The organism is Pseudomonas sp. CC120222-01a (assembly GCF_003097235.1).
Taxonomy (GTDB): domain Bacteria; phylum Pseudomonadota; class Gammaproteobacteria; order Pseudomonadales; family Pseudomonadaceae; genus Aquipseudomonas.
In genome coordinates this window covers 285,007-400,349 of the sequence record NZ_QEQQ01000002.1, presented here as the reverse complement: position 1 = coordinate 400,349, position 115,343 = coordinate 285,007, and the positions used below count along the sequence as shown (strand labels likewise).

Below are 115,343 nucleotides of genomic sequence, written 5' to 3'. Positions count from 1 at the left end.
GATAGCGGCATGGGTCGGTCGGTGCCGGCACTTCCAGTTCGGCCAGGGCCTGCACATGGTCCAGGGTCAGCTCCCAAGTCTCGCCAGTGTAGTGGTTGCGCTGGGTACCCAGATAACCGTCGAAGCGCTTGTGCGGGGTGACTGCCGGGTTGACCAGCAGGGCTTTCAGCCCGTGGCGCTCGGCCAGATGGGTGGCATAGTAGCCGCCGAGCGAACTGCCGACCAGCAGGGGCGCCCCGAGCTCGGTGATGGCAGCTTCGAGCTGGACCATGGCCTGGCGAGGGTGGTGGTGCAGTTCCGGAACGCGCAGCTGCTGCGAAAGGCCCAACTGCTGCATCACCGCCGCGAGCTGGCGCGCCTTGGTGGAAAGCGGCGAGCTGTTGAAGCCATGGATATAGAGGATGGAACCCGACATGCTGCCCCCGGAATCTGTGGCTTCGCGCCCGATGGTGCGGGCGCAGGGACGCGCAGTGTAGCGCGTTCGCCGGGTTTTGGCGCCGCGGCAGGGATTTAGCAACAAATTCTTCAAGAGCTGGGGCGCGCAGCGGCCCCAAAATTTTCAGTATCCCGGACTATTGAAGTCGAGCCTGACTTCGAAGTCTCTGGCCCGCTCTACTCCAGTCTCAACTCGCCCATCGGCATGCAGGCGCAGCCAGCGATAACCCGGCTGCTCTTCGCTGACCTTGAAGTCCTCGCTGCCCGCCGCGAACTGGATGCAGGTCGACGGCGTGGCCAGCAGGCGCAAACCATCGCGCTGTTCATCCCATTCCTGGTGAATATGCCCCCAGAGCAACGCCTTCACCTGTGGATAACTGTGCAACCGCTGCAGCAGTTCATCGGCATTGCGCAATCCGATCGGAGCAATCCAGGCGCAACCGATATCCACCGGCTGATGGTGACAGCACACCAGGCAATGGCGTTCGCCGGCCGAGGCCAGGGCATCATCGAGGGTCGACAACTGGTCCTGTTCGAGCAACCCATGGGTAGCGCCCTGCACCGCCGTGTTGAGCATGACCACGCGCCAGTTGCCGATGTCGGTCACCGACTGCACCAGATCCGGCGCTACCTCGGCCATGACCTTGGCTTCATCATGGTTGCCCGGCAACCAGCGAGTCGCTACGGCAAATTCGCCGGTCAGCTCAACGAACGCTTCATACGAAGCGACACTGCCATCCTGGGACAGGTCACCGGTGCACAACAGCAAGTCGACACGCGGCTGCTCGCGACGCACCTGGGCCACCACATGGCGCAGGCTGTCGCGGGTATTGAGGCCCAGCAAGGTGCCCGCCGGGTTGGCGAACAGGTGGGCGTCGGTCAGTTGCACCACATGCACGGGCGCAGGGGAAGGGTCTGGGTGCGGCAACGGCCGTCTCCTCGAACGGATTCTGCACGAATTATGGCGCTGGAATGGTTGCGAGCAAACACTCGAAACCGACCCAGGTCACATTTCAGCGCACACTTGCCAGTTCGTGGCCGCAGGCCAGGCAATGGCTGAGCCATTCGCCGAGGAACAGATTGAGCTGCGCCTTCTCGTCCGGCTGGTGCATGGCCTCGTTGGGGTACGGGTAGATGCTGCGCAGGCGGCGGGTGTGCTCGGCGCTGATCACTTCGGCCATGCGCGCATCGTGATACACCTGCACCTCCAGGTGCGGCACCGGCAGCCAGGGCAGGCTGTGCTCCTGGCGTACCCGCAGGGTAGTGGTGTACGGGCAGGCCAGCAGCACATCGAGCACCAGCACACCGAGCATCTGGTCGCCCTGGGTCATGCCGATGCGCCGCGAACTCTGGGTGGTACGCATATCGGGCAGCAAGCGCATGAGCCGGGCATAGTTGGCCTCGCAGGCTGCTTGCAGCCCGGCCAGGTCGACCCGATAACGCTCACGCAAGAGGTTCACTTCCACATACCTCGAACTTCATCTTTGTTCAGCGCCAGCCACTGCAGGCTGATGATGGTCGCCGCGTTGCAGATTTGACCATCGCGTACGGCCTGAATTGCATCGTCGAATGACCACACGCGTACGCGGATGTCCTCGCTTTCTTCTTCCAGGCCATGCAGCCCACCCGCGCCTTCACTGGTGCAACGGCCGAGGTACAGGTGCACGTACTCATCACTGCCGCCGGGTGAAGGGAAGTAACGGGTGATCGGCCACAAGGCGCCTATCGCCAGCCCGGCTTCTTCCTCGGCTTCACGATGCGCGACCTCTTCCAGCTCTTCTTCCCTGTCGATCAGCCCGGCGACCATCTCGATCAGCCAAGGGTTGTCGACCTTGCCCAAGGCGCCGACACGAAACTGCTCGATCAGCACCACTTCATCGCGCAGTGGGTCATACGGCAGCACACAGACCGCATCGTGACGCACGAACAGCTCACGGCTGATCTCACCGCTCATGCCACCGGCGAACAGTTCATGGCGCAGCTGCACCTTGTCGAGCTTGTAGAAGCCCTTGAAGCAGTTGTCCCGCTTGACGATCTCGACCGCCTTGGGCACCGAATTCAACGTGTCTGACATGGAAATCCTCATGACCTCAGTTACCGCATCGCGCCATCCTACTCTGCACGGTTGCCCGTTTCACCCCTTTCCGGCAACCGTTCGCGCACTCGGGACAGCACGTCTTCACTCTGATAGCTTAGTGGCGAACTGAAGGCCGCGCAGACGGTCAAAGGCCGACTTTTCCCTGTTCTGCAAGGATCACCATGACACTTGTCAAACTGACTTCCGTGGCCGTGCTGGCACTCGCTCTGGGCGCCTGCCAGAGCCTGTTCGCACCCAATTACCGGACCCCGCTCGAGGTCAAGCGTGATGCCTGGGAGCACGTCAAGCCCGGCTGCAGCGCCAGTGACTGCCCGCTGGTGAACATCGACACCGTGCACTTCCCGGCCCAGCCCAAGCTCGATGCCATCGTCGAAAAACGCCTGCTGCAGCTGACCGAAGATAATCAGCATGGCACCGCGCCAAGCACCCTGCAGGCCTACGAGCAGCAATACCTGGCCACTGCCGACAAGCGCAACAGCAGCTACCTGCAAGCCAAGGTACGCGAGCAGCATGACGGGCTGGTGATCATCGAACTGTCGAGCTACCTCGACAGCGGTGGCGCCCACGGCATGCCGGGCCGCGGCTTCATCAACTACTCGCGCAAGCTGGACAAGGTGCTGACCTTGCAGGACATGCTGGTGCCAGGCCAGGAGGAGACCTTCTGGAAGACCGTGGAAGCGTCGCACCAGGCCTGGTTGATCAGCGTGGGCATGGACAAGGATGCCGAGTTCGTCAAGACCTGGCCCTTCAAGCGCTCGCCACACATCGCCCTGACGTACGGCGCGCTGGTGGTGAAGTATGAGGTCTATGCCATCGCGCCCTACTCCATGGGCCACGTGGAACTGAAGATCCCTTACCCGCGCCTGAACGGCGTGCTCAAGCCTGAGCTGTTTCCCGGCCGCGGCTGAAACTCAGCAGGCCATGCAGCCCACCTGCCAGCAGCAGTGCTGGCAGGGTAGCCCCCAGCTCCGGCGCCTTGGCGGCGATCACATGATAGGCCGCCACACCCACCACCCAGGCCAGCAGCGCCTGCCAGTGCAAGCCACCGATCTGCGTCGGCAGACGACGGCGGCGGATCACGTAGTGGTCCATCAGCACCACGCCGAACAGCGGTGCGAACACCGATCCGATCAGCAACAGGAAGTTCTCGTACTGGGCCAATGGCGCCAGCAAGGCGATCAGGGTGCATAGCACACCAATGGCCAAGGCCAGGTGCTCGACTTTCAGTGGCAACAGCACGCCACTGGAAACGGCAGCCGAGTGAATATCGGCAAAAGCCTTTTCCGACTCGTCCAGCAGGATCAACAGCAGTGGGATGCCCATGCCGGCGCCTGCCAGCGCAAGCAGCAGCGCATTGACTTCGCCGCTTGCGGCAAAGGCCAGGGTGTACGCCACGCCCAGGCTCATCAGCCAGGTGTTGCCGATGAAGTAGCCCAGGACGGTTCCGCCGAATACATGTTTGCCGTTACGGGCGAAACGCGAGTAGTCGGCGATCAACGGCAACCATGACAACGGCATCGCAATGGCGATGTCGAAGCCCACGGCCAGCGACATCGAACCATCCCCGGCGCGGTTCCACAGCTCGGCCAGGTCGGCCTTGGCGAACAGGTTCCAGGTCAGCCACAGGCACGCCCCCAGCAGCAGCCAGATACCCCAGGCACGCAGCACCTTGCGCACGAACGCCAACGGGCCGCTAACCGCCAGCAAGGTGGCCAGGCCACCGAAGCACAGTGTCCAGAGCATCGGGCTGTTCCAGGCACTGTCTTCGCCGAACGCCCGTGCACCCAGCAGGCTGGCGGCGTCGCGCATGACGATGATCTCGAAGGCGCCCCAGCCTACCAGTTGCAGCAGGTTGAGCAGTGCCGGCAAGCGCGCGCCATGGCTCCCCAGGCTCAGCTTCAGGGTGCCCATGGCCGACAGGCCGGTGTCACTGCCGATGACCCCGGCAGCGCCGAGCAGCAGCACACCGACACCAGTGCCAAGGGCGATGGCCAGGATTGCTCCGGCCAGGCCAAGGCCAGGGGCCAGCATGGCGCCGACCTGCAGGACCATCAGGCCGATGCCGAGGGAGAACCACAGCGAGAACAGGTCACGGGCGCCGAAGATGCGCTGGTGAGTGGGGACCGGGTGGTCGGGGGAGAATTGGCTGGGTGATGTCATGTTTGGCGCTCGCCGGCAATGTTGTTGGTGTTCTTGGCGAGGACTGCGTCCTCGAATCGCGACACAAGGCCGCTCCCACAAGAACTGCGCAGACCTTCAGCCTTGCGCGATCCCTGTGGGAGCGGCCCCTGCGTTCTTACACTTTGTGGTACAGCTGGCTGCCTTCCTGGCGGAACCGTTCGGCCTGCTCGCGCATGCCTTGCTCGACCGTCACGTCCACGGCCTCGATCTTGGCCGCGTATTCACGCACTTCCTGGGTGATCTTCATCGAGCAGAACTTCGGCCCGCACATCGAGCAGAAGTGCGCGACCTTGGCCGATTCCTTCGGCAGGGTTTCGTCGTGGTAGGCACGCGCAGTGTCCGGGTCCAGGCCGAGGTTGAACTGGTCTTCCCAGCGGAATTCGAAGCGTGCCTTGGACAAGGCATTGTCACGAATCTGTGCGCCCGGGTGGCCCTTGGCAAGGTCGGCAGCATGTGCGGCGATCTTGTAGGTGATGATGCCGGTCTTGACGTCATCCTTGTTCGGCAGGCCCAGGTGCTCCTTGGGCGTGACATAGCAAAGCATGGCGCAACCGAACCAGCCGATCATCGCCGCACCAATACCGGAGGTGATGTGGTCGTAACCTGGGGCGATGTCAGTGGTCAGCGGGCCGAGGGTGTAGAACGGCGCCTCGTCGCAGCATTCCAGCTGCTTGTCCATGTTTTCCTTGATCAGTTGCATCGGCACGTGACCAGGGCCTTCGATCATGCACTGCACATCATGCTTCCAGGCGATCTTGGTCAGCTCGCCGAGGGTTTCCAGCTCACCGAACTGGGCGGCATCGTTGGCGTCGGCGATCGAGCCTGGGCGCAGGCCATCGCCCAGCGAGAAGCTGACGTCGTAGGCCTTCATGATTTCGCAGATCTCGTCGAAGTGCGTGTACAGGAAGTTTTCTTTGTGGTGCGCCAGGCACCACTTGGCCATGATCGAGCCACCGCGGCTGACGATACCGGTGACCCGCTTGGCGGTCAGCGGCACGTAGCGCAGCAGTACACCGGCGTGGATGGTGAAGTAGTCCACACCCTGCTCGGCCTGTTCGATCAAGGTGTCGCGGAACAGCTCCCAGGTCAGGTCCTCGGCCACGCCGTTGACTTTCTCCAGTGCCTGGTAGATCGGCACGGTACCGATCGGCACGGGCGAGTTGCGGATGATCCACTCGCGGGTTTCGTGAATGTGCTTGCCGGTGGACAGGTCCATGACGGTGTCCGAGCCCCAGCGGATGCCCCAGGTCAGCTTGGCCACTTCTTCCTCGATCGAAGAGCCCAGGGCACTGTTGCCGATGTTGCCGTTGATCTTCACCAGGAAGTTGCGGCCGATGATCATCGGCTCCACTTCCGGGTGGTTGATGTTGGCCGGGATGATCGCGCGGCCACGGGCGATTTCCTGGCGAACGAATTCCGGGGTGATTTCTTTCGGGATGTTGGCACCGAAGCTGTGGCCGGCGTGCTGCTCGTTGAGCAGGCCGGCGGCGCGGGCTTCCTGCAGCTTCATGTTCTCGCGGATGGCGACGTATTCCATCTCGGCGGTGATGATGCCCTGGCGGGCGTAATGCATCTGCGAGACGTTGGCGCCAGCCTTCGCCCGGCGCGGGTTGCGCACGTGGGCGAAGCGCAGCTTGGCCAGCTCGGCATCGTTCAGGCGCTGCTGGCCGAAGTCGGAGCTCAGGCCACCCAGGCGCTCGGTGTCACCGCGCGCGTCGATCCACGCCGAACGCACGTCGGCCAGGCCTTTGCGCACATCGATGATGACGTTGGGGTCGGTGTAGGGGCCAGAGGTGTCGTAGACCAGTACCGGCGCATTGCTTTCGCCGCCGAAGTCGGTCGGGGTGTCGTCCAGGCTGATTTCACGCATGGGCACGCGGATGTCCGGGCGCGAGCCCTCGACATAGACTTTGCGCGAACGCGGGAACGGTTGCACGGACTGCTGATCGACTTGCGCCGATTCGCTGAGGTTGATCGTTTTTTCTTGTTTGGTCATCACAGGCTCTCCAGACGGCTTCCTAGCAGTGGAATGTCGGGGTGAACCTGAAAGACGTGGACGCACCCGTTGACGGGTGCAGTGCCGGATATGGGGGTGCCTGAAGCTGCATGCAGCTGCGACATTCCCGGACCTGGCACAAGAGGCTCCCCGGGAAGGCGAGCAATCTTGTTCCCTACGCAGGCGCTAACCTGATCAGGTTCAACGGGATCCGCACCTCTGCGATCTCAGCCTTTGCTTCAAGGCACCCCGACAAGAACATGCGCAGTCTAGACTGGAGTGGTCGGCAAAGCCAAGCGGGTAAAACGCAGGGGAGATGAAAGGCGCAACCTATGATTGTTGGCGGATGCGCATGGCACTACACTGGCCCGTCGCTCGATACTCAACAGTTCAGTAATTAAATTTCGTACAAGGATTGCCTTTATGCTGCGCAAACTTTCACTGGCGATTGCCGTGTCTTGTGCGTCCAACGGAGTGGTCTGGGCAGCGGACATGCCCACGACGGTAAAGACCGATCTGGTCAGTGTTTACCAGGAAGCGGTCGACAACAACGCCGATCTTGCTGCCGCCCGTGCCGATTATGGCGCCCAGAAAGAAGTGGTGCCGCAGGCCCGCGCGGGGCTGCTGCCAAACCTCTCGGCCGGTGCCGAGATGCAGAATACCCGCACCAAGCTCGACCAGCCTTCGACGACCATCAACCGCAGCGGCAACAGCTGGAGCGCGACCCTTTCGCAACCGATCTTCCGCGCCGATCGCTGGTTCCAGCTGCAGGCTGCCGAAGCGGTCAACGAGCAGGCGGCACTGCAACTGTCGGCAACCGAGCAGAACCTGATCCTGCAGACTGCGCAGGATTACTTCACCGTGCTGCGGGCCCAGGACAACCTGGCGGCGACCAAAGCCGAGGAAGCAGCGTTCAAGCGCCAGCTGGACCAGTCCAACGAACGTTTCGACGTCGGCCTCTCCGACAAGACCGACGTGCTGCAGTCCCAGGCCAGCTACGACACCGCCCGGGCCAACCGGATCGTCGCCGAGCGCCAGGTACAGGATGCCTTTGAAGCTCTGGTCACCCTGACCAACCGCGAATACAGCTCGATCCAGGGTGTTGTCCACACACTGCCGGTCAAGGTGCCGACCCCCAACGACGCCAAGGCCTGGGTGGAAACCGCTGGTCGCCAGAACCTCAACCTGCTGGCCACCAACCACGCCGTTGCCGCTGCCGAAGAAACCCTGCGCCAGCGCAAGGCCGGCCACGCTCCGACTATCGATGCGGTGGCCCAGTACCAGAAAGGCGACAATGACAACCTTGGTTTCAGCAACTCGGCTGCCCTGCCCAATGTGCATTACAGTGGTGACGTGGAGCAGACCACCGTCGGCCTGCAGCTGAACATCCCGATCTACAGCGGTGGCCTGACCAGTTCGCAAGTGCGCGAGGCCTACCAGCGCCTGAGCCAGAGCGAGCAGCAACGTGAAAGCCTGCGCCGCCAGGTGGTGGAGAACACCCGCAACCTGCACCGCGCGGTGAACACCGATGTGGAGCAGGTGCAGGCGCGCAAGCAGTCGATCATCTCCAACCAGAGTGCGCTGGAAGCCACCGAGATCGGCTACCAGGTCGGTACCCGCAACATCGTCGACGTGCTCGACGCCCAGCGCCAGCTGTACACCTCGGTGCGCGACTACAACAACAGCCGCTACGACTACATTCTCGACAACCTGAGCCTGAAGCAGGCTGCAGGGACCTTGAGCCCGCAGGACCTGCAGGACCTCAAGCAGTACCTGAAGCCGGACTACAACCCGGACAAGGACTTCCTGCCACCGGACCTGGCGGCCGCCTCGGCCAAGAACTTCGAGCGCAGGCCTTGAGACAGATGTTGGCTTCTTCGCGGGCAAGCCCGCTCCCACAGGTGAGGCGAAGGTCTTAAGCCTTGCACTGTACCTGTGGGAGCGGGCGTGCCCGCGAAGCAGTCAACACAATCATCAGCTGAGAAGCTTGCCCAGCCCATCCAGCAAGCGCTGCAAGGCGCCCTGGTTGGCCTGCATCACCGCCCTGCCCGCCTCGCCCATGCGCTGCGCATCCTGCGGCAGCTCGATCAACCGCCGTACCGCTTCGGCCAGCCCGTCGGCATCATCGACCTGCTGCAACGCCCCCGCCTCGCGCAGCATCGCGCTGATTTCAAGGAAGTTGAACACATGTGGTCCCATGAGCACCGGCAATGCTAATGCCGCAGGCTCCAGCGGGTTATGGCCGCCCGTGGCCACCAGGCTGCCGCCGACAAAGGCGATGTCGGCCAGGGCATAGAGGAACAGCAACTCACCCATGGTGTCGCCAAGCAGCACCTGAGTCCGGGCATCCACCGGCGTGCCGGCAGAGCGGCGCACCGTGGCGAACTGCCCGGCGCACAAAGCATGTACGGCATCGAACCGCTCAGGATGCCGCGGTACCAGGATCAGCAGCGCATCACCATGCACCTGCAGCAACTGCCGGTGCGCCTGCAGGATCAAGGCATCCTCACCCTCATGGGTGCTCGCAGCGATCCACACCGGGCGCTGGTCGGCGCCCCACTGTTCGCGCAATGCCTTGGCACGGGGCGGCAACTGCTCGTCGATTTTCAGGTCGAACTTGATCGAGCCGGTCACCTGGACGCACTCGGGGCGAGCGCCCAGATCACGGAAACGCCGGGCCTCGGTTTCGGTCTGCACGGCAATCAGGCTCATCTCACCCAGCATCGGCCGGGTCAGCTTGGCAAAGCGCCCATAGCCACGGGCCGAGCGCTCGGAGAGCCGGGCATTGGCCAAAGCCACCGGAATGCGACGCCTGGCGCACTGGTGGATATGGTTGGGCCATAGTTCAGTTTCCATGATGATGCCCAGGCGCGGGCGCACATGGTCGAGAAAGCGCCCGGCCGCCCATGGCAGGTCATAGGGCAGGTAGCAGTGCTGGATACGCGGCTCATCGGCGAACATCGCGCGGATACGCTCTGAGCCGGTCGGGGTCATGCAGGTGAGCGTGATCGGCAGGTCCGGGTAGGCCTTGAGCAGCGCACGTACCATCGGGGCGGCGGCAATGCTTTCACCGACCGACACCGCATGCACCCAGATTCCGCCCTGGCGCATGGCCGGCAGGTTGCGGGCAAAGCGCTCGCCGATGCGCTGGCCGTAGGCCGGTGCCTTGCGTGCGCGCAGGTACAGGCGCAGCGCAACCAGCGGCAGGCCCAGGTGAAACAGCAAGGTATAGAGTGTTCTGTTCATGGCCGCGGAGTTTACCCGATCGCGCGCAGGTGCACCGCAAAGCGCTCCGCCAGCCATTGCGCAGCAGGGCCCAGCGGCTCATCGCGGCGCCAGGCCAGTTCGGCCACCAGCGCGGGCGGGCGCCATTCGCTGTCGAGCTCGACCATGTGCGCCTGGTAGGTCGGGTATTGCACCACATGCCGCGGCAGCCAGGCCCAGCCCAGGCCACGCATCAGCAGCTCGGCCATGGCGTAGAAGCTGTCGGCACGCCAGACTTGCGGGCTGATTGCCTCGCCGCCGGGGTAACCGCTTTGCTGCGGGGTGATCAGCAATTGCCGATGGCGGGCCAACTGCTGGCGGGTAACCTGGCCTTGGCTCGCCAGCGGATGCCCAACCGCACAGACCGTGACCATTTCCACGCTGCCCAACGCACGACGCTCCAGTGATGCCGGGATGCTTTCGTGGTGAAAGAACAGCCCCAGGTCGGCGCGGCGCTCGGCCAGCTTGCGGGCGACATCGCCCTGGGCGCCACTGGCCAGTTGCACCTCCAGGTACGGGAAACGGCTAGCCAGTTCGTCGAGGCTGTCGATCACTGGCTGATAAGGCATCGCCTCGTCCTGAGCCACCCGCAACAGGGCTTCCTGGCCTCGCATCAAGGCCAGGGCACGGCCATCGAGGCGTTCGCACTGGCGCAAGAGTTCGCGGGCATCTTCGAGCAGCGCCGTGCCATTTTCAGTCAGTTTCGGCTGGCGCCCGCTGCTGCGCTCGAACAGCGTGACACCGAGGTCAGTCTCCAGCAGGGCGATGGCATTGCTGATGGCCGACTGTGCCTTGCGCTGTTCGCGGGCCACCGCAGAAAACGAGCGCAATTCGGCGACACGCAGAAAGGTGCGCAGTTGTTCAAGGTCCCATTGTTCGGCCATCAACCCATCTCCACATCAGATAGGTAATGACTTTACCGCATCTGGGTAATCACTAGAATGCCGAGCCAGTTACCGGAGGATCCCGTCATGAATGCCTATACCTATCTCGCCATCGCCATCTGCGCCGAAGTCATCGCCACTGCCTCCATGAAGGCGGTAAAAGGGCTGAGCACGCCGTTGCCGTTGCTGCTCATGGTGGTCGGCTACGGGATCGCATTCTGGATGCTGACCCTGGTGGTGCGCAGCATTCCGGTGGGCATCGCCTATGCAATCTGGTCGGGCCTTGGCATCGTGCTGATCAGCGTGGCGGCGCTGGTGGTCTATGGGCAGAAGCTGGATGTACCGGCGATGCTGGGCATGGCCATGATCGTGGGCGGCGTGGTTGTGATTCAGCTGTTTTCCAGAACTGCCGGGCACTGAGGCAGCCTGTATACTTGCCAGCTGTCCCAGTCTTCGAGGTACCGCCATGCCAACCGCCATTTCCACTGACGTACTGATCGTCGGCGCCGGGGTCGCAGGCCTCTGGCTCAATGCCCGCCTGCGTCGCCTGGGTTACTCGACAGTGCTGGTGGAGCGCGCCACCCTCGGTGGCGAGCAGACCATCAAGTCCCAGGGCATCATCCATGGTGGTACCAAGTACGCCCTGCACGGCGCCTTGACCGGCGCCTCGGAAGCCATCGCCGACATGCCGCGACGCTGGCGCGAAGCGATCGATGGCAACGGCGAACTGGACCTGACCCGCACCCGCCTGCTTTCCGATGCCCATTACCTGTGGTCGCCAGGCACCCTGGCCGGCAACCTGACCAGCTTCTTCGCCAGCAAGGCCGTGCGTGGCCGGGTCGATCAGGTAAAGGGCGAACAATTGCCACCGGCCCTGCAGGACCGCGGATTCAAGGGCAAGGTCTACCGCCTGGCGGAACTGGTGATCGATGTGCCCAGCCTGCTGGCCAACCTGGCCGAACTGGCCGGTGACAGCCTGCTCGCTGGCGAACAGATCGAACCGCTGCGCGAGGGCGACGAACTGGTCGGCCTGCGCGTCGACGGTCGTGAAATCCGCGCCCAGCGCATCGTGCTCAGCGCCGGCGCTGGTACCGAAGACCTGCTGCATGCCCTGGGCCTGAAGCAACCGGCCATGCAGACCCGGCCATTGCACATGGTCCTGGCCAAAGGGCCGAACCTCAAACCGCTTTATGCGCACTGCCTGGGCGGTGGGCCGAAGCCGCGTGTGACCGTCACCACCCACCCGGCCGCCGACGGCCAGTGGGTCTGGTACCTCGGCGGCGATATTGCCGAAGCCGACGGCGTGGCCCGCGAGCCTGCCGCGCAGATTGCCGCCGCGCAGAAGGAAATCGCCAGCCTGCTGCCATGGGTCGATCAAAGCCAGGTGCGCTGGGCGACCCTGCGCGTCGATCGCGCCGAACCTGCGCAGTCTGGCCTGGTGCGCCCCGACAATGCCTTCCTCGCCGAACAACAACGCCTGCTGGTGGGCTGGCCGACCAAGCTGGCACTGGCACCGGATTTCAGTGACCGCGTACTGGCCAGCCTCGACCGCGATGGCGTGCGCCCCGCAGCGCAGGCTGATCTTTCCGGCCTGCCGCGCCCGGCCCTGGGTGTTCCAGCCTGGGAGCAACTGCTGCCATGACCTTGCCAACCTTGCATGGCTTGCACCGCCCATTGGGCAGCACCGGTTTCAAGGTTTCGCCACTGGGCCTGGGCACGGTCAAGCTAGGCCGCGACCAGGGCGTCAAATACCCCAATGGCTTCACCATCCCCGGCGATGACGAAGCCCGGCTGCTGCTGGCCCAGGCCCGCGAACTGGGTATCAACCTGATCGACACCGCCCCGGCCTATGGCCGCAGTGAAGAGCGCCTGGGGCCGCTGCTGCGCGGCCAGCGCGATGAATGGGTGATTGTCAGCAAGGTGGGTGAGGAATTCGAAGACGGTCAGTCCAGCTTCGACTTCAGCGCCGCCCACACCCGCCGCTCGGTGGAGCGCAGCCTGCGTCGCCTGGAAACTGACCGCATCGAGCTGGTGCTGGTGCACTCCGATGGCAATGACCTGGCAATCCTCGAACAGGAAGAGGTCTACCAGACACTGGCCGCGCTCAAGCAGGAAGGCAAGATTCTCGGCTATGGTCTTTCCGGCAAGACCGTCGCCGGTGGCTTGAAAGCGCTGGAGCAAGGCGACTGCGCCATGGTCACCTACAACCTCAACGAGCAGGCAGAACGCCCGGTGCTGGACTACGCTGCCGAACACGGCAAGGCCATTCTGGTGAAGAAGGCGTTGGCCAGCGGGCATATCTGCCTTGCCCCTGGGGTCGATCCGGTGCAAGCCAGCTTCGAGTTGCTGTTCGCCCACCCGGGGGTGAGCAGTGCTATTGTCGGCACCATCAATCCATTGCATCTGGCCCACAACGTGGCCACCGTCGCCCGCATCCTTGGCCAGCATTGAGTTGTCACCCAGCCAAGATGGGCCTGGAGACTGACCCGACGCAAGGAGGAGCCTCGTGGCGCGTACGTTGATCCGCAAGAACCCGAGCAACTTCAAGACACTGCCGCTGCATGTCGAAGCCACCGCTGAAGGTCTGGTCTACCAGAGCATCGGCATGCCTCTGAACTTCGCCCAGACCCAGCAGCGCCGGCGTGCAATCCAGCTGGCCGACAAGCAGCGCTTCGTGGTGGAGCTGGCCAACCTTGGCGTTTCCGTACGCCTGACCCTGCACTGGCAGCACCGTGATTATTGGGTGCTGGTGAGGCAGCGCCGCCAGGACCGCGGCGATGTGGTCCTGAAATTGATTTCCGGCTATGTCCCCGCCCAGGAACTCAACCTGCCGCTGCACACCGCCGTCCAGGAAGTGGCTGAAGAATGCCTGCTGGAGACCCCGGAAGGCTGGCTGAGCGGGCGTTTCAATGACACCTGGCTGCCAGCCCCCTATGCCGCCGCATTGCATTACCGCGAAGCCTTGCCTTTCGTACTGACACCGGAGTCGGGTGCTGCCCGCCCGGTGCACTGCGGCAACCTGATGCTGCTGGAACGGCCACGGGCCTATGTGCACTTGCCGACGGCTTCGCTGCAGCTGATCTACGACATGCGCCTGCAGGTGCCGAGGGAGGCCAAGAAGCTCAGCCTGTTCCATGTCGATGAGCGGCTGGAAGGTGACCAACTGGTGGCGCGACTCAACCGCAAGCGGCCGGATCTCTACTTGATGCCGGTGCAGGATGGGCAGCCGTTGGCCGAGCTGTACACGTTGAAGAAGGATGAGCTGGTGCCGGCGAGTACCCGTGGGCTGTACCTGGCCGAGAGTTTTGCCCGGCAGGAAGGCTGGGTAGTGGCCGATGAGCGGATTCGCTGGAAGGACTGGGTGAAACAGCAGGGGTTGGTGGAGCGCAAGGTGGCGCCGGCTTCACATCTGCAGCGCTTTGGCGACAAGGCACGGGCGCTGCTGGAACGGGCCCGCACTTCACTTCACAAGTAGCATTTGGGGCCGCTTTGCGGCCCCAGCAATCGATCAGTTCTTACGGATCTTCTCGACGATGGCTGTGGTCGAGCTGTTTTCGACCAGCCCCAGCACCTTCACGGTGCCGCCATAGCCCTTGACGATATCGGCACCCACCACCTGGTCGATACCGTAATCCCCGCCCTTGACCAGCACATCCGGCTTGACCTGGCTCAGCAGGTTTTCCGGGGTGCCTTCAGGGAAGCTGATCACCCAGTCCACCGCGCCCAGGCCAGCCAGCACGGCCATGCGCCGGTCAACGCTGTTGATCGGACGGCCCGGCCCCTTCAGGCGGCTGACCGATGCATCGTCATTGACTGCGACGATCAGGCGATCGCCCTGTGCCCGCGCCTGTTCCAGGTAGGTGACATGCCCGGCGTGGAGGATATCGAAGCAGCCGTTGGTGAAGACGATCTTTTCTTTGTGCGCCCGTGCATCGTCGATGGCCAGCAACAATTGCTCCAGGCCCAGCACGCCACGCTCGGAACCTTCTTCACGCTGGATCGCCCGGCGCAACTCAGGGGCACTGATTGCGGCAGTACCCAGTTTGCCGACCACGATGCCCGCAGCCAGGTTGGCCAAAGCCACGGCGTGCGGCAGGTCTTCGCCTGCGGCAATGGCCGCCGCCAGCGTCGAAATCACGGTATCGCCGGCACCGGTCACATCGAATACTTCGCGAGCCCGGGCAGGCAGGTGCAGCGCCGGCTGACCGGTGCGCAGCAGGGTCATGCCGTGCTCGCCACGGGTTACCAGCAGCGCGCCGAGGTCCAGGTCCTGAAGCAATTGCAGGCCTTTGGCGACCAGTTCGGCCTCATCGGCGCAGCGGCCGACGATGGTCTCGAACTCGCTGAGGTTCGGGGTTATCAGGCTGGCGCCACGGTAGATGGAAAAATCCTTGCCCTTGGGGTCGGCCAGCACGGGGATGCCCTTGGCACGTGCAGCCTGGATCAGGCTCTGGTGGTTCTTCAGCGCGCCTTTGCCGTAGTCGGACAGGACCAAGACCTTGACGCCTTCGAGCAAGGTATCGACTTCAGCCCCCAGCGACAGCGGGTCGGTGGCGAACGGCTCTTCGAAATCGATGCGCAGCAATTGCTGGTGACGGCTCATGACACGCAGCTTGACGATGGTCGGCTGGTGCGCGATGCGCTGGAACACCGAACGCACGCCAGCGGCCTGCAGGCTGTTGGCCAGGCTGTCGGCGGCCTCGTCCTGGCCGGTGACACCGATCAACGAGGCTGGCGCGCCAAGGGCGGCGATGTTCAAGGCAACGTTGGCCGCGCCGCCGGGGCGATCCTCGATCTGATCGACCTTGACCACCGGCACTGGCGCTTCAGGCGAGATACGCGAAGTACCGCCATGCCAGTAGCGGTCGAGCATGACATCGCCGACCACCAGTACCGGGGCTTGATCGAAACGCGGCATGGACAACTTCATGGGCAACCCATATGGAAATAATGAACAGGGGCAGGATATTAGCACAGGGTAGGCGACGGCTTTACGGCCAGATACACCCTGGAACATTCCCGTGACAATCGGGGCCGATACGGCCCCGATCAAGGCGGGTCAGGTGATATCGGCCTTGGCCGGCTCATCCAGGCCCATGGCATGCAGGCGGGCATAATGGCCATTGGCCGTGAGCAATTCGGCATGCGTACCGCGCTCGACCAGACGGCCCTGGTCCATGACCAGAATCAAGTCGGCCTTCTCGATGGTCGACAGGCGGTGGGCGATCACCAGCGTGGTGCGGCCTTGCATGACGTGATCCAGGGCCGCCTGGATATGCCGCTCGGACTCGGTATCCAGCGCCGAAGTCGCTTCGTCGAGGATCAGCAGTGGAGCATTTTTCAGCAGTGCCCGGGCAATCGCCAAGCGCTGGCGCTGGCCACCGGAGAGCAGCACGCCGTTTTCACCGACTTCGGTATCGAAGCCTTTTGGCAGGCGGTCGACAAATTCCTTGGCATAGGCATCAGCGGCTGCCGCTTCGATATCGGCACGCGGGGCGCCTGCCAGATCGCCATAGGCGATGTTGTTGGCCACGGTGTCGTTGAACAGGGTGACGTGCTGGGTCACCTGGGAAACATGACGACGCAGGTTGCGCAGGCGATAGTTCTCGATCTCCACACCGTCGAGCAGGATCTCACCCTGATCGTGGTGGTAGAAACGCGGGATCAACGCCGCCAGGGTCGACTTGCCGCTGCCTGAGCGCCCGACCAGTGCAATCATCTGCCCAGGCTCGGCGACGAAGCTGATGTCGCTCAGCACTTCGCGCTCGGTACCGGGGTAGGTGAAGCTCAGGTTGCGTACTTCGAGGCGGCCTTGAACACGGTCCTTCTCGACGGTGCCGGTATCGATCTCTGGCTCTTCGTCCAACTGCTCGAAAATGCTTTCGGCACCGGCAAGGCCTTTCTGGATGGTCGAACTGACTTCCGACAGCTGGCGAATCGGCTTGGGCAGCAGGCCTGCCGCCGTGATGTAGGCCACCAGGTCACCGGCGGTGGATTCACCACGCAGGAACAGCACCAGGAACATCAACGCCGCCATGGCGGTGTAGATCACCAGCTGCAGCAGCGGCGTGTACAGCGAACCGGTCTTGGTCATGTGCAGCTGCTTGTCGGTGTTGCTCTGGCTGGCGTTGCCGAATCGCTGCTGTTCGTAGGCCTCACCGCCGAAGCTGCGGACCACGCGATAACCCTGGATGGTCTCGGACGCGACATGGGTCACATCGCCCATGGCGGACTGGATCTTCTTGCTCTGCTTGCGGAATTTCTTGCTGGCAATGCTGACCATCACTGCGATCACCGGCAGGATGGCGACCATCACCAGGGTCAGGTGCCAGTTCATCCACAGCAGGTAGCCAAACAGGAACACCACCGTCAGGCCTTCACGGATGACGACCTTGATCGCATCGGTGGCAGCGCCGGTGACCATGGTCACGTTGAAGGTGATCCGCGAAATCAGGTGGCCAGAGTTGTGGTTGTCGAAGTAGCGGTTGGGCAGCACCAGCAGCTTGTTGAACAACTCGACACGCAGGTCATGCACCAGGCACAGGGAAACCTTGGCCAGGAAATAGTTGCCGAGGAACGAGCCCAGGCCCTGCCACGCCGCGATCAGGATGATCAGCAGCGGCACTGCCTGCAGCAACTGCAGGTCGCGCAAGTACGGGACATTGGGGAACAACACCGCTTCCGGGTTGCTCAGCCCGTCGACGAAATACTTGAGTATCCCGGCCAGCATGGGCTGGGTCGAAGCAAAGATCACAAAACCGACAATGCTCAGCAGGAAAATGCCGACATAGGGTTTCACATAGCTCAGCAGCCGGAAGTAGATCTTCAGGCTGGAGGTGTGCTCCGCCGGTAGCGGTGTTTCGGCCATCATCGAGCTCGCTGTTCAGGTTGAACCGGAAATTTTACCACAGGCGTCATTTTCGGCACGCATCCATGGCAACAACATGACCAGAGCAACCGGCAGCCAACTGACGAACCATTCCGCACGGGGCGTCGTGGTGAGACTGGCGGCGTCGAACTGCATGGCCATGGTCGAGTAGATCCAGAGACAGAGCAGCATCTTGCCAAAGACCGTGTCGCGCGCTCGAACGATCTCTGCGAGGGTGAACAACCACACTGCAATCCACAGCAGCATCCCGGGCAACCCGAGTTCAACCGCAGCATGGGTGAACATGTTGTGGGTGTGATCGAACTGCATGCCCGCGGCCTCTACCTTGTAGTAGGCACCCAACCCGAGGCCACCCCATGGGTGCTCACTGATCATGTGCAGCGTCGAGCGGAAAATTTCGGGACGGAAGGACGAGCCACGCAAGGCGATAAGGTCATAGACGGCGTAGAAGGCCAGCCCGGTGCTCACCACCGCGAGCAGCGCCATGAGCTGGCTGTGCCTGTCACGGAACCACAGGGGTGCCAGGATCACGGGAATGACCAGCGCCAGCACCGCGCCACGGCTTTGGCTCAAGGCGACAAATAGGGCCAGGCAGGCCAGTGCCAACAACCACCCCAGGCGCAAGGCATGCTGTCGCGGCAGATCGTACAGCAGCAGCAATGCCGCTGTGCCGACAACATAGGCGCCAAGGATCGGGTGGGAGATCTCGCCGATACCTTCCAGGCGCGTAACCAGCGGCATGGCCTGGACGCCATAGAACCTGACAATCGAGATCAGTGCGGCAATCGCCAGCAATACAGACCCTATCCGTAACAACTGGCGAATACGGGCCGTCCCCAATTGGCCCATGATCGGGAACGCCAGCAAGAACACCAGAATGTAAAGCAGCCGCTTGCCTTCACGCCAGAATTCCTGGTTGTTGGACCAGGCCATGCTCAGCGCGCCCCAGACGAAAAACAGTGCCAGTGCCCCCCAAAGCGCGGGCTGACGCTGCCAGGCATCAACCAGAACCCGCCTGGCCGACCATGCCACTAGCAAAGTAGGCAGCCACATGAACAGGATCATGCCTTGCTGATACAGCTTGTTGCTGGGAGCCAACGCAATGGCCGCCAGAAACCAGATCAAACCAAATGCCAACCAGGCCTTGGCCCAGTTCTTCTGATACAACATCCACACTCCCCGGTAACGCGAAATGACACCAGACATGGTGCAACAGCTTTATTTTGGGCATTATTGCCAGTCATTTTTGCTTGCCAGACGACAAGGCCCTAGACATGCAGTGCTCCCGCCTCTCCCAGGTCGAATTCGATCAGCTGACACTTGGAGCCCAGGTGCTAGAGGCAGATAGCCATGGCGCCAAAGTTTACCTGCTCAGGGATGGAAATTTCCTAAAGGTTTTTCGTAGGAAGCGTCTAATTTCATCTGCGCTGCTTCGACCATATTCGCAACGCTTCGTTGACAATGCGGCTCGCCTGCAGCAACTCGGGATTCCCACGCTCGAAGTGATCAGCCAGCACAAGCTGGATATGCCAGGCCGAACAGCCGTACTGTACCGCCCTCTGCCAGGGCGCACACTGCTGCAGTTATCGCGTGATGCCGGGTTCAGCTGGGGCAACTACCTGCCCCGGCTGATCGAATTGATCCGCCAACTGCACTGCAATGGCGTGTATTTCCGCTCGCTGCACCTGGGCAATGTAGTCGAAACGCCTGACCAGCACCTCGGCTTGATCGATGTGGCAGACATGCGGTTCCTGCGCCCGCCACTCTCTGCCCGGATGGTCAGGCGCAATGTGCAACACATGGTGCGTTACATCGAGCGGGAAAACCTGGGTAACCAATTCCCACTCGCCGACTTCGAGGCGGCTCTGCTGGCGCGCTGATTTCAACCACGCAGCAGTTTCTGCGCCCCATCACAGAACGCCTGCCATGCCGCCTCCGGTGCCAGCGCCTCGCGCTGACGGGTGGCCATGGCCTGAGCGCTGAGGGCATCGCAGCGTGCGATCGCCTGGGACCAGACTTCGACGCCGCCAACCGGCAGGTAGCAGCCCGCTTCCCGCAACTGCTCACGAAACACTGGCAGGTCGCTGCAGATCACCGGTAGATCCGCCATTACCGCTTCTTGCACCACAAGGCCCAGACCCTCGGCACGCGACGGCACCAGCAGCCAGTCAAACGCCCGGTAGAGTTGCTGCAAATCATCGTGGTGGCCACACAAGATCACACGCCCGGTCAGCCCCAGATCATCAATTTGCGCCTGCAAGCTAGTGCGTAGAGGGCCATCACCGACAATCGCCAGACGCATGTCCGGCCGGCCGGCTGCGCCCTTGGCGAATGCCTCGATAAGCATCTCGAAGCCTTTGCTTTCTACCAGCCGCCCCACGGCCCCGAGTACCTGCCCAGAGGATTGCTGCAATGCCAGCGCTTGGCGAGCCTGCTCACGGCCGAGTAGCGGCCTGGCGAAGGCCTGCGGGTCGAATGCCATACGTAGCGCCTGCACAGGACGACCAATATCCCGCTCAAGCGAGCGCGCCAACGTCTGCGAGACTGCTGCGATGCTCAGCCGCTCTGGGGGCAACTGGTTCAACAAGCTCACATCACTGGCATTCAGCCGGGTACTGCCATGGAACAGCACTTTGACCCGCACTCCCGGAATTTGCTGCAATACCGGCAGCACCAAGCGTGCGACCCCGACACCGTCGAGCAGGATCACATCAGCCTGGGCTTGTTGCAGCGCCCTGCGCAGGCGCAGGCGCTGCCAAGGCAGCAATAGACGCCAAAGGCTTTTGCCCTTCAACACACGCTGCGGTATGTGCCACACGCGGGTCGGGCCACGGCCATGGCATAGCTCACCCCCGAGCAACAACCAGTTACTGATAGAGGCATCGGCCCCCGCGTGCGACAGCACCTGCTGGTGGACCTTGTGGATGGACATGTACGGCGAACCGCCTGCCCACATCATGTTGACGATATTCATGGGGATAGCGCCCCTCTCCCGTGCAAGCCAGGTGGGACTGCAACTTCAATAAACAAGAATCGGATTTCCCATGCAGACAAGGGCGCCCATAGCCAGCGTCAATGCCGGTCTCACCCGACATGGCGTCGGGAAAGCGCCCCTCTCCAGCATAGGCCGGAAATGCTGGACAGTACTGCAGCCCATTGGAGGACCCTGGCAACGCCGGTTAGTGCCCGGCATCACCATGAAATTCTCAGCGAACACTGTCATCGGACATGCTGATGATCAGAAGCCGAGTTTCAGGCGCAAGCGCTGCCACGCAGACAGCGGTGGCTGAGGCCTGAGTGCCGGGCGCATATGCTCGACAATGCTCCGCCCCACTGCAGCAAAACTGAAGCGCGACACGGCCAGCTCACGACCCTTTTCGGCAATCTGCTGCGCCAGCGCAGGGTTTTCACGCAGGGTGCGCAACTTCGCCTGCAGTGTCGGAATGTTGTCATAGAACACGACGTTGACCATGTCCTGCAGCCCCAGCGCGCGATTCTCTGCTTCGCCCTGGTCGTATGCCAACAGCACGCAGCCACAGGCCATAGCCTCGAAGTTCTTGATCATGTACTCGCCCATGCCAACATCGGCGCTGACAAAGAAACGAATACGGTTCAGCGTGTTGCAGTAGTCCTCGCCCGACTTGGTGCGGGTGACCACCAGGTTCTCGACCTGCCCCAGTTCATCCAGCAGCGCCTTGCGCCCGCTGTAGGCAACACTGTTGGTGCTGCCGACGAACGCCAGTTCGATATCGCGCTCACGACCCTGGTCGGCGAGCAATTGCTCATCGTAGCCCTTGGGCACGAACACCGCGTCGAAGCCCTCTTGGCGCAGGCGCTCGCTGACCATGTAGCCCGAGCTGATCACCCGCGCCCACGGCAGCTTGCGGTAATGCGCGCTGAACTTGCCGGTGTACTTGCAAGGGATGTAGTTCTGGTAGGCGTCGTGCTCGAGGATGACCAGGTTTGGCACCGTGCGGATGAAGGCCGCCTGGCGGATCTCTTGCTTGAAGCGCAGGAAGAAGACGATACGGTCATAGCGCTCGACCTGCACTTCACGCTTGAAATAACGGCGCAGGTTGCGCTGGTCTTCGCTGGTCAGCCAGCGCAGGTCGCATTCGCAATTGGCCGCGACGCCGTCGTACAGGCGATCGAGGATCGCGCGCTGTTCCTTCTGTACCAGAAATAGGACTTTCATTGCTTTCCTTGGGCGCTCTGCGCCATCGCGGTCGGGTTTACAGCTCACGCCGCCAGAACAGTTCATGCCGACGCACGGCCTTGCGGAAGAACTCGTTCTCCCCGTAAGGCGAAGGCCGGCGCCCCGCCAGCCAGCGCTGCAGCAAGCGACGCAGGCGGCGCTTGAACGGTGCCGGGGGCTGCAGGTCGTGCATCATGCCCAAGGCCATGGCCTTGTCATGCTGGGTAGCGACATCCAGCAGCAGGGTGCACGGCGCCCAGGCCTGATCGGCACTCAGTTGCGGCGGCAGGGCCACGCCATCGCCGCTGTCGCCCATTGGCCAGCGGTCGTTGTCATGCAGGTGGTTGGCGTAGCACAGCAGTGTTTGCGGCTGCCAGGCCAGGCCCTGCAGGGCCTCCATGACAGCCGCCTGGGCGCAGATATGGTCGGGGTGCGGGTCTAGTTGCGGATGCGGCATGACCAGCACTTCAGGCTTGGCCATTTCCAGCAGGGCCCGCAAGTCGGCCAGCAGGTTGTGCCAGGTTGGCGCACCATCGCGGTCTGCCGGCAGCGGGAACGGGTTGAACTGGCGGAACGGGCGGATATCGGCCATGTCCGCTTCGCGGGATGCAGCAGGCTGATCAGGGGCGGCCTGCATGACGGGCAGCTGCAGGCAGAAATACCCCAACTGCACACAGCGTGCCTCAGGCACGCCGGCCCAGCGCGGTACGGCGATGCTGTCCCAGGCGCGCAGGCGGCCCTTCAAACGGGCAGCGTCCGACTTGCCCAGCCCCATCTGCTGATAGTGCTCGGCCTCGATTTCACCCGCAGTCAGGGTCACCACCCAGGTCTCGTCCGCCTGGCTGTACAAACCGTATGCCGCCAGCTCGGCATCATCGGCATGCGGCGCGATGACCATCACGCGGCGGCGCTGAAGCTCGATGCTGGGCGTTATCCACAGGCGTGGCTCACCCAACAGCCGGCAGTGCCGACCGCGCAGGCGCAGTGTGCCGGCTTGCAGAGGTGTCGCCAACCCGGTGAGGTTGAGGAAACGCAGCCCATCAACACCGCGCTCGAAGGTTTGCCGGTCAGTGCATTCGCCGCCGCTCAACTCGACCCGCGGATCGAGGAAGCGTCCCAGCCAACTACTTTTCACCCGCACTTCAAGCACCAGGGTTTCATCGCCCTGCATTGCCGCGTCCACCTTGAGCAGCCCGTCGCGCAGCACGACCGGTGCTTCGCGGCTCAGCTCGCCGAAGCGGTAGGCGTAATCCTCGCCGGGCGCATAGAACAGGTGGTCGGCGAACCAGGCTTCGTGGGCAGCCCAGAGCAGCGGCAGCAGCAACAGCGGCAGCCACCACCAGGTGAAGACACCCAACGCCACCAGCGCCACCAGACTGGCCAGCAAGCCCAGGCGTTTGTTGCGCCGATGGCGCTTGAGCAACTGCTGCTTGCGGCTCACGCCTGGAATACCGGCACAGGGTTGCACCACCGGTCCTTGTACTCCCGGTCGGCACGGCCGAACGAGAAGCGCAGCGGCTTGTTGCGCGCCCGGGCATCTTCCCAGGCCGCCTGGGTATTGAGGAAGCTCAACACGCTACCCGGGCTGAAGGCCTTGGTTTCCGGATCGACACCGCCGTTGATGTACTCGACGCTGATCCACTCAGGCGCTTCGACGCGATACACCAGCTGGATGGCGATTGGCTTGTCGTCGAGCATCAGCACCGAGCCGATCAGCAGCTCGCGCAGGCGCTCCAGCACATCAGCCATGCGCTCGGCACCGGTGGCCGGGAAGCCCCAGCGGCGCTGGAACAGGTCGCAGTACATGGCGGCGATCTGCTGCGCGCTGAAGTCGCTGATCGGACGCACCACGCCGCCCGCTTCTTCCAACAGGCGCAATTCGCGGCGTTGGTTGTAGCGGAACTTCTTCGACAGGTCTTCATGGGCGCGGGCCATGGCCAACTGCTCTTTCTGCACCTTGAGGCCACTGAAGCGGCCCTGGTTCAGCTCGGAAAGGTAGCGTGCGGTGTGGCGCAACGGTGCGCCGGCGTCTGCCGCCGCCGGCAGGATGAGCTCGGCATTGCCAAGGTCGAACAGGGCCTTCTTGCCGGCACGCTTGAGCACCTCCTTGGACAACGCCAGATGACGCCCCCAGGTGGGAAGGGCGGCTTTGAGCTCACCCGCCTGGTACCAGCCCAGGTAGCGCACCGGAATCTGGGCCAGATCGGCCAGTTGCTCGACCACCAACGGGTGCGTCGCGACACTGCCACCAAAACGTGCCCACGCCTGCGCGTAGGTCGGCGCATCGATGGCCTGCCAACCGCGCTCGCGGAAGGCCTGGATATGATTGAGCATCAAGCCTCCCCCACCAGCGCACGAACCTGTGGCAACTGCCAGAATGCTTCGCGAACGGCATGGTCGGAGAAACGCTCGTGCAGGCGCCGCAGCATATGCGCGGCGCAGGCTTCACGTTGCTGCTCATCCAGCGCGGCCATGTGCTTGAGGCCCTGCGCCAGTTGCCCGGCATCGGCCAGCGGGAATAGCACGCCAACACCCTCGACCACCTCACGCGCACCGCCACAGGCCGTGGCCAGCACGGGCACGCCGGCGACCATGGCTTCGAGCAGGACCATGCCGAACGGCTCATGGTCAGAGCTCAGGGCAAACACGTCGAAGGCCTGGAAATAGCGGCGGGCATCCGGCACCTGGCCGAGGAAGTCCACCTGCGCGGCAATGCCCAGCTCGGCAGCCTGTGCCTTGAGCTTGGCCTCCAGGCGGCCCTTGCCAAGGATTGCCAGGCGTGCGCCGGCCGGCAGGCCCGGCAGCGCCTCGGCAAAGCCACGCAACAAGGTCGCCTGGTCCTTGTCGGGGTGCAGGCGGCCGACGTTGCCGACCACCCATGCCTGGGCATCCAGGCCCAATGCCTTGCGGGCCTCGGCACGGGGTACCAGGGCAGCTTGCAGGGCGTCGATGTCGATACGGTTGTACAGCGTCTGGATACGCTCGGCTGGCCACTGAGGCAGGCAGCGGCGCATGTCGTCACGCACCGCATCCGACACACCCAGCAGGCTCAGACGCTTGCTGAACAGGTTGGCGAACAGGCGCCGCCCCTTGCGCTCATAGTCGCCAAACGCATGGTGCACGCCGATCACCGGCAAGCCGGTGCCCAGCAGTGCGACATAGATCGGCTTGAACCGGTGAGCGATGCAGAAACTGAAATTGCGCTCGGCCGCGATGCGTCGCAGGGCGCGAATTGCGCCGAGCTTCAGGCCACGCACGGCCTTGGAGCTGAATTCGAGAAACAGCACCTCGTCCGACGCGCAACCTGCCGCAACCTGCGGGTCGGCGGCGCCGGTGAGGAACACGGTGGTGACCTTGTAGCCGCTGCCCTGGAACAGGCTGGCGTACTGACGGGCACAATCGAGGAACGGCCCGTCATAGCCATGGCAGAACTGCAGGATCCGCGTTTCAGAGCGGCTGGTCATAGGCGGCGGCGCCGTCCTTGACGACCAGGATGTCTTCCATGATCAGGTACTGCAGGTCCGAACCGAAGAACATGTTCAGGGCGTCGGTCGGCGAGCAGATCATCGGCTCACCACGGCGGTTCAGCGAGGTGTTCAGCGACACACCGTTGCCGGTCAGGTCCTCCAGCGCCTTCATCATGTCGTAGTAGCGCGGGTTGTATTCGCGCTTGAGCACCTGGGCACGCGAGGTGCCGTCCTCGTGGACCACTTCCGGAACACGGGTCTTCCACTCTTCAGCCACTTCGAAGGTGAAGGTCATGAACGGCGCCGGGTGGTCGACCTTGATCATCTGCGGGGCGACGGTGTCGAGCATCGACGGGCAGAAAGGTCTCCAGCGTTCGCGGAACTTGATCTGTTCGTTGATGCGGTTGGCTACACCCGGCACGCTCGGGCAACCAATGATCGAACGACCACCCAGGGCACGCGGGCCGAATTCCATGCGCCCCTGGAACCATGCCACCGGGTTGCCTTCGACCATGATCTTGGCGATACGCTGCGGCATGTCGTCGAGCTTGCGCCACTTCGGCGCGTTCGGGTGACGGGCGCAGGCGGCGATCACGTCTTCATTGGAGTACGAAGGGCCGAGGTAGACGTGTTCCATCTTCTCGACCGGCACGCCACGGGCGTGGGAAACGTAGGCTGCAGCACCGACGGCGGTACCGGCGTCGCCGGAAGCCGGCTGGACGAACAGTTCCTTGACGTCAGGACGGGCGATGATCTTCTGGTTGAGCTTGACGTTCAGCGCGCAGCCGCCAGCGAAGGCCAGCTTGCCGGTTTCACGCAGGGTGTCGCCCAGGTAGTGGTCGATCATCTGCAGAGCGATCTTCTCGAACAACGCCTGCATGCTGGCCGCGTAGTGGATGTACGGCTCGTCGGCGATGTCGCCTTCGCGCTTGGGCCCCAGCCATTCGATCAGCTTCGGCGAGAAGTAGAAGCCCTTGCCCTTCTCTTTATGGCGGCGCAGGCCGATGACGTTGGCGTACTCGGTGTTGATCACCAGTTCGCCGTTCTCGAAGCTGGCCAGGCGGGAGAAGTCGTACTTGCTGGCGTCGCCGTACGGCGCCATGCCCATGACCTTGAACTCGCCGTCGAGCATCTCGAAACCGAGGAATTCGGTGATTGCGCCGTACAGGCCACCCAGCGAGTCCGGATCGAAGAATTCCTTGATCTTGTGGATCTTGCCGTTTTCGCCGTAGCCGAAGAAGGTGGTGGCGTACTCACCCTTGCCGTCGATGCCGAGGATCGCGGTCTTTTCCTTGAAGCCCGAGCAGTGGTAGGCGCTGGAGGCGTGGGCCAGGTGGTGCTCGACCGGTTCGATCTTGATCTTCTTCGGGTCGAAGCCCAGCTGCTCCAGGCACCAGACGATCTTCTTGCGGTAACGCTTGTAGCGACGGTTGCCCATCAGGATCGCGTCGAGGGCGCGATCCGGGGCGTACCAGTAACGCTTGGCGTAGTGCCAGCGGGCCTTGCCGAACAGGCTGATCGGGGCGAACGGAATGGCCACCACGTCAACGTCGGACGGTTTGATGCCGGCTTGTTCCAGGCAGAATTTCGCCGACTCGTAGGGCATGCGGTTCTTCGCATGCTTGTCACGCACGAAGCGCTCTTCTTCGGCGGCGGCAATCAGCTTGCCGTCAATGTACAGGGCCGCGGAAGGGTCATGGCTAAGGGCGCCGGACAGGCCAAGAATCGTCAATGCCAAGGGATTAGCCTCTTCATTCGGTAGAGATGCGCCAGCGGCCTCATGGGCGGGTGGCGGCTAAAAGGCGAGATTATAACGCAGCGCCGTTTATTCGGCGATCAGCCAGTCCATGCGGAAGCTGCCGGCAGTCTGCGCCAGCTCCTTGGCCAGCCACGGCAGCAGTTCGCGCAGCTCCTCCTCCAGCCCCCACGGCGGATTGGCAATGGCCAGGCCAGAACCGTTGAGGCCCTGCGGACTGTCCTGATGGTGCACATACAACTCGACCCGCAGCAGCTTCGGCGCACCCGTGCTGGTCAGGTCCTGGTAGAAGCGGGTCAGCGAGCGCTGGTCCTTGATCGGATACCAGATGGCCGCGACGGTCTGACGCATGCGGCCGATCGCCTCTTTCATCGAGGTGGTGCAACGCTTGAGCTCGTCAGCCTGCTCGAATGGCGGGTCGATCAGCATGATCGCCCGCTTCTCCTGCACCGGCAGCAAGGCACGCGGCACATGCCAGCCTTCGCCCAGGTGCACGACCACGCGCGGGTCCTTCTTCATGTTCTCTTTGAGCAGCGGCCCGTCTTCCGGGTGCTTTTCGTTGAGCAGCGCACGATCCTGCTCGCGCATCAGGCGACGCGCCAGCTCGGGCGAGCCCGGGTAGTAGCGCAGTTCGCCATCGGCATTCAGGCGCTTGATGATACGCAGGTAGTCTGCGGCCATGACCGGCAGGTCATCGCGGTTCCACAGGCGGGCGACACCCTCCAGGTACTCGCCGGTGCGGGTCGCCTGGTCGCCCTGCAGGTCATACAGACCGAGGCCGGCGTGGGTATCGATGTAGGCGAATGGCTGCTCCTTGCGCGACATCAGGGCGATGAGGCGGGTCAGCACGATATGTTTGAGGACGTCGGCGTGGTTGCCGGCGTGGAAGGCGTGACGATAGTTCATGGCAACTCCTGCGGGGGTGGCAAGTTTACCTCGTAAGGCGGGTGCAGTCAGGTATGTTGGTCACTTTCAGAGGCATCCCGACCCCTTTCAGCCGCCCAATTCACAGGCAGCTTTACCCTGTTCTCCGATGCGGCCCACCAGCCAACAATCGTGCTCCCACTCACCAAGGAGCACTTCGCATGAAAGCTTCCATCAAGTTTGACAACACCACGACACCACTACTGCACGGCGACCTCGGCATCGCCAATGCGCCATACACTGCCATGCTTGAAATCACCAAGCCCGACGGCAGCACTGACAACCTGGTCGTACCAAGCTCGACCGGTACAACCTGGGCGGTGACCGTGGGCGAATACGCCGCCGGTGAATACGACGCACTGATCCGCCCAAGGGAAGCCGGCGCGTTCGAAGCGACCCGAGTGAAGTTCACCCTGTAAATACACTTCACTAATAACGCAAGCGGCCCGAACAATCAGATTGTTCGGGCCGCTTGCGTTTACCGGGCCAATGCCCGACAGATCACAACCAGCAGGCAGCGCCAGGCCCGACTGCTGGTAAAGCATCACTTGTCAGCGTGATACGCCGCATCAGCGGTTTCGAAGCGCTGCACCATTGCCCGCGACGGGCTGCCCAGCTTGCTCACCAGAACGATGGCAATGCTGGCGAACAGGAAGCCCGGGATGATTTCGTACAGGCCGAGCGTGTCGAAGTTCTTCCACAGGATCACGGTCAGCGCACCCACCACGATACCGGCCAGCGCGCCGTTGCGGGTCATGCCTTTCCACAGCACCGAAATCAGCACCACCGGGCCGAAAGCCGCACCGAAACCGGCCCAGGCGTAGGCCACCAGGCCCAGCACGCGGTTTTCCGGGTTGGCCGCCATGGCAATGGCGATCAGGGCCACGGCCAGCACCATCAGGCGGCCGACCCACACCAGCTCACCTTGCGAAGCGTTCTTGCGCAGGAAGGCCTTGTAGAAGTCCTCGGTCAGGGCACTGGAGCAGACCAGCAGCTGGCAGCTCAGGGTGCTCATCACCGCCGCCAGGATGGCTGACAGCAGCACACCAGCGATCCACGGGTTGAACAGGATCTTGGCCAGCTCGATGAACACGCGCTCATGGTTCTCGGTGACCGGGCCGGCCAGGTCAGGGTGCGCCGAGAAGTAGGCGATACCGAAGAAGCCCACGGCGCAGGTACCGGCCAGGCACAGGATCATCCAGGTCATGGAGATGCGACGCGCCTTGGCGATCGACTTGACCGAGTCGGCGGCCATGAAACGCGCCAGGATGTGCGGCTGGCCGAAGTAACCCAGGCCCCAGCCCATCAGCGAAATGATGCCGATGAAGGTTGCACCCTTGAACATGTCGAAGTGCGCAGGGTTCTGCGCCTCGATGGCCAGGAAGGTGGTGTCGAAGCCACCCGTCGAGATCAGCACGATGATCGGGGTGAGGATCAGTGCGAAGATCATCAGCGAGGCTTGCACGGTGTCAGTCCAGCTGACCGCCAGGAAGCCACCGATGAAGGTATAAGCGATGGTAGCCGCAGCACCGGCCCACAGGGCGGTTTCATACGACATGCCGAAGGTGCTTTCGAACAGGCGCGCACCCGCAACGATGCCAGAGGCACAATAGATGGTGAAGAACACCAGGATGACGATCGCCGAGATGATCCGCAGCAAACCGCTATGGTCTTCGAAGCGGCTGGAGAAATAGTCCGGCAGGGTCAGCGCATCGCCGTTGTGCTCGGTCTGCACGCGCAGACGGCCAGCGACGAACAGCCAGTTCAGGTAAGCGCCTACGGTCAGGCCGATGGCGATCCAGGCCTCGGAAAGGCCGGAGAAGTAGATGGCACCCGGCAGGCCCATCAGCAGCCAGCCGCTCATGTCGGAAGCACCGGCGGAGAGCGCGGTGACCACGCTACCCAGGCTGCGACCGCCGAGGATGTAGTCGGAAAGGTTCTTGGTGGAGCGATAGGCCGCGAGACCGATCAGCACCATTGCCGCGATGTAGATCACGAAGGTGATCGTTAGTGGATTGCCCATGCGTGTGCCCTGGCGTTTGTTTTTATCTCATGCGCAACCGTCTTGACGATGGTTGCACCCAGGCGGCGAATGCTATGCAACAACGCAAAGTCGGTGCAACCATTTTTCATTTGCAAGTTGCACCCGCCCGTGCGCTTTGTAAGAAATCCGGTTTTTTGCTCCCTTTTGGAGCAAAAACACGATTTTTCATAAGAAAACGCACCGTTATGAACGCTTTCTAATCTGTAGGAAGCTTCCTCAGACGAGTTGCACCTTTTCCTTAAAAAAATGGGGTTGCACCTGGTTGCACCCGAAAACGGCTACAGCTAATCTTGGCGCAGCTTAAGCCACAACCGTGGCAATAATGAGGATAAGAAATTGGCGACGACCACCCTTGGGGTCAAACTTGACGACCCGACCCGTGAGCGACTCAAGGCAGCTGCGCAGTCCATCGACCGCACGCCGCACTGGTTGATCAAGCAAGCGATCTTCAATTACCTGGAGAAGCTCGAGGGTGGCGCCACCCTGACCGAACTCAACGGTCACGCCAACAACCTGGCCGATGATGCAGGCGAAGTCCAGGCAGACCACGCCCACCAGTGCTTCCTCGAATTTGCCGAGAGCATCCTGCCGCAGTCGGTACTGCGTTCGGCGATCACCGCCGCCTACCGTCGCCCCGAGCAGGAAGTGGTGCCGATGCTGCTGGAGCAGGCGCGCCTGAGCGCGCCACTGGCCGAAGCCACCAACAAGCTGGCTGCCGGCATCGCCGAAAAACTGCGTAACCAGAAGAGTGCTGGTGGCCGTGCCGGTATCGTCCAGGGCCTGCTGCAGGAGTTCTCCCTGTCGTCCCAGGAAGGCGTGGCACTGATGTGCCTGGCCGAAGCCCTGCTGCGCATCCCCGACAAAGGTACCCGCGATGCCCTGATCCGCGACAAGATCAGCAACGGCAACTGGCAGCCACACCTGGGCAATAGCCCGTCGCTGTTCGTCAACGCCGCCACCTGGGGCCTGCTGCTGACTGGCAAGCTGGTCTCCACCCATAATGAAGCCGGCCTCACCTCCTCGCTCACCCGCATCATCGGCAAGAGCGGCGAACCGATGATCCGCAAGGGCGTCGACATGGCCATGCGCCTGATGGGCGAGCAGTTCGTCACCGGCGAAACCATCGCCGAAGCCCTGGCCAATGCCAGCCGCTTCGAAGCCAAGGGCTTCCGTTATTCCTACGACATGCTCGGCGAAGCCGCACTGACCGAACACGACGCGCAGAAGTACCTGGCCTCCTACGAGCAGGCGATCCACTCGATCGGCAAGGCCTCCCATGGCCGCGGTATCTATGAAGGGCCGGGCATCTCGATCAAGCTGTCGGCGCTGCACCCGCGCTACAGCCGCGCCCAGTACGAGCGCGTGATGGAAGAGCTGTACCCGCGCCTGCTATCGCTGACCCTGCTGGCCAAGCAATATGACATCGGCCTGAACATCGACGCCGAGGAAGCCGACCGCCTGGAGCTGTCCCTCGACCTGCTCGAGCGCCTGTGCTTCGAGCCGGCCCTGGCGGGCTGGAACGGTATCGGCTTCGTCATCCAGGCCTATCAGAAGCGCTGCCCGTACGTGATCGACTACGTCATCGACCTGGCCAAGCGCAGCCGCCACCGCCTGATGATCCGCCTGGTGAAAGGCGCCTACTGGGACAGCGAAATCAAGCGCGCCCAGGTCGAAGGCCTGGAAGGCTACCCGGTCTACACCCGCAAGGTGTACACCGACGTGTCCTACGTCGCCTGTGCCCGCAAGCTGCTGGCCGTGCCAGAAGCCATCTACCCGCAGTTCGCCACCCACAACGCCCACACCCTGTCGGCCATCTACCACATCGCCGGTCAGAACTATTACCCGGGCCAGTACGAGTTCCAGTGCCTGCACGGCATGGGTGAACCGCTGTACGAACAGGTTGTAGGCAAGGTCGCCGACGGCAAGCTGAACCGCCCATGCCGCGTGTACGCCCCGGTCGGTACTCACGAAACCCTGCTGGCCTACCTTGTCCGCCGCCTGCTGGAAAACGGCGCCAACACCTCGTTCGTCAACCGCATCGCCGACCACTCGATTTCCATCCAGGAACTGGTCGCCGACCCGGTCGCCAGCATCGAACGCATGGGTACCCAGGAAGGCAGCATCGGCCTGCCGCACCCGCGCATCCCGCTGCCGCGTGAGCTGTATGGCAGCGAGCGGGCCAACTCGGCCGGTATCGACATGGCCAACGAACACCGCCTGGCGTCGCTGTCCTGCGCCATGCTGGCCACGGCCAACAACGACTGGAAAGCTACCCCGCTGCTGGCCTGCGCCGCCAGTGAGGCTGCTGCCGTGCCAGTCCTGAATCCGGCAGACCACCGTGACGTGGTCGGCCACGTCCAGGAAGCCACAGTCGCCGACGTCGACAATGCCATCCAGTGCGCGCTGAACGCCGCACCGATCTGGCAGGCCACCCCGCCAGCCGAGCGTGCCGCGATCCTCGAGCGCACCGCCGACCTGATGGAAGCCGAAATCCAGCCGCTGATGGGCCTGCTCATCCGCGAAGCCGGCAAGACCTTCGCCAACGCCATCGCCGAAGTGCGCGAAGCCGTGGACTTCCTGCGCTACTACGCGGTGCAGGCACGCAATGACTTCAGCAACGACGCCCACCGCCCGCTGGGTCCTGTGGTGTGCATCAGCCCGTGGAACTTCCCGCTGGCAATCTTCACTGGCCAGGTTGCCGCTGCCCTGGCGGCCGGCAACCCGGTACTGGCCAAACCTGCCGAACAGACGCCGCTGATCGCCGCCCAGGCCGTGCGCCTGCTGCTGGAAGCCGGTATTCCGGAAGGCGTGCTGCAACTGCTGCCAGGCCGCGGCGAGACTGTCGGTGCCGGGCTGGTCGGTGACGAGCGCGTCAAAGGCGTGATGTTCACAGGCTCCACCGAAGTTGCCCGCCTGCTCCAGCGCAATGTCGCTGGCCGCCTGGACAACCAGGGCCGCCCAATCCCGCTGATCGCCGAAACTGGCGGCCAGAACGCCATGATCGTCGACTCCTCGGCACTCACCGAACAGGTGGTGATCGACGTGGTGTCCTCGGCCTTCGACAGCGCCGGCCAGCGCTGCTCGGCCCTGCGCGTGCTGTGCCTGCAGGAAGACTCCGCCGACCGCGTAATCGAAATGCTCAAGGGCGCCATGGCCGAAAGCCGCCTGGGCTGCCCGGACCGCCTGGCCGTGGACATCGGCCCGGTGATCGACGCCGAAGCCAAGGCCGGTATCGAGAAGCACATCCAGGGCATGCGCGAGAAAGGCCGCACGGTCTATCAAGTCGCAATCGCCGATGCGGCCGAGATCAAGCGCGGCACCTTCGTCATGCCAACCCTGATCGAGCTGGACAGCTTCGACGAACTGAAGCGTGAAATCTTCGGCCCGGTGCTGCACGTGGTGCGCTACAACCGCCGCAACCTGGACCAGCTGATCGAACAGATCAACGCTTCCGGCTATGGCCTGACCCTCGGCGTACATACCCGCATCGACGAGACCATCGCCAAGGTGGTGGAGACCGCCAACGCCGGCAACATGTACGTCAACCGCAACATCGTTGGCGCCGTGGTGGGCGTGCAGCCATTCGGTGGTGAAGGCCTGTCCGGCACCGGCCCGAAAGCCGGCGGCCCGCTGTACCTGTACCGCCTGCTGTCGACCCGCCCGGCCGACGCCATTGGCCGCCACTTCCAGCAGCAGGATGGCGACGGCCAGCCGGACCGTGCCCTGCACGACCAGCTGATCAAGCCGCTGCACGTTCTCAAGGCCTGGGCCGAGAGCAACCAGCAGGCCGAACTGGCCGCCCTGTGCAGCCAGTTCGCCGGCCAGTCGCAGAGCGGCATCGCCCGCCTGCTGCCAGGCCCGACCGGTGAGCGCAACACCTACACCATCCTGCCGCGCGAGCATGTGCTGTGCCTGGCAGACAACGAAGCCGACCTGCTGGCACAGTTCGCTGCCGTGCTGGCGGTGGGTAGCTCGGCGGTGTGGGCTGACAGCGAGCCAGGCAAAGCCCTGCGCGGCCGCCTGCCGCGTGAGCTGCAGGCCAAGGTCAAGCTGGTGGCGGACTGGAACAAGGACGAAGTGGCGTTCGACGCCGTGATCCACCATGGCGACTCGGACCAGCTGCGCGGCGTATGCCAGCAGGTGGCCAAGCGCGCGGGTGCGATCGTCGGTGTGCATGGGCTGTCCAGCGGCGATCACCAGATTGCCCTGGAGCGCCTGGTGATCGAACGGGCGGTGAGTGTGAACACGGCGGCGGCGGGTGGTAATGCCAGCCTGATGACCATTGGCTGAGGCCATGGGTGGTTGATAAAAAAGGAGAGCTTCGGCTCTCCTTTTTTATGGGCGCATGGTTTTGATGAGCTGGGAGTGACTTTCGGAAATGGACTACAAGGTACAGTAAAGATCTGAGATTTTTCAGGATTCTCGGGAACTTTACACTGGCAAATCCAACGATCACTTCTTGAGGTTTATCATGATCGCAAACCTGCGCGACCCATTAGAGGTCGGAATGGCTGCAGAAGCCCCCAACAAGCCGAAGACTGATAAACCGTACATAGAATCTGCTCAGCGCATTCGACAGCTAGCCCAGATACTCGCCGACAATCCGGCTGAGGCCAAAGCATTCCGCGCCATGACGGGTGTGTTCACTGCTAAAGGCAAACTCAGAGCCCGTTATCGATAAATGTACCAACAGCCCCCTTCAATCGTTCTCGGGTTTCATGGCTGTCATCGCGGCCATCCCGCATACCCCCTCCTTTCTACTTTCACCCACGCCTTCTCCACAGCCACCAAAGGCTCCAAGCTTTAGCCCCTTCAGAGGCAGCGATCAAACTCAACCAAACCCACGTACTGACATCAGGCAAAAGTAAAATCAACGCAAAGGACGGAATTACAAAGAAGACTCGAAAAGGAAGTTGAATGGCAGCCAGGTAAACTCCCGAAACCCTGCCAAGAAAAAGCAATAGACTACTAGCTATAATTGAGACCTGGGCAACAAGCCCCATCCACACCATAAACTCAAGCCCTCCCCCCCAATGCTCCATGCTTTCGAGGGCAGACTTGAAGTCACTCACGAAGGGCGTCACACCTCTATTGAAACTACCAAGCACAACAAAGAAAATGTAAAAGGCATCCATCCCCCCCCAAAACAACTCAACGAAACGCTTCAATTTTGGACTCCACATCATTTGCCTTTGAACTCGTATTCCTCATCTGCGACGACTGGCCGCCAATGCCATGAAGATCCCGAAATATCCCAAGCATCGTCAGCTTCCACATAGATTTGCGTAATCTTATGCTCCTCCCCATATCGATGAATTGCAGAGGACGACGTGAAATCGCGCTCCTCATTCCCAAGCGGCACCCATCTCTGAGTTACCGTCCTTGTCGTGTTTGCAAAATCTTTCCCTGAGGATAAGAAAATCCGGCCCTCATCCCCTCTCGACGCCAGAAAATTAGCAACAAAAGCAGCACTGGAAGCAAATTTATTAACCCGTATATCTACTATTTTCCATTTACCCGGACCCATCGTAGTCGATATAGTGTTAAGCAACCTGTCAGTATCGAATCTATTGCTGCACATCTTTGCATACCAATTCCCTTCAAGATCTATCGGCTTGAAAGCCTCATTTCGAATGAGCATCCATTCACCTGATGCAACCCGACTGAGCACCCTATCAATTTGAATGCTATCCAGATTAAGCGGGTCATACAATCCACACTCTCTTAGGAGATCGCTCACGCCATGTATCTTTTGCACATAGCGCATGCTTTTCAAGTACTCTCTAATTATGGATGTCGAAAAAAATGGATCTTCGACCCTGCATAGTTGTTCTTTTTTTACCTTTGACCAGCGAACCAAGTCTTTCATTGCCAATCCTTCCGTACAAAAGACTGACATTTACATTATTCCGCTCGACGATGCCCTATGAGAGCTTCCGAAAAAGTTGTAGGAAATTTCTCTTTTTAGGGCTGTTATCACGAACACCAGACCACTAGGTTTTCATTGCACCTTCTATAGCCATATCACCCAAACCTATTAACCTCCCCTTACCCCCTCACAACCCCCTAGACTCGAAGCATCCCGCCTCAGGACCGCCCCCATGCCCGAGACCCTGCTCAGCCCCCGCAACCTCGCCTTCGAACTCTACGAAGTCCTCAACGCCGAAGCCTTGACCCAACGCCCGCGTTTCGCCGAGCACAGCCGCGAAACCTTCGATGCCGCCCTGGCCACCGCACGCACCATCGCCGAGAAGTTCTTCGCCCCGCACAACCGGAAGGCCGACGAAAACGAGCCGCGCTACGTGGACGGCCGCGCCGAGCTGATCCCCGAGGTGAAGCCCGCCGTCGATGCCTTCCTTGAAGCCGGCTTCCTCAACGCCAACCGCGACTTCGAAGTCGGCGGCATGCAGTTGCCCAGCCTGGTCTCGCAAGCCTGCTTCGCCCATTTCCAGGCAGCCAACGCCGGCACCACGGCCTACCCGTTCCTGACCATGGGCGCGGCGAACCTGATCGAAAGCTTCGGCACCGAGGAACAGAAGCGCCTGTACCTGCAGCCGATGATCGAAGGTCGCTACTTCGGCACCATGGCGCTGACCGAGCCCCATGCCGGTTCGTCGCTGGCGGATATCCGCACCCGCGCCGAACCCGCTGGCGATGGCACTTACCGGCTCAAGGGCAACAAGATCTTCATCTCTGGCGGCGACCACGAACTGTCGGAAAACATCGTGCACATGGTACTGGCCAAGCTGCCGGACGCACCGCCCGGCGTTAAGGGCATTTCGCTGTTCATCGTGCCGAAGTACCTGGTCAACCACGACGGCAGCCGTGGCCCGCGCAACGACGTGCTGCTGGCCGGGCTGTTCCACAAGATGGGCTGGCGCGGCACCACCTCCACCGCGCTGAACTTTGGCGACAACGGCCAGTGCGTCGGTTACCTGGTCGGCCAGCCGCATCAGGGCCTGGCGTGCATGTTCCAGATGATGAACGAAGCACGCATCGGCGTCGGCATGGGCGCGGTGATGCTTGGCTACGCAGGCTATCTGTACTCGCTGGAATACGCCCGCCAGCGGCCGCAGGGCCGCCTGGTGGACAACAAAGATCCGCAGAGCCCGGCCGTGCCGATCATCGAGCACACCGATGTGAAGCGCATGCTGCTGGCGCAGAAGGCTTATGTGGAAGGCGCCTTCGACCTGGGCCTGTATGCCGCACGACTCTTCGATGACACCCACACCGCCAGCGACGAAAACGCACGCAAGCAGGCCCAGGAGTTGCTCGACCTGCTGACCCCGATCGTCAAGTCCTGGCCCTCGGCCTTCTGCCTCAAGGCCAACGAACTGGCGATCCAGATTCTCGGCGGCCACGGCTACACCCGCGAGTATCCGGTGGAGCAGTACTACCGCGACAACCGCCTGAACCCGATCCACGAAGGCACCGAGGGCATCCAGTCGCTAGATCTGCTGGGCCGCAAGCTGGCGCAGAACAACGGTGCCGGCCTCAAGCAGCTGATCCGCCTGATCGCCGCCACTGCCGAACGCGCCAGCCATCACCCAGGCCTGGACACCCTGCGCCAGCCGCTGGAGCAACTGGTCAACCGGCTGCAATCGGTAACCCTGGCGCTGCTTGGCGATCTAGCCCAGGGCAAGGTCGCTGGCGCCCTGGCCAATTCCGCCCTGTACCTCAAGGTCTTCGGCCACTGTGTGATCGGCTGGCGCTGGCTGGAACAGGCCATCCACGCCGAACTAGGCGTGCTCGACAGCAACCCCGCCGACCGCGACTTCTACCTTGGCAAACTGCAGGCCGCGCGTTATTTCCTGACCTGGGAAATCCCCGCCTGCCATAATGACCTGGCATTGCTCGAGGCACGCGACGACACGTGCCTCGCCATGCAAGACGGGTGGTTCTAGGGGGAGCCACCGTGAAAACGGAGGCTTCCAGATGTTTGATTCCAGCGCCCTGCTGCGCCAGCGCTTTGCTGCGCTGCGCAGTACGGCCGAGTTGTTTTCCCTGCGCCATGTGAAACAGTCGCACCAGGCGCTTTCGGTTCGCCGCAATGTGGCTGAGCCGCCCGTCTTCAGCCACGACGAGGGCGCCATGCTTACGGTGCGGGTCAATGGCGTGGAAGCGTACGCGGCCACCGCCGACCTGTCACAGGCCGGCCTGCAACGGGCACTGGAACAGGCCGAGGCACTGGCGCGACAGATCGCTCCGTACAGCTTGCTCGACCTGAGCGAGCAGCCGGCGACCAGCGCTCGCCACGACCACATCTCACCCAACTTCGACCAGCCGGTACCGAGCCTGGCCGACTGCCTTGGCCTGCTCGCCGCCGAATCAGCCAGCGTGCCCAAAGACAGCCGCCTGGTGGACTGGCAGGCCAGCCTGGGCCTGAGCCTGGTCGAGCAGACCTACCTGAACTCGGCTGGCGCCGAACTGCGCCATGCCCAGCGTTTCCTGTTCCCAGGCCTGAGTGTCACCGCCAGCGACGGCCAGGACAGCCAGAGCCGCAGCCTGGGCCGTGACAACTTCGGCCAGCAAGGCGGCTTCGAAATCGTCGAGCGCTGTGGCCTGGTCGGCGCTGCCCACCAGGTCGCCGATCAGGCACTGCAACTGCTGCTGGCGCCGAACACCCCCAGCGGCGCACGCGACCTGCTGCTGATGCCCGACCAGATGATGCTGCAGATTCACGAATCCATCGGCCACCCGCTGGAGATGGACCGCATCCTCGGCGACGAGCGCAACTACGCTGGTACCAGCTTCGTCAAAGCCAGCGACTTCGGCCACCTGCGGTACGGCTCCGAATTGCTCAATGTGACCTTCGACCCAACCATCGGCGAAGAACTGGCCAGCTACAGCTTTGATGACGACGGCACAGAAGCCAGCAAGCAGTTCCTGATCCGCGATGGCCTGCTGCTACGCCCGCTGGGCGGCGCGCTGTCGCAGTTCCGCTCTGGCCTGGACGGCGTTGCCAACAGCCGTGCCTGCGGCTGGAACCGCGCGCCGATCGACCGCATGGCCAACCTCAATATCGAGCCGGGCGACCAGTCCCTCGACCAGCTGATCCAGGGCATCGAGCACGGCATCCTGATGCGCACCAACCGTTCCTGGTCCATCGACGATGCGCGCAACAAGTTCCAGTTCGGCTGCGAATGGGGCCAACTGATCGAAAACGGCGAGCTCAAGGGCATCGTCAAGAACCCCAACTACCGCGGCATCTCCGCACAGTTCTGGCGCAACCTTGCGGCGGTCGGCGACCGCAGCACCTTCCAGGTTCTGGGTACACCCAACTGCGGCAAGGGCGAGCCCAACCAGGTGGTGCGGGTCGGGCATGCTTCGCCCGCCTGCGTGTTCCGCCAGATCGACGTTTTCGGAGGAGACGCCTGATGAAACACATTTTCGAAGCCCTGATCGCGGATGTGCGCCAGGCCCTGAAGGCCGACGAGCACTTCACTCTCGGTTACAGTGCAGAGCAGTCGCAATTCGTGCGTTTCAACCACGCCAAGGTGCGCCAGGCTGGCGAGGTAAGCCAGGCCAGCGCGCAACTGCGGTTGATCCGCGATGGCCGCCAGGCGGAACAGCAGGTGACCCTGAGTGGCGACGCGCAACTTGACCAGCAACGCTTGCTTACAGCCTTGGAGCAGTTGCGCCAGACCCTGCCATTGCTGGCCGTCGACCCGTATCTGAGCCTGGACGAAAGCGCATGGCACAGCCTTAGCCAGCAGGAGCAGCCGTTACCTGCGCTGAACGAAGTGCTGGCCCTGCTCGAACGCGAGACCGGCGACCTGGACCTGGTCGGCATCTACGCCGCCGGCCCGATCTGCCGCGGCTTCGCCAGCTCGTTCGGGGCGATTGGCTGGCACCAGGCCAACAGTTTCAACGTCGACTGGAGCCTGTTCCACGAAAACGGCGAGGCGGTGAAGGCCAACTATGCCGGCCAACTCTGGAGCGCCGACGACTTCACCGCCCGCCTGCGCCTGGCTCGGCAACAGCTGGGTTTCCTCGGTCGCCCGGCAGTGACCCTCAAGCCCGGCAGCTACCGCGCTTACCTGGCACCAGCGGCCATGGACGAGATCGCCGGCATGCTTTGCTGGGGTGGTTTTTCCGCACAGGCCCTGGCCACCGGCAACAGCGCGCTGCAGCGCCTGTACAGCGGCGATGCGCGACTGCACCCGCTGGTGAGCTTCAGCGAACAGGTCAGCGGCTCGCTGAGCCCGGCATTCTCCGACGAGGGCTCACCGCGCCTGGACGTGCCACTCATTCAGCAGGGTAATGCAATGCAGCGGCTGGTCAGTGCCCGCAGCGCAGCGGAATTCGAGTTGCGGGCCAATGGCGCCGACAGCTACGAGTCGCCGTGCGCGCTGAGCCTGGCGCCGGGCAACTTGCCCAGCGAGCAGATCCTTGAGCGGCTCGGAACCGGGCTGTACATCAGCAACCTGTGGTACCTGAACTACTCTGACCTGCCAGCGGCACGCATGACCGGGCTGACCCGTTTCGCCACCTTTTGGGTGGAGAACGGCGAGATCCAGGGGCCGGTGAGCACCATGCGTTTCGATGACAGCCTGTACAGCCTGCTGGGCAGCCAGCTGGAGGACCTGACCCAGGAGCGCGAGATGATCTTGTCGACCAGCACCTATGGGCAACGCAGCACCGGGTCGAGCCATTTGCCGGGGGCGCTGGTCAAAGGGCTGACCCTGACATTGTGATGGGACTTGCCGGCCTCTTCGCGGCTAAAGCCGCTCCCACAGAAGTCGCATAACCCTTGTGGGAGCGGCTTTAGCCGCGAAGAGGCCGGCACTGACAAACGAGGAAGTCATGCCTGAACGCGCACCGCTGGACCCTGTCACCGCCCGCTGGATCCCTTGGGTAGTGGCCATCGCCTTCTTCATGCAGTCCCTGGACGGCACCATCCTCAACACCGCCCTGCCGGCCATGGCCCGCTCGCTGGCCGAAGACCCACTGCGCATGCAGGGCGTGATCATCGCCTACATGCTTACCGTGGCCTTGCTGATCCCCGCCTCCGGCTGGATCGCCGACCGCTTCGGCACCAAGCGCATCTTCTTCAGCGCCATCCTGCTGTTCAGCTTCGGCTCGCTGTTGTGTGCCATGGCCAACAGCCTCGGTTTCCTGATCTTCGCCCGCGTCGTGCAGGGCCTGGGCGGCGCACTGATGCTGCCGGTCGGGCGCCTGGTGGTGCTGCGCGCCTACCCACGCACCGAGCTGGTGCGGATCATGAGCTTCATCACCATCCCCGGCCTGCTCGGCCCGCTGCTGGGCCCGACCCTGGGCGGCTGGCTGGTGGAGATCCTCAGCTGGCACTGGATCTTCCTGCTCAATCTGCCCGTTGGCCTGGTCGGCTGCTACGCAGTCTGGAAGTTCATCCCCGACCTGCGCGGCGCTGAACGCACCCGCTTCGACACGCCTGGCTTCATCCTGTTCGGCGCGGCGATGGTGCTGATCACCATTGCCATGGAAGGCCTGGGCGAGCTTCACCTGCCGCACCTGCGGGTGATGTTGCTGCTGTTCGCCGGCATGGCCTGCCTGGCGGCCTACTGGCTGCGCGCCGGGCGCGACCCGGAGCCGCTGTTCTCGCCGAGCCTGTTCCGCGTGCGTACCTTCGCCATCGGCATCCTCGGCAACCTGTTCTCGCGGCTGGGCAGCGGTGCCTTGCCGTTCCTGGTGCCGCTGCTGTTGCAGGTAGCATTGGGCTATTCGCCGGCCCAGGCCGGCATGAGCATGATTCCGCTGGCCGCCTCGGCGATGCTCGCCAAGTCCGTCGCCCGACCCTTGATCGAGCGGCTGGGCTATCGCATCGTGCTGACCGGCAACACTTTGCTGCTGGGCATCCTGCTGGCCAGCCTGGGCCTGGTCGACGAGCAGACGCCGTATGCCCTGCTGCTGGTGCAACTGGCCCTGCTTGGCGCGGTCAACTCGATGCAGTTCACGGCGATGAACACGGTGACCCTGATCGACCTCGACGACGCCAGCGCCAGCAGCGGCAACAGCCTGCTGTCAGTGGTCGCGCAGCTGTCGCTGAGCCTCGGCGTGGCCTGCGCCGGTGCCTTGCTCGGCGGTTTCACCGCGGCAGGTAGCGCCGAGGGCGTGGAGACCACCCTGGGCGCGTTCCAGCTGACCTTCGTCACCATCGGCGTGATGGCCATGCTGGCGGCGGCGATCTTCCTGCAACTGTCGCCGACGGACGGAAGGCGTGCCCGTCGTCCGGAACAACACATGGAGTCGTAGGGCGAATGGCCATGAGGCTGGTAGACTGTGCGGCATTTTTCGCTTCGCACCGCAGGCCCGCCTCGTGACCACCGAATCCACCGCCTTTGCCACCTTGCCGCTGTCCACCGCCATGCTGGCCAACCTGGACGCCCTCGGCTACGCCTCGATGACGCCGATTCAGGCCCAGAGCCTGCCCGTCATCCTGCGCGGCCAGGACCTGATCGCCCAGGCCAAGACCGGCAGTGGCAAGACCGCCGCCTTCGGCATCGGCCTGCTCAACCCGATCAACCCGCGCTACTTCGGCTGCCAGGCGCTGGTGCTGTGCCCGACCCGCGAGCTGGCCGACCAGGTGGCCAAGGAGCTGCGCCGCCTGGCCCGGGCCGAGGACAACATCAAGATCCTCACCCTCTGCGGCGGCGTGTCGCTGGGCCCGCAGATCGCCTCGCTGGAGCACGGTGCTCACATCATCGTCGGCACTCCGGGGCGCATCCAGCAGCATCTGGACAAGGGCACCCTGGTGCTCGACGGCCTGAACACACTGGTGCTGGACGAAGCCGACCGCATGCTCGACATGGGTTTCTTCGATGCCATCGCCAGCATCATCGGCAAGACCCCTTCGCGTCGTCAGACCCTGCTGTTCTCGGCCACCTACCCGGCTGGCATCGAGCAGCTGGCCGCCGACTTCATGCGCAAGCCGCAGCAGGTCAAGGTCGAAAGCCTGCACGCCGACAACCAGATCGAGCAGCGTTTCATCGAGATCGACCCGCAGCAACGTCTGGAAGCCGTCACCCGTGTGCTTGGCCACTATCGCCCGCAATCGTGCGTGGCGTTCTGCTTCACCAAGCAGCAGTGCGAGGACGTGGTTGCCCACCTGACCGCCAAGGGCATCGTCGCCCAGGCCCTGCACGGCGACCTGGAGCAGCGTGACCGCGACCAGGTGCTGACCATGTTCGCCAACCGCAGCAGCTCGGTACTGGTGGCCACTGACGTGGCGGCCCGCGGCCTGGATATCGACGGCCTGGACATGGTCATCAACGTCGAGCTGGCGCGTGATGCCGAGATTCACGTACACCGCGTGGGCCGTACCGGCCGTGCCGGTGAGAAAGGTGTTGCAGTCAGCCTGGTGGCGCCAGCCGAAGGCCACCGTGCCCAGGCCATCGAAGACCTGCAGAAAAGCCCGCTGCGCTGGGACCAGCTGGACAGCCTGAAGAACAAGGGCGAGCCGCTGCTGCCACTGATGAGCACGCTGTGCATCGCAGCCGGGCGCAAGGACAAGCTGCGTCCGGGCGACATCCTGGGTGCGCTGACCGGCGATGCCGGGATCCCGGGCAAGCAGGTGGGCAAGATCGCCATCTTCGACTTCCAGGCCTTTGTGGCTGTGGAGCGGCCATTGGCCAAGCAGGCCATGCAGCGCCTGAACAGCGGCAAGATCAAGGGCCGGTCCCTGAAAGTCCGTATCGTCTGACCTATTTTGGGGCCGCGTTGCGGCCCTTTCGCGACACAAGGCCGCTCCCACAGGGTATTGCGCAAATTTCAGATCTTGTGCAATCCCTTGTGGGAGCGGCCTTGTGTCGCGAAAGGCTGCAAAGCAGCCCCGGCAATTCTGAAGAGGTAAAACCGTGCACTCCACCGATGTGATCATCCTCGGCGCCGGCGCCGCCGGCCTGATGTGCGCCCAGCTCAGCGCCCGCCGTGGCCGGCGGGTGCTGCTGCTCGACCACGCCAACAAGCCCGGCAAGAAGATCCTCATGTCCGGCGGCGGGCGCTGCAACTTCACCAACATGTACACCGAGCCGGCCAACTTCCTCTCGCACAACGCGCACTTCTGCAAGTCGGCCCTGGCCCGCTACACCCAGTGGGACTTCATCGAACTGGTGAGCAAGCACGGCGTTGCGTACCACGAGAAGAAGCTCGGGCAGCTGTTCTGCGACAACAAGGCCAGCGACATCCTCGACATGCTGCTGGCCGAATGTGAAGACGCGGGCGCTGAAATCCGCATGCACACCAGCATCGAACACATCGAGAAGACCGAAAGTGGCTACCTGCTGCAGACCAGCGGCGGCCAGTTCGCCTGCCAGTCGCTGGTGATTGCCACCGGAGGCCTGTCGATTCCGACCCTGGGCGCCACCGGCTTCGGTTACCAGGTGGCCCGCCAGTTCGGCCACACCCTGCTGCCGACACGCGCCGGGCTGGTGCCGTTCACCATCACCGAGCCCCAACTAAAGGCACTGTGCACCGAACTGTCGGGTACTTCGCTGGACTGCACGGCCAGCTGCAACGGCACCAGTTTCCGCGAGAACCTGCTGTTCACCCACCGCGGCCTGAGCGGCCCGGCGATCCTGCAGATCTCGTCGTTCTGGGAAGCCGGCGACACGGTGGAGATCAACCTGCTGCCCGACCGCGACGCGCTGAGCTGGCTGCAACAGATGCAAGCGGAGCGTGCCAACGCCGAACTGAAGACCGTGCTGGGCGAGGTGTTCACCCGCAAGCTTGCCAACCTGCTGGCCGAGCAGTGGTTCGAGTCCAAGCCGATGAAACAGTACACCCCGGCGGAACTGGCACAGATCGCCGAAAAACTGGCGAACTGGCAGGTGGTGCCGGCCGGTACCGAGGGCTACCGCACTGCGGAAGTGACCCTCGGTGGCGTGGACACCCGCGAAGTGTCGTCCAAGACCATGGAATCGCTGAAAAGCCCCGGCCTGTACTTCATTGGCGAAGTGCTCGACGTCACTGGCCATCTGGGTGGTTTCAACTTCCAGTGGGCCTGGGCATCTGCCAACGCCGCTGCGCAGTTCGTGTAGAGTAGAATCCATTCAGCAGCACGGAACGCTTCTTGCTGGCCGTGCTGCAATGCATTCATTCGATCACTGCCTAGCAGGCCATCATGTCATCGAGTTCGTTCCGTCAGTCACTGCGTCGCCTGTGGGGCCAAGACAAGTTCAGCTACAGCATCCGGGTTACCATCGCCCTCACCGGCAGCCTGGCCCTGTGCTGGTACCAGAACGAGATGGCGCTGCTGATTCCTCTGTTCCTCGGCATCATCGCCAGTGCCCTGGCCGAGACCGATGACAGCTGGCAGGGCCGCCTCAGCGCCCTCGCCGTTACCCTCACCTGCTTTGCCATCGCCGCACTGGCGGTCGAGCTGCTGTTCCCCTACCCGTGGATCTTCGCCATCGCCCTGGCGCTGGCCGCGTTCGGCCTGACCATGCTCGGCGCCCTGGGCGAGCGCTATGGCGCGATTGCCTCGGCGACGCTGATCACTTCGGTGTACACCATGATCGGCGTGGACCAGCGAGGCGGCCTGGTCACCGACTTCTGGCACGAACCGATGCTGCTGGTGGCCGGCGCTGCCTGGTACGGCCTGCTTTCGGTGCTGTGGCAGGCGCTGTTTTCCAACCAGCCGGTGCAGCAGAGCCTGGCCAAGCTGTTCTTCGAACTCGGCAGCTACCTCAAGCTCAAGGCCAGCCTGTTCGAGCCGATCCGCAACCTCGATGTCGAGGCCCAGCGCCTGGAGCTGGCGCGGCAGAACGGCAAGGTGGTGGCGGCGCTCAACGCGGCCAAGGAAATCATCCTGCACCGGGTCGGTAACAGCCAGCCGAACGCCAAAGTCAGCCGCTACCTCAAGCTGTACTTTCTGGCCCAAGACATCCACGAACGGGTCAGTGCCTCGCACTACCCCTACAACGCCCTGAACGAGGCGTTCTTCCACAGCGATGTGATGTTCCGCTGCCAACGCCTGCTGCGCAAACAGGGGGCCTCCTGCCAGGAACTGGCCCGCTCGATCCGCCTGCGTCAGCCTTTCGTGCTGGCGTCCGGTTTCGCCGAAGCCCTGGAAGACCTCAACGCCTCGCTTGAACACCTGCGTATCCAGAGCAACCCGGCCTGGCGCGGCCTGCTGCGTTCGCTGCGCGCCCTGGCCGCCAACCTGGCGACCCTCGACCGCCTGCTCAGCGCTGCCAGCAACCCCGACAGCCTGGCCGACGCCAGCGACAGCAGCCTGCTCGACCGCTCACCTCGCAACCTCAAGGACGTGTGGACGCGCCTGCGCACCCAGCTGACGCCGACCTCACTGCTGTTCCGTCACGCCCTGCGCCTGCCGCTGGCGCTGTCGATCGGTTACGGCATGGTGCACCTGATCCACCCGACCCAGGGCTACTGGATCATCCTCACCACACTGTTCGTCTGCCAGCCCAACTATGGCGCCACCCGGCGCAAGCTGGTGCAGCGGATCTTCGGCACTGCGATCGGCCTGACCGTCGGCTGGGCGCTGTTCGACCTGTTCCCCAACCCGGTCATCCAGTCGCTGTTCGCCGTGGCTGCGGGCGTGGTGTTCTTCGTCAACCGCACCACCCGCTACACCCTGGCCACCGCAGCGATCACGCTGATGGTGCTGTTCTGCTTCAACCAGATCGGCGATGGCTATGGGCTGTTCCTGCCGCGCCTGTTCGATACCCTGGTCGGCAGCCTGATCGCCATCCTCGCGGTGTTCCTGTTCCTGCCCGACTGGCAGGGCCGGCGCCTGAACAAGGCGCTGGGCAACACCCTGGCCTGCGCCAGCGTGTACCTGCGCCAGATCATGCAGCAATACGCCCACGGCAAGCGTGATGACCTCGCCTACCGCCTGGCCCGGCGCAACGCCCACAACGCCGATGCGGCGCTGTCGACCACACTGGCCAACATGCTGATGGAGCCGGGGCATTTCCGTAAGGAGGCCGACGTCGGCTTCCGCTTCCTGGTGCTGTCGCACACTTTGCTCAGCTACCTGTCAGGGTTAGGTGCGCACCGCGATACGGCCTTGCCGGCAGAGGTGCAGGAGCAGTTGATCGATGGCGCCGGGCAAAGCCTGGCCAATAGCCTGGACGAGATTGCCAATGGCCTGGCGGCGCAGCTGCCGGTGGCGATTCACAGTGATGCCGAAGAGGCGCTGGCCGATGCCCTGGAGCAGATGCCGGAAGAGCTGGATGAGCACCAGCGGTTGGTGCAAACACAGTTGGCGCTGATCTGCCGGCAGCTGGGGCCATTGCGAACCTTGGCAGCTCACCTGATCAAAGAGGCTCCAGCGGCCTGAGTTCGCCTGTGCTGGCCCTTTCGCGGGACAAGCCCGCTCCTACAAGGAATCGCGTACCCCTGTAGGAGCGGGCTTGTCCCGCGAAAAGGCCAGCACAGGCGATAGAGATCAAAAGCCATGCTGCCGCATCAGCCGTGCATAGCTGCCATCGGCCTTCATCGTGGCGATGGCTTGTTCGAAGCGCTCAACGATCTGCTGGTGGTCGGGGTGCTTCAGGCTCACCAGAATATGCAGGCTGTTCTCTGCCAGCAGCGGCTCCTCCAACGTCACACCCTCGCGCACATCCTGTGGCTCGCGCTGCAGGTTGTAGCGCGCCACGTATTCATCTTCCACGGCCAGGTTCACTCTGCCGGCTGCCAGCATGCGCACGGCAGTCGAGAAGTTGCGCACCTGCACCTTGTGCAAGCGGGTATCGCCATCGAACGCCGGTGAATAGGCGTAGTCGCGCACCACCGCGATGCTGTAGGGATAGAGGTCGCCCTGATTTTTGTAGCGGAACGTGTCGCCCTTGCGCTTGAGCAGGCGAATGCGGTTACTCAGGTAGCCTTTTGAAAACTGCCCGATCTGTTTGCGCGCGTCGTTGTACCAGGCGCTGATCAGCACGTCGTAGCGCCCTTCGCCGATGCCCATCAACGCCCGCGCCCAAGGCACTTCCTCGTAGCCGCTGGCATAACCGGCGCGGGCCAGCGCCGTGGTGACCAGGCTGGTGGCCAAGCCGCCACCTGGCATGGCGCTGTCGGTGAACGGCGGCCAATTGTCGGCCACCAGCCGCAGCCTGTCCTGGCCAAGTGCAGGCGCTGCCAGGAACACACCCAGCAAGCCTAACGCGCAAAGCAGTGGCCGCATGCAGGAGTCCTTTTGCAGTGGGAGGCACACGCTGTGGAAGGCGATTCGCAGATGAGATTACACAAAGCCGTTGCCTGGGGCAGCGGCCAATAATGTCATTTAGCCTCTATTTTGGCCGAGCTTTGAAAATTTGCGATGATCAGCCATCCCTATCAGGAGTTACCCCATGTCCATCCACTGGCTTTGCAAGCATCACTCCGACCTCGACAAGCATGAGCTGTACGCCATCCTGCAACTACGTACCGCCGTGTTCGTGGTCGAGCAATGCTGTGCCTACCAGGAAGTCGATGGCCAGGACCTGACGGGTGACACCCTGCACTTGATGGGCTGGCAGGACGACAAGCTGGTCGCCTACCTGCGCCTGCTCGATCCGCAGTCGCAGGGCGGCGATGTGGTCATCGGGAGGGTGGTGACTTCACCCGAGGTGCGCGACCTGAAACTCGGTCATCCACTGCTGATGAAAGGGCTGGAAGCGGCCGAACACTGCTGGCACGGGACGCCGGTCTATCTGTCGGCGCAGGCGCACCTGCAAGGGTTCTATGCCCGGCACGGCTTTGCAGTGGTGGGTGAGCAATACCTTGAGGATGACATCCCGCATATCGGCATGCGCAAGGTCATGGATAGCCCAGTACTTCCCTGATCTGCCGCAGGTGCTGGATGATCCACTGCTTGTCGATCGCCCCCCAGTCATGGATGCGATAATGCCCGGCATGGTTGCGTGCGCCTTCCTGCTGCTCAAACTCGCAGACGATGTCCAGGTCGGCAAGTGCGGCGATGGTGTCCTGCGCCGTACGCCGTGGCATGCCGGTGGCCTCCATCAGTGCCGGCACGCTGGTGGCGGTCTGGCTGTCGATCAGCCAGGCCACGTACAGGCGACGGTAGAAACTGCTCTTGGTCTTGCTCACATCCATGCTGCGTGATCCTTACAGGTTGCCTGGCAACTCCCGGTAGGTCAGGTAGACGCGCAGGTCGAATTCCAGTTGGTGGTAAGCCGGCTCCATGTGCTGGCAGAGCTGGTAGAACGCCTTGTTGTGATCGCGCTCGCGCAAGTGCGCCAGTTCGTGCACCACGATCATGCGCAGGAACTCCGGCGCCGCCTCCTTGAACAGCGAGGCAATGCGGATTTCCTTCTTCGCCTTGAGCTTGCCGCCCTGCACCCGCGAAACCGCGGTATTGAGCCCCAAGGCCCGATGGGTCAGGTCCAGGCGATTGTCGAACAGCACCTTGTCCAGGTTTGGCGCGCTGCGCAGGTATTGCTGGCGCAGGTCCTGGGCATAGCCATACAGCGCCTTGTCGCTCTGCACGTCATGGCGGCCGGGATAGCGGCGCTGCAGGTACTCGCCCAGGCGGTCGCTGTCGATCATCTGCCGCACCTGCTCCTGCAGGTGCGGTGGGTAGGCTTGCAAATAGCGTAATACGGTCATGGCACGGCATTCGGCGTAACGAATGCCGATTCTAGCCAATCACGGCCGCAGCCAGGGAAAAATCGCCGGGAAGCCCGTGGCATCAGTCGCCGTCATCGGGTGCGCGACCAGAAAACCCTGGACGTAAGCGCAACCGTTTGCCTTCAGCCACGCAGCTTGGGCCTCTGTTTCAACCCCCTCAGCGATCACGGTGATGCGGTAATCCGCGCACAAGCCGATGACACTGCGCACCAGCGCGGCATCCGCCGCCGAGTCCGGCAGGCGCGCCACCAAATGGCGGTCCAGCTTCAACGTGTCGATGGGCAAGTCGCGCAACATGCGCAGCGAACAGTCGCCTGCACCGAAGTCGTCCAGCGCCACGCGCACACCTAGCTCGCGCAGGCGGTGAATCTGCTTGATCGCCGTGTCGATGTTGTACATCAGCGAGGTCTCGGCCACCTCGACCTCCAGTTGCGCCGGGTCGAGCTGGTAATCCTGGATCACCCGCTGCAGTTCATCGACCAGGCTGGGCATGGAGAACTGTGCACGGCTCAGGCTGATACCCAGCACCAGTTCCGGTGCGAAGCGCTGGCACCAGGCCTGGCGCTGGGCGGCACCCTGGCGGTAGATCCAGCTGGCCAGGCGGTTGATCAACCGAGCCTCTTCCAGCAAGGGTATGAACAGCCCGGGCGGCACATCGCCGACGCTGGGGTGCTGCCAGCGCAGCAGGGCCTCGAAACCGCGTAGCTGGCCATCGGCAAAGGCCACCTGGGGTTGATACACGAGGTTGAAATCCTGGGCATCGACGGCATTGCGCACGCTGTCTTCCAGCATCAGCCGCGAGCGGGCGCGACCATTGAGTTCCTGATCATAGAAGCGATACTGCTGGCGACCGGCCTGCTTGGCCGCATACATCGCGGTATCGGCGGCGCGCAGCAGCCCTTCTACATTGCCGCCGCAGTCGGGGTAGGTGGCGATGCCGATGCTGACCCCCAGGCACACATCCATCCCCTCCACCTGCTGCTGGATCGACACCCGTTCGAGCAGCTTCTCGGCATGGCGCCCGGCTTGCTCGGGGTAAGGCAGGCCGTCGAACAGCGCCGTGAATTCGTCACCGCCCATGCGTGCCAGCAGCGCCTCGCTACCCAGGCAGTCCTTGATCTGCTCGGCGACCCAGCGCAACACCCGGTCGCCGGCCTCATGGCCCAGCGAATCGTTGATCCGCTTGAAGCCATCGAGGTCCATGTACATCAGGGCCTGGGTCTTGTTCGAGCGCTCGCCGCGCAGTAAAGCGCCTTCGGCGGCCTGGTAGAAACCGCGGCGGTTGAGCAGGCCGGTCAAGGGGTCAGTCACCGCCTGGTATTCGAGCTGCTGGTGCAGATTGCGCTCCACCGACATGTCCAGCACCGTGACCACCATCGCCTGCTGCTCCGCCGGCAGCGGCGCGCACGACAGTGCCACGGGCACCAGCTGACCACCCGGAATGCGCAGGTGGGCGTCATGGACCCGCACGATCTGCCGTGAGAGATAGGCGCTGTGGAATTCGGATTCGCTCCACAGGGTGGCGTTGGCCAATTGCAGCAGATCGAGCAGGTGGACACCCTGCAGTTGTTCGACCGGGGTATGCATCAATCGCGAGATTGCCGGGTTGGCAAAGCTGATGACACCCTCGGCTTCGACCACCAGGATGCCTTCGGCGGCATTTTCCAGGATCGAGGCGTTGAACGCCCTGGCGGCCTCCAGCTCACGGGTCAGTCGCTGCAGCATGCGCCGGTTGCGCTGCTGGTCCAGCTGCGCCTGCACCTTGGGCTTGAGAATCTGTGGATCGAACGGTTTGAACAGGTAATCCACCGCACCGCTGGCATAGCCCTTGAGCACGGCGGCATCGGACTGCTCGTTGGCGGTAAGGAAGATGATCGGGGTCAGCCGGGTTCGCTGGCTGCCGCGCATCAGGCGGGCGACCTCGAAGCCGTCCATTTCGGGCATCTGCACATCGAGCAGGACCAGATCGACCTCGTGTTCGAGCAAGGTACCCAAGGCTTCCATCCCTGAGCTTGCCGTCAACACTTGCCAATCGTTGCGTGCCAGCAAGGCCCGCATGCTGATGAGGTTTTCCGGGTAATCGTCTACCACCAGGAGAACCGATTGGCCATCCAGTGGTTGAGGGTAAGCGCCATCCATGCTGCTTCTCTTGTTTGACCGACTTCGACTTGCTATTGGATCCGATTAATACTCTAGACCTGCAGTTGCGACAAGCAATGCAATCAGATCGCTATCAGTGGATAAGTTTCACGGTAGCCGACTAACGGTCGTCTTGCAGCATTTTCGACGCATAAAAAAACCCGCATCGCTGCGGGTTTTCTTGGTACACCTGTGGATCAGTTGACCTTGGCGGCCAGTTCACCCTTCAGGTAGCGCTGGAACATGCCTTCCAGGGAGATCGGCTTGATCTTCGAGGCATTGCCGGCAGTACCGAATGCTTCGTAACGGGCGATGCACACGTCACGCATGGCTTTGACGGTTTCACCGAAGAACTTGCGCGGGTCGAACTCGCTCGGGTTCTGGGCCATCAGGCGGCGCATGGCACCGGTGGACGCCAGGCGCAGGTCGGTGTCGATGTTGACCTTGCGCACGCCGTGCTTGATGCCTTCGACGATCTCTTCGACCGGTACGCCGTAGGTCTCTTTGATGTCACCGCCGTACTGGTTGATGATCGCCAGCCACTCTTGCGGTACTGAGGAAGAACCGTGCATCACCAGGTGGGTGTTAGGGATGCGCTTGTGGATTTCCTTGATGCGGTCGATGGCCAGCACGTCACCGGTAGGCGGCTTGGTGAACTTGTAGGCACCGTGGCTGGTGCCGATGGCGATGGCCAGGGCGTCGACCTGGGTCTTCTTGACGAAGTCGGCGGCTTCTTCCGGGTCGGTCAGCATCTGGCTGTGGTCCAGCACGCCTTCGGCACCGATGCCGTCTTCTTCACCGGCCATGCCGGTTTCCAGCGAACCCAGGCAGCCCAGCTCGCCTTCCACCGAAACGCCGCAGGCGTGGGCCATGGCCACGGTCTGCTGGGTAACGCGGACGTTGTACTCGTAGTCGGTCGGGGTCTTGCCGTCTTCACCCAGCGAGCCGTCCATCATCACCGAGCTGAAGCCCAGCTGGATCGAGCGCTGGCAGACGTCAGGGCTGGTGCCGTGGTCCTGGTGCATGCACACCGGGATGTGCGGGAATTCTTCGATGGCGGCCAGGATCAGGTGGCGCAGGAACGGGGCACCGGCGTATTTGCGGGCACCGGCCGAAGCCTGGACGATCACCGGGGAGTCGGTCTTGTCGGCCGCTTCCATGATGGCGCGCATCTGCTCGAGGTTGTTGACGTTGAAAGCCGGAACGCCGTAACCGAACTCGGCGGCGTGGTCCAGCATCTGGCGCATGCTAATGAGTGCCATTGTGTATCTCTCTCCCGACAAGCGTCGTTTGTTTCGTGCAAGCCTGCCGCAGGGGCGGTTGCTGTTCAAGTAGTGTGGGCCGCCTGTGCGGCCCGGCCAGTCACGGTGCCTTGCAGCCCCGCCCAATCAGATCGTTGGTTGCCACCCAGTACACCAGGCCTTCTTCGCCCTTGGTGTGGAAGGCCAGCACGCCATCGCTGTACAGCGCGCCAGAGGCGCCCGGCTCGGCCTTGAGCCGATAGACCTGGTCTCCGCCGCCGAGGCGCACATCAACTTGGTCCCGTTGTGCATCAGCGAAGCGCCACAGCACTTCGGCTTGGGTGTCACAAACCCAGCGGGTCCAGTTGTCCGCCGGGGCGGACGGTGCAGGCTGCATCAGCGAGCATCCTGCCAGTGTCGCCAGGGCCATCGAGGCCAGCAGCGCTTTCATTACATATCCTCTAGATGACCACACAGCGGTCGCTTGGTTGCCTGCCCCGACGAAACGCTTGATTCCGTCGTTCTCTTCAAGGGCAACCCGGCGCCTGGTGCTGGTGTTCTTCGTCGTACTTTTCCAGGCCTTGCGGGCCTACGCGCTTGCTGATGACCGGCACAGTCTCGGCTTGCCACTCGGACTGGTAGCAACCGCCCTTGGGCGGCTGCGCCGGGTCGGCATCCGAAGACGGGCTGCTGGAGCAGGCGCCCAGCAGGCCGGCGAGGATCATCACAGGCAATTGCTTGACCATCAGGCCACTCCCTTTGCCAGGCGCCGCCATTGTCAGGCTTTTGCCCGCTCTTCCAGGATCGCCACGGCTGGCAACACTTTACCTTCGACGAACTCGAGGAAGGCACCGCCACCGGTAGAAATGTAGGAGATATCCTTGCTGACGCCATATTTGTCGATGGCCGCCAGGGTATCGCCACCACCGGCGATGGAGAACGCAGCGCTTTCAGCGATGGCCTTGGCCAGCACCTTGGTGCCGTTGCCGAACTGGTCGAACTCGAACACGCCGACCGGGCCGTTCCACAGGATGGTTTTCGACGACTTCAGCAGCTCGGCGAAGTTGGCAGCGGTCTGCGGGCCGATGTCCAGGATCATGTCATCGGCGGCTACGTCGGCGATGGCCTTGACGGTGGCTTCGGCGTCTTCGGCGAACGCCTTGGCAACCACGACGTCGACCGGCAGCGGCACGCTGACCTTGGCAGCAATGGCCTTGGCGGTGTCGACCAGGTCAGGCTCGTACAGCGACTTGCCAACCGGGTGGCCGGCAGCAGCCAGGAAGGTGTTGGCGATGCCGCCACCAACGATCAGCTGGTCGCAGACGCTGCTCAGGCTGTTCAGCACGTCCAGCTTGGTCGATACCTTGGAGCCGGCGACGATGGCAGCCATCGGCTTGGCCGGGGCTTTCAGGGCCTTGCCCAGTGCGTCCAGCTCGGCAGCCAGCAGCGGGCCAGCGGCAGCGACCTTGGCGAACTTGGCGACGCCATGGGTGGAGCCTTCGGCGCGGTGGGCGGTGCCGAAAGCGTCCATGACGAATACGTCGCACAGGGCAGCGTACTGCTGCGCCAGTTCGTCGGCGTTCTTCTTCTCGCCCTTGTTGAAGCGCACGTTCTCGAACAGCACCAGGTCACCGGCGTTGACCTGAACACCGCCCAGGTAATCGGCAACCAGCGGCACTTCGCGGCCCAGGGCCTTGCTCAGGTAGTCGGCAACCGGCTTGAGGCTGTTCTCGGCAGAGAACTCGCCTTCGGTCGGGCGGCCCAGGTGCGAGCAGACCATTACCGCCGCACCCTTTTCCAGGGCCAGCTTGATGGTCGGCAGCGCTGCCAGGATACGCGCATCGCTGGTTACCACACCGTCCTTCACAGGTACGTTGAGGTCTTCGCGGATCAGTACGCGCTTACCTTGCAGGTCGAGGTCGGTCATCTTCAACACGGTCATGAATGCAGTCCTTCAGGGCTGTTTGCTGCGGGTTGGGTGGACGACGTGCAGATAATGTTCGGCAACGTCGAGCATACGGTTGGCGAACCCCCATTCGTTGTCGAACCAAGCCAGCAGGTTCACCAGGCGTGGGCCTGAGACGCGGGTCTGGCTGGCATCGACGATGGCCGAATGCGGGTCATGGTTGAAATCACAGCTGGCGTGAGGCAGCTCGGTATAGGCCAGCAAGCCTTTGAGCGGGCCGCTCTGCGCCGCCTCGCGCAGCACCCGGTTGACCTCGGCCGCGCTGGTGTCGCGGGCGGTCTGCAGGGTGATGTCCAGGCACGAGACGTTGACGGTCGGCACGCGTACCGCTTTGGCCTGGATTCGCCCGGCAAGTTCCGGAAGCAGGCGTTCGATGCCGCGCGCCAGGCCCGTGGACACCGGGATCACCGACTGGAAGGCCGAGCGCGTGCGGCGCAGGTCTTCGTGGTGATAGGCGTCGATCACCGGCTGGTCGTTCATCGCCGAGTGGATGGTGGTGATCTGCACGTACTCGATGCCGAACGCCTGGTCCAGCACGCGCAGCAGCGGTACGCCGCAGTTGGTGGTGCAGGAGGCGTTGGACACCAGGCGCTCGTTACCCGTCAGGCAATCCTGGTTGATGCCATAGACCACGGTGGCGTCGACATCGGCCTCGCTGGCCATGGGCTGCGAAAACAATACGCGCGGTGCACCGGCATCGAGGAAACGCTGGCCATCGGCACGGGTGTGGTAGACGCCGGAGCACTCCAGCACCAGGTCGACACCCAGGGCGGCCCAGTCGATGCCTTCAGGGGTGGCGCTGCGCATGACTTTCACGCAGTCGCCATTGATATGCAGACAGTCGCCGTCGACTTTCACCTCGCCGGGGAATCGCCCGTGGGTGGAGTCGAAGCGTGTCAGGTATTCGATGCTGGCCTGGTCGGCCAGGTCGTTCAGCGCAACGATCTCGAAACCGGCCTTTGCCCCCCGCTCGAACAGTGCGCGCAGGACACAGCGGCCGATGCGGCCGTAACCGTTGAGTGCAACTTTGTAGGGACGCGGGTGGGACATTCGGTGCTCACGAGACAGTTTTATTGTCATCAGCCTGCGGCATTGAGTGTCGCCCCTATTCGCGGGCAAGCCCGCTCCCACAGGGTCATCTGCAACCTCTGTGGGAGCGGGCTTGCCCGCGAATCAGGGGCGACACCGCCCGCAGATCTTTACATCAGTCTTCCAGCAGCTCTTCGGCGGTGCCCAGGATGTTTTCCAGGGTGAAGCCGAATTCCTCGAACAGTGCAGCGGCCGGGGCCGACTCACCGTAGGTGGTCATGCCGATGACACGACCTTCCAGGCCGACGTACTTGTACCAGAAGTCCGCGTGGGCAGCTTCGATGGCGATGCGCGCAGCGACTTCGACCGGCAGTACCGACTGCTTGTAGGCAGCGTCCTGGGCATCGAACACGCTGGTGCAAGGCATGGAAACCACGCGCACCTTGCGGCCCTGCTCGGTCAGCTTGGCCTGAGCCTGAACAGCCAGGCCCACTTCCGAACCGGTAGCGATCAGGATCAGCTCAGGCTCGCCAGCGCAGTCCTTGAGCACGTAGCCGCCGCGGCTGATGTCGGCGATCTGCTGGGCGTCGCGCGCCTGGTGCTGCAGGTTCTGGCGCGAGAAGATCAGCGCCGACGGGCCGTCCTTGCGCTCCAGGGCGTTTTTCCAGGACACGGCCGACTCGACCGCGTCGGCTGGGCGCCAGGTGTCCAGATTCGGCGTGCTGCGCAGGCTGGTCAGCTGCTCGATCGGCTGGTGAGTCGGGCCGTCTTCGCCCAGGCCGATGGAGTCGTGGGTGTAGACGTGGATCACACGCTGCTTCATCAGCGCCGACATGCGCACGGCATTGCGGGCGTATTCCATGAACATCAGGAAGGTTGCGCCGTAAGGTACCAGGCCACCGTGCAGGGCAACGCCGTTCATGATGGCGGTCATGCCGAACTCACGCACGCCGTAGAACACGTAGTTGCCGTTGGCATCGTTGGCTTCGACGCCCTTGCAGCCCTTCCACAGGGTCAGGTTGGAGCCGGCCAGGTCAGCCGAACCGCCGAGGAACTCAGGCAGCATCGGGCCGAAGGCGTTGAGCGCATTCTGGCTGGCCTTGCGGCTGGCGATGGTTTCGCCTTTGGCGGCTACTTCATTGATGTAGGCCTGTGCCTTCTCGCTGAAGTCGGCCGGCAGCTCGCCGCTGTCACGGCGCTTGAACTCGGCAGCCAGCTCTGGGTAGGCCTTGGCGTAGGCGTCGAAACGCTGGTTCCAGTCGGCTTCGGCCTTGGCACCGGCAGCCTTGGCATCCCACTCGGCGTAGATGTCGGCCGGGATCTCGAACGGGCCGTGGTTCCAGTTCAGTTCCTTGCGGGCCAGGGCGATTTCGTCGTTGCCCAGCGGTGCGCCGTGGCAGTCTTCCTTGCCCTGCTTGTTCGGCGAACCGAAACCGATGATGGTCTTGCAGCAGATCAGGGTCGGACGGTCGCTCTTGCGCGCGGTCTCGATGGCCATCTTGATTTCGTCGGCATCGTGGCCGTTGACGTTACGGATGACCTGCCAGTTGTAGGCTTCGAAGCGCGCCGGGGTGTTGTCAGTGAACCAGCCGTGCACTTCGCCGTCGATGGAAATGCCATTGTCGTCGTAGAAGGCGATCAGCTTGTTCAGGCCCAGGGTGCCGGCCAGCGAGGCGACTTCATGGGAAATGCCTTCCATCATGCAGCCGTCGCCGAGGAACACATAGGTGTTGTGGTCGACGATGTTGTGGCCGTCACGGTTGAACTGGGCGGCCAGCACTTTCTCGGCCAGGGCGAAGCCCACGGCGTTGGCAATGCCTTGGCCGAGCGGGCCGGTGGTGGTCTCGACACCTGGGGTGTAGCCGTATTCCGGGTGGCCCGGGGTACGGCTGTGCAGCTGGCGGAAGCCTTTGATGTCATCAATGGTGACATCGTAGCCAGTCAGGTGCAGCAGCGAGTAGATGAGCATCGAGCCGTGGCCGTTGGACAGCACGAAGCGGTCACGGTCAGCGAACTTCGGGTTGCTCGGGTTGTGCTTCATGTAGTCGCGCCAAAGCACTTCGGCGATATCCGCCATGCCCATAGGGGCACCTGGGTGGCCGCTGTTGGCCTTTTGCACGGCATCCATGCTGAGGGCACGAATGGCGTTGGCACGTTCACGACGGCTGGGCATCGCTTATCTCCTGGGGCTTGAATAGGTGGTGTCACGAAAAAGGCGGCCATTTTCGCCCACTGCGGGGGCCGGGGGCAATGACGGATGGTCGCAGTTGGGGGATTTTCCTGTGATTGGCCTCCATAACGGCGAAAAAACCGCCAGGGCCTCCCGCCCATCAGTCAATATCAAAACTTTTTGATATTGACCTTGCGGGGGCAGCCCTGCCTGTCTAGACTGCCGCCCCATGAACCTCCGTGCGCAACCGATCCCTCAGCAAAGCGACACACTGGCCGCCCTGTGCAAGGCCAGTGGCGATGAGCTGCGCCTGAACGTATTGCGCGCCCTGGCCAGTGATTCGTTTGGCGTGCTGGAACTGGCGCAGATCTTCGACGTCGGCCAGTCGGGCATGAGCCACCACCTCAAGGTACTGGCCCAGGCCGAACTGGTAGCCACGCGGCGCGAAGGCAATGCGATTTTCTACCGTCGTGCCCTGCCCGACGGCCAGCGCTTCGGCGGGCGCCTGCACATGGCCCTGCTCGATGAGGTCGACGACCTGACCTTGCCGGAAAGTGTCCAGGCCCGTATCGCCCAGGTGCAGCAACGCCGCGCCGCCACCAGCCAGGACTTCTTCCTGCGTGTGGAAGAAAAATTCCGTGCCCAGCAAGACCTCATCGCCGGTTTGCCACAGTACCGCGAAAGCCTGTTGGCGCTGCTCGACAAGCTGAACTTCGCGCCGACTGCCAGCGCCCTGGAAGTCGGCCCCGGCGATGGCGGTTTCCTGCCAGACCTGGCACGGCGCTTTGCCCAGGTCACGGCCCTGGACAACAGCCCGACCATGCTCGAGCTGGCGCGCCAGGTTTGCGAACGCGAACGCCTGGGTAATGTAAACCTGCAGTTGGCCGATGCACTGGGTGCAACGGATGTGGAAGCCGACTGCGTTGTGCTGAACATGGTCCTGCACCATTTCAGCGACCCGGCCCTGGCCCTGCGCCAGCTGGCCAAACGGGTGAAGGCAGGCGGCAGCCTGCTGGTCACCGAACTGTGCAGCCATGACCAGGGTTGGGCGCGGGAAGCCTGCGGCGACCTCTGGCTCGGCTTCGAACAGGACGACCTGGCCCGTTGGGCCACAGCAGCCGGGCTGGCCCCCGGGGACAGCCTCTATGTGGGCTTGCGTAACGGTTTCCAGATCCAGGTCCGCCATTTTCAGCGGACGGCTGGCGACACTCACCATCGGTAAATTTTAGGAACCCGTCGAGATGAGCGAATACTCCCTTTTCACCTCCGAGTCCGTGTCCGAAGGGCATCCGGACAAGATCGCCGACCAGATTTCGGACGCGGTCCTTGATGCCATCATCACCCAGGACAAGTACGCCCGCGTAGCGTGCGAAACCCTGGTCAAGACCGGTGTCGCCATCATCGCCGGCGAAGTCACCACCTCCGCCTGGGTCGACCTGGAAGAGCTGGTGCGCAAGGTCATCATCGACATCGGCTACAACAGCTCCGACGTCGGCTTCGACGGCGCCACCTGCGCCGTGATGAACATCATCGGCAAACAGTCGGTGGACATCGCCCAGGGCGTCGACCGCTCCAAGCCGGAAGACCAGGGCGCGGGCGACCAGGGCCTGATGTTCGGCTACGCCAGCAACGAAACCGACGTGCTGATGCCAGCGCCGATCTGCTTCTCGCACCGTCTGGTCGAGCGCCAGGCCGAAGCGCGCAAGTCCGGCCTGCTGCCGTGGCTGCGCCCGGATGCCAAGTCGCAGGTCACCTGCCGTTACGAGAACGGCAAGGTCGTCGGTATCGACGCGGTGGTGCTGTCGACCCAGCACAACCCTGAGGTCTCGCTGAAAGACCTGCAGGAAGCCGTAATGGAGCTGATCGTCAAGCACACCCTGCCGGCCGAACTGCTGCACAAAGGCACCCAGTTCCACATCAACCCGACCGGCAACTTCATCATCGGTGGCCCGGTGGGCGACTGCGGCCTGACCGGCCGCAAGATCATCGTCGACTCCTACGGCGGCATGGCCCGTCACGGTGGTGGCGCGTTCTCCGGCAAGGACCCGTCCAAGGTCGACCGTTCCGCCGCCTACGCCGGCCGCTACGTGGCCAAGAACATCGTTGCCGCCGGCCTGGCCGAGCGTTGCGAGATCCAGGTATCCTACGCCATCGGCGTGGCCCAGCCGACCTCCATCTCGATCAACACCTTCGGCACCGGCAAGGTTTCCGACGACAAGATCATCCAGATCGTACGCGAGTGCTTCGACCTGCGCCCGTACGCCATCACCAAGATGCTCGACCTGCTGCACCCGATGTACCAGGAAACCGCAGCCTACGGCCACTTCGGCCGTGAGCCACAGCAGAAGACTGTCGGCGACGACACCTTCACCACCTTCACCTGGGAACGCACCGACCGCGCCCAGGCGCTGCGTGACGCTGCCGGCCTGTAATTCTCCTACAGCGGTAAATGAAAGCCCCTGCCGAGTGATCGGCAGGGGCTTTTTTTGTGACATATCGGCTGACAACTGCGCGGCGCAACGCTCGCTGCCGTTGCCTAGGCTGAGGCTTCCCCTCCGCCAAGCAAGGATGCTGGCCATGCCGTTCGTGCTCCTGTTCCTGCTCTTTCTATCGCTCAACGCGCAAGCCGCTGACTGCCCAACCTGGTCAGCCGAACGGGCTCGCACAGAAGTCACCCGCCTGCGCGAGGCGGTCAGCCAATGGGATGACCACTACCATCGCCTGGGCGAGTCGCTGGTGCCCGATGAGGTCTACGACCAAAGCCGCCAACGCCTGCTGCATCTGCAAAGCTGCTTCGCACTGCAGAGCGAACTGGATTCACTGGCCAGCGCACGCGGGCCGATTGCCCACCCGATCCGCCACACTGGCGTCGACAAGCTCTCGAATGAACAGGCCGTCAGCCAATGGATGGCCGGCAAGACAGGCGTCTGGCTGCAACCGAAGGTCGATGGCGTCGCGGTGACCCTGGTCTATCGCCAAGGCAGGCTGGTCCAGCTGCTCAGTCGGGGCGACGGCAAACAGGGGCATGACTGGAGCCGGCATATCGAGGTTCTGGACGGCATCAACCGGCAGTTGCCCAAGCCACTGGACCTGATTCTGCAAGGGGAGCTGTACCTGCGCCTGGATGACCATGTGCAAGCGCGCAAGGGTAGCGTCAATGCTCGTGGCACCGTCGCGGGATTGCTGGCGCGCAAGCAACTGGCCCGTGAACAAGGCGCTGGCATTGCGCTGTTTGTCTGGGACTGGCCACAAGGGCCAAGCGATCAGGGCGAGCGCGTGGCTCAGCTGGCTGCACTGGGGTTTCCCGATAGTCAGCGCTACAGCGTGGCCATCAACAGCGCTGGCGAGGCTGCGCACTGGCGCCAGCATTGGTATCGCTCTGCCCTGCCCTTCGCCACGGATGGCGTGATCCTGCGCCAGAACACACGGCCAGCCGCTGAACGCTGGCAGACCAATGCACCTTACTGGATTGCAGCCTGGAAGCATCCCTTTGCCCGGGTGTTGAGCGAAGTACGTGACGTGCACTTTCGCATAGGCCGCACGGGCCGAATCACACCGGTCCTGAAGCTGCAGCCGGTACAACTCGACGACCGCCGTGTTACCCAGGTGAGCCTGGGCTCCCTGGCTCGCTGGCAGGCACTCGATATTCGCCCGGGGGACCAGGTAGCCATCAGCCTGGCGGGGTTGACCATCCCGCGATTCGAACAAATTGTGCACCGCGCCACCGAGCGCCAAGACTTGACGGTTCCTGCGCTGGATCAATACGGCGCCTTGACCTGCTGGCAAGCTGGTGAAAACTGCGAAGAGCAATTCATAGCTCGCCTCACCTGGCTCAGTGGCAAACATGGCCTGGCCATGCCGGGCACCGGGCCCGGCACTTGGCGACGGCTGGTACAGGCAGGGCTGGTAACGTCGCTGAGCGACTGGCTGGAGCTGGACGCCGAGCGACTGGCCCAGTTGCCTGCCATCAGCGATACCAGCGCCAGGCGCTTGCAACGGAGCTTCGAGGCTGGGCGCGCCAGGCCTTTCGACCAATGGATCAGAGGTCTTGGCGTGCCGATACCACGCAATTTGCCGCTCGAGGACGACTGGGCGACCCTCGCCCGGCGCTCAGCCGCCGAATGGCAAGCCCTGCCCGGCATTGGCGCAATCCGTGCCAGCCAACTACAAGCATTTTTTGCGGCTGAGCACGTGCAGGCCCTGGCTCAACAGCTGAGCGAAAGCGGCATCCAGGGGTTCCCTGCCGCTGCCACCCGTGTGAGGCAATGAGTTTTAACAAAAACTGTTGTAGGAATATGCCTGGATTGTTCCAGAAATATCCAACAAGGGTTCCTAAATCGTCAAAAGCAAGGCAGGATTTGCCCCATCTTTTGCTGCCCCGCCCCCTCAAGGAGGCTTTGATGAAATTGATTTCCACCCTGGCACTGCTGACCACGCTGGGTCTCGCTGCCGGCGTCGCCCAAGCCGCCCAACCCGAAGAAGGCCTGACCGGTTGCGCCGCCAAGCGCAGTGCCATCGAGAACCAGCTGAAAATCGCCCGCGACCACGGCAACAGCGATCAGGTGTCAGGGCTCGAGGAAGCACTGCGTGGTGTCGACAACTGCACCGACGCCAGCCTGCGCAAAGAGCGCGAGCAGAAAGTGCTCGATGCCCGCCATGAAGTGGCACAGCGCGAGAAAGACCTGAAGAAGGCCGAGAAAAAAGGCGACGCGGAAAAGATCAACAAGCGCAAGGACAAGCTTGCCGAGTCCCGTAAAGAGTTGCAGGAAGCCGTGGACGACCTGGACCGCTGATCCTTACTGATCGCCTGTTGACCCAGGCGATCAATGATTGCGGAATTCGTTATGGCACGCCTTGCACGCCGCCTCAACCTTGTCCATCGGTGCCTTCAATTGCGCCGCGTCCAATGGCTGGGTCCGCGTCACGTCGACCAACTCACCGGTCACACCCTCCAGTTGCCGGGCAAGGTCATGGAAGTGCGCCTGCCGCTCCCACACCTCCGGCCGTGCGCTACTGTCGCCCTCATCCCGCACCTGCGGAAAATGCTGCCACGGCGCATGGGCAAGGCCATCGAGCTTCAACGCACCATCGGCGAACTTCACCCCGTCGAAGGGCAAGCGGCCGCGCAACATGCCGCCCATGTCTTCGCTGGTCTTGAGCATGTCCTTGAAGATTGCCTTGCGCTTGCCCAGCGGCGAGTTGGGGTCGACCCGGTCACAGGCAGTCAGGGCAAGGGCAGCCAGCAGTACTACGGTCAATCGCTTGAACATCACGGTCACTTCAGCCTACGCAAAGGGGCGGCCAGTATCGCCGCCCGCCAGGCAAAGACCAATAGCCACATAAAACACAAGGGCGAATCTTCATGTTCGCCATCCACAGGTACCCATTGATGAAATCTGCCCTGCGCCATCTGGCCTGGACACTCCCGGCACTCGCCCTGCTGGCCGGCTGCAACGGCGGCGAAAACGCCAAGCCCGAGCCTCATGCCATCGCCACCTATGCCCCTGCCACCTGGAAAGACCTGCCCGCAGTCAGCGATGAAGATCTGCTGGCCGGCTTCTATGCCTGGCGCAGTGGCTGCGAAAAGCTCAAACGCGACCCGGTGTGGGCCGCCACCTGCGAAGCGGCCGGCAGCGACACGGCGAGCGCCACCCAGGTGCGCACGTTCCTTGAGCAGAACCTGCAGGTGTATGGCCTGCGTTCCGCCGACAACAACGCCAACGGCCTGATCACCGGTTACTACGAACCGGTCTACCCTGGCAGCCTGAAGCGTACCGAAGTGGCGCATGTGGCGGTTTATGGCGTACCCGATGACATGATCGTGGTCGACCTGGCCAGCGTGTACCCAGAGCTCAAGGGCAAGCGCCTGCGTGGCCGCCTGGACGGTCGCGTGCTCAAGCCCTATGACACCGCCGAAGTGATCAGCCGCGATGGCGTCAAGGCGCCCGTACTGGCCTGGCTGACCGACCCGATGGACCTGCAGTTCCTGCAGATTCAGGGCTCAGGCCGGATCCAACTGGAAGATGGCCGCCAGCTGCGGCTGGGCTACGCCGACCAGAATGGCCACCCCTACCGGCCAATCGGCCGCTGGCTGGTAGAGCAAGGCCAGTTGAAAAAAGAAGACGTGACCATGGGCAGCATCCACGCCTGGGCCATGGCCAACCCGCAGCGCGTGCCGGAACTGCTGGCCAGTAACCCTAGCTATGTGTTCTTCAGTGCTCGCCCGGACAGCAACGAAGGGCCGCGCGGCTCGCTGAACGTGCCGCTGACCGCTGGATATAGCGTGGCCATCGACCGCAAAGTGATTCCGCTGGGTAGCCTGCTGTGGCTGTCCACTACGCGCCCGGATGGCTCGCCGGTGATACGCCCGGTGGGGGCTCAGGACACGGGCGGAGCGATTGCTGGCGAAGTGCGCGCGGACCTGTTCTGGGGGACCGGGCCAGAGGCTGGGGAATTGGCGGGAAACATGAAGCAGCAAGGGCAGATCTGGATGCTGTGGCCAAAGGGCAAGCCGCTGCCTGAAGTACCGAAAGTCCTCTGACTCGGCGTTGGATGCTTCGCGGGCTCGCCCGCTCCCACAGGTACACCACAGCCCTTGAATGCTGCGTTTTACCTGTGGGAGCGGGCAAGCCCGCGAAGCAGGCGACTCGGTTTCAGACAGAAACCACGAAGAACGACACGATCAACGCCAACCCGGCAAACCACACGAGAGACCGCAGCGCCGCCCAGTCCGCCAGATAGCAGATGATGTAGAGCAGGCGACTGGTGATATACATCACCCCCAGCACATCCTGGGTCACCTGCTCGGCATTACCGACGATATCGGCCACCAGCACCGCCGCCGCGAACGCCGGAAAAGCCTCGTAGCTATTTTGCTGGGCAGCATGCGCACGGCGCGGCAAGCCCGACAGCGTGTCGAGGAAGGCGCGCGGGTCGTGGTTGTCCTTGAGGCCAAAGCGGCCGCTCGAAACCTTGGCGATCAATGCGCACAGCGGCGCCAGGAACAACGCGATGAGAATGCACCACAGGGCAACGGTCATGGACTGGATTCCTTGTTCGATCGAGAGGTCAGAGCTTCATCACCAGCATGCCTGCCAGGACCAGCCCGCAAGCTAGGAGTCTCGGCCCGCCAAAAGGTTCTTTGAGGTAGCGCATGCCCAGCAGTACCACCAGTATCACACTCAATTCGCGCAAGGCCGCCGCTTCGGCCACCGACCCCAGGTGCATGGCCCACAACACCAGTGCGTAACTGAACAGCACGCAGAAGCCCACCGCCAACCCCAAGCGCCATTGGGTGCGCCAGAACAGCACGAACGGTGCCCGCCGGGCCACGCTGGCCAGCAACGGGAATGGCCAGGCGCTGAGCAGCGTCAACCACACCAGGTAGTCCCAAGGCTTACCCCACAACCGCACCGCCTGGCCGTCAAACCAGGTGTAGCAACCGATGCACAGCCCGATCAGCGCAACCACCGGCAGCATCGACCACGGCAACCGGTCACCGCCGCCGCCCTGCCACAACAGGCACGCCATGCCACACGGGATCAGCAGGATGCCGATGATCTGCTGCGAGCTGAGCGACTCACCGGCAAACGCCAGGGTCAGCCCCAGCACCACCAGCGGCGACAGACCGCGCATCAGAGGATAGACCAACCCCAGGTCACCGACCCGATAGGCCTGGATCAGCAGAAACCGGTACAACTGCTCGGCCAGCGCCGAAGCCAGCAGCCAAGGCCAGATCTCGGCGGGAGGGAACTCGGTGAAGGCCACCGCGCACACGGCGAACAGCAGAGCCACGACGTCCATGCTGGCGATCACCAGCAAGCGCTCGGCACTGAATTTGATCAGGGTGTTCCAGGTCGCGTGCAGCAGGGCGGCGACCAATACCAAAGAAGTTGCCAGCACGCGAGAGAGTCCTTGCCTTGGGTTCAAATGGGTTCGCAGCACTATACCTCGGGGCAGAGTCCGGCTACGGAAAAAGACTACAAGTTCAGTCGAAGTTTCAGTCCTCTCAGAAAGCCGTCTCTCTCCGCATCATTCAATACACTCATCACGGACCGCACCGCACGTAGTTGTGCGCTCGTGCTGCACCTGAACGCAGCCACCACTACGAATACACACTCACTTACGAAACACGATTGACGCTTCAATACTCGCAGGTTTAGGATCGCCGTAACGCATGGGGTAACCCGTGCCTACCTTCCGAGGCCCGCGATGCGCAAGCAAGCGGGCTTTCGTGTTTCTGGGGGCAAGGAAACCCGGAACTCATGACTCACTTTGTGGCCTATCTCGACGAATTCGGCCATGTCGGGCAATACATCTCGCGTACACACAGCCACTTCAAGACCAGCCCCGTGTTTGGCCTGGGTGGGATTCTTCTCCCAGCTGAAGAAGTGCGAGAGTTCGCCATCTTCTTCTATCAACTGAAATGCCAGCTACTTGCCTGGGACATCGCCCATGAGAATCCCAGGCGCCTCCCCGCCTACCAGTGGGAAAAGAAAGGTTCCAAACTCTTCACGACACGTAACGTCACGCAATACCGATCATTAAGGCAGGCAACGTTTCGCCTGCTCAATCACATCCGGAAGATTGGTGGGTATGTCATCTATGCGGGCGAGCACAAGACCGGTCCAACCAAGCAGCACGACGCGACTGATACATTCCGACGCCAACTGTTACACGCAGTAAGAACGATCGATCGTTACTGCATTCCGTCCGCCTCGACCTTCATGCTCCTGCTGGATGAGCAGCGCGCTGGCAATGAGTGGCGTGAACGAAATGTAGAAGCCTGCACACTGGCAATGTTCGAAGATGCCACTGAAAAATGCCGAAGCCTGGTAGAGCCTCCCCTGCAGGGCGAAAGCCACCTCTTCCAGACCCTGCAATGCGCAGACTGGATCTGCGGCTTGGTGGGGCGTTTGATGGCGATGTCTGTTTCACCTGAGGAGTACCCTGACTGGGAGCCTTTCGACAGATATTTCTCAGACCGAATCGCTGAAGTCGCCCTGCCGGGCTCAGGTTTGCAGCGTCAGCCCGTCAAGTTGCCGGTCGGCAAGCACCCAACGGCCAGAACAGAAGCCTGAAGCCACATGCAGGAAACCTCGCAATGGATACGCGGTCTACCTGTACAGTCAAAAAGTGTGTCCCGCCCCCCTCGCCAGATCATCAAAGAACTGCCCGAGCCATTCGGGTAACGACTTGGAAGCCACTGTCACAGGATTCGGGATGCTTGAACTAGTTGCCGCGTTTATCTGCCTCACCACCCTCCTCACCTATGTCAATTACCGCTTCATCGGCCTGCCACCCGCCATCGGCGTGATGGTCACGGCGTTGCTGTTCTCCCTGATGCTGCAGGGCCTGAGCCTGATCGGCTTCCCTGGCCTGGAAGAACGCGTCGAAGGCCTGATGAACCAGATCGATTTCAACGACCTGCTGATGCACTGGATGCTGGCCTTCCTGCTGTTCGCCGGCGCACTGCACGTCAACCTCAGCGACCTGCGCAGCTACCGCTGGCCGATCGGCCTGCTGGCCACCCTGGGTGTGCTGATTGCCACCGTGGTGATCGGCTACCTGTCGCACTGGGTGTTCGCGATGTTCGGCTGGCAGGTGCCATTGATCTACTGCCTGCTGTTCGGCGCACTGATCTCCCCGACCGACCCGATCGCCGTGCTGGGTGCACTGCGTACCGCCAACGCCTCCAAACCGCTGAAAACCACCATCGTCGGCGAATCGTTGTTCAACGACGGTACCGCGGTCGTGGTGTTCACCGTCCTGCTGGGCATCATCCAGCTCGGCGAAACGCCGAGTGTCTCCGACACCGCCCTCCTGTTCGCCCGCGAAGCCATCGGCGGGGTGCTGTTCGGCGGCGTGATCGGCTATGCCACCTACCGCATGATCAAGAGCGTCGAGCAGTACCAGGTCGAGGTCATGCTGACCCTGGCACTGGTGATCGGTGGTTCGGCGATGTGCTACGAGCTGCATGTTTCAGCTCCGATCGCCATGGTGGTCGCGGGCCTGATCATCGGTAACCTGGGCCGCAACCTGGCGATGAACGACATGACCCGTCGCTACATGGACGGCTTCTGGGAACTGATCGACGACATGCTCAACGCCCTGCTGTTCGCCCTGATCGGCCTGGAACTGTTGCTGCTGCCGTTCAACTGGCTGCACTTGGCGGCGGGTGGCGTGCTGGCGTTGGCGGTGCTGTTGTCGCGGCTGCTGACCGTGGCCCCGGCGATCGTGCTGTTGCGGCGCTGGCGGCCGGTGCCGAAAGGCACCGTGCGGGTGCTGACCTGGGGCGGATTGCGTGGCGGGGTATCGGTGGCCCTGGCGCTGTCGCTGCCACTGGGCGCGGAACGTGACCTGCTGCTGTCGATCACCTACATCGTAGTGTTGTCGTCGATCCTGGTGCAGGGACTAAGCATTGGTCGCGTGGTGCGCAAGGTCAGCGCACAGCCTTGAAAAGGCAGGGGCCGCTTTGCGGCCCCTGACATTCACTCGACTGCGGAATCCGGGAACTGGTCCTGGACGTACTTGATCTCGGTACGCCCATGGGCCGCCGGCAAGCCGTCTTCGCCCAGGTTGACGAAGACCATCTTGTCGACCGTCAGAATGCTCTTGCGAGTGATCTTGTTGCGTACTTCACACTTGAGGGTGATCGAGGTACGGCCAAACTCGGTGGCGGTGATGCCCAGTTCGATGATATCGCCCTGACGCGAGGCACTGACGAAGTTGATCTCCGACATGTACTTGGTCACCACGCGCTGGTTGCCCAGCTGGACGATGGCGTAGATCGCCGCTTCTTCGTCGATCCAGCGCAGCAGGCTGCCGCCGAACAGCGTGCCGTTGGGGTTGAGGTCTTCGGGTTTAACCCATTTGCGGGTGTGAAAGTTCATCTGTACTCCTGACCGGCTTGGCTAACGTGAAGTAATGATGGCAGAGCGGCCGCCAGCGCTCCATTGAACATCGACTATCGTCGCGATAAATCGACAGAAAGCCTTGGGTGTGTCACACAGCCACGGCTATAATCGCTGCCGATTCTCATGGCTGCCCGCAGTGGCGGCCATCCCGCCACCCATCCGAGGGGCGCTGCAGCAGGCTCGGCCTGTCAGGCTCGGTTGGGGCGTTGTCCGCTGAAGCGGACGCTCAACGCACAACGGCGCCCATTCGCACACTACGAATGGAGGCTCTCAATGAGCGCTGTAAACACGCCTGCTGGTTTTTCCGACTTCAAGGTCGCCGACATCTCCCTGGCCGACTGGGGCCGCAAGGAAGTCATCATCGCCGAATCGGAAATGCCGGCACTGATGGGCCTGCGCCGCAAGTATCAAGCCGAGCAACCGCTCAAGGGCGCCAAGATCATCGGCTGCATCCACATGACCATCCAGACCGCCGTGCTGATCGAGACCCTGGTCGCCCTGGGCGCCGAAGTCCGCTGGTCGTCGTGCAACATCTTCTCCACCCAGGACCAGGCCGCTGCCGCCATCGCCGCCGCCGGCATTCCTGTGTTCGCCTGGAAAGGTGAAACCGAGCAGGAATACGAGTGGTGCATCGAGCAGACCATCCTGAAAGATGGCCAGCCTTGGGACGCCAACATGGTGCTGGACGACGGTGGTGACCTGACCGAGATCCTGCACAAGAAATACCCGGCCATGCTGGAAAAGATCCACGGCGTGACCGAAGAAACCACCACCGGTGTGCACCGTCTGCTGGACATGCTGGCCAAGGGCGAGCTGAAAGTCCCGGCGATCAACGTCAACGACTCGGTCACCAAGAGCAAGAACGACAACAAGTACGGCTGCCGTCACAGCCTGAACGATGCCATCAAGCGCGGCACCGACCACCTGCTGTCGGGCAAGCAAGCCCTGGTAATCGGCTACGGTGACGTGGGCAAGGGCTCGGCCCAGTCGCTGCGTCAGGAAGGCATGATCGTCAAGGTCACCGAAGTCGACCCGATCTGCGCCATGCAGGCCTGCATGGACGGCTTCGAAGTCGTTTCGCCATTCAAGGACGGCATCAACACCGGTACCGAAGCGGGTATCAACGCCGATCTGCTGGGCCGCATCGACCTGATCGTCACCACCACCGGTAACGTCAACGTCTGCGACGCCAACATGCTCAAGGCCCTGAAGAAGCGTGCCGTGGTCTGCAACATCGGCCACTTCGACAACGAAATCGACACTGCCTTCATGCGCAAGAACTGGGCATGGGAAGAGGTCAAGCCGCAGGTGCACAAGATCCACCGCACCGGCGCGGGTACTTTCGACCCGCAGAACGACGACTACCTGATCCTGCTGGCCGAAGGCCGCCTGGTGAACCTGGGTAACGCCACTGGCCACCCAAGCCGCATCATGGACGGTTCGTTCGCCAACCAGGTGCTGGCACAGATCTTCCTGTTCGAGCAGAAGTTCGCCGAACTGCCAGCTGCCAAGAAGGCCGAGCGCCTGACCGTGGAAGTGCTGCCGAAGAAACTCGACGAAGAAGTGGCCCTGGAAATGGTCCGCGGCTTCGGCGGCGTGGTCACCCAGCTGACCCCGCAACAGGCCGAGTACATCGGTGTGACCGTTGAAGGCCCGTTCAAGCCGCACGCCTACCGCTACTAAGCGGCAGGCTTGAAGCGACACGCTTCAAAGCCGAAACCTGAACGATGCCCAAGCCAGATCGGCCTTCACCGATCTGGCTTTTACTTGCAGCTTGCTGCTTGAGGCTTGCTGCTCGAGGAACGCCAGATGTCCCAAGATCGCCGTTACAGTTTCGAGTTCTTCCCAACCAAGACCGACGCCGGTCACGAGAAGCTGATGGGCGTTGCCCGCCAGCTGGCCGCGTACAACCCGGACTTCTTCTCCTGCACCTACGGTGCCGGTGGCTCTACCCGCGACCGCACGCTGAACACCGTGCTGCAGCTGGAAAGCGAAGTGAAGGTCCCTGCCGCGCCACACCTGTCGTGCGTCGGCGACACCAAGGACGAACTGCGCGCCCTGCTGGCCGAGTACAAGGCGGCCGGCATCAAGCGCATCGTTGCCCTGCGTGGGGACCTGCCGTCGGGCATGGGCATGGCCAGTGGCGAACTGCGTTATGCCAGCGACCTGGTCGAGTTCATCCGCCAGGAAAGCGGCGACCACTTCCACCTGGAAGTCGCTGCCTATCCGGAAATGCACCCACAGGCGCGCAACTTCGAGGCCGACCTGGGCAACTTCGTGCACAAGGTCAAGGCCGGTGCCGACAGCGCCATCACCCAGTACTTCTTCAACGCCGACAGCTACTTCTACTTCGTCGAGCGTGTGCAGAAAATGGGTGTGAACATCCCGGTGGTGCCCGGCATCATGCCGATCACCAACTACAGCAAACTGGCACGCTTCTCTGATGCCTGCGGCGCCGAAATCCCGCGCTGGATCCGCAAGCAGCTGGAAGCCTACGGCGACGATACGGCGAGCATCCAGGCCTTTGGCGAAGAAGTCATCACCCACATGTGCGAGCAACTGTTGCAAGGCGGCGCACCGGGCCTGCACTTCTATACCCTTAACCAGGCCGAGGCGAGCCTGGCGATCTGGAACAATCTGAAACTGCCACGCTGAAACTTTTTGGCATCATCAGATTCTGAAACAATTAAGGCTTTAGTCGTAGACTAGGGCCTTATTTACTTTCTGGCTCTGATAGGTGTCGCCTGCAATGCAACATTTCCTGCCATCTCGCCCTCAGCTCGTGTACCTGGCGTTCGGCCCTGCCACCTATCACCAGGAAGCCTGCTTCAGCATTGTCAGCGCCCTCGCGCACCTGGGGGGTAGTGCTGATTTCCCCATCGACATTCAGGTCTACACCGACAATGCCGAGCCGTACGGGAAACTGCCGGTAACCGTTCATCTGCTCGACGAGGCTACCCGCAAGGCCTGGAACCAGCCCCATGGCTATCACTTTCGCAGCAAGCATGTGCTGCTGCGCCAAGTGCTGCAGCAACATCCTCAGGCTGTGCTGATCGACACCGATACCTTCTTCCGCAAGTCGCCGCTGCAACTATTCCAGCGGGTCAAGCCCGGTACGCTGCTGTGCAACGCCATTGGCGCGCGCTACGGCGCGAATCAGCAGTGTCTGCTGTACACGAACCTGCTCGGCATTCTCGAGTCACGCGGCCTCGCCGACTGCCAGATGCCGCTGGTCAACTCTGGCGTGATCGGCCTGTGCGCCGAGGACACCGACGTGCTGGAGCGCTCCATTGCCATGATGGACGAGTTCTACCCGTTGGCCCGCACCGCCTATACCCTGGAAGAGTTCTGCCTGGCGGTGGCCGCGTACCGCAAGATGGAACTGGCCGAATGCACCGACGTGATCCACCACTACTGGAGCCGCAAGGCCCAGTTCCGCGCCAAGATCCAGGCCTGGCTGCGCAAACACGGCGATAACCCGCTGGGGCCGGCGGCGCTTGCCGATGTGATACTGGTCAACGACCAACTGCCCCGCCCACCGACCTTGCAGCGCCTGGGTTACAAAGCCTTGAGCCTGACCATGCCCAGCCGCGAGCGCCAGTTCGTGCGTGAACTGCTGTATGGCTGCTACCCCTACCCCAACGAGTTCGATCGCGCCTGTGCAACGGCCTGGTGGGACAAGGCGCTGGAGAACCTCAATGAACGCCACGGGCGCATCGAGCCCGAGCAACTGCGCCAGTGCCTGCGCCACCCGAGCCTGCGCCTGTCATTGGGCGGCCGGCGCAAGGATATCGAGGCGCATCTGCTGCGTTCCTCCCATCGCTGAGGCCGAAAACGGGGGCTTTGATCTTCACTGGCCTTGCCCATGTTGAGCGCGTAATCTCGCGCCATGCCCCACATCGCCCAATTGCTGTGCATCCTGCTGCTCGCCTGCCTGAGCCCGATGGCGCTGGGCGAGCGGTTGCGCCTGGTGAGCGACGACTGGGCGCCTTATGTGTATCGCGATGGTGGCCAGGCCAAAGGGATCGACTACGAAGTCACCACCGAAGTATTCCGCCGCCTGGGTGTCGAGGTGGACTGGCAGTTCCTGCCGTGGAAGCGCTGCCTTGCTCTGGTGGAACAGGGCCAGGCTGACGGCGTGATGGACATTTTCCAGGTTGAATCGCGCAAGGCCTATCTGGTCTACCCGGCAGAACCCATGTCCGATGTCGAGTTCGTGCTGTTTCAGGCCAGCGACCGGCGCCATGCCATCCGCCAGCTGGATGACCTCAGCGGCCTGACCGTAGGCACGTCGCCGGGTTACGCCTACGACAGGGCGTTCAATGAATCCCAGGCGTTCCGCCGCGAAACCGCGCCGAGCCACGAAGCCAATTTCGGCAAACTCATACGCGGGCGCATCGATCTGATGGTCACCGACCGCCTGGTCGGGCGTTACCTGCGCAAGCAGCTTGGCCTCGAACAGCAGGTCGAAGAGCTGCCCCTGGTCATCAGCCGTCAGGCGCAATACCTGGGCCTGGCACGCAAACCCGGGCGCGAACAACTGGCCCAGGCGTTTGCCGAAGAACTGCGTCGTTTCAAGCAGGAACCGGCGTTCGAGGCGATTATCGAACACTACATCGGCGACGCAGGCGATCTTGCTGGCGCCGTTGAGCAGCAGGAAAGCAGCACGCTGCGTTAGCTCTGTTATACTCGGGCCTTCCCGCCCGGCTCACGCCCGGACGCTCGGCCTCGCAACAGGCATCCCGATCGGCATCGACGCAATTTAGCGTCCACCTTCCGCTTCCCGGATGTGCAGTGAAAGCCCAGCTGGACCGGACGCGATCGCATCCCATCGATGCCCGTCGCGCCAGGCAGAATATCCCAACGGGCCCAGCCCCCACGAGAACAGGATTGCCCATGTCCTTTGCTTCCCTCGGACTCTCCGAGGCTCTTGTCCGCGCTATCGAGGCAGCGGGCTACACCCAGCCGACCCCGGTGCAACAGCGGGCCATCCCCGCCGTGTTGCAAGGCCGCGACCTGATGGTCGCCGCACAGACAGGTACTGGTAAAACCGGCGGCTTCGCCTTGCCGATCCTCGAGCGCCTGTTCCCGGCCGGCCACCCCGACAAATCCCAGCGTCATGGCCCGCGCCAGCCGCGCGTCCTGGTCCTGACCCCGACTCGCGAGCTTGCCGCCCAGGTACACGACAGCTTCAAGGTGTACGCCCGCGACCTGCCTCTGGTCAGCGCCTGCATCTTTGGCGGCGTCGGCATGAACCCGCAGATCCAGGCCATCGCCAAGGGTGTCGACGTGCTCGTCGCCTGCCCGGGGCGCCTGCTCGACCTCGCCGGCCAAGGCAAGGTCGACCTGGCCCATGTGGAAATCCTGGTCCTCGACGAAGCCGACCGCATGCTCGACATGGGCTTCATCCATGACGTGAAAAAGGTCCTCGCCCGCCTGCCGGCCAAGCGCCAGAACCTGCTGTTCTCGGCGACCTTCTCCAAGGACATCACCGACCTGGCCGACAAGCTCCTGCACAACCCGGAGCGCATCGAGGTCACCCCGCCGAACACCACCGTCGAGCGTATCGAGCAGCGCGTCTACCGCCTGCCCGCCAGCCACAAGCGTGCCCTGCTGGCACACTTGATCACGCTGGGTGCCTGGGAACAGGTACTGGTGTTCACCCGCACCAAGCACGGCGCCAACCGCCTGGCCGAATACCTGGAAAAGCACGGCCTGACCGCCGCCGCGATCCACGGCAACAAGAGCCAGAACGCCCGCACCAAGGCCCTGGCCGACTTCAAGGCCAACAGCGTGCGCGTGCTGGTAGCCACCGACATCGCCGCCCGTGGCCTGGACATCGACCAGCTGCCCCACGTGGTCAACTTCGAGCTGCCGAACGTCGAGGAAGACTACGTGCACCGCATCGGCCGTACCGGCCGTGCCGGGCGCTCGGGCGAAGCCATCTCCATGGTCGCGCCGGATGAAGAAAAGCTGCTCAAGAGCATCGAACGGGTCACCAAGCAGAAGATCCCGGATGGCGACCTTATGGGCTTCGATGCCAGCCAGGTAGAAGCTGAAAAGCCTGAAGTGCGCGAGCGTCAGCAGAACAACGGCCGCGGCGGCCGCAACCAGCAGCAAGCCCGTGGCGAAGGCAGCAAAGACGCCAACGGCGGCCGCAAGGACAAGGGCAAGGACAAAGGCAAGGCCAAGCAGCAGGCTGCTGACAAGCCGGCCGACAAGGAAAAGTCCGGCGACAAGCCACAGCAGCAGCGCAAGCCGCGTGACAAGAAACCGCGTCAGCAACAGCAAGCCAACAACAGTCCTGTACCGAAAGCCGCTGCCGACCGTGATCCGGAAGAGTTCCTGGACGACGATGTCGACAACTTCGGTAACCGCGCCGACTACGTCAGCCCTTACCAGAACGGCAAAGGCCAAGGCCGCAACCGCCGTCCGGGTGGTGCAGGTCAAGGCCAGGGCCAAAGCCAAGGTGGCGGGCAGCGCAGCAACAACGGTGGTGGCCAAGGCCAGGGCCGCAATGCTGGCGGCCAGCAGCGCAGCGCCAGCGGCGACAAGCGCCCACGCAGCAACAACGGTGGCGGCGCCCGTCGTGACAACAATGGCGCTGGCCGCAACCGTTCGGCCGGCCGTGACGATGCAGCGCGTCAGGAGCCGGCAGTACGCAGCACCCGTGAACAGCACCAGCCAGTGATCATCCGCAAGGAATCCAAGCTCGACCGTTACCCAACGCCAGAGCAGCTGGACGACCTGCCGAGCCGCCCGCGCGGTGAGCGCCCTGCACTGCTCACCCGCAAGGGCTGAGTCGCGCAGCAGGCATAAAAAAACGCCGCCCAATGGGCGGCGTTTTTTATTGCATGGGCAATGCTTACTTCTGCTTCACACCTTCGACACTGATGTCCAGGTCCAGGGTCTGCGAAGTCGGGCCTGGGCCCTTGATGCCGAAGTCGTTCAGGTTCACGGTAGTGGTGGCGTTGAAGCCAGCGCGCTCGCCGCCCCACGGATCCTTGCCCTCACCGTTGAAGGTGGCCTTGAAGGTGACTGGCTTGGTCACGCCGTGCAGGGTCAGGTCGCCGGTCACGTCAGCAGTCTTCTCGCCAGTCGATTTGACGGCAGTGGAGACAAACTTGGCATCCGGGTACTTGGCGACGTCCAGGAAGTCCTTGCTGGCGATGTGCTTGTCACGTTCGGCGTGGTTCGACCAGACGCTGGCGGTCTTCAGATCGACGCTGATCTTGCTGGCCTCAGGCTTGGCGCTGTCCCAGGAGAAGTCGCCGCTGAAGTCCTTGAAGGTACCGTGGATGAAGCTGTAGCCCAGGTGGCTGATCTTCCAGTCGACGAACGCGTGCTGGCCTTCCTTGTCGATCTTGTACTCGGCAGCCATGGCCTGGCCGGCGGAGAACAGAGCGGTACCGAGCGCCAGAGCGGCAAAAGTCTTTTTCAACATCCTTACTTCCTTCCTATGCAATTGAGGTTGAGAGTCAAGCTTTGCGGCCCAGCATGCGGGTCAGGGTCGCGTCACGGTCGATGAAATGGTGTTTCAGGGCGGCCAGGGCATGCAGCACGGCGAAGATCACCAGGCCCCATGCCAGCCACAGATGAATCACGCCGGCCACGTCCGCCTGGTCGGGCAGGTCGCTGATCAGCGCCGGCACGTCGAACAGGCCGAACACTGGAATACCGACGCCGTCGGCAGTGGAAATCAGGTAACCGGCGATCATGACGGCAAACAGCCCCAGGTACAGCGCCAGATGCCCAAGCTTGGCCGCCATGCGGGTGAATGCCCCATGGTTGGCCGGTGCCGGCGGTGGCGGGCTGACGAATCGCCAGACCACACGCAACAGCATCACCGCCAGCAACACCAGGCCGATGCTCTTGTGCAGGTCAGGGCCGGCCTTGCGCCACGGGTCGTAGTAGTCGAGACCGACCATCCACAGGCCCAGGCCGAACAGGCCGAAGACTGCCAATGCAACGCCCCAGTGCAGGACGATGCTGACCACGCCATAGCGAGAAGGTGAATTGCGCAGTTGCATGATGACGTGGTTCCCCGTGAAAGCTGTGCACAGACTAACGCGTAACGTATCGAATAAAAGCTTAAAAAACTGCTTTGGATTATCGAGAAATACGATGATTAGTGTGTGAGTTTCCTATTAAGGAAACATTAACAATAGTCGGAGAGTTTAAGGTTGCCAGTACTGGCCTCTTCGCGGGCGCGCCCGCTCCCACAGCTACAGCGCAGTACTTTGTGGGAGCGGGCGTGCCCGCGAAGGGGCCAGAACAGGCTTTAGTTTGCCTTGGCCTGGGTATTGTCCACCGGCTTCTTCACGGGTTCGGACTTGACCGTGGCTTTTTTCGGCTCGACCGCCTTTTTCGCCTGCTTGGCCGCAGGCTTGTGCGCCGGCGTATGCTTGGCCGGTGCGGCCTTGGTCGCGGCAGGCTTGGCCGGTTCTTCCTTGGCGATTTCAGCAGGGGCAGGTGCTACAGGGGCTGCCGCAGGCGCCGGTGCTGGCGCCGGTGCAACTTCCTCGGCCTTGGCAACCGGAGCAGCCTTCACGTCAGGCTTGTCCGAACCCCCGAACAGGCGCGAGAAGAACCCGCCACCACTGTCCTTCTTCGCCACCGCTGCACCCGCTGTCGCCGCTGCCGCGACGGTCGCAGCCTTGGCCGGGTCGAACGACTTGCCGGCGAGCAGGTCCTGCACCTGGCTGGCAGCACGCTGGCCGCTGCGCAGGGCGCCTTCGAGGGTGCCTGGGTAAAGCGCATCGGTGTGTTCACCGGCAAAGGTGATGCGCTGCACCGGGCGCTCCCACAGGCGCCAGTACTTGCTGATCTGCCCTGGGCCATAGGCCAGGTAGGCGCCGCCGGTACCGGCATCGATGCTGTAACGCTTGACCTCATAACCGGTGAACGCGCCACGGGCCTGTGGGTAGAACGCATGCAGGCGGATCAGCACCTGGTCGACCATCTGTTTGTCGCCAAAGGCCTGCAGCAGACGCGCATTGTCGCCCGACAGGTTGATCACCACGTTGGCACCACCCTTGAGCGCCGGCTCGATCCACAGCATGCCGAGGCCGGCGTTGCTGAAGATTTCGCCCGACATGCGCGCGCGGCTTTCCCATACAGGTTGCTTGAACTTGAGCATCAGCTGGTCGCGCCAGCCGTAGTTGGTGCCCTTGAGTGCTGCCACGTGCTGGTTGTCCAGGCCTGGCGTGATCTGGATCTTGGCCAGTGCCCGCAGAGGGATCGCCATCACCAGGTAGTCGGCCTTGTAGTCCGTGCTGCCGACCTTGACGCTGACGCCATCCTTGTCCTGCACGATCGCCGTGACCGGCGAGCTGGTCTTGATGGTCTTCAACTGCTTGACGAACGCCTGGGCCAGCACCGGGCTGCCGCCAGGCAGGCGCGCGGCGCGCAGGTCGCGATCACTGACGCCACGGTAGACGCGGTTCTGCTGGGCGAAGTAGAGCAGCGACAGGCGCGATGGCTCGTCATAGCGGGTGCGGATCTGCTGGTTGATCAGCTGGCGCGCGGTGGTCGGCAACTGCAGCTTGTCGAGCCAGGTGGACACGTTCATCTGGTCGAGGGCGAACAGGGTGCTGTTCGCCTGCGGGTTGAGCGGGTCATCGATCGAACGGGCCAGGTCGTCGAGGGTTTTCTCGTAGCGTTTGAGCGCCTCGGCGGTGGCCGGCTGCTTGGTGGTCAGGTCGGTGGCGCTGAAGTACTCACCGTCGATCAGGTAGCCCGGGGTACGCACGAATTCCGGCGCGGGCAGTGTTTCAAGCTTGAAACGGTCGAGGTACTGGTTGAGCACTGGCTGTGCCTTGGCATTGCCGATCCACTCGCTGGTGGCCAGGCCCGAACGGCCGCCCATGCCCGACTTGGCTTCCAGCAGGGTGACCTGCCAACCTTTGTTCTGCAGCTCATAGGCCGCGGTCAGGCCCGCCAGGCCGCCACCCACCACGATTGCCGAAGGTGTCTTGTCCTTTGCCAGCGCGGCGCCGCTGGACACACCGATCAATACCAACGCGCACAGGCGCACCCAAGCAGCAGCCATGTCGGCGAACTCCGAGTTGAAATAGCAGGGATGGGAAGAGGCGGGAATGCCCCGAGAGTCGATGCGCTAAGAATACGTCAGGTATCTGGACCCTGCCAGCACGGCGACATCAAGTGCCTTTGGCAACTGGCATTTTTGTCAGTAGCCAGGCTTCTGGGCGTTAGGTGAAGCTGGCGAAGGTGGCTGAAAAAACCGACAAAAGGAGCTGCACCATGACCTATGAGGAGCATTTCGCACAGGTAGAAAGGCAATTCTTGTGGCACAACCAGACAGTACTGACCCCCTCAGGCCTGAAAATCCGATCCAACGGTACGTCATGGACCGGCCTGCATGAAGCCTTCAAAGGCGATGAAGGCACCGAGCTGGTGATTGGCGAGCACAGTGACGTGGAAATCACCTTCAACCAGGAAGTCGAATGCCTGCGGCTGGAGTACTACGTTGTCAGCGACCAGCATTTCGACGATGTGCAGATGCTGCTGGATACCGACGGCTACGATATGGACCTGATCGCCCCGGTCCCGCGCAACTTCTACTGGCTTACTCTCTCCGGCAGCGGCTATACCGATTTGAGGCCTGGCCCGATTTCCACACACCCCTACCATCAAGTCATCGAAGGGCCTTTTCGCCGCCTGACCATATCCACTTCACAGGCCGGAACCGTTCATATCCGCAAACTGGAATGGACCCGCACCTGCCGCCATTGAGCACTAGCGGTTGTCCTGCCCCCTGGCTTTGCTTAGGCTTACGCGGTCAAAGCAGGCAGTAAGCCAGGAGAAGTGCCCATGGGCCTCAACGATCAGTGGATGCAACGCGACCTCAAAGTCCTGTGGCACCCCTGCACCCAGATGAAAGACCACGAGCAGCTGCCCCTGATCCCGATCCGGCGCGGTGAAGGCGTGTGGCTCGAGGACTTCGACGGCAAACGCTACCTGGATGCCGTGAGCAGCTGGTGGGTCAACGTGTTCGGCCACGCCAACCCGCGCATCAACCAGCGCATCAAGGACCAGGTCGATCAGCTGGAACATGTGATCCTCGCCGGCTTCAGCCACCAACCGGTGATCGAGCTGTCCGAGCGCCTGGTCGCCATGACGCCCGCCGGGCTCGACCGGGTGTTCTATGCCGACAATGGTTCGTCGTGCATCGAAGTGGCGTTGAAGATGAGCTTTCACTACTGGCAGAACATCGGCAAACCGGCGAAAAAGCGCTTCGTGACCCTGACCAACAGCTACCACGGCGAAACCATTGCCGCGATGTCGGTCGGCGACGTGCCGCTGTTCACTGAGACCTACAAGGCGCTGCTGCTCGACACCATCAAGGTGCCAAGCCCCGACTGCTACCTGCGCCCCGAGGGCATGGGCTGGGAAGAACACTCGCGGAATATGTTCGCCGCCATGGAGCAAACACTGGCCGAACACCACGAGACGATCTCGGCGGTAATCATCGAACCGCTGATCCAGGGCGCCGGTGGCATGCGCATGTACCATCCGGTGTACCTCAAGCTGCTGCGCGAAGCCTGCGACCGTTATGACGTGCACCTGATCCACGACGAAATTGCCGTCGGTTTCGGCCGCACCGGCACGATGTTCGCCTGCGAGCAGGCCGGCATCCGCCCGGACTTCCTGTGCCTGTCCAAGGCGCTGACCGGTGGCTACCTGCCGCTGGCCGCCTGCCTGACCACCGACAAGGTGTACCAGGCCTTCTATGACGATTACCCGACCCTGCGCGCGTTCCTCCACTCGCACAGCTACACCGGCAACCCGTTGGCCTGCGCCGCTGCCCTGGCGACGCTGGACATCTTCGAGCAGGACAACGTGATCGAGGCCAACAAGGCCCTGGCCGCGCGCATGGCCAGCGCCACCGCGCACCTGGCCGATCACGCCCACGTCGCCGAAATCCGCCAGACCGGCATGGCCCTGGCCATCGAGATGGTCCAGGACAAGGCGACCAAGGCTGCCTACCCGTGGCAGGAGCGTCGTGGCCTGAAAGTATTCGAGCACGCCCTGACCCGCGGCGCCCTGCTGCGCCCGCTGGGCAGCGTGGTGTACTTCCTGCCGCCCTATGTGATCACCCCGGAGCAGATCGACTTCCTCGCCGAAGTGGCCAGCGAAGGCATCGACATCGCCACCCGCGACAGCGTCAGCGTCGCCGTACCGGCCAACTTCCACCCCGACTTCCGCGACCCGGGCTAGTAAACCTGCAAGTCCACCGCCGAACTCTGTGGGAGCGGGTTCACCCGCGAATGCGATAGTGGATTCACCGCCGCATTCGCGGGTAAACCCGCTCCCACAGCCGCCATGTGATCCTATTCCGTCCGAGCTGAACCATGAGACTGTCCCGCTTCTTCATCGACGCCCCCCTGGGCATTGGCGAGCACGACCTGCCCGAAGCCCAGGCCCACTACATCGGCCGCGTCCTGCGCATGGCCCCTGGCGATGCCGTGCAACTGTTCGACGGCAGTGGCCAGGAATACCTCGGCCAACTGCTCGAAGTCGGCAAGAAGACTGTACGCGTCAACCTCGACCAGGCCCTCGCCGGCCAGCCCGACTCACCGCTGCACGTCCACCTCGGCCAGGGCCTGTCCCGCGGCGAGCGCATGGACTGGGCGATCCAGAAGGCCACCGAACTTGGCGCCAACGCCATCACCCCGATCGTCAGCGAACGCTGCGAAGTGCGCCTGAAGGACGAGCGCGCCGACAAGCGCCTGGCCCACTGGCGCCAAGTGGCGATCAGTGCCTGTGAACAATGCGGCCGTTCAACCCTGCCGGTCATTCATTCGCCAGTGACCCTGGCCGAGTGGCTCAAGGGCACCGAAGCCGACCTCAAGCTGGTGCTGCACCCGGTAGCCGAGCCCCTGACCAGCCATGACAAGCCGGCAACGCTGGCGTTCCTGATCGGCCCGGAAGGTGGCCTGAGCGAGGCGGAAGTCGAACAGGCCAAGGCTGCTGGCTTCCATGCTGCACGCCTCGGCCCGCGGGTGTTGCGTACCGAGACAGCGCCGGTGGTGGCGCTGTCGGTAGCGCAGCAGTTGTGGGGCGATTTTTCGTAAACAAAAGCTAACGCACGTAAAGCGACACCGCCACGAAGTGCATGAGGCTGCCGACAATCACAAACAGGTGCCAAATGCCATGGGCATGGCGCAAGCGACTGTCGAGGGCGAAGAAAATGATACCGACGGTGTAGAACACACCGCCGGCCGCCAGCCAGGCGAAGCCGGCGGTGCCAAGGCTGTTCAGCAGTGGCTTGACCGCCACCAGCACGATCCAGCCCATCACCGCGTAGATGATGATCGACAGGATGCGCGCCTCTGAGCGCGGCTTGATCTCCTGCAGCATGCCGATCACCGCCAGCCCCCAGACCACCCCGAACAGGCTCCAGCCCCAGGGCCCGCGCAGGCTGACCAGGCAGAACGGGGTGTAGCTGCCGGCGATCAGCAGGTAGATCGACAGGTGATCGAGCTTGCGCATGATCACCTTCGCCCGCCCGCGGGTGCTGTGGTAGAGGGTGGAAATGCTGTAGAGCAACAGCAAGGTGCTGCCGTAGATGGAGAAACTGACGATCTTCCAGGGGTCGCCCTGCAGGCCCGCGACGACGATCAGCCAGATGGCACCGATACAGGCCAGGACGGCACCGACCAGGTGGGTCCAGGCATTGAAGCGTTCACCGTAGTACATGCAAACACTGACCTCCTGATCTGGGCTGGGTTCCTGAGCCAGCCTGTTCCGGCCTCTTCGCGGGTAAACCCGCTCCCACAGGGATCGCACATGTTTCAAGGGCAGTGCAATACCTGTGGGAGCGGGCTTGCCCGCGAAAGGGCCATCAGCCTTGCATCCTACCCAAGGGCAGGTTGCAGTTCAGCGTCACGCACCAATCTTTCCAGCCCTGCCAGGTCCGGCACCCGCGCCACCTGTTCGCCCACCTGCACGGCGGCCAGCTCCAGGCTGCCCAGCGGCACATCCACGTAATTGAGCTGGCTGTCCAGCTTGCACGAGCGTGGAATGTCCTGCAGCAGCACTGCCAAGTAGCGCAAGCCGGTATCCCCCAGCGCATTCAGCACCACGATCCGTGCCCGCTCGCCACACGGCGTCTCACCGCCACACGCGGCCTCGAAACCGATCAACGGCAAATGCTGCTGCCGCCAGTCGATCCACCCCAGGTGCCAGGCCGGGTCGCCCGGTTCGCACACCAGGTTGCGTTGGCCGATCAGTTCGACCACGGCGACGTTGGGCAATACCAGGGTGCGGTCACCCAACGGCAACAGCAGGCCGGTCAGGCTGCTGCGTTGCCCTGCAATCAGTTCAAGCATGGGTCTGGCTCCAATGGGCGATGCTCTGCAACAGCACCGACTCCTGATAGGGTTTGCCCAGGTAATCGTTGACGCCGATGGCCATGGCCCGGTCGCGATGCTTCTGCCCGGTGCGCGAGGTGATCATGATGATCGGCAGGTCTTTCAGGCGCTCGTCACGGCGAATGCGGGTGGCCACTTCGAAGCCGTCCATGCGCGGCATCTCGATGTCCAGCAACAGCACGTCGGGGCGGTGCTCTTCCAGCAGGGCCATGGCATCGACCCCGTCCTTGGCCGTCATCACGCTCATGCCATGGCGCTCCAGCAGGCGGCTGGTGACCTTGCGCACGGTGACCGAGTCGTCCACCACCATCACCAGCGTGGCCCGCCGTGGCGCCGGGCCGAACAAGGTGCGCTGCACCCCGCTGCCACCGGGCAGACGCGCCAGCCGCCGCTGCTGGCCGCGCAGCTGGCCCAGCAGGTCGAGGATCAACACCACCCGGCCATCACCGAGCAAAGTCGCCCCCGACAGACCCGCCACGGCGGCGAACTGCGGGCCGAGGCTCTTCACCACGATCTCGCGGCTCGGCGACAGGCTGTCCACCTGGATGGCGAACGACTGCTCCTGGGAATGCACCAGCAACACCGGCAGCGGCACGCTCTGCCCCAGCAGCACCGGGCGCGGCAGCCCTTGCAGCAGCTCGCCCAGATAGCGCAACTCGTACGCGTGGCCGCCATATTCATAACGCGGGGCGTCCTGCTGGTAGCAAGCGGCCAATTCGGCCGGTGGCACCCGCACGATGCCTTCGATGGTGTTGAGTGGAATGGCGTACTGCTCTTCGCCCAGGTGCACCATCAAGGCCCGGTTGATCGACACGGTGAACGGCAGGCGGATCAGGAAACGCGCGCCCTTGCCCTGGGCCGACTCGATGGTCATCGAGCCGCCCAGCTGCTTGACCTCTTCGTGGACCACGTCCATGCCCAGGCCGCGCCCGGAAATCTGGGTGATCTTCTCTGCCGTGGAAAAGCCCGGGCGCAGGATGAATTGCAGGATCTCGTGGTCGCTCAGCTGCGCCTGCGGGTCTAGCAGGCCACGCTTGATTGCCTTGCGCCGCACGGCTTCCAGCGGCACGCCGGCGCCGTCATCGGTCATCTCGATGACGATGTCGGCGCCCTCATGCAGCAAGTTCAGGTGAATGGTGCCCTGCTCCGGCTTGCCCGCAGCCAGGCGTGCATCGCGCGCTTCCAGGCCATGGTCGACGGCATTGCGCAGCATGTGTTCCAGTGGCGCGACCATACGCTCGAGCACGCTGCGGTCCAGCTCGCCCTCGGCGTTGCCAACCACCAGCTCGACCTGCTTGCCCAGCTCGCTGGCCACCTGGCGCACCACCCGCTGCAAGCGCGGCACCAAGCGTTCGAACGGCACCATGAGGGTCGCGGTCAGGCCTTCCTGCAACTGGCTGTTCACCCGCGCCTGTTGCTGCAGCAGGCTGTAGGCCTCCTGGGCGCGCTGGGTAAGGGTTTCCTTCAGGTCGAGCAAGTCGGAGGCCGACTCGAACAGTGCCCGCGACAGCTGCTGCAGCTGCGAATGGCGGTCCATTTCAAGCGGGTCGAAATCTTCGTAGGCATCACCCTCGAACGCCTGCCGGCTACTGATCCGCCCCTGGGTCTCGATGTCCAGGCGCAGCAGCTGATCGCGCATGCGCTCCAGGGTGGTTTCCATCTCGTTGAGGGCAAACTGGGCGTCGTTCACCTGCTGTTCGATGCGGCCACGAATGATCGAATGCTCACCGGCCAGGTTGCCCAGGTCGTCGAGTAGCTCGGCATCGACTTTGACCATGTCGCCCGGCGCCCGCTCAGGTGCCGCGGCCGGTATCTCGGCGGGTGCGGTGTCCGCCGGGGCCTGGCCGGCCGCGCTGTCGGTCAGCGCGGCGCTGCTGAAGTTGCGGATGTAGTCGATCAGCGCGGTCGCGGTGTGCAACGGCTGGCCCAGGCGCACGGCGTCGAGCATGTGCGCCAGGCGGTCGTGGCAGTTCTGCAGCAGCGCGAACAGCGGCGGGCTTGGCGGCAGGCGCCCGGCGGCGAGCAGTTCGTAGAGGAATTCGAGTTCATGGGCCAGGTCGCCGATGGCGCTGATCTCGACCATGCGCGCACCACCCTTGAGGGTGTGCAGGTCACGCAGCAGGTTCTCCACCTCGACACTGTTGCGCGGGTCGGCCTGCCAGCGCGCCAGGGCGGCGGCAGCGCTTTCGACGATATCCGAGCTTTCTTCGAGGAAGACGTCCAGCAGCGCCTTGTCGTCCGGACTATCAGGCTCATCCTCCTGCTCCAGCGAGCCAGACAGCGGCGTCACCGCATCAGGGCTTACCAGGCCGGTGGCATCCGGAGCCAGCGCGCCATCCAGCAGTTCGCGCAGGGCGTCGACACAGTCGGGCCGCGGGCTGAGTTCCTGCCCGGCGGCCACTTCGTCGAGCATGTCCAGCAGGGCTTCATGGGCTTGCTGGGCCACGGTGAAGAAGCGCGGGCTGGCGCCCAGGCTGCCCTCTTCCACGGCACCGTAGAGGTCGAGCAGCGCCTCGCAGACGGCATCCATTTGCCACAGGTCAGCCAGGTGCGCGGCGTGGCCAAGGCTGGTCAGCTCATCGAGCAAGGTCTCCAGCGGTTCGCGCTGCCCGGGCTGCTGCTGCCAGCGCGACAGCAGCGACTCGGCATCCAGCAGGATGTCCATGGCCTGGGCCAGGAAACTGGCGATCAGCTGTGGGTCGCGCTTGCCATGGCGAGTGTGCTGGGGCTCGGCATGCAGGCTGGCCAGGCGCAGATCCACCGCTGCGCCGACCTGCTCGATCAGCTGGGCCGCGCCCGGGATGGCTGCCAACGGCGTACTGCCCAGTTGCGCCAGGCCTTGCTGGAACAGGCCATGGGCGGTCTGCAGCCAATGCATCTCCGCCGCCTGCAGCGGCAGCTGGTGCCCGCGGTATTCGCGCACCAGGCGGTCGAAGGCGGTGGCCAGCTCGGCGATCGGCATGACCCCGGCCATGGCAGCGCTGCCCTTGAGGGTGTGCAAGGCGCGCTGCAGGCTGTCGCTGACGTCGCCGCCCTGGCCGTCGGCACCCTGCAGAAAGCCGTCCAGGCTGGCCAGGTGGCCTTGTGCCTCGTTGCGGAAGATATCCAGCAGCTGCGGGTCGAGGCCATCGATATTGGCGCTGACCGGGGTGTTGTTCTCAGCCAGGGCGTGCAGGTGGCCCGCCAATTGTTCGATCTCGGTCAGTTGTGGCAACTGGCCGGCAGCAAAGTCGGCCAGCAGGTCCGGCAGATGGACGAATACCTGCTGCAGCGCCACTGCGCCTTCCGGAGTCAGGGCAATGCGCCCTTCCAGCACCCGGTTGAGCAGGTGCTCTGCGCCCCAGGCCAGCTCGGCCACTGCCTCGGCATGCACCATGCGCCCGCTGCCCTTGAGCGTGTGCAGGTCACGGCGTACCTCGATCAGTGCGTCGCGCAGGTTGTTGTCGGCGCGCCAGCGCAGCCAGTGCCGCTCGATCTCCGGCAGCAACTCGCCGGCTTCTTCGAGGAACACCTCGCGCAACTCATCATCGATACCATCGCTGCCATCCTGCGCCTCGGACGGGCCCGCATGGCTGCACTGCACGCCCAGCGCCGTCAGGCTGGCGCGGGCCATGTCGAGAAACGGTTGAGCATCGGCCAGCGGGTCGGCGACCCGCCATTGCAGGTAGCACTCGGCGGCGCTGAGGGCTTCGGCCAGATGGGTCAGTTCATCCGCCGGTGGTTCCACTTCCAGGTGCTGCAGCCAACCCTGCACATAGCCCGCGCAGCCGGCAAACACCCCGGCGGCGGCCGGCAGCATGAGCATCGCCAACGCACCGCGTACCTGCTGCAAGAGGCCCGGCAGCGGCTGCAGGCGCTGGCGCGGCCAGCCGGACTCCAGGCAATCGCCGATCAAGTCCTTGGCCTGCTGCAGCACTGATAGCGACTCGCTCAGCACCAACTGGCGGATCTCGGCCAGGTCGGAGCCGGGCAAGCCGCCCTGCCCGCCCTCCTCCAGCGGCAGCACCATGCCGTTGAGCGAGGCCTCCACATACAGCAGGGCACCGGCGACATCCATCAATACCGCGTCGTCCACCGCACGCTCACCCAGGGCCAGGGCTTGCAGCGCCAGCACTTGGTCAATGATCACCCGGCGTGGTTGCTGGAAGCCCAGTACCGCCAGGGTGTCGGCTACATGGCGCAACGGCGCGAGCAGCGCGTCCAGCTCTTCGCTGTGCTGGCGGTCACCGCGCACGAACTGGTCCAGGCGCTCCTTGATCCGCATCAGGTCGTCGCACAGGGCGTTGACCACCGAGCGCAGGGCATCACGCCCAGGCCCGGCCTGGATCTGCTCGCGCCAGTTACCCAGCGACAGGTCAAGGTTGGCCAAGTCATCGGAACCGGCAAAGCGCTGCGCGGCGCCGCTGATCAGGCTGGCCTGGGCCAGCGGCTCGACGCCACGGCAGGCACGCAGCTGGTTGAGCAGCGGCAGCATCACCAGTGGCAGGTCATGGCGCGCACCGCGCAACCGCTCCAGGTACGACGGCAATTGCTCCAGGCCACGGAACAACGGCCCCAGGCAGTCGCCGCGGGGGCTTACCTGGCCCTCGGCCAAGGCCTTGGCCAGCAGTTCCAGCTCTTCGGCCAGGCGGGTGGCGCCGCGCAGCTCGAGCATGCGCAGGCAGCCATGCACCTGGTGCAGGTTATCCACAACAAAGGCCAGCATCGACAAGTCGTCGGTCTCGCCGGCAAAGCGCTCCAGGGCCTGACGGGCCTGGCTCAGGCAATCGAGGATGGCGGCCCGGGTCCAGGCCAGGGCCACGGTATCGTGGCGCTCGGGGCTTACGACGGCAGAAGCCATGGGCTTTCCTCAGCTTCGCTCGGCAGGCGCCGGCAGGGTGAAACCAGAGACCGAACGGCGCATCTCGCTGGCCATCCGCGCCAGGTGGCGGATGCTGTCGGCGGTGGCACCGGAGCCGGCAGAAGTTTGCGCGGTGATCTGCTGGATCACCGCCATGGTGTGGGAAATCTGCCCAGCCGAAGAGGTCTGCAACTGAGCTGCATCAGAAATGCTGTGGATAAGTTCGGCGAGGTTCTGCGATACGCCTTCGATCTCGGCCAGTGCCACGCCAGCATCCTGGGCCAGGCGCGCACCGCGCACCACCTCGGCGGTGGTCTGCTCCATGGAGATGACTGCCTCGTTGGTGTCCGCCTGGATGGTCCGCACCAGCGCTTCGATCTGCCGGGTCGCCGAGGACGAGCGCTCGGCCAGGCGCTGCACCTCGTCGGCGACCACGGCAAAGCCGCGGCCGGCCTCACCCGCCAGCGAGGCCTGAATCGCCGCATTGAGGGCGAGGATGTTGGTCTGGTCGGCAATATCGTCGATCAGGCTGACGATGTCGCCGATTTCCTGGGAAGACTCGCCCAGGCGTTTGATCCGCTTGGCGGTGTCCTGGATCTGCTCGCGGATGTTGTCCATGCCGTTGATGGTGTTGTGCACCACCTCGTTGCCCTTGTTGGCGATCGCCACCGAGCGCTCGGCGACCTTGGCCGACTCATAGGCGTGGGCAGAAACCCGGTCGATCGATTCGACCATGTCGCCGACCGCCTCCGATGCCTCGCTGATCTGCGCGGCCTGGTGTTCCGAAGCCTTGGCCAGCTGGCGTGCGGTGTTCTGCGTGTCCTGCACGGCAGCGGCGACCTGCACGGCACTGTGGTTGATGGTGGCCACCAGGTCGCGCAACTGGTCGACCGAGTAGTTGATCGAGTCGGCGATGGCGCCGGTGAAGTCTTCGGTCACCGACACGGTGACGGTCAGGTCGCCGTCGGCCAGCTCTTCGATTTCATCGAGCAGGCGCATGATCGCCTGCTGGTTACGTTCGTTCTTTTCGGCGGTTTCATGCAACTGACGGTGGGTGGTGCGGACCATCACCAGGCCGATCAGGATGATCGAAGCCAGCGCCAGCAGGCCCAACGCATAACCCCCGACGGTATCCAGGGTACGGCCACTGGCCAGGTTCTCGAACCCGTTGGCCAGGTGCGAGGCCTCATCAAGCAGGGTCTGCGACAGGCTGAAAATGTTGCCGGCCGCTTCGCGCACGCGGAACAGCTCGGGCGAGGTTTCGAGGATTTCATCGACAGAACCGGCCACGAACTGGAACAGCTCGGCGATTTCCGCCAGGCGCGCACGGGCGTCAGCGTCCTCGACGCGGGTCACCTGGATGGCCGGGTTGCCACCCAGCATGCCCTCGAGCACCTGGCCGAAGCGGCTGGCATCGCGGCCGAAGGTATCGGCGGCCTGCGCCGCCGTGTCGTCACCGGCCAACACGGTGTTGACCGAACCGAGAATGCGCTCGGCCAGCAGCAGCTGGCGCTGGGCGACGACCACCTGGTTGGCCGGGGCACCGCTCTGCAACAGGATCTCGACCACCTTCTCGTATTCGACCTGCAGCTGCGGCACGGTTTCGGCGAGGGTCGCCGCCACCTGGTGCAACGACAGCACGGTCTGTTCGCTGGCCAGGATGGTGTCGGTGTTCTTGCGCAGGTTTTCCCAGTCCTGACGCACCGCCTCCATTTCATCGCGGACCGCAGCCGGCGCCGCAGGCAGGCCGGTGGACTTGTCGCCTTCACGCAGGTAGCCCCAGCGCCGCTCGAAGTCGTTACGCGCATCCGACAGCAGCTTGAAGGCCAGGGCCTTGCCCGCCGCTGCCTCGGTGGCGTTCTTGGCGATGCGCTGGGACAACACCCGCAGCTCACCGGCGTGGCCGATGTACTGCTTGTCGTGATTGGCCTGGGTATTGAGGTAGGCGAAGTTGGCGAACAACAGGATGATCGACAGGATCAGGATCACGAACAGCACGGTGATCTGCACGATGCTGCGCGTGCGTGGTGTCATGCTGGCGGGGGCGACGGGTGTGGCCGGCTTGTTCACGTTTGAAAATCCTATAGCGCCACGTCAAGAAAACCCGGCGCCTGGGCCAGGGCGAAGGGGCTGAAGATCGCCCAGTTGCGTTCACGCGGGAAGTGCCCCTGCACGAAGCGGGCAGCAGCCCGCAGCAGCGGTTGCGGTGGCGACAGTTCCAGGCTGCTGAGGGCGAAATGCTGAAGGCCCAGCACCTCGTCGACCAACAGGCCGACGAACAGGTCTTCGTGGTCCAGCACCAGCACCCGCCGCTGCTTGCCTGGCGCAACAGGGCCAAGGCCGAAGAAACTGCTCAGGTCCATCACCGGCAACAGCCGGCCCCGCAAGTTGGCCACGCCACACACCCACGGTTGCACGCCAGGCACGCGGCTGCTGCGCGGCTCGCGCAGCACCTCGGCGACCTCGCCCATGGGCGCGACGAACCACTGCCCGGCGATACGAAAGCCGATACCGCTCCATTGCTGCAGGCGGGTGTCCTGCAGCGGCTGGTCGGCCACCAGCAGGCGGCAGCGCCGGTCGATGTCCAGCAACAGCTCGAAGGCGGTCAGCGACGCGCCTTGCGGGCGGGTGGTCAAGCGCCCAGCACTTCTTTGAGCTTGGCGATCAGCGCGTCCTCTTCCACCGGCTTGGTCAGGAAGTCGCGGGCACCCTGGCGCGTGGCCCAGATACGGTCGGTTTCCTGGTCCTTGGTGGTCACCACCACCACGGGGATGGCGCTGGTTTCCGGGTCCTTGCTCAGCTGGCGGGTGGCCTGGAAGCCGTTCATGCCGGGCATGACGATGTCCATCAGCACTGCATCGGGCTTTTCCTGGCGGGCCAGGGCCACGCCGTCGGCACCGTTGTTGGCCTTGAGCACCTGGTGACCGTGCTTTTCCAGCCATTCGGTCAATCTGTACATCTCTGTCGGCGAGTCGTCGACAATCAGAACTCGGGCCATGCTGTTTCCCCATCAGGAAATTGAAGGCCGCGCCGGCGCGGCGCGGTCAGGGTGCGGGTTGTTCGGGCGCGGCGAAACCGGGCACATGGGCCCTGATCGCGTCGAGCAGTTCTTCCTTGCTGAATGGTTTGGTCAGGAACTGGTCGGAACCGACCACCCGGCCACGGGCCTTGTCGAACAGGCCATCGCGAGACGACAGGAGAATCACCGGGATATCCTTGAAGGCACTGTTGTGCTTGATCACCGCACAGGTCTGATAACCGTCCAGACGCGGCATCAGCACGTCGACGAAGATGATCTGTGGCTGGTGGTCGATGATCTTGGCCAAGGCATCGAAGCCGTCACTGGCGGTGATCACCTCGCAGCCCGCTTCGCCGAGCAACATCTGCGCGGTGCGGCGGATCGTGCGGGAATCGTCGATCACCATCACCTTCAGGGGCTGTTCCATAAGTTGCGCTACCATCGCTGCACAGTGTGGGCTGCGAGCCACTGATGGCTTGCAGCTTGAAGCTGAGGGCATTTTTAGCACACTCCGGGGGCCCGTTCCATCTGCCGCCCCCTTGACCGGCGGCGCTCACGGCGCCACCCTGAGCCACTTTTCTTTCGATCGACCGCGGCCAGCTGCCGCCAGAGGAACCACCCCATGAGCGTTCGCCTCGGCATTGTCATGGACCCTATCGCGTCCATCTCCTACAAGAAGGACAGTTCGCTGGCCATGCTGCTGGCCGCCCAGGCCCGTGGCTGGGAGCTGTTCTACATGGAGCAGCGCGACCTGTACCAGGGCGAAGGCAAGGCCCGCGCGCGCATGCGCCCACTGAAAGTGTTCGCCGACCCTGCACGCTGGTTCGAGCTGGGCGACGAGCAGGACAGCCCGCTGGCCGAGCTGAACGTGATACTGATGCGCAAGGACCCACCATTCGACATGGAGTTCGTCTACAGCACCTACCTGCTGGAGCAGGCTGAGGGTGAAGGCGTACTGGTGGTGAACCGCCCGCAGAGCCTGCGCGACTGCAATGAAAAACTGTTCGCCACGCTGTTCCCGCAGTGCACGCCACCTACACTGGTCAGCCGTCGGCCGGACATCATCCGCGAATTCGCGGCCAAGCATGGTGACGTGATTCTCAAGCCGCTGGATGGCATGGGCGGCACGTCGATCTTCCGTCACCGAGTGGGCGACCCCAACCTGTCGGTGATCCTCGAGACCCTGACCGCCCTGGGTGCCCAGCAGATCATGGCGCAGGCGTACCTGCCGGCCATCAAGGACGGCGACAAACGCATCCTGATGATCGACGGCGAGCCAGTCGATTACTGCCTGGCCCGTATTCCCGCCAGTGGCGAGACCCGTGGCAACCTGGCTGCCGGCGGCCGTGGAGAAGCCCGCCCATTGACCGAACGCGACCGCTGGATCGCTGCCCAGGTCGGCCCGACCCTTCGTGAAAAGGGCCTGCTGTTCGTCGGCCTCGACGTGATCGGCGACTACCTCACCGAAATCAACGTCACCAGCCCAACCTGCATCCGCGAGATCGACGCAGCCTACAACACCGATATCGGTGGCAAGCTGATGGATGCCATTGATCGCCAGCTCAAGGCGCGCTGACCGCCGACGCGGAGCAAATGCGCGGAGTGGGGTATGATGCCGGTCCTTTTCGACTGAGCTGCTGCCCCGCCCTGCGGTTGCTGGATACCTGATGACGCTGCCTGCCGACATCCCTTCCGACCTGCTGCCACCGCGCGTTCGCCCGGTGGACCGGCTTGGCTTTACCCTGTTCCTGGCTGCCTTGGTGCACCTGGCGCTGATCCTTGGTGTCGGCTTTACCGTGGTCAAACCGGCGGAAATCCGCCAGACCATGGACATCACCCTGGCCACCTTCAAAAGCGAAAAAGCGCCGAAGAAGGCTGATTACCAGGCCCAGGCCAACCAGCAAGGCAGCGGTACCCTGGAAAAGAAAGCGGTGCCGACCACCACCGAGGTGGCGCCGTTCCAGGACACCAAGATCAACAAGGTCACCCCGCCGCCTGCCGCCAAGCCTGAGGTAATACCACCGCCTGTGCCGGAGAAATCCGCCGTGGCAACCAAGGCGCCAAAAGCGCAGAAGGTCGAGCCCAAACCCAAGGAAAGCAAGCCGCAGCCCAAGCCGGCAGCTGCAACCCCGGACTTCGACAGTTCGCAACTGTCGAGCCAGATCGCCAGCCTTGAGGCGGAACTGTCCAACGAACAGCAGATGTACGCCAAACGCCCTAAGATTCACCGCCTTAATGCGGCGTCGACCATGCGCGACAAGGGCGCCTGGTACAAGGAAGAGTGGCGCAAGAAGGTCGAGCGGGTGGGTAACCTGAACTACCCCGACGAGGCACGCCGGCAGCAGATCTACGGCAACTTGCGGATGATGGTGTCGATCAACCGCGATGGCTCGCTGTACGAGGTGCTGGTGCTGGAGTCGTCCGGGCAGCCGGTGCTGGACCAGGCGGCCCAGCGCATCGTACGCCTGGCAGCACCGTTTGCGCCGTTTACCGGGGACCTGGCCGAGTTCGACCGGTTGGAGATCATCCGCACCTGGCGATTTGCCCGTGGTGACCGCTTATCCAGTAACTGAGTCGGCGGACATCGACCTGTTATTTCTGCCAGTTTCGCCCACATCGCGAACGCCCTCTAATTGCGCTTCCATTCCTGATTTGGAAGAGCGCCATGAAACACCTGAAAAGCAATGACAGAACTTGGCAGGTCGAGCGACAAGAGCAAGCTAACCGGCAAGTGACGTTACCCGCGCCAGTGCTTCGCAATCCCATCGACATGACCATCGAGCTGACTATCGATGACGCAGTTCGCCGCAGTTCTGTTGGCCAATGCCACCTCGATGGCAAAACCTATCTCGCGTTCTTTTTCTATCCAGGCGATGAATTCAAACCCGAAATAGAAGTGGAGGCCATCGTCTTCATTCATGATCAAGCGCCTAATACGGGTGAGTTCGATATTACCGATACCTTCGCCAGCGGCAGCTATTCAGCCCTTTTCGGCCTGGGAAGGATCGTCAGCGGCCAAGCGATAATCCGCGGAGACAGCTGGGGCAGCGGAACGATGGTCATCAAGCGCGTGACCTCGACCCACCCAGGTATTACCACGCTCGATGCAACAGCGAAGTTCGAATTCACAGATCACAAGGGCATAACCTTCAAAATTGACGTGACCAAACTGGTTGCATCCGACCCAAATATCGGTGTGCCTCGATAGGCAAGCCGCCTAGCTGGACAAATGCCATCCAGCCCCCCTCCTGACGCAGCCCGAAAGCGGATCGGCTCCACTTCCGGGCTGTGCAGCCGGCCCCGCTTCAAGACCTTGTCAGCCTCGCCACCTGGCGCCACACTATCCCCCATGAAAACCCTCACCCCGAGCTACCTCAAGCATCAGTTCCTGATCGCCATGCCGCACATGGCCGATCCGAACTTCGCCCAGACCCTCACGTACATCGTCGAGCACAACGCCAATGGCGCCATGGGCCTGGTGGTCAACCGACCGCAGGAGCTGAACCTGGCCGACATTCTCGAGCAGTTGCGGCCAGACGAACTGCCGCCGGCCAGCACCTTGCAGGTGCCGATCTACCAGGGTGGCCCGGTGCAGACCGACCGTGGTTTCGTGCTGCACAGCAGTGAATGCAGCTTCCAGGCCACCGTGGCCCTGGAAGGGTTGTCGCTGACCACCTCGCAGGACGTGCTGCTGGCCATCGCCACCGGGGTGGGGCCGAAACAAAGCCTCATCACGCTCGGCTATGCCGGCTGGGAAGCGGGCCAACTCGAAGCCGAACTGGCCGACAACGCCTGGCTCAACTGCCCGTTCGACCCAGAGATCATCTTCGGCCTGGCCAGCGACCTGCGCCTGGACGCCGCCGCCGCCAGCCTGGGGATCAACCTCAGCCTGCTGACCAGCCAGGCGGGGCACGCCTGATGAGCGAACTGCGTTTACTGCTGGGCTTCGACTACGGCACCAAACAGATCGGCGTGGCCGTCGGCCAGGTGGTGACCGGCCAAGCCCGCGAACTGTGCACCCTGAAGGCGCAAAACGGCGTGCCTGACTGGGCCCAGGTGGAAAAGCTCATCGCTGAATGGAAGCCCGACGCGATCGTCGTCGGCCTGCCGCTAAATATGGACGGCACACCAAGCGAAATGAGCGAGCGCGCAGAAAAGTTCGCCCGCCGCCTCAATGGCCGCTTCAACCTGCCGGTGCACACCCACGACGAACGCCTGACCACCTTCGAGGCCAAAGGCGAGCGCCTGGCCCGTGGCGGCCAGCGCGGGAGCTACCGTGACAACCCGGTTGACGCCATCGCCGCCGCCCTGCTGCTGCAAGGCTGGCTGGAGGCCAATACCTGATTTTTCCCGCGTTTACGTCGGGGCTATCACAACGCCACCCGGCGCCCCCAGGAGATACGCAATGAGCCTACCCAATCCCGCCGACCTGATCCGGCAGATGGCTGTCGACCTTCGCGCCCATCTGGCCCGCCGCAACATCACCGAGCCGCGCTTCATCGGCATTCGTACCGGCGGCGTCTGGGTTGCCCAGGCCCTGCAGGCGGAAATGGCCGACCAGAGCCCGCTCGGTACCCTGGACGTGTCGTTCTATCGCGATGATTTCAGCCAGAACGGCCTGCACCCGCAGGTGCGTCCGTCGGAGCTGCCGTTCGAGGTCGAAGGCCAGCACCTGGTGCTGATCGACGACGTGCTGATGAGCGGTCGCACCATCCGTGCCGCACTCAACGAACTGTTCGATTATGGCCGTCCGGCCAGTGTCACCTTGGTCTGCCTGCTCGACCTGGATGCCGGCGAACTGCCGATCCGCCCCAATGTGCTCGGCGCTACCCTGTCGCTGGCGGCCCATGAACGGGTAAAATTGACCGGACCCGCACCGCTCGCCCTCGAGCGCCAGGACCTCGCCACCGCTTCCGCCCTTTAAGAGTCCCCTCGCGATGACGCCAATCGACGCCAAGCGCCCGCTGCAGCTCAATGATCAGGGCCAGCTGCGCCACTTCCTCTCGCTCGACGGTTTGCCCCGCGAACTGCTCACCGAGATCCTCGACACCGCCGACTCGTTCCTCGAAGTCGGCGCCCGGGCCGTGAAGAAAGTCCCGTTGCTGCGCGGCAAGACCGTGTGCAACGTGTTCTTCGAGAACTCGACCCGCACCCGCACCACCTTCGAGCTGGCCGCCCAGCGCCTGTCGGCCGACGTGATCAGCCTGAACGTGTCGACCTCCTCGACCAGCAAGGGCGAGACCTTGTTCGACACCCTGCGCAACCTCGAAGCCATGGCTGCCGACATGTTCGTCGTGCGCCACTCCGATTCCGGCGCCGCGCATTTCATCGCCGAGCACGTGTGCCCGGACGTCGCCGTGATCAACGGCGGTGATGGCCGCCACGCACACCCGACCCAGGGCATGCTCGACATGCTGACCATCCGCCGCCACAAAGGCAGCTTCGAGAACCTCTCGGTGGCAATCGTCGGCGACATCCTGCACTCGCGCGTGGCCCGCTCCGACATGCTCGCGCTGAAGGCACTGGGCTGCCCGGACATCCGCGTGGTCGGCCCGAAAACCCTGATCCCGATCGGTATCGAGCAGTACGGCGTGAAGGTCTACACCGACCTCGCCGAAGGCCTCAAGGACGTCGACGTGGTGATCATGCTGCGCCTGCAGCGTGAACGCATGGCCGGTGGCCTGCTGCCCAGCGAAGGCGAGTTCTACCGCCTGTTCGGCCTGACCACCGCGCGCCTGGCCGGTGCCAAGCCCGACGCCATCGTCATGCACCCGGGCCCGATCAACCGCGGCGTAGAGATCGAGTCAGCGGTGGCCGACGGCAAACACTCGGTGATTCTCAACCAGGTCACCTACGGCATCGCCGTGCGCATGGCCGTGCTGTCCATGGCCATGAGCGGGCAGAACGCGCAACGTCAATTCGACCAGGAGAACGCCCAGTGACCATCAGCATTCTTGGCGCCCGGGTCATCGACCCTGTCAGCGGCCTGGACCAGGTCACCGACCTGCATCTGGACGGTGGGCGCATTGCCGCCATCGGCGCTGCACCGGCCGGTTTCAGCGCCAGCCGCACGATCGCAGCTGACGGCCTGATCGCCGCACCCGGCCTGGTCGACCTCGGCGTCTCGCTGCGCGAGCCGGGCTACAGCCGCAAGGGCTCCATCGCCAGTGAAACCCGCGCCGCCGTGGCCGGTGGTGTCACCAGCCTGTGTTGCCCACCGCAGACCAAGCCGGTGCTGGATACCTCGGCAGTGGCCGAGCTGATCCTCGACCGCGCCCGCGAAGCGGCCAACAGCAAGGTCTACCCGATCGGCGCCCTGACCAAGGGCCTGGAGGGCGAGCAGCTGGCCGAACTGGTTGCCCTGCGCGACACCGGTTGCGTGGCCTTCGGCAACGGCCTGAAGGAAATCCCCAACAACCGTACCCTGGCCCGTGCCCTGGAGTACGCCGCCACCTTCGACCTGACCGTGGTGTTCCACTCCCAGGATCGCGACCTGGCCCAGGGTGGCCTGGCCCACGAAGGCGCCATGGCCAGCTTCCTCGGCCTGCCCGGCATCCCCGAGACCGCCGAGACCGTGGCCCTGGCGCGCAACCTGCTGCTGGTGGAACAGACCGGCGTGCGTGCGCACTTCACCCAGATCACCAGCGCCCGTGGCGCCCGGCTGATCGAGCAGGCCCAGCAGCTGGGCCTGCCGGTGACCGCCGACGTGGCGCTGTACCAGCTGATCCTCACCGACGAGTCGCTGCGTGAGTTCTCCAGCCTGTACCACGTACAGCCGCCACTGCGCACCGTCGCCGACCGTGATGGCCTGCGCGCGGCGGTGAAGTCGGGGGTGATCCAGGCAATTTCCAGCCACCACCAGCCCCACGAGCGCGATGCCAAGCTGGCCCCGTTCGGTGCCACCGAACCGGGTATCAGCAGCGTCGAACTGCTGCTGCCGCTGGCCATGACCCTGGTCGAGGACGGCCTGCTCGACCTGCCGACCCTGCTCGCCCGTCTGAGCAGCGGCCCGGCCAAGGCCATGCGCCTGCCGGCCGGTGAGCTGAAAGTCGGCGGCGCCGCCGACCTGGTGCTGTTCGACGCCAAGGCCTCGACGATTGCCGGTGAGCAATGGCTGTCGCGTGGTGAAAACTGCCCGTTCATCGGCCACTGCCTGCCGGCTGCGGTGCGTTATACCTTGGTCGATGGGCACGTCTGCCACGAGGCCTGAGTAACCCCTGTGGGAGCGGCCTTGCGTCGCGAAAGGGCTGCGTAGCGGCCCCAGGATCTCTGCATCATGCATAGATTGCCGGGGCCGCTTTGCGACCCTTTCGCGACACAAGGCCGCTCCCACATTGGTCGCGCTCAACCTTGAGCCTGCGGCGACCATTCATCCCCCGCGGTTGAAATCCTTCCCCCCACCCCCATATGAGTCTGCATCAGGCAATTTTGCCCCGCTGCGTGGAGACTCTCCCCTTGACCACCATCGTTTCTGTCCGCCGTAACGGCAAAGTCGTCATGGGCGGCGACGGCCAGGTATCCCTCGGCAACACCGTGATGAAAGGCAACGCCAAAAAGGTCCGTCGCCTGTACAACGGCGAAGTGATCGCCGGTTTCGCCGGTGCCACCGCCGATGCCTTCACCCTGTTCGAGCGCTTCGAAGCCCAGCTGCAGAAACACTCCGGCCACCTGGTGCGTGCCGCCGTCGAGTTGGCCAAGGAATGGCGTACCGACCGCTCCCTGAGCCGCCTGGAAGCCATGCTGGCCGTGGCCAACAAGGACGCATCGCTGATCATCACCGGCAACGGTGACGTGGTCGAGCCGGAAGACGGCTTGATCGCCATGGGTTCCGGTGGCGGTTACGCCCAGGCCGCGGCCCGCGCCCTGCTCAACAAGACCGACCTGTCGGCCCGGGAAATCACCGAGGCCGCCCTGAACATCGCCGGCGACATCTGCGTGTTCACCAACCACAACCTGACCATCGAGGAGCAGGACCTGGCCGAGTGATCAGCTGTTCTGGCGCCCCATCCCGGCGGTGGGGCTTTTCCACGCTGACACATTCTGCTTCAGGACCGTATAGATCATGTCCATGACCCCCCGCGAGATCGTCCACGAACTCAACCGCCACATCATTGGCCAGGACGACGCCAAGCGCGCCGTCGCCATTGCCCTGCGCAACCGCTGGCGGCGGATGCAGCTCCCTGCCGAGCTGCGTGCCGAGGTAACGCCGAAGAACATCCTGATGATCGGCCCTACCGGCGTCGGCAAGACCGAAATCGCCCGCCGCCTGGCCAAGCTGGCCAATGCGCCGTTCCTCAAGGTCGAAGCCACCAAGTTCACCGAAGTCGGCTATGTCGGCCGCGATGTTGAATCGATCATCCGTGACTTGGCCGATGCCGCGCTAAAAATGCTGCGCGAGCAAGAGATCGTCCGCGTGCGCCACCGCGCCGAAGACGCCGCCGAAGACCGCATCCTCGATGCCCTGCTGCCGCAGGCGCGGGTCAGCAGCTTCAGCGAAGAAGCCGCGCAGACCAGCAGCGATTCCAACACCCGCCAGCTGTTCCGCAAGCGCCTGCGCGAAGGCCAGCTGGACGACAAGGAAATCGAGATCGAAGTGGCCGAGAACATGGGCGTCGAAATCGCCGCGCCACCCGGCATGGAAGAAATGACCAACCAACTGCAGAGCCTGTTCGCCAACATGGGCAAGGGCAAGCGCAAGGCCCGCAAGCTGAAGGTCAAGGACGCGCTGAAAATGGTGCGCGACGAAGAAGCCAGCCGCCTGGTCAACGAGGAAGAACTCAAGGCCAAGGCCCTGGAAGCGGTCGAGCAGCACGGCATCGTGTTCATCGACGAAATCGACAAAGTGGCCAAGCGTGGCAATGTCGGCGGTGCCGATGTATCCCGTGAAGGCGTGCAGCGCGACCTGCTGCCGCTGATCGAAGGCTGCACCGTCAACACCAAGCTGGGCATGGTCAAGACCGACCACATCCTGTTCATCGCGTCCGGTGCATTCCACCTGAGCAAGCCAAGCGACCTGGTGCCAGAGCTGCAGGGCCGTCTGCCGATCCGTGTCGAACTGAAGGCACTGACCCCGGAAGATTTCGAGCGCATCCTGAAAGAGCCACATGCCTCGCTGACCGAACAGTACAGTGCACTGCTCAAGACCGAAGGCCTGAACATCGAGTTCGCCGCCGACGGCATCAAGCGCCTGGCCGAAATCGCCTATCAGGTGAACGAGAAGACCGAGAACATCGGTGCCCGCCGCCTGCACACCCTGCTCGAGCGCCTGCTCGAAGAGGTGTCGTTCAGTGCCGGTGACCTCGCCAGCACCCACGACGAAGCACCGATCATCATCGATGCCGCGTATGTGAACGGCCACCTCGGTGAGCTGGCGCAGAACGAAGACCTGTCGCGCTACATCCTGTAAGACTGCGTCACCTTCTTCGCGGGCACGCCCGCTCCCACAGGGACCGCGATCCCCTGTAGGAGCGGGCGTGCCCGCGAAGAGGCCCTTGAATCCCTGCACGGGAAGCTGGAAGCTTGCTTCATCAGCTCACAAGGGATTCCCGCCATGGCCCGCCTGCCCACCGCCATCAACCTGCACAAAGCCTCCAAGACCCTCAGCCTCACCTACGCCCCCGGCGAGGTCTACCAGCTCCCCGCCGAATTCCTGCGGGTGCACTCCCCCTCCGCCGAGGTCCAGGGCCACGGCAACCCCATCCTGCAATTCGGCAAGATCAACGTCGGCCTCATCGGCCTGGAACCTGCCGGCCAATATGCACTGAAACTGACCTTCGACGACGGCCATGACAGCGGCCTGTTCACCTGGGAATACCTCGAGCAGCTGTGCCTGCGCCAGGAGCAGCTGTGGGCCGAGTACCTCGACGAGTTGCACAAGGCCGGCAAGTCCCGCGACCCGGCGGAATCGGTGGTCAAACTCATGCTCTAGCTCAAGCCTTCCAGGCTTTAGAGCGCATTTTCTAATCTCATCTGTTTGAATGCCTTACAGACAACTCTTAAACGGGTTGTCTTGCGCATTACATGAAAGTCGGGTAACCAATGGAGCTGGCAAGTTCCCTGCATCGCCTTGAAGGCAATCAGGCACTGGCCGGTATGTAGAGGTCGCGAGCGAAAGCAGGCTGTCTTCACACGCAGAATCCCCCGCAGCTCATCGCCGAATGCATCCGGCCCGCAGCACCGCTGTTCCTTATCACTGGTCACCCGAGTAGCAGTACCGGGCTGTCCGCTGTGCATTGCGCCACAGCAATCCGGTACTCGTCTCAGGACAACGGAGCGTCGTAGATGAGTAACAAGAACAACGATGAGTTGCAGCGGCAAGCCTCGGAAAACACCCTGGGGCTGAACCCGGTCATCGGCATCCGCCGCAAGGACCTGCTGAGCTCTGCGCGTACCGTGCTGCGTCAGGCCGTGCGCCAGCCGCTGCACAGTGCCAAGCATGTGGCGCACTTCGGCCTGGAGCTGAAGAACGTCCTGCTGGGCAAGTCCAGCCTCGCCCCGGAAGGTGACGACCGTCGCTTCCAGGACCCAGCCTGGAGCAAGAACCCGCTTTACCGCCGCTACCTGCAGACTTACCTGGCCTGGCGCAAGGAGCTGCAGCAGTGGATCGGCAACAGTGACCTGTCGCCCCAGGACATCGCCCGCGGCCAGTTCGTCATCAACCTGATGACCGAAGCCATGGCGCCGACCAACACCCTGTCCAACCCGGCAGCGGTCAAGCGCTTCTTCGAAACCGGCGGCAAGAGCCTGCTGGATGGCCTGTCCAACCTGGCCAAGGACGTGGTCAACAACGGCGGCATGCCGAGCCAGGTCAACATGGAGGCGTTCGAGGTCGGCAAGAACCTCGGCACCAGCGAGGGTGCGGTGGTCTACCGCAACGATGTGCTGGAGCTGATCCAGTACAGCCCGATCACCGAGCAGGTGCATGCCCGCCCGCTGCTGGTGGTCCCGCCGCAAATCAACAAGTTCTACGTGTTCGACCTGAGCCCGGAGAAGAGCCTGGCGCGCTTCTGCCTGCGTTCGCAGCAGCAGACCTTCATCATCAGCTGGCGCAACCCGACCAAGGCCCAGCGCGAGTGGGGCCTGTCGACCTACATCGACGCCTTGAAGGAAGCGGTGGATGCGGTGCTGGCAATCACCGGCAGCAAAGACCTGAACATGCTCGGCGCCTGCTCCGGCGGCATCACCTGCACCGCCCTGGTCGGCCACTACGCCGCGCTGGGTGAGCAGAAGGTCAATGCCCTGACCCTGCTGGTCAGCGTGCTGGACACCACGATGGACACCGAGGTGGCACTGTTCGTCGACGAACAGACACTGGAGGCCGCCAAGCGCCACTCCTACCAGTCCGGGGTGCTCGAAGGCAGCGACATGGCCAAGGTGTTCGCCTGGATGCGCCCCAACGACCTGATCTGGAACTACTGGGTCAACAACTACCTGCTCGGCAACGAGCCACCGGTGTTCGACATCCTGTTCTGGAACAACGACACCACGCGCCTGCCTGCCGCCTTCCACGGCGACCTGATCGAACTGTTCAAGAACAACCCGCTGACCCGCCCGGATGCCCTGGAAGTGTGCGGCACCGCCATCGACCTGAAGAAAGTCCAGTGCGACATCTTCAGCGTCGCCGGCACCTCCGACCACATTACCCCGTGGCAATCGTGCTACCGCTCGGCGCACCTGTTCGGCGGCAAGATCGAGTTCGTGTTGTCCAACAGCGGCCACATCCAGAGCATCCTCAACCCGCCAGGCAACCCCAAGGCGCGCTTCATGACCGGCGCCGACCGCCCGGGTGACCCGGTGGCCTGGCAGGACAACGCCGAAAAGCATGCCGACTCCTGGTGGCTGCACTGGCAGACCTGGCTGGGCGAGCGCGCAGGCGAGCTGAAAAAGTCACCGACGCGCCTGGGCAACCGTGCCTACGCCGCCGGCGAGGCAGCACCGGGGACTTACGTCCACGAGCGTTGAGTCGCAATGCCGTGGCCGCTTGGAGCGCGCCACGGTACATTTTCACGCCACAGAGCCACGCGCATGCCGCTACCCTACATCTTCCGCACCGTCGAGCTGGACGACCAATCCATCCGTACCGCGGTGCGCCCGGGCAAGCCGCACCTGACGCCGTTGCTGATCTTCAACGGCATCGGCGCCAACCTGGAGCTGGTGTTCCCGTTCATCGAGGCACTGGACCCGGACCTGGAAGTCATTGCCTTCGACGTCCCCGGCGTGGGCGGCTCGTCCACGCCACGCCACCCTTACCGCTTTCCCGGCCTGGCCAAGCTGACGGCGCGCATGCTCGACTACCTGGACTACGGCCAGGTCAATGTCATCGGCGTGTCCTGGGGCGGCGCCCTGGCCCAGCAGTTTGCCCACGACTACCCCGAGCGCTGCAAGAAGCTGGTGCTGGCGGCCACCGCTGCGGGCGCAGTGATGGTACCGGGCAAGCCCAAGGTGCTGTGGATGATGGCCAGCCCCAGGCGCTACGTGCAGCCATCGCATGTCATCCGCATCGCGCCACTGATTTACGGCGGCGGTTTTCGCCGCGACCCGGACCTGGCCATGCATCACGCGGCCAAAGTGCGCTCGGGTGGCAAGCTAGGCTACTACTGGCAGCTGTTTGCCGGTCTTGGCTGGACCAGCATCCACTGGCTGCACAAGATCCAGCAGCCGACCCTGGTGCTGGCCGGCGACGACGACCCGTTGATCCCGCTGATCAACATGCGTCTGCTGGCCTGGCGAATTCCCAATGCCCAGCTACACATTATCGACGACGGTCATCTGTTCCTGATCACCCGGGCCGAGGCCGTCGCCCCCATCATCATGAAGTTTCTCCAGCAAGAACGTCAGCGCGCGGTCATGCACCCCAGTCCGGCCTCTGGTGGCTGAATTGTTGCTTGCTGTTGTACGAGCACGACTGATGAGTACGACCGTGGCCTGACAAGGGAGTTGTTGCCATGAAAGAAAAACCGGCCAAAGGAACGTCAACGCTCCCCGCCACCAGCATGAACGTGCAGAACGCCATCCTCGGTGTGCGCGGCCGCGACCTGATTTCCACCTTGCGCAGTGTTGGCCGCCATAGCCTGCTCAATCCACTGCACACCGCCCGCCACCTGCTGACGCTGGGCGGGCAGCTGGGCCGGGTGATGCTCGGCGACACGCCTTATCAGCCGAGCGCGCGTGATGCCCGTTTCAACGATCCTACGTGGAGCCAGAACCCGTTCTACCGGCGCAGCCTGCAGGCCTACCTGGCCTGGCAGAAACAGACCCGCCTGTGGATCGAGGAAAGCCACCTGAACGACGATGACCGGGCCCGTGCGCACTTTCTGTTCACCCTGATCAACGACGCCCTGGCACCGAGCAACTCGCTGCTCAACCCGCTGGCAGTCAAGGAGCTGTTCAACACCGGCGGGCAGAGCCTGGTGCGTGGCGTCGCCCACCTGCTCGACGACCTGCGCCACAACGACGGCCTGCCGCGCCAGGTGGACGAGCGTGCCTTCGAAGTGGGCGGCAACCTGGCATCCACGCCCGGCGCCGTGGTGTTCCGCAACGATCTGCTGGAGCTGATCCAGTACAAGCCGATGAGCGAGAAGCAGTACGCCCGGCCCGTGCTGGTGGTGCCGCCGCAAATCAACAAGTACTACATCTTCGACCTGCAGCCGACCAACAGCTACGTCCAGTACATGCTCAAGAACGGCCTGCAGGTGTTCATGGTCAGTTGGCGCAACCCCGACCCACGCCACCGCGAGTGGGGCCTGTCGAGCTATGTGCAGGCCCTGGAAGAAGCACTCAACGCCTGCCGCAGCATCAGCGGCAGCCGCGACCCGAACCTGATGGGCGCCTGCGCTGGAGGCCTGACCATGGCTGCGCTGCAGGGCCACCTGCAGGCCAAGCACCAGCTGCGCCGGGTACGCAGCGCCACTTACCTGGTCAGCCTGCTCGACAGCAAGTTCGACAGCCCGGCCAGCCTGTTCGCCGACGAGCAGACCATCGAGGCGGCCAAGCGTCGCTCGTACCAGCGTGGCGTGCTGGACGGTGGCGAGGTGGCGCGGATCTTTGCCTGGATGCGGCCCAACGACCTGATCTGGAACTACTGGGTCAACAACTACCTGCTCGGCAAGACCCCGCCGGCCTTCGACATTCTCTACTGGAACGCCGACAGCACACGCCTGCCAGCGGCCTTGCATGGCGACCTGCTGGACTTCTTCAAGGTCAACCCGCTGACCCACGCTGCGGGCCTGGAGGTGTGCGGCACACCGATCGATCTCAAGCAGGTCGACCTCGACAGCTTCACCGTAGCGGGCAGCAACGACCACATCACCCCGTGGGACGCGGTGTACCGCTCGGCCTTGCTGCTCGGTGGTGACCGCCAGTTCGTCCTGGCCAACAGCGGGCACATCCAGAGCATCATCAACCCACCCGGCAACCCCAAGGCCTACTACCTGGAAAACCCCAAGCTCTCGAGCGACCCGCGCGCCTGGTTCCATGACGCGCAGCGCCGCGACGGCAGCTGGTGGCCGTTGTGGCTGGAGTGGATCACACCGCGCTCCGGCCCGCTCAAGGCGCCGCGCACGGAACTGGGCAACACCACCTATCCACCGCTGGGCCCTGCGCCAGGCACCTATGTCCTGACCCGATGAGCACCACGACTGGATGAAGACCCGCGACCGTATCCTCGAATGCGCCCTGCAGCTGTTCAACACGCAGGGCGAGCCGAATGTCTCGACCCTGGAGATCGCCAACGAACTGGGCATCAGCCCGGGCAACCTGTACTACCACTTCCACGGCAAGGAGCCCTTGATCCACGGGCTGTTCGACCGCTTCGAGGAAGCGTTGATGCCGCTGCTCGACCCACCACTGGAGGTGCGCCTGGAGGCCGAGGACTACTGGCTGTTCCTGCACCTGATCGTCGAGCGCATGGCCCAGTACCGCTTTCTGTTCCAGGACCTGTCCAACCTGACCGGGCGCCTGCCCAAGCTGGCGCGGGGCATGCGCAGCCTGATCAATGCGCTCAAGCGCACGCTGGCGGCACTGCTGGCCAGCCTCAAGGGCCAGGGGCAAGTGGTCAGTGAGACGCAGGCATTGGGGCAACTGGTGGAGCAGATAACCCTGACCTTGATGTTCTCGCTGGATTATCAGCGAGTGCTGGGGCGCGAGGGGGATGTGGGGATCGTGGTGTATCAGGTGATGATGCTGGTGGCGCCGCATCTGGATGTGCAGGCACGGGCGGCGGCCGAGGAGTTGGCGGTGCGGTACCTCGAGGGATAGACCTGACAGCTCGGTGCCGCGCCCTTCGCGGGACAAGCCCGCTCCCACAGGATTACCACATGCTTCAGGTATGTGATCGACCTGTGGGAGCGGGCTTGCCCCGCGAAGGGCATTACACCGCTATCAGAGCAGAGAGCCGGTGCTGGCCGGAGCCGAAGGCGGGTTGCTCGCTGGGGCCGCAGTAGGCGCCGGGGCGGCGGTAGCGGCCGGAGCGGTGCTGGCCGCTGGTGCTGCCGGCTTGGCGGCGGCCGGTTTGGCCGGGGCCTTCTTCACTGCCGGCTTCTTCGCTGCGGCAGGCTTGGCTGCAACAGGCTTGGCAGCCGGTTTCGCCGCGGGCTTGGCCGCTGCAGTCTTGGCAGCCGGTTTCGCCGCTGCTGGTTTGGCTGCCGCGTTTTTTGCCGCCGGCTTGGCCAATGGCTTGGCCGCTGCCTTGCTTGCTGCCGGCTTGGCCGCTGCTGAGCGCGAGGAGATCGGGGTGACCGATGCGCCGGTCAGTTTCTCGATCTGCTTGGTCAGGCTGTCGACCTGCTGGTGCAGGGCCTTGATCTCGTTGCGGCTCGGTACACCCAGACGCGAAATGGCGCTGTTCAGGCGCTTGTCGAAGGCCTCTTCGAGTTCGCTCCACTTGCCCAGTGCGCGGTCCTTCACGCCAGACACGCGCGAAGTTGTCGAGGACTTGGCGGTTTCAGCCACATCTTCGGCAGTCTTCTTCGCTTGCTTCTCGGCTTTCTCGCCATCCTTCACCAGCGAGTCGAACAGCTTCGGGCCGTCCTGGTCGACTTTCGAATAGATACCCAGCCCCGCCAGCCAGATCTTGCGGGAGTACTTCTCGATCCCGCCGATCCAGGAGCTGCCTTCTTTGTCGGTATTCTTCTTGCCAGCCATCCTGCTCTCCTTATGGTTTGTGCGCGACGCGCTCGAGCAGCTCATGCAGCTGTTCAAGCTTGATGGACAACGCCTCAACGTCATGTTTAGACGGAATGCCAAGGCGATTCAAGGCGCGGCCTACCCGTGCGTCGAAAGCTTTTTCGATCTTGTCGAGTTGGACTTCGACTTTGCCGCGTACGCGGCTGACTTCTTCACCGGCCTCGTCGAGCTGGTGGTTGGCAGCATCGAGCTCTTTGTCGATGCGTTTCTTGCCACGTTTCTCGACGCCTTCACCGGCCTTGACCAGTTCCTTGAAGTAGTCGGAGCCTTCCTGGCCTACACGGGCATAGGCGCCGATACCGGCCAGCCAGATCTTGCGGGCGTAACCACGCACCTCGCCAAGCGTGCCCAGGGCTTCTTCCTTTTTCTTCGCAATCACTTTGGCCATGCTGTGTACCTCATGTTCATGAGTGGAGGAAAAACCGCCCATGGAGGTTGGGCTTGTGCACAAGGTAGGGAGAAAAATTAGAAACCGCACCCTAAGGTCGCGGCGCTACATTCATGTACCTCATCAGCAGGGGGCAACCCGCTAGGGTCTTGGGCTTCATTCGACCGGAGCCCCGTCCATGCACGCATCCAGCCCATCATCGACAATCACCTTCAAGCAAGCGGTGGCGGCCTGCTTCCGCAAGCGCCCGGGTCTGCGCGAGGTCCTGGCAGACGAAGCGTTCAAGGCCCTGATCGACCGCTATCCGATGATCCCGGAGAATTATCCACAGCTGTCTTCGCTCGACGGATTCGCGGTCATGCGCAGGGCGTCCTCACCGGACGATACCCGCCCAGTGTCGTTGCTGGACGAATTGCTGCGGCACTACCTGGCCGGTACTCCCCTGCAGCTGACGACGAGCGACGCACTGACCCTCGCCGCGCCAGCCGTCTTCCTTCCACAGCCGCAAGGTATCGACAGCACCCGGCAGCCCCGGATCTGCCTGGACATGGCCAAACTGGACGCGGACCTGGAAAAGGTCCTGGGCAAGCTGCCAAACGCCTTCGCGCAAGCCCAGATCAGTTTCTGGAACGGTTTCGACGAACATTCCGACACTTCGCGGGCGCAGTGGCTGGCGAACCTCATCAAGGCCGCCCTGCTGAACAATATCCCTCGCCAGGGGCTGGATGCCGAGGACCAGGCTTTGCTTTACGCCATGCTCGAAGATGCTGGCCAGAACGTGGCGGTGAACGTCATTCAGATCACCTTGAGCATCGACGGCAAGGGCTGGTCCCGGTTGTTGCCAGACCTGCTGCTGAGCTCGGGCAACGGTTCAGACCAGCGAGTGCTCTGGTGCAAACCCTCTGGCGTGATTCGCCGATACATCGATCGGGCAGGCTTCGCTACTGCCTTGCAGGAAGAACTGGCGGATCGCTACCGCTACGACAGCCTGTCCTGGGCGCAGCGGCCGCTGAGTGGGGCGTCGGCAGACTTCCAGGCCATGCAACTGCTCAATGGCATGCTGGACGACCTCAGGCGCCTGCGCGTTACTGGCCTGGGTTCCATCGATGCCCTTGAAAAGCACTTCGCCGCAGCCTGCGATCCCTCAGGCCACTTCCTCGAGCAACCTCTGCAGGTACCGGACCTGCCAGCAATCGCGCTGCCAGGCTGGCTGGAGAAGGCCGGCCCACAGCAGCGCTTCGCGTACCAGGGCGCCCTGCTCGACCTGGCCGCCAGCCAGGGGCAATCGCGTGGCCGTACGTCGCTCGGTGACATCGACGACATTCAACGCTACGCCCGTCGTCGCCTGTGCGAACAGATGCGGCTTGATCACCCGGGTGAATCCCCCTGTGACCCCGACCATGTGTTCATCAGTATCGACCAGGTCCTCGCCAGCTCCTTGCCCGCGCAACCGCAAGCCCAATACCTGCGCGACGAGAGCCTGACCGCGCTGGCCATTGCTCGCCTTGGGCCCGGCGAGGTGATGGCACGCATCAGCGAACGCCAAGGCCAGAGTCACACTGGCTGGTTGACGATCCGCCATGTCGAGGCCTTGATCCGTTCGGTCGACATCGCCGGCACCTATCCCGCCTATCTGCGCAGCCTGGTCAATGCCCAACCGCGAAAGCACGAACGTATCGCCCAGTTCGCCAGGGAATGGCGACAGCGCTTGCGTTTCGACACGCTCAAGGCGCGTATTGACCAGCAGCTGAGCGAAGCCCAGAGCGCGGCGCTGCTGGTTTTTTGCAATGGCGCTGGCGACGAACAGCAGGCCATTGCCCCGCTGACGCTGCGTCGGCAGCCGGGCGTGACAACCAGCGACCGGGTGCATGGCATGTTCCTGATCCAGTTGCCTGACAGCTGGGTGCTTTACCGCCCGCTCCACGACGGTGACCCGCTGCTGGCGTTCACCAGCCGCGAGCTGATGCTGGAGCATGTACGCAGCCATGCCGAAGTGCAGAAGAGCGTCCTCGATGCACTGGACGACGACGCCCGCCCGATCTACGAAAAGGGTGGCTTGCGCATACCCCACTTGCATGTCGGCCTGGATGAACTGGAAGCCTCGCTGAACTTCGGCTCGGTAGTGACCGAACTGGCCCTGGAAAAGACCAGGCACCCGGTCGAGGTGGCGTTCTCCCCCTGGTCCAGCGACCTGGATGGCCACCTGCTGGATGCCAGGGTGGAGGCCATGCTGCATTTCGCCGCACGCAGGAGCGTATCCAATGCCCAGATCAAGGGCGAACTGGTCAGGCAGGTAGCCTGGGCCATCTTCAATGGCGCCACACTCCTGTGGCGCGGCCCCCTGGCCGGTATCACCTGGCTGATCGTGGCGCTTTCGGCCTCCGCGGACGACCTGCGGACCCTCGCCGAAGGCAGCGACGATGCGCGAATCATGGCCGCCACTGACCTGCTGACCAACCTCGCCATGCTGGTCGTGCCGCATGGCGCCGAGGCCGTGCCCCAGCCTGAGCGCGCTCCGCTGCTGCACTTCGCCGAGCCGGCCGAACGCGGCTCGAACCGGGTCGAAGTGGCCAGCCCCGTGCAAGAACGGAACTGGCACGAAGCTGTGCTGGAGCAACAGTCGGTCCTGCTCAGTGGCAGTCGCTGGGGCGATGGCCAACGCCTGGACAAGTTGTCCTCCGAGCAGCGCCAAGCCTTGGCCAGGCTTCAGGCCAGGCAGTCGCTGCCGGAGCAGGCGCGGCTGGAAACCGGGCGCCTGCACGGCCTCTACCGGGTTGACGGGCGGCTCTATGTGAAGCTCGCCGATGCCGCCTTCGAGGTTCAGGAAAGCTGGAGCGGCATGCGCATCATCGGCCCTGACCTGAGCAAAGGCGAGTGGGTCGCCCAGGGCGGTTCCGACGATGGTTACCACATTGTCGGGCGCGAGCGCGCCATGGGGCCCTGGGTGAGCCGCTGGAACGGCGAATGGTCGATCAGCCTGAACCTGCCGGGCGGGGCGCCGGTAAAGACTCCCGACAAGATCGAGCAGCGCAGGCTGGTCAACCGGCTGCTGGCGAATCAAGCGCCGCTCAAGGAAGTCGATGCAATGATCAACAGCAACCTGGCAACCTTGGCCCCGCTGGACGAGCATGAAAAAGCCTACTCGCAGGTGCTCACGGAACAGCGCAGCCAGCAGAACCAGGAAATACTCGTCGAAACGCCACGCATGGCTGACATGCGCGTGGAGCGCGACAGGCTCAGGGCAACTCATGCCAGTACCGTACGGGCCATCAGCAAGCTCTACGAACAACGGGCGGTCCTGCTGCAGTCCAACATCGAGCTGCTCAACTTCCTGAAGACGCCAGCCATGCGGCGTTTTGGCAGCATCGACTACCAGGCAGAGGTCGGTCCCTGGTACGAAACACTGATCCAGAACGATGCCCAGCTGTACACCCGCCTGCTGTCGCAAGTCAGTTACGAGAGCATCGACCGGCAGGCCTTGGCGATTACGCGGTTACCGGCCACGCCCGCCCAGCGCGACGCCTATGCCGCTTATCGCCAGACCCGAGAGTGCGCCCTGGCCATTCATAAACGCCTGCTTGGCGTCAGCCAACGGCTGGACGAGGTGATCACCGAAGCCCTGGATGACCCTCGGATTGTCTATCCACAAAAACACAGTCACCTCAGGGAGATTATCGATACGCGCCCTTACTCCACGCTGGTCGTGCATGCCCAGATCATCTCCGACCTGCAGGCGCTGACCCTTGATCGCATGCAACTGAATGCCGAGAACGTCGACAGGATGTATCAGGAACAGCTGAACCTGCGGAACAAGGACATGCACCAGGCCATGCTCAGCCATGATGGTCTGTTGCGTGCGGACCCTTCTGTGCAAGACCAGATCGCCGTCCTGGAGAGCAGCCTGCAACAATACAAAACAGGACTGGGCACAGCGAGATACCTGCTGACGCTGGCGGACCCGGCTTGGCACATGGAACACCTGCAGGCCTACATCAGGGAGACGACGACGCTCAGGCACATGGCCGAGCGTGCATTGGACCACGCCAACGCCCGCCTGGATGCCGAACAACACCCCAACTGGCCGGTGGCCAGGCCAGCGCCCCCGGCCAGGCCACAGAACACGCGCCGCGCACGGCTGCGGGTGATCCGCACGGCCCGCCACAAGGCCCTGTTGGTGGATGAGACACTGCGCGACGGTAAAGCCGTTCAGTACGACCCTGTCGCCATGCAGCCGGTTGCCGAATACGAGGCGCAAGGCAACACCTGGGTCGAGCTGCAGCCGCAGCCGCGTGCCAGTCAGAAAGCGTTGCGCAGCCTGGGCACCCGCCTGGTGGCCGAAACGGATGACGAAATTGCCCGAGCCAGGCTGTTCGACGACGAACCGAACAGCCTTACGGAAGTGCTCGACCATCACATCGAAAGAATGACGGCCGTGACCCGCCAGCTCGAACGTCAATCCAGCCCGACGTTGCTCGACAACTTGAACGCCGCCATCGAGCGCGTGCAAAAGGAAAAGCACAATCGGCTGAAGGCCATCTACCTCGCCACTCGCCACCCCGACAGCAAGGCGCTGCGCTTTCTGCTGCAACACAACCTGGTCGAGATCAGGCCTACCGTCACCCGCCGCCCCCTGGGCCAACGGGACTTCCTCGACGTCTATACCCTGTACCGGACGGAATCGAACAGCAACGCCATCCTCTGGGAGGCTCACTTTCACTACACGCGCCAGGACGCGGCGCCAAGGGACTTTGCCAAGGGGCATCTGAAGTTCGCGACGGCGAAGATGCGCGACGCCCAGCTGGAGGACGCCCTCAGCCCGCATGAGCGACTCAAGGTCTACCGCGGCGATCTGACTTATGAGCAGGTCAAAGACCTGATTCCGTTCCCCACCGCCTGACTCACGGTATCGCCCGGGCTGCCCGCGCCGCCTGGGCGATGCGCATCAGGCGAGAGCCTTGTCCAGGGCGCGCTCGATCTCGCCCTTGATGGTGGTGCTCATCATCGAGAGCATCATGCCGAGCTTCAGTTCCACGCGAATGCTGTCTTCGCCGATGTGCACGCTGCCGTTGGCACCGCTGCGGGCCACGTCGACCCGGTCACCGTTCCAGGTAGCCTTGAGGTCGTACTCGCGGCTGAGCTTGTCGACCAGCGCTTCGGCCTTGGCGCGGGCGGCATCGCGGCCGAGGGAGTGTTTGCGTTCGACGCTGATCTGGGTCATGCGGGTGTTCCTGAATATGTAGACATAATCTGCATTATGCCCGCCCCTGCCCCAAGGCACACCCCGCCAAGACAAATCCGCCCATTCGCCCTAGAATGGCGGTAATTTTTTCCGGTGAAGCGATATGAACGACCAGCGCAAAGGCGACCACGCCGAACCCACCACCCATTTCGGCTACCAGGACGTCCCTGAAAGCCAGAAGGCGAAAAAAGTCGCCGAAGTGTTCCACTCGGTGGCCGCCAAGTACGACCTGATGAACGACGTGCTCTCCGGCGGCATGCACCGCCTGTGGAAGCGCTTCACCATCGAGCTGTCGGGCGTGCGCGCCGGCAGCCGCGTGCTGGACATCGCTGGCGGTACCGGCGACCTCGCCGCCAAGTTCTCGCGTCTTGTGGGCCCGACCGGCCAGGTGGTACTGGCCGACATCAACGATTCGATGCTCAAGGTCGGCCGTGACCGCCTGCTCGACCGTGGTGTGGCTGGCAACATCGAGTTCGTCCAGGCCGACGCCGAGAAGCTGCCATTCCCGGACAATCACTTCGACTGCGTGACCATCGCCTTCGGCCTGCGCAACGTCACCCACAAGGACGAAGCCATCCGCTCGATGCTGCGTGTGCTCAAGCCGGGCGGCCGCCTGTTGATCCTGGAGTTCTCCAAGCCGACCAACAAGCTGATGTCCAAGGCCTACGACGCCTACTCGTTCGCCTTCATGCCATTGGCCGGCAAGCTGATCACCAATGACTCCGAGAGCTACCGTTACCTCGCCGAGTCGATCCGCATGCACCCCGATCAGGAAACCCTCAAGAGCATGATGGTCGAGGCCGGTTTCGACCGCGTCACCTACCACAACATGACCAGCGGCATCGTTGCCGTGCACCGGGGAATCAAGCCCTGATGCTGCTGGCCGGGCTGCTCGCCAGTGTCGAACATGGCCTGAACCGCGTCCTGCGCATGGACAGCACGGCCTTGCCGCGGCTGGCCGCGCTGGAAGGCAAGGTCATCGAGATCGACTGCCGCCAACCGGCCCTGCAGGTGTTCATCCTGCCCGATGAAGAAGGCCTGATGCTCGCCGCCCACTGGGAGGGCGAGGTCGACTGCAGTCTGCGTGCCCCGGCAGGCAGCCTGGTGCAACTGGCCGTGGCCCGGGACAAGACCGCCGTGCTGCACAGCCCGCAAGTCGAACTGCATGGCGACAGTGCCGTGCTGCTCGACCTGTTCGGCGTGCTGCAGGACTTGGAACTGGACTGGGAACACGAGCTGCAGCGCTGGCTTGGCCCGGTCGCCACGGCCATGCTCGCCGGCCACATCCGCCTGCGCGCACGCTGGACCCGCCAGGGTCTGGCGCGTTTCAGCCAGAACCTGTCCGAATACCTGGCCGAAGAGTCCCGCACCTTGGTCGGCAAGCGCGAAGCCGAAGCCGCCTTCAGCGAACTCGATGCCCTGAAACTCGACACAGAACGCCTCGAGGCCCGCCTCAAGCGCCTCTCCCGATCCCTTGATACCAGCGATAACGCATGAAGCTGCTCGCCGTCCGCCGTCTTTTTCGCATCCAGCGTGTGGTGATCCGCTACCGTCTCGATGACCTGTTGTTCGAACAACCCCTGCTGCCCTGGTGGCTGGCCAGCCTGCGCCTGCTGATGCCTTGGCGCTGGCTGCCGCGCAAGCCCTCCGAACTCAGCCGCGGGGCGCGTCTGCGCCTGGCGCTGCAGGACCTGGGGCCGATCTTCATCAAGTTCGGCCAGTTGCTGTCCACCCGCCGTGACCTGCTGCCCACCGACATCGCCGACGAGCTGATGTTGCTGCAGGACCGCGTGCCGCCGTTCGACCCGCAAAAAGCCGTGGCGATGATCGAAGATCAGCTCGGCGCCAAGGTCGGCGAAGTGTTCAGCCGCTTCGACGTCGAGCCACTGGCCTCGGCCTCGGTCGCCCAGGTGCACGCCGCCCGCCTCAAGAGTGGCGAAGAGGTGGTGGTCAAGGTGGTTCGCCCAGGCCTGAAGCCGGTCATCGCCCAGGACCTGGCCTGGCTGTTCCTGATCGCCAAGGCCGCCGAACGCGCCTCGGCCGACGCCCGCCGCCTGCACCCGGTGGAAATCGTCGGCGACTACGAAAAGACCATCTACGACGAGCTCGA

Annotated in this window: 100 protein-coding genes and 2 riboswitches (2 of these 102 only partly in view); of the genes, 52 read left to right on the top strand and 48 right to left on the bottom strand. The window is 63.3% G+C overall.

From position 1 onward, the window contains the following. The 4 genes from N430_RS04710 to N430_RS04695 all read right to left on the bottom strand — a co-directional run. On the bottom strand, window positions 1-415 hold the 5' portion of the coding sequence (locus N430_RS04710) for a YqiA/YcfP family alpha/beta fold hydrolase (RefSeq protein ID WP_110633430.1). It extends 194 nt beyond the left edge of the window; only the first 415 of its 609 coding nucleotides appear in the window; its start codon is at window positions 413-415; its stop codon lies beyond the left edge, outside the window. 144 nt (window positions 416-559) lie between these two features. After that, window positions 560-1,363, bottom strand: coding sequence for a 3',5'-cyclic-AMP phosphodiesterase (gene cpdA, locus N430_RS04705; RefSeq protein WP_110633427.1), 804 nt, complete (start codon window positions 1,361-1,363; stop codon window positions 560-562). An 85-nt stretch (window positions 1,364-1,448) separates the two neighbouring features. Continuing rightward, entirely contained in the window at window positions 1,449-1,901 is a 453-nt protein-coding gene (locus tag N430_RS04700) for a DUF1249 domain-containing protein (RefSeq protein WP_054887887.1), read from the bottom strand. Further along, window positions 1,892-2,509, bottom strand: a complete 618-nt coding sequence (locus N430_RS04695; protein ID WP_110633424.1) for an NUDIX domain-containing protein — start codon at window positions 2,507-2,509, stop codon at window positions 1,892-1,894. The genes N430_RS04700 and N430_RS04695 overlap by 10 nt, the downstream gene beginning before the upstream one ends. Window positions 2,510-2,694: 185 nt before the next feature. Here N430_RS04695 and N430_RS04690 point away from each other — a divergent pair, with 185 nt between their 5' ends. Beyond that, entirely contained in the window at window positions 2,695-3,441 is a 747-nt protein-coding gene (locus N430_RS04690; RefSeq protein WP_110633421.1) for an RsiV family protein, read from the top strand. On the opposite strand, the gene cytX is transcribed toward N430_RS04690, so the two are convergent. After that, window positions 3,410-4,693, bottom strand: coding sequence for a putative hydroxymethylpyrimidine transporter CytX (gene cytX, locus N430_RS04685; RefSeq protein ID WP_110633418.1), 1,284 nt, complete (start codon window positions 4,691-4,693; stop codon window positions 3,410-3,412). The genes N430_RS04690 and cytX overlap by 32 nt on opposite strands. A 136-nt stretch (window positions 4,694-4,829) precedes the next feature. Next, the gene (gene thiC / locus N430_RS04680; RefSeq protein WP_110633415.1) at window positions 4,830-6,710 is read right to left on the bottom strand and encodes a phosphomethylpyrimidine synthase ThiC; all 1,881 of its coding nucleotides are present in this window, start codon (window positions 6,708-6,710) and stop codon (window positions 4,830-4,832) included. A gap of 155 nt (window positions 6,711-6,865) precedes the next feature. Then, window positions 6,866-6,972, bottom strand: a riboswitch (TPP riboswitch). A gap of 161 nt (window positions 6,973-7,133) precedes the next feature. Between thiC and N430_RS04675 the strand changes: the two genes are divergently transcribed. Further along, a complete protein-coding gene (locus N430_RS04675; protein ID WP_110633412.1) occupies window positions 7,134-8,570 on the top strand; it encodes a TolC family outer membrane protein in 1,437 nt (478 codons plus the stop codon). A gap of 114 nt (window positions 8,571-8,684) precedes the next feature. On the opposite strand, the gene waaA is transcribed toward N430_RS04675, so the two are convergent. Together waaA and N430_RS04665 are read right to left on the bottom strand one after the other, a co-directional pair. After that, the gene (waaA, locus tag N430_RS04670) at window positions 8,685-9,956 is read right to left on the bottom strand and encodes a lipid IV(A) 3-deoxy-D-manno-octulosonic acid transferase (protein WP_110633409.1); all 1,272 of its coding nucleotides are present in this window, start codon (window positions 9,954-9,956) and stop codon (window positions 8,685-8,687) included. An 11-nt stretch (window positions 9,957-9,967) separates the two neighbouring features. Then, window positions 9,968-10,858: a LysR family transcriptional regulator gene (locus tag N430_RS04665; protein WP_110633406.1), complete on the bottom strand. Its 891-nt coding sequence runs from the start codon at window positions 10,856-10,858 to the stop codon at window positions 9,968-9,970. An 87-nt stretch (window positions 10,859-10,945) separates the two neighbouring features. Between N430_RS04665 and N430_RS04660 the strand changes: the two genes are divergently transcribed. The 4 genes from N430_RS04660 to N430_RS04645 are packed head-to-tail and all read left to right on the top strand — an operon-like array spanning window position 10,946 to window position 14,333. After that, the gene (locus N430_RS04660; protein ID WP_110633402.1) at window positions 10,946-11,278 is read left to right on the top strand and encodes a multidrug efflux SMR transporter; all 333 of its coding nucleotides are present in this window, start codon (window positions 10,946-10,948) and stop codon (window positions 11,276-11,278) included. Window positions 11,279-11,324: 46 nt separating this feature from the next. Then, window positions 11,325-12,500: an FAD-binding oxidoreductase gene (locus tag N430_RS04655; RefSeq protein ID WP_110633399.1), complete on the top strand. Its 1,176-nt coding sequence runs from the start codon at window positions 11,325-11,327 to the stop codon at window positions 12,498-12,500. Further along, window positions 12,497-13,309 carry an aldo/keto reductase gene (locus N430_RS04650; protein WP_110633396.1) on the top strand — a complete coding sequence of 271 codons (813 nt, stop codon included), beginning with the start codon at window positions 12,497-12,499 and terminating at the stop codon, window positions 13,307-13,309. The genes N430_RS04655 and N430_RS04650 overlap by 4 nt, the downstream gene beginning before the upstream one ends. A gap of 55 nt (window positions 13,310-13,364) precedes the next feature. Then, on the top strand, window positions 13,365-14,333 hold the full coding sequence (locus N430_RS04645; protein WP_085676736.1) for a metal ABC transporter ATPase: 969 nt from the start codon (window positions 13,365-13,367) through the stop codon (window positions 14,331-14,333). A 33-nt stretch (window positions 14,334-14,366) separates the two neighbouring features. On the opposite strand, the gene hldE is transcribed toward N430_RS04645, so the two are convergent. From hldE to N430_RS04630, 3 genes are all read right to left on the bottom strand, one after another. Continuing rightward, window positions 14,367-15,788 (bottom strand): bifunctional D-glycero-beta-D-manno-heptose-7-phosphate kinase/D-glycero-beta-D-manno-heptose 1-phosphate adenylyltransferase HldE, encoded by a 1,422-nt coding sequence (gene hldE / locus N430_RS04640; protein ID WP_103445929.1) that lies wholly within the window; start codon window positions 15,786-15,788, stop codon window positions 14,367-14,369. A gap of 129 nt (window positions 15,789-15,917) precedes the next feature. Continuing rightward, window positions 15,918-17,726, bottom strand: coding sequence for a lipid A export permease/ATP-binding protein MsbA (msbA, locus tag N430_RS04635; protein WP_110633792.1), 1,809 nt, complete (start codon window positions 17,724-17,726; stop codon window positions 15,918-15,920). Between the two features lie 15 nt (window positions 17,727-17,741). Beyond that, a complete protein-coding gene (locus tag N430_RS04630; RefSeq protein ID WP_110633393.1) occupies window positions 17,742-18,917 on the bottom strand; it encodes an O-antigen ligase in 1,176 nt (391 codons plus the stop codon). 104 nt (window positions 18,918-19,021) lie between these two features. Between N430_RS04630 and N430_RS04625 the strand changes: the two genes are divergently transcribed. Further along, window positions 19,022-19,627, top strand: coding sequence for a toluene tolerance protein (locus N430_RS04625; RefSeq protein WP_110633390.1), 606 nt, complete (start codon window positions 19,022-19,024; stop codon window positions 19,625-19,627). A gap of 2 nt (window positions 19,628-19,629) precedes the next feature. On the opposite strand, the gene N430_RS04620 is transcribed toward N430_RS04625, so the two are convergent. The 7 genes from N430_RS04620 to N430_RS04590 form a co-directional block, all read right to left on the bottom strand. Continuing rightward, window positions 19,630-20,721 carry a glycosyltransferase gene (locus N430_RS04620; RefSeq protein ID WP_110633388.1) on the bottom strand — a complete coding sequence of 364 codons (1,092 nt, stop codon included), beginning with the start codon at window positions 20,719-20,721 and terminating at the stop codon, window positions 19,630-19,632. 264 nt (window positions 20,722-20,985) lie between these two features. Further along, window positions 20,986-21,942 (bottom strand): glycosyltransferase, encoded by a 957-nt coding sequence (locus tag N430_RS04615; RefSeq protein ID WP_110633385.1) that lies wholly within the window; start codon window positions 21,940-21,942, stop codon window positions 20,986-20,988. Between the two features lie 37 nt (window positions 21,943-21,979). Continuing rightward, a complete protein-coding gene (locus N430_RS04610) occupies window positions 21,980-23,383 on the bottom strand; it encodes a PIG-L deacetylase family protein (protein ID WP_110633382.1) in 1,404 nt (467 codons plus the stop codon). Further along, window positions 23,380-24,276, bottom strand: coding sequence for an antimicrobial resistance protein Mig-14 (locus N430_RS04605; protein WP_110633379.1), 897 nt, complete (start codon window positions 24,274-24,276; stop codon window positions 23,380-23,382). The genes N430_RS04610 and N430_RS04605 overlap by 4 nt, the downstream gene beginning before the upstream one ends. Next, window positions 24,276-25,406, bottom strand: a complete 1,131-nt coding sequence (locus N430_RS04600; RefSeq protein WP_110633376.1) for a glycosyltransferase — start codon at window positions 25,404-25,406, stop codon at window positions 24,276-24,278. Before N430_RS04600 ends, N430_RS04605 begins: the two co-directional genes overlap by 1 nt. After that, window positions 25,390-27,147, bottom strand: coding sequence for a carbamoyltransferase (locus N430_RS04595; RefSeq protein ID WP_110633373.1), 1,758 nt, complete (start codon window positions 27,145-27,147; stop codon window positions 25,390-25,392). The genes N430_RS04600 and N430_RS04595 overlap by 17 nt, the downstream gene beginning before the upstream one ends. A gap of 87 nt (window positions 27,148-27,234) precedes the next feature. Continuing rightward, complete coding sequence (locus N430_RS04590; protein WP_110633369.1) at window positions 27,235-28,071, bottom strand: 23S rRNA (adenine(2030)-N(6))-methyltransferase RlmJ; 837 nt, start codon at window positions 28,069-28,071, stop codon at window positions 27,235-27,237. A 179-nt stretch (window positions 28,072-28,250) separates the two neighbouring features. Here N430_RS04590 and N430_RS04585 point away from each other — a divergent pair, with 179 nt between their 5' ends. Further along, window positions 28,251-28,508, top strand: a complete 258-nt coding sequence (locus N430_RS04585) for a hypothetical protein (protein WP_110633366.1) — start codon at window positions 28,251-28,253, stop codon at window positions 28,506-28,508. Between the two features lie 125 nt (window positions 28,509-28,633). Here N430_RS04585 and putP read toward each other — a convergent pair whose 3' ends face one another. Continuing rightward, entirely contained in the window at window positions 28,634-30,112 is a 1,479-nt protein-coding gene (putP, locus tag N430_RS04580) for a sodium/proline symporter PutP (RefSeq protein WP_110633362.1), read from the bottom strand. 357 nt (window positions 30,113-30,469) lie between these two features. Here putP and putA point away from each other — a divergent pair, with 357 nt between their 5' ends. Both putA and N430_RS04570 read left to right on the top strand, forming a co-directional pair. Continuing rightward, window positions 30,470-34,423, top strand: a complete 3,954-nt coding sequence (gene putA / locus N430_RS04575) for a trifunctional transcriptional regulator/proline dehydrogenase/L-glutamate gamma-semialdehyde dehydrogenase (protein ID WP_110633359.1) — start codon at window positions 30,470-30,472, stop codon at window positions 34,421-34,423. A gap of 181 nt (window positions 34,424-34,604) precedes the next feature. After that, entirely contained in the window at window positions 34,605-34,814 is a 210-nt protein-coding gene (locus N430_RS04570; RefSeq protein WP_110633356.1) for a hypothetical protein, read from the top strand. An 82-nt stretch (window positions 34,815-34,896) separates the two neighbouring features. Here N430_RS04570 and N430_RS04565 read toward each other — a convergent pair whose 3' ends face one another. Together N430_RS04565 and N430_RS29215 are read right to left on the bottom strand one after the other, a co-directional pair. Beyond that, window positions 34,897-35,301, bottom strand: a complete 405-nt coding sequence (locus N430_RS04565) for a hypothetical protein (protein WP_256592070.1) — start codon at window positions 35,299-35,301, stop codon at window positions 34,897-34,899. Between the two features lie 14 nt (window positions 35,302-35,315). Next, complete coding sequence (locus N430_RS29215; RefSeq protein WP_133248820.1) at window positions 35,316-36,002, bottom strand: hypothetical protein; 687 nt, start codon at window positions 36,000-36,002, stop codon at window positions 35,316-35,318. Window positions 36,003-36,234: 232 nt separating this feature from the next. On the opposite strand from N430_RS29215, the gene N430_RS04560 reads away from it, so the two are divergent. From N430_RS04560 to yccS, 7 genes are all read left to right on the top strand, one after another. Continuing rightward, window positions 36,235-38,037 carry an acyl-CoA dehydrogenase gene (locus tag N430_RS04560; RefSeq protein WP_110633350.1) on the top strand — a complete coding sequence of 601 codons (1,803 nt, stop codon included), beginning with the start codon at window positions 36,235-36,237 and terminating at the stop codon, window positions 38,035-38,037. Window positions 38,038-38,068: 31 nt separating this feature from the next. Beyond that, entirely contained in the window at window positions 38,069-39,511 is a 1,443-nt protein-coding gene (locus N430_RS04555; RefSeq protein ID WP_110633347.1) for a TldD/PmbA family protein, read from the top strand. After that, the gene (locus N430_RS04550; protein WP_110633344.1) at window positions 39,511-40,830 is read left to right on the top strand and encodes a TldD/PmbA family protein; all 1,320 of its coding nucleotides are present in this window, start codon (window positions 39,511-39,513) and stop codon (window positions 40,828-40,830) included. Before N430_RS04555 ends, N430_RS04550 begins: the two co-directional genes overlap by 1 nt. A 109-nt stretch (window positions 40,831-40,939) precedes the next feature. Then, a complete protein-coding gene (gene mdtD, locus N430_RS04545; RefSeq protein ID WP_110633342.1) occupies window positions 40,940-42,367 on the top strand; it encodes a multidrug transporter subunit MdtD in 1,428 nt (475 codons plus the stop codon). Window positions 42,368-42,479: 112 nt separating this feature from the next. Further along, entirely contained in the window at window positions 42,480-43,814 is a 1,335-nt protein-coding gene (gene dbpA / locus N430_RS04540) for an ATP-dependent RNA helicase DbpA (RefSeq protein WP_240349712.1), read from the top strand. Window positions 43,815-43,968: 154 nt separating this feature from the next. Further along, window positions 43,969-45,150, top strand: coding sequence for an NAD(P)/FAD-dependent oxidoreductase (locus N430_RS04535; RefSeq protein WP_110633336.1), 1,182 nt, complete (start codon window positions 43,969-43,971; stop codon window positions 45,148-45,150). An 83-nt stretch (window positions 45,151-45,233) separates the two neighbouring features. Continuing rightward, window positions 45,234-47,417, top strand: coding sequence for a YccS family putative transporter (yccS, locus tag N430_RS04530; RefSeq protein WP_110633333.1), 2,184 nt, complete (start codon window positions 45,234-45,236; stop codon window positions 47,415-47,417). Window positions 47,418-47,525: 108 nt separating this feature from the next. On the opposite strand, the gene N430_RS04525 is transcribed toward yccS, so the two are convergent. Further along, a complete protein-coding gene (locus tag N430_RS04525; RefSeq protein ID WP_110633330.1) occupies window positions 47,526-48,263 on the bottom strand; it encodes an ABC transporter substrate-binding protein in 738 nt (245 codons plus the stop codon). 166 nt (window positions 48,264-48,429) lie between these two features. Here N430_RS04525 and N430_RS04520 point away from each other — a divergent pair, with 166 nt between their 5' ends. Continuing rightward, window positions 48,430-48,903 carry a GNAT family N-acetyltransferase gene (locus N430_RS04520; RefSeq protein ID WP_110633327.1) on the top strand — a complete coding sequence of 158 codons (474 nt, stop codon included), beginning with the start codon at window positions 48,430-48,432 and terminating at the stop codon, window positions 48,901-48,903. Here the strand turns inward: N430_RS04520 and N430_RS04515 are convergent. The 9 genes from N430_RS04515 to tkt all read right to left on the bottom strand — a co-directional run bounded on the left by N430_RS04515 (window position 48,878) and on the right by tkt (window position 58,256). Then, window positions 48,878-49,174, bottom strand: a complete 297-nt coding sequence (locus N430_RS04515) for a helix-turn-helix domain-containing protein (protein ID WP_023378388.1) — start codon at window positions 49,172-49,174, stop codon at window positions 48,878-48,880. The two genes, N430_RS04520 and N430_RS04515, sit on opposite strands and share 26 nt — an antisense overlap. 12 nt (window positions 49,175-49,186) lie before the next feature. Further along, window positions 49,187-49,687 (bottom strand): M48 family metallopeptidase, encoded by a 501-nt coding sequence (locus N430_RS04510; RefSeq protein ID WP_027920691.1) that lies wholly within the window; start codon window positions 49,685-49,687, stop codon window positions 49,187-49,189. 39 nt (window positions 49,688-49,726) lie between these two features. After that, on the bottom strand, window positions 49,727-51,847 hold the full coding sequence (locus N430_RS04505; RefSeq protein WP_110633324.1) for a bifunctional diguanylate cyclase/phosphodiesterase: 2,121 nt from the start codon (window positions 51,845-51,847) through the stop codon (window positions 49,727-49,729). Window positions 51,848-52,044: 197 nt separating this feature from the next. Further along, entirely contained in the window at window positions 52,045-53,109 is a 1,065-nt protein-coding gene (gene fba, locus N430_RS04500) for a class II fructose-bisphosphate aldolase (protein ID WP_008093958.1), read from the bottom strand. Between the two features lie 100 nt (window positions 53,110-53,209). Continuing rightward, window positions 53,210-53,539, bottom strand: a complete 330-nt coding sequence (locus N430_RS04495) for an MliC family protein (RefSeq protein ID WP_110633321.1) — start codon at window positions 53,537-53,539, stop codon at window positions 53,210-53,212. Window positions 53,540-53,615: 76 nt separating this feature from the next. Continuing rightward, complete coding sequence (locus N430_RS04490; RefSeq protein ID WP_110633789.1) at window positions 53,616-53,834, bottom strand: hypothetical protein; 219 nt, start codon at window positions 53,832-53,834, stop codon at window positions 53,616-53,618. Between the two features lie 32 nt (window positions 53,835-53,866). Then, window positions 53,867-55,030: a phosphoglycerate kinase gene (locus N430_RS04485; protein ID WP_110633318.1), complete on the bottom strand. Its 1,164-nt coding sequence runs from the start codon at window positions 55,028-55,030 to the stop codon at window positions 53,867-53,869. A gap of 12 nt (window positions 55,031-55,042) precedes the next feature. Further along, a complete protein-coding gene (gene epd, locus N430_RS04480) occupies window positions 55,043-56,104 on the bottom strand; it encodes an erythrose-4-phosphate dehydrogenase (protein WP_110633315.1) in 1,062 nt (353 codons plus the stop codon). A 154-nt stretch (window positions 56,105-56,258) separates the two neighbouring features. Then, a complete protein-coding gene (tkt, locus tag N430_RS04475; RefSeq protein WP_110633312.1) occupies window positions 56,259-58,256 on the bottom strand; it encodes a transketolase in 1,998 nt (665 codons plus the stop codon). A 226-nt stretch (window positions 58,257-58,482) separates the two neighbouring features. Between tkt and N430_RS04470 the strand changes: the two genes are divergently transcribed. The 4 genes from N430_RS04470 (at window position 58,483) to N430_RS04455 (ending at window position 63,046) form a co-directional block, all read left to right on the top strand. Continuing rightward, entirely contained in the window at window positions 58,483-59,475 is a 993-nt protein-coding gene (locus tag N430_RS04470) for a metalloregulator ArsR/SmtB family transcription factor (RefSeq protein ID WP_110633309.1), read from the top strand. A 19-nt stretch (window positions 59,476-59,494) separates the two neighbouring features. Beyond that, the gene (gene metK, locus N430_RS04465; protein ID WP_103445962.1) at window positions 59,495-60,685 is read left to right on the top strand and encodes a methionine adenosyltransferase; all 1,191 of its coding nucleotides are present in this window, start codon (window positions 59,495-59,497) and stop codon (window positions 60,683-60,685) included. Between the two features lie 145 nt (window positions 60,686-60,830). Next, on the top strand, window positions 60,831-62,522 hold the full coding sequence (ligB, locus tag N430_RS04460) for an NAD-dependent DNA ligase LigB (protein WP_110633306.1): 1,692 nt from the start codon (window positions 60,831-60,833) through the stop codon (window positions 62,520-62,522). A 131-nt stretch (window positions 62,523-62,653) separates the two neighbouring features. Next, a complete protein-coding gene (locus N430_RS04455; protein ID WP_110633303.1) occupies window positions 62,654-63,046 on the top strand; it encodes a DUF1090 domain-containing protein in 393 nt (130 codons plus the stop codon). Between the two features lie 30 nt (window positions 63,047-63,076). Here N430_RS04455 and N430_RS04450 read toward each other — a convergent pair whose 3' ends face one another. Then, window positions 63,077-63,523, bottom strand: coding sequence for a cytochrome c (locus tag N430_RS04450; protein WP_110633300.1), 447 nt, complete (start codon window positions 63,521-63,523; stop codon window positions 63,077-63,079). A gap of 119 nt (window positions 63,524-63,642) precedes the next feature. On the opposite strand from N430_RS04450, the gene N430_RS04445 reads away from it, so the two are divergent. Continuing rightward, a complete protein-coding gene (locus N430_RS04445) occupies window positions 63,643-64,794 on the top strand; it encodes a murein transglycosylase A (RefSeq protein ID WP_110633297.1) in 1,152 nt (383 codons plus the stop codon). Window positions 64,795-64,906: 112 nt separating this feature from the next. Here N430_RS04445 and N430_RS04435 read toward each other — a convergent pair whose 3' ends face one another. Together N430_RS04435 and N430_RS04430 are read right to left on the bottom strand one after the other, a co-directional pair. Beyond that, window positions 64,907-65,293 (bottom strand): MAPEG family protein, encoded by a 387-nt coding sequence (locus N430_RS04435; protein WP_110633294.1) that lies wholly within the window; start codon window positions 65,291-65,293, stop codon window positions 64,907-64,909. Between the two features lie 28 nt (window positions 65,294-65,321). Next, window positions 65,322-66,155 carry an EamA family transporter gene (locus N430_RS04430; RefSeq protein ID WP_110633290.1) on the bottom strand — a complete coding sequence of 278 codons (834 nt, stop codon included), beginning with the start codon at window positions 66,153-66,155 and terminating at the stop codon, window positions 65,322-65,324. A gap of 362 nt (window positions 66,156-66,517) precedes the next feature. On the opposite strand from N430_RS04430, the gene N430_RS04425 reads away from it, so the two are divergent. Together N430_RS04425 and N430_RS04420 are read left to right on the top strand one after the other, a co-directional pair. Continuing rightward, window positions 66,518-67,333, top strand: coding sequence for a DUF3800 domain-containing protein (locus tag N430_RS04425; RefSeq protein WP_110633288.1), 816 nt, complete (start codon window positions 66,518-66,520; stop codon window positions 67,331-67,333). Window positions 67,334-67,475: 142 nt separating this feature from the next. Further along, window positions 67,476-68,711, top strand: a complete 1,236-nt coding sequence (locus N430_RS04420; protein WP_110633285.1) for a sodium:proton antiporter — start codon at window positions 67,476-67,478, stop codon at window positions 68,709-68,711. Between the two features lie 32 nt (window positions 68,712-68,743). Here N430_RS04420 and N430_RS04415 read toward each other — a convergent pair whose 3' ends face one another. Then, complete coding sequence (locus N430_RS04415; RefSeq protein WP_012274534.1) at window positions 68,744-69,145, bottom strand: acyl-CoA thioesterase; 402 nt, start codon at window positions 69,143-69,145, stop codon at window positions 68,744-68,746. Window positions 69,146-69,324: 179 nt separating this feature from the next. Continuing rightward, window positions 69,325-69,421: riboswitch (S-adenosyl-L-homocysteine riboswitch) on the top strand. Window positions 69,422-69,442: 21 nt separating this feature from the next. Between N430_RS04415 and ahcY the strand changes: the two genes are divergently transcribed. From ahcY to N430_RS04390, 5 genes are all read left to right on the top strand, one after another. Further along, entirely contained in the window at window positions 69,443-70,852 is a 1,410-nt protein-coding gene (gene ahcY / locus N430_RS04410) for an adenosylhomocysteinase (protein WP_110633282.1), read from the top strand. Between the two features lie 126 nt (window positions 70,853-70,978). Beyond that, entirely contained in the window at window positions 70,979-71,824 is an 846-nt protein-coding gene (gene metF, locus N430_RS04405; protein WP_110633279.1) for a methylenetetrahydrofolate reductase [NAD(P)H], read from the top strand. A gap of 94 nt (window positions 71,825-71,918) precedes the next feature. Then, entirely contained in the window at window positions 71,919-72,995 is a 1,077-nt protein-coding gene (locus N430_RS04400) for a hypothetical protein (protein ID WP_110633276.1), read from the top strand. A gap of 63 nt (window positions 72,996-73,058) precedes the next feature. Beyond that, entirely contained in the window at window positions 73,059-73,847 is a 789-nt protein-coding gene (locus N430_RS04395; protein WP_110633273.1) for an ABC transporter substrate-binding protein, read from the top strand. A 218-nt stretch (window positions 73,848-74,065) separates the two neighbouring features. Continuing rightward, window positions 74,066-75,970: a DEAD/DEAH box helicase gene (locus tag N430_RS04390; protein WP_110633269.1), complete on the top strand. Its 1,905-nt coding sequence runs from the start codon at window positions 74,066-74,068 to the stop codon at window positions 75,968-75,970. 64 nt (window positions 75,971-76,034) lie between these two features. Here N430_RS04390 and N430_RS04385 read toward each other — a convergent pair whose 3' ends face one another. From N430_RS04385 to N430_RS04375, 3 genes are all read right to left on the bottom strand, one after another. After that, on the bottom strand, window positions 76,035-76,613 hold the full coding sequence (locus N430_RS04385) for a YceI family protein (protein ID WP_110633266.1): 579 nt from the start codon (window positions 76,611-76,613) through the stop codon (window positions 76,035-76,037). A 34-nt stretch (window positions 76,614-76,647) separates the two neighbouring features. After that, window positions 76,648-77,199 (bottom strand): cytochrome b, encoded by a 552-nt coding sequence (locus tag N430_RS04380; RefSeq protein ID WP_110633263.1) that lies wholly within the window; start codon window positions 77,197-77,199, stop codon window positions 76,648-76,650. 251 nt (window positions 77,200-77,450) lie between these two features. Then, the gene (locus tag N430_RS04375) at window positions 77,451-79,220 is read right to left on the bottom strand and encodes a flavin monoamine oxidase family protein (RefSeq protein ID WP_110633260.1); all 1,770 of its coding nucleotides are present in this window, start codon (window positions 79,218-79,220) and stop codon (window positions 77,451-77,453) included. A gap of 212 nt (window positions 79,221-79,432) precedes the next feature. On the opposite strand from N430_RS04375, the gene N430_RS04370 reads away from it, so the two are divergent. The 3 genes from N430_RS04370 to N430_RS04360 all read left to right on the top strand — a co-directional run bounded on the left by N430_RS04370 (window position 79,433) and on the right by N430_RS04360 (window position 82,266). Further along, window positions 79,433-79,924 (top strand): hypothetical protein, encoded by a 492-nt coding sequence (locus tag N430_RS04370; RefSeq protein ID WP_110633257.1) that lies wholly within the window; start codon window positions 79,433-79,435, stop codon window positions 79,922-79,924. Window positions 79,925-80,002: 78 nt separating this feature from the next. Continuing rightward, the gene (locus tag N430_RS04365) at window positions 80,003-81,409 is read left to right on the top strand and encodes an adenosylmethionine--8-amino-7-oxononanoate transaminase (RefSeq protein WP_110633254.1); all 1,407 of its coding nucleotides are present in this window, start codon (window positions 80,003-80,005) and stop codon (window positions 81,407-81,409) included. Window positions 81,410-81,543: 134 nt separating this feature from the next. After that, complete coding sequence (locus N430_RS04360; RefSeq protein ID WP_110633251.1) at window positions 81,544-82,266, top strand: 16S rRNA (uracil(1498)-N(3))-methyltransferase; 723 nt, start codon at window positions 81,544-81,546, stop codon at window positions 82,264-82,266. A 7-nt stretch (window positions 82,267-82,273) separates the two neighbouring features. Here the strand turns inward: N430_RS04360 and N430_RS04355 are convergent, their stop codons facing one another. The 7 genes from N430_RS04355 to N430_RS04325 form a co-directional block, all read right to left on the bottom strand. Then, a complete protein-coding gene (locus tag N430_RS04355; protein ID WP_110633248.1) occupies window positions 82,274-82,891 on the bottom strand; it encodes a hemolysin III family protein in 618 nt (205 codons plus the stop codon). A gap of 158 nt (window positions 82,892-83,049) precedes the next feature. Continuing rightward, a complete protein-coding gene (locus N430_RS04350; RefSeq protein ID WP_110633245.1) occupies window positions 83,050-83,523 on the bottom strand; it encodes a chemotaxis protein CheW in 474 nt (157 codons plus the stop codon). After that, window positions 83,516-88,405 (bottom strand): Hpt domain-containing protein, encoded by a 4,890-nt coding sequence (locus tag N430_RS04345; protein ID WP_110633242.1) that lies wholly within the window; start codon window positions 88,403-88,405, stop codon window positions 83,516-83,518. Before N430_RS04345 ends, N430_RS04350 begins: the two co-directional genes overlap by 8 nt. Window positions 88,406-88,414: 9 nt before the next feature. Next, window positions 88,415-90,439 (bottom strand): methyl-accepting chemotaxis protein, encoded by a 2,025-nt coding sequence (locus N430_RS04340; protein WP_256592081.1) that lies wholly within the window; start codon window positions 90,437-90,439, stop codon window positions 88,415-88,417. Window positions 90,440-90,486: 47 nt separating this feature from the next. Further along, window positions 90,487-91,041, bottom strand: a complete 555-nt coding sequence (locus N430_RS04335) for a chemotaxis protein CheW (protein ID WP_110633237.1) — start codon at window positions 91,039-91,041, stop codon at window positions 90,487-90,489. Next, entirely contained in the window at window positions 91,038-91,403 is a 366-nt protein-coding gene (gene pilH / locus N430_RS04330; RefSeq protein WP_060509717.1) for a twitching motility response regulator PilH, read from the bottom strand. Before pilH ends, N430_RS04335 begins: the two co-directional genes overlap by 4 nt. Before the next feature lie 46 nt (window positions 91,404-91,449). Beyond that, window positions 91,450-91,851, bottom strand: coding sequence for a PleD family two-component system response regulator (locus N430_RS04325; RefSeq protein WP_060509720.1), 402 nt, complete (start codon window positions 91,849-91,851; stop codon window positions 91,450-91,452). Window positions 91,852-92,046: 195 nt separating this feature from the next. On the opposite strand from N430_RS04325, the gene gshB reads away from it, so the two are divergent. From gshB to N430_RS04250, 15 genes are all read left to right on the top strand, one after another. After that, window positions 92,047-93,000 carry a glutathione synthase gene (gshB, locus tag N430_RS04320; protein ID WP_110633233.1) on the top strand — a complete coding sequence of 318 codons (954 nt, stop codon included), beginning with the start codon at window positions 92,047-92,049 and terminating at the stop codon, window positions 92,998-93,000. Window positions 93,001-93,091: 91 nt separating this feature from the next. Beyond that, the gene (locus N430_RS04315; protein ID WP_110633230.1) at window positions 93,092-93,997 is read left to right on the top strand and encodes an energy transducer TonB; all 906 of its coding nucleotides are present in this window, start codon (window positions 93,092-93,094) and stop codon (window positions 93,995-93,997) included. 92 nt (window positions 93,998-94,089) lie between these two features. After that, window positions 94,090-94,632, top strand: a complete 543-nt coding sequence (locus N430_RS04310; protein WP_110633227.1) for a hypothetical protein — start codon at window positions 94,090-94,092, stop codon at window positions 94,630-94,632. Window positions 94,633-94,773: 141 nt separating this feature from the next. Then, complete coding sequence (locus N430_RS04305) at window positions 94,774-95,343, top strand: YqgE/AlgH family protein (RefSeq protein WP_110633224.1); 570 nt, start codon at window positions 94,774-94,776, stop codon at window positions 95,341-95,343. Further along, the gene (gene ruvX, locus N430_RS04300) at window positions 95,343-95,768 is read left to right on the top strand and encodes a Holliday junction resolvase RuvX (protein ID WP_103445989.1); all 426 of its coding nucleotides are present in this window, start codon (window positions 95,343-95,345) and stop codon (window positions 95,766-95,768) included. The genes N430_RS04305 and ruvX overlap by 1 nt, the downstream gene beginning before the upstream one ends. A gap of 61 nt (window positions 95,769-95,829) precedes the next feature. Next, a complete protein-coding gene (gene pyrR, locus N430_RS04295; protein ID WP_110633222.1) occupies window positions 95,830-96,348 on the top strand; it encodes a bifunctional pyr operon transcriptional regulator/uracil phosphoribosyltransferase PyrR in 519 nt (172 codons plus the stop codon). Window positions 96,349-96,361: 13 nt separating this feature from the next. Beyond that, entirely contained in the window at window positions 96,362-97,366 is a 1,005-nt protein-coding gene (locus N430_RS04290) for an aspartate carbamoyltransferase catalytic subunit (protein WP_110633220.1), read from the top strand. Beyond that, window positions 97,363-98,634: a dihydroorotase gene (locus tag N430_RS04285; RefSeq protein ID WP_110633218.1), complete on the top strand. Its 1,272-nt coding sequence runs from the start codon at window positions 97,363-97,365 to the stop codon at window positions 98,632-98,634. The genes N430_RS04290 and N430_RS04285 overlap by 4 nt, the downstream gene beginning before the upstream one ends. Before the next feature lie 245 nt (window positions 98,635-98,879). Continuing rightward, on the top strand, window positions 98,880-99,410 hold the full coding sequence (gene hslV / locus N430_RS04280) for an ATP-dependent protease subunit HslV (protein WP_027920652.1): 531 nt from the start codon (window positions 98,880-98,882) through the stop codon (window positions 99,408-99,410). A gap of 76 nt (window positions 99,411-99,486) precedes the next feature. Beyond that, window positions 99,487-100,830, top strand: a complete 1,344-nt coding sequence (gene hslU, locus N430_RS04275; protein WP_110633215.1) for an ATP-dependent protease ATPase subunit HslU — start codon at window positions 99,487-99,489, stop codon at window positions 100,828-100,830. 144 nt (window positions 100,831-100,974) lie between these two features. After that, window positions 100,975-101,352 carry a gamma-butyrobetaine hydroxylase-like domain-containing protein gene (locus N430_RS04270; RefSeq protein ID WP_103445993.1) on the top strand — a complete coding sequence of 126 codons (378 nt, stop codon included), beginning with the start codon at window positions 100,975-100,977 and terminating at the stop codon, window positions 101,350-101,352. Between the two features lie 353 nt (window positions 101,353-101,705). Then, window positions 101,706-103,385 carry a class II poly(R)-hydroxyalkanoic acid synthase gene (gene phaC / locus N430_RS04265; RefSeq protein WP_110633212.1) on the top strand — a complete coding sequence of 560 codons (1,680 nt, stop codon included), beginning with the start codon at window positions 101,706-101,708 and terminating at the stop codon, window positions 103,383-103,385. 63 nt (window positions 103,386-103,448) lie between these two features. Beyond that, window positions 103,449-104,300 carry a poly(3-hydroxyalkanoate) depolymerase gene (gene phaZ / locus N430_RS04260; RefSeq protein ID WP_060509739.1) on the top strand — a complete coding sequence of 284 codons (852 nt, stop codon included), beginning with the start codon at window positions 103,449-103,451 and terminating at the stop codon, window positions 104,298-104,300. A gap of 68 nt (window positions 104,301-104,368) precedes the next feature. Beyond that, complete coding sequence (phaC, locus tag N430_RS04255; protein WP_110633208.1) at window positions 104,369-106,051, top strand: class II poly(R)-hydroxyalkanoic acid synthase; 1,683 nt, start codon at window positions 104,369-104,371, stop codon at window positions 106,049-106,051. Between the two features lie 13 nt (window positions 106,052-106,064). Beyond that, window positions 106,065-106,679, top strand: a complete 615-nt coding sequence (locus tag N430_RS04250; protein WP_110633204.1) for a TetR/AcrR family transcriptional regulator — start codon at window positions 106,065-106,067, stop codon at window positions 106,677-106,679. 123 nt (window positions 106,680-106,802) lie between these two features. Here N430_RS04250 and N430_RS04245 read toward each other — a convergent pair whose 3' ends face one another. Then, window positions 106,803-107,564, bottom strand: coding sequence for a phasin family protein (locus N430_RS04245; RefSeq protein ID WP_110633200.1), 762 nt, complete (start codon window positions 107,562-107,564; stop codon window positions 106,803-106,805). Window positions 107,565-107,574: 10 nt separating this feature from the next. Beyond that, entirely contained in the window at window positions 107,575-107,994 is a 420-nt protein-coding gene (locus N430_RS04240; RefSeq protein WP_110633197.1) for a phasin family protein, read from the bottom strand. 178 nt (window positions 107,995-108,172) lie between these two features. Here N430_RS04240 and N430_RS04235 point away from each other — a divergent pair, with 178 nt between their 5' ends. Then, window positions 108,173-112,891, top strand: coding sequence for a DUF6543 domain-containing protein (locus N430_RS04235; protein WP_110633193.1), 4,719 nt, complete (start codon window positions 108,173-108,175; stop codon window positions 112,889-112,891). Between the two features lie 45 nt (window positions 112,892-112,936). Here N430_RS04235 and N430_RS04230 read toward each other — a convergent pair whose 3' ends face one another. Beyond that, entirely contained in the window at window positions 112,937-113,212 is a 276-nt protein-coding gene (locus N430_RS04230; RefSeq protein ID WP_110633190.1) for a polyhydroxyalkanoic acid system family protein, read from the bottom strand. 124 nt (window positions 113,213-113,336) lie between these two features. Between N430_RS04230 and ubiE the strand changes: the two genes are divergently transcribed. The 3 genes in view from ubiE to ubiB are tightly spaced (each overlapping or abutting the next) and all read left to right on the top strand, a layout consistent with a single transcriptional unit that may run on beyond the window. Beyond that, window positions 113,337-114,107 carry a bifunctional demethylmenaquinone methyltransferase/2-methoxy-6-polyprenyl-1,4-benzoquinol methylase UbiE gene (ubiE, locus tag N430_RS04225; RefSeq protein WP_103446001.1) on the top strand — a complete coding sequence of 257 codons (771 nt, stop codon included), beginning with the start codon at window positions 113,337-113,339 and terminating at the stop codon, window positions 114,105-114,107. Beyond that, a complete protein-coding gene (locus N430_RS04220; RefSeq protein ID WP_110633187.1) occupies window positions 114,107-114,730 on the top strand; it encodes an SCP2 domain-containing protein in 624 nt (207 codons plus the stop codon). The genes ubiE and N430_RS04220 overlap by 1 nt, the downstream gene beginning before the upstream one ends. Then, window positions 114,727-115,343 carry the 5' end (the start) of a ubiquinone biosynthesis regulatory protein kinase UbiB gene (ubiB, locus tag N430_RS04215; protein ID WP_110633184.1) on the top strand. 1,006 nt of this gene lie beyond the right edge of the window, so only the first 617 of its 1,623 coding nucleotides appear in the window; its start codon is at window positions 114,727-114,729; its stop codon lies beyond the right edge, outside the window. The genes N430_RS04220 and ubiB overlap by 4 nt, the downstream gene beginning before the upstream one ends.

What these genes read in the sequence shown, in the direction of transcription:
- N430_RS04400 (WP_110633276.1), top strand. Translation starts at nt 71,919, where the DNA reads ATGCAACATTTCCTGCCATCTCGCCCTCAGCTCGTGTACCTGGCGTTC.
- N430_RS04655 (WP_110633399.1), top strand. Translation starts at nt 11,325, where the DNA reads ATGCCAACCGCCATTTCCACTGACGTACTGATCGTCGGCGCCGGGGTC.
- metK (WP_103445962.1), top strand. Translation starts at nt 59,495, where the DNA reads ATGAGCGAATACTCCCTTTTCACCTCCGAGTCCGTGTCCGAAGGGCAT.
- N430_RS04630 (WP_110633393.1), bottom strand. Translation starts at nt 18,917, where the DNA reads ATGTTGTATCAGAAGAACTGGGCCAAGGCCTGGTTGGCATTTGGTTTG.
- N430_RS04415 (WP_012274534.1), bottom strand. Translation starts at nt 69,145, where the DNA reads ATGAACTTTCACACCCGCAAATGGGTTAAACCCGAAGACCTCAACCCC.
- N430_RS04625 (WP_110633390.1), top strand. Translation starts at nt 19,022, where the DNA reads ATGCAGTGCTCCCGCCTCTCCCAGGTCGAATTCGATCAGCTGACACTT.
- fba (WP_008093958.1), bottom strand. Translation starts at nt 53,109, where the DNA reads ATGGCACTCATTAGCATGCGCCAGATGCTGGACCACGCCGCCGAGTTC.
- hslU (WP_110633215.1), top strand. Translation starts at nt 99,487, where the DNA reads ATGTCCATGACCCCCCGCGAGATCGTCCACGAACTCAACCGCCACATC.
- N430_RS04615 (WP_110633385.1), bottom strand. Translation starts at nt 21,942, where the DNA reads ATGAAAGTCCTATTTCTGGTACAGAAGGAACAGCGCGCGATCCTCGAT.
- epd (WP_110633315.1), bottom strand. Translation starts at nt 56,104, where the DNA reads ATGTCCCACCCGCGTCCCTACAAAGTTGCACTCAACGGTTACGGCCGC.
- N430_RS04660 (WP_110633402.1), top strand. Translation starts at nt 10,946, where the DNA reads ATGAATGCCTATACCTATCTCGCCATCGCCATCTGCGCCGAAGTCATC.
- N430_RS04230 (WP_110633190.1), bottom strand. Translation starts at nt 113,212, where the DNA reads ATGACCCAGATCAGCGTCGAACGCAAACACTCCCTCGGCCGCGATGCC.
- N430_RS04395 (WP_110633273.1), top strand. Translation starts at nt 73,059, where the DNA reads ATGCCCCACATCGCCCAATTGCTGTGCATCCTGCTGCTCGCCTGCCTG.
- N430_RS04365 (WP_110633254.1), top strand. Translation starts at nt 80,003, where the DNA reads ATGGGCCTCAACGATCAGTGGATGCAACGCGACCTCAAAGTCCTGTGG.
- hldE (WP_103445929.1), bottom strand. Translation starts at nt 15,788, where the DNA reads ATGAAGTTGTCCATGCCGCGTTTCGATCAAGCCCCGGTACTGGTGGTC.
- N430_RS04555 (WP_110633347.1), top strand. Translation starts at nt 38,069, where the DNA reads ATGTTTGATTCCAGCGCCCTGCTGCGCCAGCGCTTTGCTGCGCTGCGC.
- N430_RS04340 (WP_256592081.1), bottom strand. Translation starts at nt 90,439, where the DNA reads ATGACACCACGCACGCGCAGCATCGTGCAGATCACCGTGCTGTTCGTG.
- N430_RS04305 (WP_110633224.1), top strand. Translation starts at nt 94,774, where the DNA reads ATGAAAACCCTCACCCCGAGCTACCTCAAGCATCAGTTCCTGATCGCC.
- N430_RS04240 (WP_110633197.1), bottom strand. Translation starts at nt 107,994, where the DNA reads ATGGCCAAAGTGATTGCGAAGAAAAAGGAAGAAGCCCTGGGCACGCTT.
- pyrR (WP_110633222.1), top strand. Translation starts at nt 95,830, where the DNA reads ATGAGCCTACCCAATCCCGCCGACCTGATCCGGCAGATGGCTGTCGAC.
- phaC (WP_110633212.1), top strand. Translation starts at nt 101,706, where the DNA reads ATGAGTAACAAGAACAACGATGAGTTGCAGCGGCAAGCCTCGGAAAAC.
- N430_RS04495 (WP_110633321.1), bottom strand. Translation starts at nt 53,539, where the DNA reads ATGAAAGCGCTGCTGGCCTCGATGGCCCTGGCGACACTGGCAGGATGC.
- N430_RS04445 (WP_110633297.1), top strand. Translation starts at nt 63,643, where the DNA reads ATGAAATCTGCCCTGCGCCATCTGGCCTGGACACTCCCGGCACTCGCC.
- N430_RS29215 (WP_133248820.1), bottom strand. Translation starts at nt 36,002, where the DNA reads ATGAAAGACTTGGTTCGCTGGTCAAAGGTAAAAAAAGAACAACTATGC.
- N430_RS04605 (WP_110633379.1), bottom strand. Translation starts at nt 24,276, where the DNA reads ATGCTCAATCATATCCAGGCCTTCCGCGAGCGCGGTTGGCAGGCCATC.
- msbA (WP_110633792.1), bottom strand. Translation starts at nt 17,726, where the DNA reads ATGGCCGAAACACCGCTACCGGCGGAGCACACCTCCAGCCTGAAGATC.
- N430_RS04270 (WP_103445993.1), top strand. Translation starts at nt 100,975, where the DNA reads ATGGCCCGCCTGCCCACCGCCATCAACCTGCACAAAGCCTCCAAGACC.
- N430_RS04570 (WP_110633356.1), top strand. Translation starts at nt 34,605, where the DNA reads ATGATCGCAAACCTGCGCGACCCATTAGAGGTCGGAATGGCTGCAGAA.
- N430_RS04370 (WP_110633257.1), top strand. Translation starts at nt 79,433, where the DNA reads ATGACCTATGAGGAGCATTTCGCACAGGTAGAAAGGCAATTCTTGTGG.
- yccS (WP_110633333.1), top strand. Translation starts at nt 45,234, where the DNA reads ATGTCATCGAGTTCGTTCCGTCAGTCACTGCGTCGCCTGTGGGGCCAA.
- N430_RS04620 (WP_110633388.1), bottom strand. Translation starts at nt 20,721, where the DNA reads ATGAATATCGTCAACATGATGTGGGCAGGCGGTTCGCCGTACATGTCC.
- N430_RS04455 (WP_110633303.1), top strand. Translation starts at nt 62,654, where the DNA reads ATGAAATTGATTTCCACCCTGGCACTGCTGACCACGCTGGGTCTCGCT.
- cytX (WP_110633418.1), bottom strand. Translation starts at nt 4,693, where the DNA reads ATGACATCACCCAGCCAATTCTCCCCCGACCACCCGGTCCCCACTCAC.
- N430_RS04420 (WP_110633285.1), top strand. Translation starts at nt 67,476, where the DNA reads ATGCTTGAACTAGTTGCCGCGTTTATCTGCCTCACCACCCTCCTCACC.
- N430_RS04485 (WP_110633318.1), bottom strand. Translation starts at nt 55,030, where the DNA reads ATGACCGTGTTGAAGATGACCGACCTCGACCTGCAAGGTAAGCGCGTA.
- N430_RS04250 (WP_110633204.1), top strand. Translation starts at nt 106,065, where the DNA reads ATGAAGACCCGCGACCGTATCCTCGAATGCGCCCTGCAGCTGTTCAAC.
- mdtD (WP_110633342.1), top strand. Translation starts at nt 40,940, where the DNA reads ATGCCTGAACGCGCACCGCTGGACCCTGTCACCGCCCGCTGGATCCCT.
- ubiE (WP_103446001.1), top strand. Translation starts at nt 113,337, where the DNA reads ATGAACGACCAGCGCAAAGGCGACCACGCCGAACCCACCACCCATTTC.
- N430_RS04290 (WP_110633220.1), top strand. Translation starts at nt 96,362, where the DNA reads ATGACGCCAATCGACGCCAAGCGCCCGCTGCAGCTCAATGATCAGGGC.
- N430_RS04350 (WP_110633245.1), bottom strand. Translation starts at nt 83,523, where the DNA reads ATGCTTGAACTGATTGCAGGGCAACGCAGCAGCCTGACCGGCCTGCTG.
- N430_RS04325 (WP_060509720.1), bottom strand. Translation starts at nt 91,851, where the DNA reads ATGGAACAGCCCCTGAAGGTGATGGTGATCGACGATTCCCGCACGATC.
- dbpA (WP_240349712.1), top strand. Translation starts at nt 42,480, where the DNA reads ATGCTGGCCAACCTGGACGCCCTCGGCTACGCCTCGATGACGCCGATT.
- N430_RS04490 (WP_110633789.1), bottom strand. Translation starts at nt 53,834, where the DNA reads ATGGTCAAGCAATTGCCTGTGATGATCCTCGCCGGCCTGCTGGGCGCC.
- N430_RS04585 (WP_110633366.1), top strand. Translation starts at nt 28,251, where the DNA reads ATGAAAGCTTCCATCAAGTTTGACAACACCACGACACCACTACTGCAC.
- N430_RS04695 (WP_110633424.1), bottom strand. Translation starts at nt 2,509, where the DNA reads ATGTCAGACACGTTGAATTCGGTGCCCAAGGCGGTCGAGATCGTCAAG.
- N430_RS04310 (WP_110633227.1), top strand. Translation starts at nt 94,090, where the DNA reads ATGAAACACCTGAAAAGCAATGACAGAACTTGGCAGGTCGAGCGACAA.
- phaC (WP_110633208.1), top strand. Translation starts at nt 104,369, where the DNA reads ATGAAAGAAAAACCGGCCAAAGGAACGTCAACGCTCCCCGCCACCAGC.
- N430_RS04665 (WP_110633406.1), bottom strand. Translation starts at nt 10,858, where the DNA reads ATGGCCGAACAATGGGACCTTGAACAACTGCGCACCTTTCTGCGTGTC.
- N430_RS04235 (WP_110633193.1), top strand. Translation starts at nt 108,173, where the DNA reads ATGCACGCATCCAGCCCATCATCGACAATCACCTTCAAGCAAGCGGTG.
- N430_RS04470 (WP_110633309.1), top strand. Translation starts at nt 58,483, where the DNA reads ATGAACCTCCGTGCGCAACCGATCCCTCAGCAAAGCGACACACTGGCC.
- N430_RS04390 (WP_110633269.1), top strand. Translation starts at nt 74,066, where the DNA reads ATGTCCTTTGCTTCCCTCGGACTCTCCGAGGCTCTTGTCCGCGCTATC.
- waaA (WP_110633409.1), bottom strand. Translation starts at nt 9,956, where the DNA reads ATGAACAGAACACTCTATACCTTGCTGTTTCACCTGGGCCTGCCGCTG.
- N430_RS04515 (WP_023378388.1), bottom strand. Translation starts at nt 49,174, where the DNA reads ATGGATGTGAGCAAGACCAAGAGCAGTTTCTACCGTCGCCTGTACGTG.
- tkt (WP_110633312.1), bottom strand. Translation starts at nt 58,256, where the DNA reads ATGCCCAGCCGTCGTGAACGTGCCAACGCCATTCGTGCCCTCAGCATG.
- gshB (WP_110633233.1), top strand. Translation starts at nt 92,047, where the DNA reads ATGAGCGTTCGCCTCGGCATTGTCATGGACCCTATCGCGTCCATCTCC.
- N430_RS04435 (WP_110633294.1), bottom strand. Translation starts at nt 65,293, where the DNA reads ATGACCGTTGCCCTGTGGTGCATTCTCATCGCGTTGTTCCTGGCGCCG.
- N430_RS04510 (WP_027920691.1), bottom strand. Translation starts at nt 49,687, where the DNA reads ATGACCGTATTACGCTATTTGCAAGCCTACCCACCGCACCTGCAGGAG.
- N430_RS04360 (WP_110633251.1), top strand. Translation starts at nt 81,544, where the DNA reads ATGAGACTGTCCCGCTTCTTCATCGACGCCCCCCTGGGCATTGGCGAG.
- N430_RS04520 (WP_110633327.1), top strand. Translation starts at nt 48,430, where the DNA reads ATGTCCATCCACTGGCTTTGCAAGCATCACTCCGACCTCGACAAGCAT.
- putP (WP_110633362.1), bottom strand. Translation starts at nt 30,112, where the DNA reads ATGGGCAATCCACTAACGATCACCTTCGTGATCTACATCGCGGCAATG.
- N430_RS04590 (WP_110633369.1), bottom strand. Translation starts at nt 28,071, where the DNA reads ATGAACTATCGTCACGCCTTCCACGCCGGCAACCACGCCGACGTCCTC.
- N430_RS04315 (WP_110633230.1), top strand. Translation starts at nt 93,092, where the DNA reads ATGACGCTGCCTGCCGACATCCCTTCCGACCTGCTGCCACCGCGCGTT.
- ruvX (WP_103445989.1), top strand. Translation starts at nt 95,343, where the DNA reads ATGAGCGAACTGCGTTTACTGCTGGGCTTCGACTACGGCACCAAACAG.
- N430_RS04560 (WP_110633350.1), top strand. Translation starts at nt 36,235, where the DNA reads ATGCCCGAGACCCTGCTCAGCCCCCGCAACCTCGCCTTCGAACTCTAC.
- N430_RS04375 (WP_110633260.1), bottom strand. Translation starts at nt 79,220, where the DNA reads ATGGCTGCTGCTTGGGTGCGCCTGTGCGCGTTGGTATTGATCGGTGTG.
- N430_RS04650 (WP_110633396.1), top strand. Translation starts at nt 12,497, where the DNA reads ATGACCTTGCCAACCTTGCATGGCTTGCACCGCCCATTGGGCAGCACC.
- N430_RS04675 (WP_110633412.1), top strand. Translation starts at nt 7,134, where the DNA reads ATGCTGCGCAAACTTTCACTGGCGATTGCCGTGTCTTGTGCGTCCAAC.
- N430_RS04245 (WP_110633200.1), bottom strand. Translation starts at nt 107,564, where the DNA reads ATGGCTGGCAAGAAGAATACCGACAAAGAAGGCAGCTCCTGGATCGGC.
- pilH (WP_060509717.1), bottom strand. Translation starts at nt 91,403, where the DNA reads ATGGCCCGAGTTCTGATTGTCGACGACTCGCCGACAGAGATGTACAGA.
- ligB (WP_110633306.1), top strand. Translation starts at nt 60,831, where the DNA reads ATGCCGTTCGTGCTCCTGTTCCTGCTCTTTCTATCGCTCAACGCGCAA.
- N430_RS04690 (WP_110633421.1), top strand. Translation starts at nt 2,695, where the DNA reads ATGACACTTGTCAAACTGACTTCCGTGGCCGTGCTGGCACTCGCTCTG.
- N430_RS04345 (WP_110633242.1), bottom strand. Translation starts at nt 88,405, where the DNA reads ATGGCTTCTGCCGTCGTAAGCCCCGAGCGCCACGATACCGTGGCCCTG.
- ahcY (WP_110633282.1), top strand. Translation starts at nt 69,443, where the DNA reads ATGAGCGCTGTAAACACGCCTGCTGGTTTTTCCGACTTCAAGGTCGCC.
- N430_RS04550 (WP_110633344.1), top strand. Translation starts at nt 39,511, where the DNA reads ATGAAACACATTTTCGAAGCCCTGATCGCGGATGTGCGCCAGGCCCTG.
- N430_RS04355 (WP_110633248.1), bottom strand. Translation starts at nt 82,891, where the DNA reads ATGTACTACGGTGAACGCTTCAATGCCTGGACCCACCTGGTCGGTGCC.
- N430_RS04505 (WP_110633324.1), bottom strand. Translation starts at nt 51,847, where the DNA reads ATGGATGGCGCTTACCCTCAACCACTGGATGGCCAATCGGTTCTCCTG.
- N430_RS04425 (WP_110633288.1), top strand. Translation starts at nt 66,518, where the DNA reads ATGACTCACTTTGTGGCCTATCTCGACGAATTCGGCCATGTCGGGCAA.
- thiC (WP_110633415.1), bottom strand. Translation starts at nt 6,710, where the DNA reads ATGACCAAACAAGAAAAAACGATCAACCTCAGCGAATCGGCGCAAGTC.
- phaZ (WP_060509739.1), top strand. Translation starts at nt 103,449, where the DNA reads ATGCCGCTACCCTACATCTTCCGCACCGTCGAGCTGGACGACCAATCC.
- N430_RS04525 (WP_110633330.1), bottom strand. Translation starts at nt 48,263, where the DNA reads ATGCGGCCACTGCTTTGCGCGTTAGGCTTGCTGGGTGTGTTCCTGGCA.
- metF (WP_110633279.1), top strand. Translation starts at nt 70,979, where the DNA reads ATGTCCCAAGATCGCCGTTACAGTTTCGAGTTCTTCCCAACCAAGACC.
- N430_RS04220 (WP_110633187.1), top strand. Translation starts at nt 114,107, where the DNA reads ATGCTGCTGGCCGGGCTGCTCGCCAGTGTCGAACATGGCCTGAACCGC.
- N430_RS04385 (WP_110633266.1), bottom strand. Translation starts at nt 76,613, where the DNA reads ATGTTGAAAAAGACTTTTGCCGCTCTGGCGCTCGGTACCGCTCTGTTC.
- N430_RS04600 (WP_110633376.1), bottom strand. Translation starts at nt 25,406, where the DNA reads ATGACCAGCCGCTCTGAAACGCGGATCCTGCAGTTCTGCCATGGCTAT.
- N430_RS04450 (WP_110633300.1), bottom strand. Translation starts at nt 63,523, where the DNA reads ATGTTCAAGCGATTGACCGTAGTACTGCTGGCTGCCCTTGCCCTGACT.
- N430_RS04380 (WP_110633263.1), bottom strand. Translation starts at nt 77,199, where the DNA reads ATGCAACTGCGCAATTCACCTTCTCGCTATGGCGTGGTCAGCATCGTC.